An 87,614-nucleotide genomic window follows, 5' to 3' on the forward strand; every position below is an offset into this window, starting at 1 on the left:
GGCGAACGGCTCTCCGGTGTGTACGCCTATGTCAACCGGCGCGGAGTCCCGCACGACGGGTCGGGAACTCCGCGCCGGCATCCGGGAGAACGCCGACTGCTCACCGAACTCCTCGGCGGATCACCGGGGTTGCGAGACCTGTTCGGCAGCACGCCCGAGGAGTTCTGCGCCCGGGCCCGCTTCGACCGGGACCGGTGCGATCGGGGCACCCGTCTGTTCGCGGAGGAGGGGCTGGTCATCGCGTCCGGTCTGGAGCCGTATGTGCGGGCTCAGCAGACCGGGAGTCCGGGCACCGGGGCGTCGTTGTCGCCGCCCTTGAGGTAGACGGCGCTGACATGGACACCGGCGTTGCCGCTGTCGTCGTCGGTCTTCGCCCACCAGACGTTCGTCCACTCGCCGTAGGTCTCGCGCCGTCCCAGGTTCTGCTGGCAGTAGAAGTAGTTGGTACCCGAGTAGAGGACACCGACCTCGGTGCCGGAGGCGTTGTACGACTTGGCGGTGCGCCAGACCGAGCAGTTGTACTTACCGTCGCCTATGGACTCGCACGCGGAGTCGGGGGCCGGGGTCGTGCCACCGCTCGTGGTGCTCCCGCCGGTGGTGCCGGTCCCTCCGGTCGTCCCGGCTCCTCCGGTCGTGTCCGAACCTCCGGTCGTGCCGGTTCCGCTGTCGCCCGAGGTACCGCCAGAGGTGCCGAGGTCCGTCGTGCCGCTGCCCGACGTCCGCGACGGGGCCGGGGTCGCCTTGCCCTCCGGTTCGGCGCCGCTCGTCGTGGCGGGTGCTGTCGGGGACGGGGACCTGTCGGTGTCCTTTCCGGTGGGTGTGGGATCGGAGAGGTCCAGGTCGGCCCGGCCGCTGCCCGTGGAGGGCGCGGCAGGGTTGTCCTCCGCCACCGGCCGGGTGCTCGTCCCCTTGTCGTCCCCGCCGAGCAGCGCCACGGTGACTCCGGCGGCGGCCAGGACCACGGTGACGGCCGTGGCGGCGAGCACCGCGCGTCCCCTGCGGCGGGGTCGGGCGGAAGCGGGAGCGGAGACCGTGGTCGGGGCCGCGAGGTGACCGAAGGCCGGTGCGCCTGGGGTGGCGGCCAGGGGCTCGGCGGGGCCGAAACCGGGCGATCCGGATGTCATCGGCTCGGGCGGCCCGAAGCCGGGCGGTGTCTGCTGAGCGGCTTCGCGGGCGGGCGACGCCTGTTCGGTGGGACCGAACCCCCGGGGCACCGGCGGCGCACCGGACACCGCCGCCTCCTCCTCCGCCTCTTCGTTGGCACCTACCTCGGACGCCGCCTCAGGCATTCCGGCCGCAGCCGCCCCGTACGGGCGCAGGCCCGTGGTGGGCGTGTCCGGCGCGTTCCTCGCGTCCGGCGCACCGCTCGTAGCCGACGCATCACTCGTGGCCGATGCGACCGCTTGCAGCAGGCCCCGCGCCGTCTCCGCGTCGGGGCGTTCCTCCGGCCCCTTGGCCATCAGCTGCCGCAGGACCGGGCCCAGGGCGCCGGCCTGCCGGGGCTCCGGGAGGGGTTCGGCCACGATCGCGGTGAGCGTGGACCAGGTCGACGTACGGCGGAAGGGCGAGGCGCCCTCGACCGCCGCGTACAGCGTGGCGCCCAGGGCCCAGATGTCCGAGGCGGGGCCGGGGTCGTTGCCCTGAGCCCGTTCGGGTGCCAAGTAGTCCAGGGAGCCCACGAGTTCGCCGCTGCGGGTGAGGTGGGTGGCCGAGCCGTCTCCCGGATCCTCCATCGTGGCGATGCCGAAGTCCGTCAGGACGACCCGGCCCGAGGTCTCCAGCAGGATGTTGCCGGGCTTCACGTCCCGGTGCAGGACGCCGACGCGGTGGGCGGCGGCCAGCGCGTCCATCACCTGGGCGCCGATTCCGGCGGCCTCGTGCGGCTCCAGGGTGCCGCGCTCGCTCAGGACGTCGTCCAGCGAGCGGCCGTTCACCAGCTCCATGACGATCAGGGGGCGGCCGTCGACCTCCGTGACATCGTGCACGGCGACCACGCCGGGGTGGCGTATGCGGGCCGCCGCGCGGGCCTCGCGCTGCATCCGCAGCCGCAGGGCGGCCAGTTCGGGCGCGGCGATGTCCGTGAACGTGCGCAGTTCCTTGACCGCGACCTCGCGGCCGAGCACCTCGTCGACCGCACGCCAGACGATGCCCATGCCGCCGCGCCCGAGCCGGCTCACGACCCGGTAGCGGCCTGCCAGCAGACGACCGGTCCCGGCCGTCCCGTCCACCGCCCGCTCCTCCGGCTGTCCGGCCGCCTGCCCGTGTTCCCCCGAAGACACCACTGCCCCGTTCGTGTGACCCGTTCGTATGTCCGTACAGATTACGGGGCGGGTGTGACACCGGGAGACCGTGCCCGCTGTTGTGACGGGGCGCTACCTGGGCGACGCCGTGAGATCGGCTCTGCGCGGCCTCGCGAAGCCGTCCAGGTCGGTCCGGGTCAGGCCGTCCGTCGCCCGGGCCACCTCCGCGACGTCGAGGGCGCCGCAGTCCAGGCCGCGCAGCAGATACCCGCTGAGGGCCTTGGCGGTGGCGGGCTCGTCCATGACGTCGCCGCCGGTGCGGTTGGCGTAGCGGGAGAGGCGGGCGGCGGCCTGTTCGTAGCCCTCGCGGTAGAAGGCGAAGACGGCCGCGTACCGGGTCGGGATGTGCCGGGGGTGCATGTCCCAGCCCTGGTAGTAGGCGCGGGCCAGGGCGCGGCGGGTGAGTCCGTAGTGCAGGCGCCAGGCCGAGTGGACCTGCTCGGTCGGGCCGACCGGCAGGACGTTGGTGGAGCCGTCCGAGACGCGCACGCCGGTGCCCGCCGCCGCGACCTGCATGATCGCCTTGGCGTGGTCGGCGGCCGGGTGGTCGCTGGCCTGGTGGGCGGCGGAGACGCCGAGGCAGGCGCTGTAGTCGAAGGTGCCGTAGTGCAGCCCGGTGGCGCGGCCCTCGGCGGCCTGGATCATCCGGGCGACGGTGGCGGTGCCGTCGGTGGCGAGGATGGACTGGCTGGTCTCGATCTGGATCTCGAAGCCGATCCGGCCGGGCGTGAGACCGCGCGCCTTCTCGAACTCCTCCAGGAGCCGGACCATCGCGGTGACCTGCTCGGCGTACGTCACTTTGGGGAGAGTGAGGACCAGCCCCTCCGGCAGTCCGCCGGCCTCCATCAGGCCCGTCAGGAAGATGTCGAGCGTGCGGATGCCCCGGTCGCGCACCGGCGCCTCCATGCACTTCATCCGGATGCCCATGTACGGGGCGGCCGTGCCCTTCTCGTACGCCTCGGCGATCAGACGGGCCGCGCGGGCCGCCGTCTCGTCCTCCTCGGCGTCCGGGCGCGGGCCGTAGCCGTCCTCGAAGTCGACGCGCAGGTCTTCGACCGGCTCGCGCTCCAGTTTGGCGCGGACACGGTCATGGACGGGTTCGGCGAGGGCGTCGGGGAGGCGGAGGACGGCGGCGAGTGAGGCTGCGTCCGGGGCGTGTTCGTCGAGGGCGGCGAGGGCCTGGTCGCCCCAGGAGCGGATGGTGTCCGCGGCGAACGCGTCCCCGGGGACGTACACGGTGTGGACGGGCTGGCGGGTGCCGGGATCGCCGGGGTAGCGGCGCTCCAGCTCCGCGTCGACCGGGGCGAGGGAGGCACTGATCCCCTCGCTGACGGTACCCGCGAGGCTCGTCACGACCTTCTCCTGCTGGCCCTGCCCCATCCCGAACCCTCCATTTTCCGCACTACGGAATCTACAATCCGTATGACGAAGCTAGCCCTCGATCTTCACCCCGGTCAACACCGTCTCGAAGCGGGATTCCCGATCCTCTCCCCCGGTCACTGCTGATCCCGGCCTCTTCTTCCGTATTCAGTGGGCAAGGTTCATTCTGACTGCGAAGGGGAGGAGATCGCGTGCCGAGAGAGGTCGGAGTGACGCGTCGCCAGGGACTCAAGTCCATGGCGACCGCCACCATCGCCGTGCCGCTGCTGACCACGGCGGGCTCATCGAAACCGGCGGTCGCCGGCGAGCACGCGGGCGCCCTGAACGTCATGACGTTCAACGTGCGCTTCGCGACCGTCGTCGACAAGACACCGCGCTGGTCCGTGCGCCGCCCGGTGATGCGGGAGCTGCTGCGGCGCGAGCGCCCCCACATCGTCGGCACCCAGGAGGGGCTCTACCAGCAGGTGCGCGCGATCGAAAAGGATCTCGGCGGGCACTACGACTGGATCGGCACCGGCCGTGGCGGTGGCAGCAAGGACGAGTTCATGGCGATCTTCTACGACACCCGAAGACTCGAACCGATCGAGTTCGATCACTTCTGGCTGTCCGACACCCCGTACACGATCGCTTCCAACACCTGGAAAGCGGACTGGCTGCGCATGGTCACCTGGGTGAAATTCGCCGATCTCGCCGACGGGGGGCGGGAGTTCTACGTCCTCAACACCCATCTGGACAGCGTGAGCCAGTACGCCCGGGAGCGCTCCGCGAAGCTCATCGGCGAGACGATCGCCGGCTGGGACCCGTCTGCGCCGGTCGTCGTCACCGGCGACTTCAACGCGACCGCGCACGACAACCGGGTGTACGACCTGATGCTGGGGAACGGGCTCGTGGACACCTGGGACACGGCGGCCTCCCGCAGTCCGGTGTACGGGACGCACCACGCCTACCGGCCGCCCAGACCCGGCGGTCGGCGCATCGACTGGATCCTGACCTCACCAGGGGTGACCACTCACTGGGCGGCGATCAACACCTTCTCCGTCGACGGCATGTACCCGAGCGACCATCTGCCCGTGCAGGCGTCGCTGAGCCTCGCCTGAGGCGCGCGCCGACAGGCCGAGGCCCCGGTGACCGTGTCGGTCGCCGGGGCCTCGTACATCCGCCGCCCTCGTCGCGCGGGCGGGATCAGCCCTTGCGGCTGTTGATCTCCTCGGTGAGCTGCGGGACGACGTCGAAGAGGTCGCCGACGACGCCGTAGTCGACGAGGTCGAAGATCGGAGCCTCCGCGTCCTTGTTGACCGCGACGATGGTCTTCGAGGTCTGCATGCCGGCGCGGTGCTGGATGGCGCCGGAGATGCCGTTGGCGATGTAGAGCTGCGGCGAGACGGACTTGCCGGTCTGGCCGACCTGGTTGGTGTGCGGGTACCAGCCCGCGTCCACCGCGGCGCGCGAGGCGCCGACAGCCGCGCCGAGGGAGTCGGCGAGGGACTCGATGAGTCCGAAGTTCTCCGAGCCGTTGACGCCACGGCCGCCGGAGACGACGATCGCGGCCTCGGTCAGCTCGGGGCGGCCGGTCGACTCGCGCGGGGTGCGCGCGGTGACCTTGGTGCCCGTGGCCTGGGCGGAGAAGGTGACGTCGAGCGCCTCGACGGAACCGGCGGCCGGGGCGGCCTCCACCGGGGCGGAGTTGGGCTTGACCGTGATGACCGGGGTGCCCTTGGCGACACGGGTCTTGGTGGTGAACGACGCGGCGAACGCGGACTGCGTGGCCACCGGGCCCTCGTCGCCGGCCTCCAGGTCGACGGCGTCGGTGATGACGCCGGAGCCGATGCGCAGCGCCAGGCGGGCGGCGATCTCCTTGCCCTCGGCGGAGGAGGGGACCAGCACGGCGGCCGGGGAGACCGCGTCGTACGCGGCCTGGAGGGCGTCGACCTTCGGGACGACCAGGTAGTCGGCGTACTCGGCGGCCTCGTGGGTGAGGACCTTGACGGCGCCGTGCTCGGCCAGCGCGCCGGCGGTGGCGGCGGCGCCGGCACCCAGGGCGACGGCGACGGGCTCGCCGATGCGGCGGGCCAGGGTCAGCAGCTCCAGGGTGGGCTTGCGGACGGCACCGTCCACGTGATCGACGTAGACGAGAACTTCAGCCATGGGACTTCTACTCTCCTGCTTGCGGAAGATGAGGGGCAGTCAGCGAGTCGGGGCTCGACGCGAGCCTCGAACAGGGCCTAGATGAACTTCTGGCCCGCGAGGAACTCGGCGAGCTGCTTGCCGCCCTCGCCCTCGTCCTTGACGATCGTGCCGGCCGTGCGCGCCGGACGCTGGGTCGCGGAGTCGACCACGGTGTACGCGCCTTCCAGACCGACCTCCCCGGCCTCCAGGTCGAGGTCGGACAGGTCCCAGGACTCCACCGGCTTCTTCTTGGCGGCCATGATGCCCTTGAAGGACGGGTAACGCGCCTCACCGGACTGGTCGGTGACCGACACGACGGCCGGGAGGGAGGCCTCCAGCTGCTCGGAGGCGGAGTCGCCGTCGCGGCGGCCCTTGACGACACCGTCCTCGACGGAGACCTCGGAGAGCAGGGTCACCTGCGGGACGCCCAGACGCTCGGCGAGCAGCGCCGGTACGACACCCATGGTGCCGTCGGTGGAGGCCATGCCGGAGATGACCAGGTCGTAGCCGGCCTTCTCGATCGCCTTGGCCAGCACCAGGGAGGTGCCGATGGCGTCGGTGCCGTGCAGGTCGTCGTCCTCGACGTGGATCGCCTTGTCGGCGCCCATCGACAGGGCCTTGCGCAGCGCGTCCTTGGCGTCCTCGGGGCCGACGGTCAGGACCGTGATCTCCGCGTCGTCGGCCTCGTCGGCGATCTGCAGCGCCTGCTCGACCGCGTACTCGTCGAGCTCCGAGAGCAGACCGTCCACGTCGTCACGGTCGACGGTCAGGTCATCGGCGAAGTGCCGGTCGCCAGTGGCGTCGGGCACGTACTTCACAGTGACAACGATCCTCAAGCTCACGCCGGCTCTCCTACTGCATCGTCTGTTCCGGGCTGCCTTCCTGCAGGCAGCATAGGCGCCTCAAAGCGGCAGATCCCGATGGGGGCGACCCACGCTCCGAACGAAATATTACTCGCCAGTACACCCACTGCGCGCCCGCTGAGCAAGCGCTTTGACGTGTGACCTTCGCAACGCAGCGTAACCGGAACCCGGCAGCCCCGCAGGATGGTCAAAATCATATTTTCCTGAGCGGTCGATCACGGTCGGTCAGTCTCGGAGCCCGTTGAAGCGGCCCTGGTGATAGAGAAGCGGCCGTCCCGAACCCGCGGGATCACCCAGCACGACCTCGGCCAGCACGATCCGGTGATCCCCGGCCGGTACCCGCGCGACGGTCCGGCACACCAGCCAGGCCAGGACACCGTCGAGGACGGGCACCCCCTCGGGACCCTCGTGCCAGGCGGTGGGCGCGCTGAACCGGTCCGCGCCGCTGCGGGCGAAGGTGGCGGCCAGCTCGTGCTGGTGCTCGCCGAGTATGTGCACGCCGACATGGTCGGCCCCGGATATCGCGGGCCAGCTGGAGGCTCCGGTGCTGACGCCGAAGGAGACGAGCGGTGGTTCGGCGGAGACGGAGGCGAGGGAGGTCGCGGTGAAGCCGACGGGGCCGGCGCTCCCCCGGGCGGTGATCACCGCGACCCCTGCCGCGTGCTGCCGGAAGACGGAGCGCAGGAGGTCAGCAGAGGCGGGAACGATGGACTGAGGGGTACCGAGGGCGGGCGTGGCCGTCATGGAGTTGTCCTTCTGCGGCGGGAGTCGACGAGCGGGTCGGCGGCTGCTCAACGGCCCGGACAGCGCGCGCTCGCGGTGCGCACGAGATTCACATGGACACGCGCGTGGAGAAGGAGTTCCGGAGGCATAGGGTCAGGTTGACGATAGATGGCGGACGCAGTCAAGTGGCCCCCGGCATCTGGGAGATGCGTCACCGAACGCGCCATCAGCGGCGACATCGGGTACCCGGAAGGCCTCAAACTGCCTCCCCAAGCGCCGCGATGACCTCTTCCTTGCGCGGCTGCCCGGTCGCCCGTCGCACGATCCGCCCGTCGGCGTCGAGCACCAGCACGGTGGGCGTCTTGAGGATGTCGAGCCTGCGTACGAGGTCCAGGTGCGCCTCTGCGTCGATCTCGACGTGCGCGACGCCGGGGACGAGGCCGGCTACCTCACCGAGGACACGACGGGTGGCTCGGCAGGGCGCGCAGAAGGCACTGGAGAACTGGACGAGCGTCGCCCGCTCGCCGAGGCTCTCGCCCAACTCCGCGGCGCCCAGCCGTTTTCCGTCGTCGCGCACGCGCACGCGTACTCTCCCGCTCCGCCGCCGATGCAGCACTCCGAAGGCGCTCGCCGCCGCGAGCACTGCCACGCACATCACGATTCCGGTCATCCCCGATTCCAGCGTTCATCAGACTGCAAAGATTCCCGCCCGCTCGAAACGTTTCCGCTGCGGAATGATCACTTCATGGACATCGATGTGAGAGGGCCCCGCTTCGGGGCGGCCGTGACGGCCGTCGTCCTGGCGGTCGTACTGGTCACCGGGAGCGCGTGGCTGCTGGCATGGCAGACGCTGGCGTTCGCCCTGGGCGCGGCGGGCGGGGTCGGGCGCTCCCCCTACGGCTGGCTGTTCCGCAGGGCCGTCCGCCCGCGGCTCGGCCCGCCGACGGAGTTCGAGGCACCCGAGCCACCGCGGTTCGCGCAGGCGGTCGGGCTCGTCTTCGCGGGTGTGGGGCTCGCCGGGTACGGGCTGGGTGTGGAGTGGCTGGGGCTCGCCGCGACCGGGGCGGCGCTGGCGGCGGCGTTTTTGAACGCCGCGTTCGGGTACTGCCTGGGATGCGAGATGTACCTCGTCGTACGGCGGGTGACGGTACGCGCAGAGTAAAGGCGGCTTAAAAGGCCGAGGTGGATCAAGGGGGTGACGTGACGAGAATCTCGCCCTGCACAGGCACGAGGGCTGGTCACTCGTCCGTTCTTGGGGCACGATCTGCGCAACGCTGTAAAACCTACGGCTGCGTAACTTCCCGCCGGGAACCGCCTTCCCAGGCAGAGCAGAGAGAAGGGGCATCCCCGTCCATGGCTGAGCTTGTCTACCGTCCCGCCATCGGTCTCGCCCAGACACTGTTCAAGACGTGGGACCTGAAGATCGACTGCCAGGGGTCGGAGAACATCCCGCGCTCGGGTGGGGCGGTGCTGGTGAGCAACCACATCGGCTACCTGGACTTCATCTTCGACGGTCTCGCGGCTCTCCCGCAGAAGCGTCTGGTGCGCTTCATGGCGAAGGAGTCGGTGTTCCGGCACAAGGTGTCCGGCCCGCTGATGCGCAACATGAAGCACATCCCGGTGGACCGCAAGAACGGCGAGGCGGCATACGCGCACGCCCTGTCCGCGCTGCGCTCCGGTGAGATCGTCGGCGTCTTCCCCGAGGCCACGATCTCGCAGTCGTTCACGCTCAAGAGCTTCAAGTCCGGCGCCGCGCGGATGGCCCAGGAGGCGGGCGTCCCGCTGATCCCGATGGCCGTGTGGGGCACGCAGCGTCTGTGGACCAAGGGACACCCGCGCAACTTCAAGCGCAGCCACATCCCGATCACGATCCGGGTCGGCGAGGCCATCGAGGCGTCCCGCGACAAGTACGCGGGCGCGCTCACGCGGCAGGTGCGTGAGCGCGTGAACGAGCTTCTGGAGGCGGCTCAGCGGGCGTACCCGGTTCGCCCCAAGGGGCCGGACGACACCTGGTGGATGCCGGCGCACCTCGGTGGGACGGCTCCTACGCCGGAAGAGGTTCGGGAGACCGAGGCGCAGCCCCCCGGGGGAAGTGCGGGCAGGTAGTTCGTTTGCTGCGGGCCGGTGGGGGCTTGTCGCGCCCACGCGGCGGAGCCGCAGATCGAATACAGCCCCGCGCCCCTATGGGGCGCTCACCTGATCGTGATCTCCGCGCCCGGGCTGAACTTCTCCAGCAGTTCGGCGAGTTCGGCGCCGGCCGTCTCCGACTCCGCGGCCGTCATCGGGGCCAGGCACTCCAGGAGGAAGATCGCGGACGTGGTCTGCTCGGTGAGCCGGGTACGCGGGCCCTGGCGCCAGTTCCAGCGGCGGCAGGTCACACCCGCGTCGTCGCACCACACGACCTCACCGGCGTCGGGGTGCTCGACGGTCTCCTCACCCCCGGCGACGGTCACGAAGTCCTCGGTGCCGGTGGCGCGTACGAGCCGCATCCCGCCCTGGATGCGGTCGAGGTCCTCACCGCCGACCGGGACCAGATGCGCCACGCTGATCGCGTTGTAGAGGTCGACCAGGACGTTGATCCGGGGCAGACCGGCCTCCGTCAGGGCCCGCTTGGCGAGCGCCTCGGCCGAGTTGCGGGTGCGCGACGGCTTGGAGCCGAACGCTGTGTACGTGTCCCGCCAGGCGACCATGTGCGGGTCCTCGTGCGGGGCGCGGCCGTCCAGGCGTACGGCGAGCCGGCGGGCCGCGTCGTCCAGGAGTGCCGAACTGGCGTCGGTGCTGGGCCCGTTGACGAGTCCGTGCGCCTCGATCGCGAGATGGGTGAAGCCGGGCGCGAGCGTGCGCACCTCGTCGGACACGGTCAGGGTGAGAGTCATCGCCTTGCCTCAGAGTGCGGTGGGGAGCGTCTTCCAGAGATACGGCCTGTCGGGCGCGGCCTTCAATGCGCCCAGCACGACCGGATGAGGTTCAGCGTACAGTACTGGATAGTCCACCTCATTGGACTTTGCGTTCGGGATCCACGCCAGCCGCTCACCACCGAGGGAGAACCGCGCGTCCACGCCCGCCTTGTTGCCCCGCGGGTCCTGGCGATGCCAGGCGCCGTGGAAACGCACGGCGACCAGTCCATGCACGACATGACCGCCCCCGTCGTCGTGCGCCAGCCGCTGGTAGCACAGCGCCGTGGGAATGTCCTCGGCGCGCAGCAGCGCGGCCAGCGCGTGGGCCTTGGCATGACAGATGCCGGTGCGCTGCTCCAGAACGGCGGAGGCCCGCCAGGTGACCCGCACGTCACCGCTGTCGGCGGAGTGCGGGATGGTGTCGCGCACGAACTCGTACGCCGCCCGCGCATAGGCATACGAGTCCGTCGCACCCTTGGCTAGCTGCGCGGCGGCCTCCCGCACCACCGGATGATGGTGATCTATGACCTCGTCAGCGGCCAGATATGCGGACAGGTCAGGGGTTTCCTGGATCAGCTCCACGACCCCAGAGCATAGAAAAGCGATCACCCGACAGTCAATGACTTTTCAGGTGACCGCATATCTATGCATCAGAGAGGGTGCTAGCGCGCCATCTCCTCCTTCAGTGCCGCCACGAAGGTGTCCACGTCGTCCTCTGTGGTGTCGAAGGCGCACATCCAGCGGACGTCGCCCGCCGCCTCGTCCCAGAAGTAGAAGCGGAAGCGCTTCTGCAGGCGTTCGCTCACGTCGTGCGGAAGGCGCGCGAAGACCGCGTTCGCCTGGACCGGGTGGAGGATCTCGACCCCGTGCACGGCCCGCACGCCCTCCGCCAGCCGCTGCGCCATCGCGTTGGAGTGGCGGGCGTTGCGCAGCCACAGGTCCTTGGCGAGCAACGCCTCCAACTGCACGGAGACGAAGCGCATCTTGGAGGCGAGCTGCATGGACAGCTTGCGCAGGTGCTTCATGTGGCTGACGGCGTCCTGGTCGATGACGACGACCGCCTCGCCGAACAGCGCGCCGTTCTTCGTCCCGCCGAGGGAGAGGATGTCGACGCCGACCGCGTTGGTGAACGTCCGCATCGGGACGTCGAGCGAGGCCGCCGCGTTGGCTATGCGGGAGCCGTCCAGGTGGACCTTCATGCCGTGGGCGTGGGCGTGGTCGCAGATCGCGCGGATCTCGTCGGGGGTGTAGAGGGTGCCCAGTTCCGTGCTCTGGGTGATCGAGACGACCTGCGGCATCGCGCGGTGCTCGTCGTCCCAGCCGTACGCCTGCCGGTCGATGAGGTCGGGGGTCAGCTTGCCGTCCGGGGTGGGCACCGTGAGGAGCTTGAGGCCGCCCATGCGTTCGGGGGCACCGCCCTCGTCGACGTTGATGTGCGCGCTCTCGGCGCAGATCACGGCGCCCCAGCGGTCGGTGACCGCCTGGAGTGCGACGACGTTGGCCCCGGTGCCGTTGAAGACGGGGAAGGCCTCCGCCGTGGCCCCGAAGTGGCTGCGGACGATCCGCTGGAGGTTCTCCGTGTAGTCGTCCTCGCCGTACGCGACCTGGTGCCCGCCGTTGGCCAGGGCCAGGGCGGCCAGCACCTCGGGGTGGGCTCCCGCGTAGTTGTCGCTGGCGAAGCCTCGGGCCTCCGGGTCGTGATGACGGCGTGCGTCGGTCTTCGGAGGGTTCACGGCTTCTCGGTCAGCCACAGACGTTTCCCGTTCACTTCGGCGGCGGGCCGCTCCCAGACGCCGACGACGGCGTCGGCCAGCTCCTTGACGTCGGTGAAGCCCGCGAACTTCGCATTGGGTCGCTCGGCGCGCATCGCGTCGTGCACCAACGCCTTCACTACCAGGATCGCAGCCGCCGATGACGGCCCCTCGGCGCCCTCCGACGCTCCGGCCTTGCGGAAGTAGTCGGCCAAGGCGAGCGTCCACGCCTCGGCGGCGGCCTTGGCGGCGGCGTACGCGGCGTTGCCCGCGGTGGGGTTGCTCGCGCCGGCGGCGCTGGTCAGGACGTACCGGCCGCGGTCGCTGCGCTGGAGCGCCTCGTGGAAGGCGAGGGAGGTGTGCTGCACCGTGCGGATGAGCAGCAGTTCCAGCAGGTCCCAGTCGTCGAGGACCGTCTTGGTGAAGGTCTCGCTGCCGCGCCAGCCGCCCACGAGGTGAACCAGGCCGTCGACGCGCCCGAAGTCCTTCTCGATGCGGGTGGCCCAGTCCCGGGTCGACTGCAGATCGAGCAGGTCGACGGTGTCGCCGACGACGGTGGCACCGCCGTACGCGTAGCTCGCCGCGTCCACGGCCTCGGCCAGCCGCTCCGGGTCGTTGTCCGAGCCGACGACGGTCGCGCCCGCCTCGGCGAGCCGCAGCAGCGTCGCCCGGCCCGCCGGTCCGCCGGCGCCCGCGACCGCGATCACCGCACCGCTGAGAGCACCGTTCCCCATGTTCATCGCCTCCTGAGCAGTGTTTTCGGTGGCACGGTCGCTCACGCGGCGATCCGCTCGGCGCTCTCCGCGCTCTCTCTGGTGATGCCCCGGGTCGAGGCGATCACGTTCTTCAGCTTCTTGGAGAGGGCCTCATAGAACATGCTCAGCGGAAACTCGTCCGGAAGCACGTCGTCCACGAGCCTGCGCGGCGGCTGGCTCAGGTCGAGGGCGTCGGGACCCTTGGCCCAGCGGGATCCCGGGTGCGGGGCGAGATAGGCGGAGACCAGCTCGTACGCCTTGAACCAGTGGACGAGCTTGGGCCGGTCGATGCCCTCGCGGTACAGGGTCTCGATCTCGGCGCAGAGCTGGTTGGTGACCTGCGGGGCGCGCTGCCAGTCGATGTGCAGCTTGTTGTCGGTCCAGCGGATCACGTCGTGCTGGTGCAGGTACGCGAAGAGGAGCTGGCCGCCGAGGCCGTCGTAGTTGCGGACGCGCTCACCGGTGACCGGGAAACGGAACATCCGGTCGAACAGCACAGCGAACTGCACGTCACGGGCCTGCGGGACGCCTTCCGACTCCAGCTTCACGGCCTCCTTGAAGGCGGTGAGGTCGCAGCGCAGCTCCTCCAGGCCGTACATCCAGAACGGCTGGCGCTGCTTGATCATGAAGGGGTCGAAGGGCAGGTCGCCGTGGCTGTGGGTGCGGTCGTGGACCATGTCCCACAGCACGAACGCCTCCTCGCAGCGCTTCTGGTCGTGGACCATCGCGGCGACGTCCGCGGGCAGTTCGAGGCCGAGGATGTCGACGGCGGCGTCGGTGACACGGCGGAAGCGGGCGGCCTCGCGGTCGCAGAAGATACCGCCCCAGGTGAACCGTTCCGGCGCCTCGCGCACGGCGATCGTCTCCGGGAAGAGGACGGCCGAGTTGGTGTCGTACCCGGCCGTGAAGTCCTCGAAGGTGATGCCGCAGAACAGCGGGTTGTCGTAACGGGTGCGCTCCAGCTCGGCCAGCCAGTCGGGCCAGACCATGCGCAGCACGACCGCTTCGAGGTTGCGGTCGGGGTTGCCGTTCTGCGTGTACATCGGGAAGACGACCAGGTGCTGGAGGCCGTCCGTACGGCTCGCGGCGGGCTGGAAGGCCAGCAGCGAGTCGAGGAAGTCCGGCACCCGGAAACCGCTGTCGGACCAGCGGCGCAGATCCTTGGCGAGGGCCTGGTGGTAGGCGGTGTCGTGCGGGAGCAGCGGGGAGAGTTCCGCGACGGCGTCCACGACCCGGCGTACGGCGAGCTCGACGTCCGCGGGGTCCGGGGCGTCCTCCCGGTCGAAGTCGATCGACCCGTCCTTGGCCTGCCATGGCCGGATCTGTTCCACGGCATCCTTGAGCACGGGCCATGCCGGGTGCTCCACCACCCTGCCGAGCGCGGTAAACCGCTCGTCCGGAACCGCCTGCACAAGAATTTCCGTCATATCCCATCCTCCCCGGGAGAACCTCGCGTATGGACACCGTATGGGTACGAGGTTCCCGAACACAAGGCGAGACGGGAGAGATTATCCTGCGCACACCCATGGTCACCGCGTTTTTTCCTGCCGGAAACCGTGAGGACGGTGACTTCCTACCCGACAGCGGGCGGCTCACACCCGTCCCCCCTGTCGACCACTTCCGGCCATCCGTTGCGGCGCGTCCGTGCGGGTTCAATGCCGGGCCGGGCGGTTAGGCTGCGGCAGCCGAGCCGCCAGTCGACGGAAGCGAGTTGACCTTGAACTTCCTGACCATCGGGCACCGCGGAATCATGGGCGTGGAACCGGAGAACACCCTGCGTTCGTTCGTCGCCGCCGAACAGGCGGGCCTCGACATGATCGAACTCGATCTGCGTCTCAGCAGCGACGGCGCCCTCGTCGTCATGCACGACGCCGACCTGGACCGCACGACGGACGGCACCGGACCCCTCGCCGGGAGGACCCTCGCCGAACTGCGCGCCCTGGACGCGGGCCGCGACGAGCGTGTCCCGCTCTTCCAGGAGGTCCTGGACGCCGTCGGCGTACCGCTCCAGGCCGAGATCAAGGACACGGCGGCGGCGCGGGCGCTGGCCGAAGTGATGGAGCGCCGGGAGCTGACCTCACGGGTCGAGGTGTCCTCGTTCCACGAGGAGGCGATCGCCGAGATCACCCTCCTGGTGCCCGGCGTTCGCACGGCGCTCATCGCCGGCCGCTACGGCACCGACGTCGTGGACCGCGCCACCCGCGCCGGTGCCTCGACCGTGTGCCTCGACATCCGCCGTCTCACCCTGGAGATCGTCGAGCTGGCGAGGAAGTCGGACCTGCGGATCATCGGCTGGGTGGTGAACACCCAGGACCAGCTGCGCCTCGCCCGCGCCCTGCAACTGGACGGCGTGACCACCGACTACCCGCAGATCAAACGCACGGGCCGCTTCACCGCGTAGCGAACACGTCCGAGATCACACCAGTTCCTTGACCAGCAGCTCGAACTGCAGGTCGTCACGCTGCGGCACGCCGAACCGTTCGTCGCCGTACGGGAAGGGGCTCATCTCTCCCGTACGGCGGTAGCCGCGCCGCTCGTACCAGGCGATCAGGTCGTTCCGTACGGAGATCACGGTCATGTGCATCGCCCGAGCGCCCCAGGTCTCGCGCGCCGCGCGCTCCGCCTCGGCGATGATCACCTTGCCGAGGCCCGCGCCCTGGAGGGCCGGGCTGACCGCGAACATGCCGAAGTAGGCGTGATCGCCGCGGTGTTCGAGCTGGCAGCAGGCGATCACCCGGCCGTCCTGTTCGACGGTCAGCAGTCGGCTGTCGGGCGACTTGATGACGTCGAGTACGCCCTGCGCGTCGCTCCGCTGCCCTTCGAGGATGTCCGCCTCGGTGGTCCAGCCGGCCCGGCTGGCGTCTCCCCGGTACGCCGACTCGATCAGCGCGACGAGGGTGTCGACGTCGGCCTCGGTGGCGTCACGGAAGGTGGGTCCGGTGGCGGCGGTGTCCATGGCGGCGGTTCTCCGGGGGCTCGGGTTGCTCCTGCGGCGCGGGCACCGACGATCGTAACGCCCGTCGCCGGCGAGCCCGCTAGGCTCCGCTCGCATGGTGCATGTACTGAGCAGCCGGGTTCTCCTTCACCCCCTCGACCCGGAGCGTTCCCGGGTCTTCTACGGCGAGCATCTGGGGCTCGCCGTCCACCGCGAGTTCGGTACGGGGCCGGAGCGGGGCACGGTCTACTTCCTCGGCGGCGGATTCCTGGAGCTCTCGGGGCGGGCCGAGGAGCCCCCGTCGCCCTCCGTACGGCTGTGGTTGCAGGTGGCGGACGTGACGGCCGCGCACGACGAGCTGGCGTCGCGGGGCGTCGAGATCCTCCGGCCGCCGGTGAAGGAGCCGTGGGGGCTCGTCGAGATGTGGATCGCGGACCCGGACGGCACGCGGATCGTGCTGGTGGAGGTACCGGCGGACCATCCGTTGCGGTACCGGCCCGGTATCTGACGCCTCCGCCGTCAGAATCGCAGCGCGCCCAACCGCCCCTCCAGCCGGCCGAGCAACTCGCCCAGCTGTCCCGCGAGTTCCCGCTGACTTTCGCTGTCGATGCCGGACAACACGGCGCTCTCGTAGGCGAGTTGCTCGGGCAGCACGCCGTCGACGAGGTCGCGTCCGGCGTCGGTGAGGCGCACGTGGGCCACCCGCCGGTCCCGGGTGTCGCCGCGCCGCTCCACGAGGCTCCGTTCGGTCAGCTGCTTGAGCCGCTTGGTGACGGCGGCCCCGGAGGAGAAGGTCTCGCGGGCCAGCTCGCCCGGGGTCAGCTCGCGGCCGGTGCGCCGGAGCGCGCCGAGCAGATCGAACTCGGGGCGGGTGAGTCCCACCCGGCGCAGCGGGGCGTCCTCGGCCTGCTGGAGGAGGGCGGCGCAGCGGTTGATCCGGCCGATGATCTCCATGGGCCCGGTGTCGAGGCCGGGATGAACGGCCTGCCACTGCCGCACCACTCCGGCCACGGTGTCGTCCGCCTCGCGGCGGGGGACTCGCGACCCGGTGGCCTGGCCTGGGTCCTCGGCCGCCGCTGCTCCCCCGCGCGCCGTGCCCCCGTTCACTGCCGTCATGGCCGTACGTCCTCCGTCGCGCTGTCGTCCGTGGCGTCTACCGGCGTCCGCCCCTGGTCCTGTCGTCGCAGTCCCGTCGTCCGCCCGGGAGGGTCGGCATGGCGTCGCGAGGCGGGCGGGGATTCGATGACAGGCCTCAGGGGCGCAGCCCCGGGCCTCGTGCCGTCGCCGCGAGCGTACGGTGTCCGGACCGTTCCGCGAGCACGACCCGCTCCTGGGGGCGGGTGCGCTGCCACCACTCGCCGGCCGCCGTGTCGGCAGTGGTGCGCAGGTCTGCGAGGGCGGCGGCGAGGCCGCGGCGGGCGGATTCCAGGGATCCGGGTACGGGGTGTACGCCCGTCAGAGCGCGTTCGGCGCGGGTGCGGGCGTGTTCGACCGCCGAGAGCGCGTGCTCGACACGGTCGCCCGCTCGGCGGTTGGTGACCGCGACGGCCGCACCGAAGCCGAGCAGCACGCCGACGAACGTGTCGACGATCCGCTCGGTCATCAGGCGGCCGGGTTCCTGGAACCCCGTGAACTCGGTGACGAGCAGCGCCATCGGGGTCACGCAGACGCTGCCGAGCCAGTAGTTGCGGCTGATCAGCGCCTCGGCACCGAAGTTGAGGGCGAGGCAGCACAGGACGAGGGCGACCGGACCGAGGTGCGCCAGCGGTACGAGCGCGGCGAAGAGCAGCACACCGGCGAGGTTGCCGACGGTCCGCTGCACGGCCCGGTTCCAGGTGAGCGTGACGTTGGCCTGGAAGAGGGAGGCCGCTGTGACGAGGGCCCAGTAGGGGCGGCCGACGCCGAGAGCGAGGGAGGCGCAACCGGCGAGGGTGCAGCCGAGGGCGGTACGTGCGGCGAGTGGTGCGAAGGGGCCGAGCCTGGTCCACAACAGCTGGGACGGGGCGGCGAGTTCGGAGTTGGGCGGCATTTCGACGAGGGGAGTGCCGAGCGTCGGGACCTGTCGCCCGTCAAGCAACTCCCGTGCGCAGGAGCGGAGTTCGCGAGGCCGGCTCTCGGCGGGCATGCCAAGCGCGAACTCGGCGTGCACGACCAGTCGTTCGAGGGCGCGCCGGGTCCTGGCGCGAGAGGTGCCCGGGCGCCCGCCGGCCGACGCCAGCGTCTGCCGAGCCCCCTGGACCGCCGCCTCGGCGGCGACCCGCGACCGGACGTACGCATGGCCGCCGTCGCCGGTCCCGCTGCCGTACACCTCGGTGTGAGCGGCGACGGCGGTCAGAGCCTGGGCCGTCACGCGGCGCTCCGGGCCGTGCGGGCGGAGGAGACCGGGCGCCATGCCGACGAGCCAGGCCCAGACGCCCGCCCCGGCGGCCAGCGCCAGATGGCCGGGCACCTGGCCGAGCGTCTGCGGGGCGAACAGCGCGGCGGACGACACGAAGGTGAGCACGACGTTCGCCGGTGGCCCGATGCGCGTGGCGTCGCACAGCGTCTTCTGCGCGGCGGCCAGCAGCGCGCCCACGGCGACCAGGACGACGGCGTTGCCGGTGAGCGAGGCGGCGACGAGGGCTACGGCCAGACCGGCGAGCATGCCGAGGACCACTCCCGCCAGGACGCGGGCCCGGGCGGCGTACGGGCGGTCGTGGGCGTAGAGCGCGCACAGGGCGCCGGCCATCGCGTACATCGCGAGGTCGAGGCGGTCCAGTGCCGCGAGGGTCAGGCAGGGCGGAGCGACGGCGCCGATCACGCTCAGGGCCGGTTTGAACCAGATGTCGGACGGCCGGCCGACGCGCAGCACGCCGGTCAGCGGGAGGCGCCGTACGGGCCGGGAAGCGACGGACTCGGGGCTCACATCAGGACTCACGTTAGAAGATTAGCAGGTGTTTTACTCGTGAAATATATCCCCTCACCTGCGATGCTCCGGCATACGCTCCCCCGCGTACACCCTTGCGCTCGTATGCGCACCGCCCTGCGCGGGCATCCCTTCAGCGGAGGTCTCGGGGGTCGAGGGGGAGGTTCGTGTGCACGGTCCGGCTTCGCCCGGGTGGCTGCTGGTCGCGCTGTGCGCGGCGACAGGGGCGTACTGCCTGCTGCGGATGCGCAGCACCGTCGAGGAACAGCGCCGGGCCGCCGGCGGCGAGGCACTGATGGGCTTCGGCATGGCCGCGATGGCCGTGCCCGCCGCCGTACTCGCCCCGCCGCGCTGGGCCTGGCTGGTGTATGCCGCCGTGTTCGGCGCGGCGGCGCTGCGCGCCCTGTGGGCGGCACGTAACGGGCCGCACCATCTGCACCATCTGATGGGCGCGTTCGCCATGGCCTACATGGCGGCCGTGATGGCCACCGCTCCCGGTCACCACCACGGCTCCGGCGGCTCGGGAGCCCCCCTGCTGACGGCGACCCTGCTCGCCTACTTCACCGGATACGTGCTGCTGTCCGGTGTCCGTCTGATGTCCGCCCCCCTCCTGACCGTCGGTGTTGGGAGCCGGACAGCCTCGCTCGGCTGGGGCGACCGGCCCGAACTGGCGCGCGCCTGCCGACTGTCCATGGGCATCGCGACGGTCGCCATGCTGATCACGCTCTGACTGTACGAAACCGTGGTCTGCGTCACTTTGGCGCGACGGACCGTAGGTCTGAGCACCGCCCCGCTCATAGGCTGCACCCATGATGGTCCCCGCGGCACTGCTGCTGCTCGGCGCGCTGACCGCCGTCGTCGCCCCGCGGCTGCTCGCCCGCGCGGACTGGCCGGACCGTGAACCGGTGGTAGCCCTGTGGGTGTGGCAGTGCGTGGTCGCCGCCGTACTGATGTGCTGCGCGCTGTCGATGACGCTCAGCGCGGCGGCGGCCTGGCAGGCCGTGCGCGGCCATGTGTTCGCCCCGGCGCCGCACGAGGTCGTGGAGGCCTACGTCCTCGGCGCCTCCCGCCCCTGGGCCGCGACGACGGCCGTTGCGCTCGCCTGCGGCGGGCTGTGGACCGCGGCGATGCTTGTCCGTGAGGTCGTACGGGCGCGCAGGCGGCGCAGGCTGCGGCGTACCGAACTCCTGGACCGCGCCCCGCTGTTGCCCGGTGAGGAGCCGGGCCCCGACCGTCTCGTGGTCCTGGAGGGCCGGCGCGCCGACGCCTGGTGGCTGCCCGGCACCACCCCCGGGCTCGTCGTCACCACGGCGGCGCTGCGCCGCCTCAAGGGACGTCAGCTGGACGCCGTACTCGCGCACGAGCAGGGGCACGCGCGGGCCCGCCACGACTGGCTGCTGCACTGCTCGGGCGCGCTGGCCAACGGGTTTCCCCAGGTGCCGGTCTTCGCCTCGTTCCGGGACGAGATGCACCGGCTGGTGGAACTCGCCGCCGACGACATGGCCTCCCGCCGCTTCGGCCGTCTCACGACCGCCCTCGCCCTGGTCGAACTCAACGAGGACCGGGGGGTGTTCGGCCCGGCTCCGACCCCGCAGGCCCACGTCCCGCTGCGCGTCCACCGGTTGCTGACCGCACCGGACCGGCTGACGGCGGGCCGAAGGCTTCGGCTGACGGCGGCTGCGGCCCTCGTGCCGGTGGTTCCGGTGCTGGTGGCGTTCGTACCGGGGCTGCGGGCACTCGGGTAGCGCGCCGCCGTACACCTCGGTTGGCCTCCCGCCCGGCACGTCGGCGAGGATCGCATCATGAGCACCCCCCACCTCGGCCCCCGACTCCGGCGCCCGGTCCCCCACCCGGCCGTCCGCCTCATCGTCCCCCTGGCCCTCGTCTCCGTGCTGCTGCTGGCCCTGGTCGCCATGGACTGGCACCCGCTGATCACCCTTGACGGCGACATCGCGCGCGCCACCCATCGCTGGGCGGTCGACGAACCCGGGCTCACGCACGCGTTCCGGATCCTGACGGACTGGGTGTGGGACCCGCTGACGATGCGCCTGCTGGTCGCGGCCGTGGCGGTGTGGCTGGTGTGGCGGCACTCGGCGTGGTGGCTCGCGCTGTGGCTGGTGGTCGCCTGTGCGCTGGGCACAGTGCTCCAGCAGTGCCTGAAGGCGGCGGTCGGCCGCGCCCGTCCCGTCTGGCCCGACCCCGTGGACTCCGCGCACTACGCGGCCTTCCCCTCGGGCCACGCCATGACCGCCACGGTGGTGAGCGGCCTGCTGCTGTGGCTGCTGCGCCGCTACGGCGCCGGAGCCGTCGCATGGCGTACGGCGGTCACTGTGGCGGTGATCTCGGTCGTGGGCGTCGGCCTGACCCGGATCTGGCTCGGCGTCCACTGGCCGTCGGACGTCCTCGGCGGATGGCTTCTCGGGACCCTCGTGGTGGCGCTGGCAGTTGTGTCGTACGAGCGGTTCGGGTCGTCGGCGCCCGAACGGCGCTGACCTCGCTGTTCACGCCTCCCCTTGCGGACGGTCCCCTTCAGCCCCGATCACCCCTGGCCCATGCGTACGATCCACGACGGCCGCGGGAATCGGCTGCGGCGGGCGCGGCCCTGGCGACGGCGACGAACTGACGTTCATCGCGGCGGCCCCGCGCTGGACGGATCCTTCGGTAGGGTCCGGCGCATGGCTGCCGTGCTGTTCGACTTCTCCGGGACCCTCTTCCGTATCGAGTCCACCGAGTCCTGGCTGCGCGCCGTGCTCACCGAGCGCGGTCTCGCCCTGCCCGAGCCGGAGTTGACGGTGGCGGCGCGGGCGCTGGAGACGGCTGGGGCGCTGCCGGGCGGGGCCTCTCCGGAGCGGTTGCCGCAGGAGTTGGCCGCAGTGTGGGGCGTCCGTGACCAGAGCGCGCAGCTGCACAGGTCCGCGTACACCGGGGTCGCCCGGCAAGTCGCGCTTCCCGACCCGGCGTTGTACGACGCGCTGTACGAGCGGCACATGACGCCGGCCGCGTGGACCCCGTACGCCGACGCCGCCGAGGTGCTGGAAGCGCTGCGGGAGCGCGGGATCTCCGTCGGGGTGGTGAGCAACATCGGCTGGGACCTGCGCCCCGTCTTCCGGGAGCACGGGCTCGACCCGTACGTCGACGCCTATGTCCTGTCGTACGAGCACGGCATCCAGAAGCCTGACCCGCGCCTGTTCAAGGTGGCCTGCGACGCGCTCGGCGTCGTCCCGCACGACGTCCTCATGGTCGGCGACGACCGGCGCGCGGACGGGGGCGCCGCGGCACTGGGGTGCGCGGTGCACTTCGTGGACCATCTGCCGGTGTCGCAGCGGCCGGACGGACTGCGGCCGATGCTGAACCTGATCGGCTGAAACCGCGCTCCGAGACGGGCACGCCGGTCTGAGGTGATCCCCCGCGTCACCCCAGACAGGCGGCCGTCCGAAACCGCCCGCACAGGGCGGCTCCGGCTGCGTCGACCCTCGCCAACTGACAAAATGTCAACGCAGAAGTAACAGCATGTCCCCACGCGGCGCCTCGGTCAATGAGGAATCACGGCGGCGTTCCCGGGACATGGGCGTCCCGCCGGGCACCGGGGTGCCCGACGGGACGCGCGAGAGGGATCCGTCGGCGACCGTCAGTCGAAGTAGTCCGGCTGCGTCTGGACGTTCAGCTCGCGCACGCGGACCTTCTTGGCCGGATCCGTCCGCCGGTCGTCGAGCTTCAGGACGTCGAAGCCCTTGGCGATGTCGTTCGAGTAGATGTAGCCGTTGTAGTAGTACGCCGACCAGGAGCCGGAGGTCGTGACGCGGTCGGTGGTCACCGGGCCGCGCTCGAAGTAGGCGATCTCCTTGGGCTTCGTGGAGTTGGTGAAGTCCCAGACGGAGACACCGCCCTGGTACCAGGCCTGGACCATGATGTCCTTGCCCTTGACCGGGATCAGCGAGCTGTTGTGGGCCACGCAGACCTCGGTGTCCGCCTGGTAGCGGGAAATCTTGAAGTAGCTCTTGAAGACGAGCTTGCGCTTGTCGCCTTTGCCGACGATGTCGTAGATACCGTTGGCCCCGCGGTTCGGCCCGATCTCCGCGTTGCAGGTGGCCGCGCCGCCGCCGCCCAACTCGTCGGTGAAGACGACCTTGTTGGTCTTCTGGTTGAAGGTCGCCGAGTGCCAGAACGCGAAGTTGACGTTGTCCTGGACCCGATCGATGACCTTCGGGCGCTCCGGGTCCTTGATGGAGAACAGGATTCCGTCGCCCATGCAGGCGCCCGCCGCGAGGTCCTTGGAGGGCAGCACGGTGATGTCGTGGCAGCCGGTGGTCTTGGAGACGCCCGGGTTGGTGGGCGAGCCGGGGTTGCCGCCACCGTCGGGGCCCTCACCGGGGAACAGCACGGGGAAGCCGACAACCGCCGCCTTCGCCGGAGCTTTTCGCGGCACCTTGATGATCGAGATGCCGTCGTGCGGCGGCCGGCAGTCGGGGAACGCGGCGCTCGGCGAGTACGAGGAGACGTAGACGTAGACGTTCTTGCGTTCGGGCACCAGCGTGTGGGTGTGCGAGCCGCAGGCAGTCTCCACGGCGGCGACGTACTTCGGGTTCGCCTTGTCCGTGATGTCGAAGATCTTCATGCCCTCCCACGACGACTTCTCGGTCGCGGGCTGCGAGACGCTGTTGCAACTGCTGTCGCTGCGCGAGGAGTCGGTGGACAGGAAGAGCAGGTTCCCGGAGACGGAGATGTCGTTCTGGCCGCCGGGGCACAGCACCTGGGAGACGGTCCTGGGGGCCTTCGGGTTACTGATGTCGAAGACGCTGAAGCCGTCGTAGTTGCCGGAGAAGGCGTACTTCCCCTGGAAGACGAGGTCCGTGTTGGTGCCGGACAGCGCGCCCTTGGGGACGTTGCTGAGGTGCGTGATGTTGTCCGAGTGGACGATCTCGTCGACCCCGGGTATCTCGCCCTGGGCCAGGGCTTCCTTGACCTGGGTCTGCACGCTCTTGGAGATCTTCTCCGGCACCGCCGGGCCGTCCCCCGGGTCGGGGGTCGCGACTGCGGGGCCTGCGGTCAGCAGCGCGGCCAGGAGTCCGGCCGCTACGGCCACAACTCCGAGGCGTCTGTGCCGCGTTCGGGGATCATTTGACAGGGTCACTGCATCCTCCCTGATAGCCGTTCGGGTCAGAACGGTTCACGGTCCTCCGAAGTATCGTCGTCATCATGTACCGATCAACAGTAGGCAAGGCAGTCGTAACGAAAGTTTCCGATCACCGACGTATGGAAGCGTGCTAGGACGGACAGCACTCACGAGGTGCGCCCGTACCCGCGAGGTGTCCGTCAACCCATCTGACACTGGAGGTCGTTGTGCCCGTCCGCCGCGCGTCCCGCACCCTCCGCCCGGTCCTGGCCGTGCTCGCGCTCACCCTCGCGCTCGGCGCCTGCGACTCAAAGCCGTCCGCCGATGCGGACGCCAAGTCCGGGAAGCCGACCGGGCCTTCGGTGATCGCGCCCGGCCTGCCCGGCGAGGCGGCCCAGACGCTCTCCCCCGAGGAGGCGAAGGCGCAACTGCCGGACGACTCGCCCAACTCGGCGGACATCTCGTACGCCCGCAGGATGATCGAGCACCACGCGCAGGCGCTCGAGATCACCGAACTCGTCCCGAAGCGCGCCGAGTCGACAGCCGTGAAGCTGCTGGCCGAGCGCATCGCCGCCGCGCAGGGTCCCGAAATCGCCGCGATGCAGGGCTGGTTGAAGGACAACGGCAGTGATGACAGGGCCAGTGGGCACGCCCACGAGGCGATGCCCGGCATGGCGACCGAGGCTCAGCTCGCCACGTTGCGCGCGGCGAAGGGGAAGGCCTTCGACGAACTGTTCCTGACGCTGATGATCACGCATCACGAGGGGGCCGTCACCATGGCCACCGAGGTGAAGGGGCAGGGCAACAACGTCCGGGTCGAGGAGATGGCCGACGACGTGATCGCACAGCAGACCACCGAGATCAACCGAATGCGCGGAATGTAGTCGGCGCACGCCGACTGGGGCAGCACATCTCCCGGAAACCCCTGCTCAGCGCCGGGCATGACGAGGCGTCAGGAACCCCGCGTCACGGGCCTGCGAGATCAGCCTGAGGGATCGGCGTCGGCTGTGGCCGGTCGCGCACATCACGGCGAGAACGGGGTCGGCGCCCTCTTCCTGGGCCGCCCGGTACTCCTCCGCGACCAGCCACCGCCCCTCGATGCCGCGCGGCCAGGCGGGCCGGGCGCGACGAGGCCGCAGGCCTCCTTCGGACTGCCCGGTCGCCGTGGGCCCGTCGCCGCACGCCTCGAAGAGCGGCCCCTCGATCCAGTCCGCGAGCGCCGCCAGATCGTCCAGCGACAGCGCGGGCTGCGCCCGTACGTCCTCGATGGAGACGTCCGCGTCACGGACCACGGCGAGTACGTCGACGTGGGCGCCGTCGGCGAAGGCGAGCCGGACGTCGAACCATGCGGTCGTCGCCGAGCCCTCGTGCTCCTGCACTTCCCAGGCGGGCCGTACCGACACCACGCCCTCCGTCGGGCAGCGACCGGAAAGATGAAGAAAGGATGTTTCCATCACATACGGAACGTAACCGCATCATCACATTCCATACGAACGGACACGCGCGCCCTTCCTGTCCCGCACCCTGTCAGCGCAGCTCCGGGAGTGCGATCCTGAAGGTGTCAGCAACAGGGAGTTCCGCAGCGTCCCGCAGTGAGGGGTTCCGCCGTGTTGCGTGTCGCCGTCGTGGGTTCGGGTCCGAGCGGGGTCTACACCGCGCAGAGCCTGGTCCAGCAGGATCCGGAGGTACTGGTCGACGTCCTCGACCGGCTGCCGGCGCCGTACGGACTGGTGAGGTACGGCGTCGCGCCGGACCACGAGAAGATCAAGTCGCTGCAGAACAACCTGCGCACGGTCCTGGAGCACGACCGGGTGCGTTTCCTGGGCGGTGTCCGGATCGGCTGCGGCCCCGGCGAGCTGCCGGGGGCCCGACTGCGGGAGCTGTACCACGCGGTCGTGTACTGCGTGGGCGCCGCCACCGACCGCCACCTGGGGATTCCCGGTGAGGAACTGCCGGGCAGCTGGTCGGCGACACAGTTCGTGTCCTGGTACAGCGCCCACCCGGACGCCGGCGACGACGGATTCGTCCGCGAAGTGCGCTCGGCGGTGGTCATCGGCGTCGGGAACGTGGCGGTGGACGTGGCCCGGATGCTGGCACGCGGCCCTGCCGAGCTGAGCCCCACCGACATACCGCAGGCCGCGCTCACCTCCCTGGCCGCGAGCCGGGTGACCGACATCCACATGGTGGGCCGGCGCGGCCCCTCGCAGGCCCGCTTCACCACCAAGGAGCTGCGCGAGCTGGGCTCTTTGCCGGACACCCACGTCGTCGTGGACGAGGCCGAGTTGGCGCTCGATCCGGCGTACGCCGACCCGTCGGCCCTGCCCGCCGTGCAGCGCCGCAACGTGGAGGCACTGCGCGGCTGGGCGGCCGTGCCACCCGCGGGCGCGGCCCGCCGTATCCGGCTGCGCTTCTTCCGCCGTCCGGTGGAGCTGCTCGCCGTCGGGGGCCGGGTGGGTGCGGTGCGTTTCGAGCGGACGGTGCCGGACGGGAGGGGCGGTGTGGCGGGGACAGGGCAGTACGAGGACATCGAGGCGCAGCTCGTGCTCCGCTCGGTCGGCTATCGCGGGGTCCCGCTCGACGGGCTGCCGTTCGACGCGTCACACGGCACCGTGCCGCATCTCGCGGGCCGCGTCCTGCGCGACGGCAACCCCTCCCCCGGCGAGTACGTGGCCGGCTGGATCAAGCGCGGCCCGACCGGCGTCATCGGCACCAACCGGCCCTGCGCCAAGGAGACGGCGACCTCCCTGCTCGCGGACGCCGCCGTGCTCGTACGCCAGGACAGGTCACAGGACCCGCTGACCACCCTGCGCGCGGAGGGATTCCGGCCGGTGGGGTGGGCGGGCTGGCAGGCCATCGAACGGGCCGAGGCGGAACTGGGCGCCACGCTGGGGCGGAGCGTCGTCAAGCTGCCCGACTGGGACTCACTCATGGCAGCGGCGCAGGCGGAGGACGCCCTTTAGGGTCGCGGGGCCTCATCGCATCGCGGCTCCCCCGCAGGGCACGACCAGTCCCAACGGGACCGCACGGCCTGCACCGGCCTGCACCGGCCCGCAGAGAGCACACCGCCCTGTCCGGCGGGGTCAAGGGCACGTCGGTGGGCATGACACACATCGGCAACAGGCCAGACATCAACAAACTGTTCAATCCCCTTACGGCCTCCCCTGTCCGGCCGCTCCCCCACCGCCTCGGAACACCCGCTCACCCCGCCGCCCCTGGAGTACGCATGGCCCCCACCGCACCCCCGCCCGTGCATCCCGTCGACGAGGTCCCACCCGTACGCCAGCTGGCCGCCTTCGGTCTGCAGCACGTGCTCGCGATGTACGCGGGGGCTGTGGCCGTGCCCCTGATCGTCGGTGGCGCGATGAAGCTGTCGCCCGCCGATCTGGCGTATCTCGTCACGGCGGACCTGCTGGTGTGCGGGATCGCGACGCTCATCCAGTGCGTGGGTTTCTGGCGCTTCGGCGTCCGACTGCCGATCATGCAGGGGTGCACCTTCGCGGCCGTGTCGCCGATGGTTCTCATCGGCACGACGGGCGGCGGGCTCCCCGCGATCTACGGCTCGGTGATCGTCGCCGGACTCGCGATCGTGCTGCTCGCGCCGGTCTTCGGGCGGTTGCTGCGGTTCTTCCCGCCGCTGGTGACCGGCACGGTGATCCTGGTCATCGGCCTCTCGCTACTGCCGGTGGCGGGCAACTGGGCGGCCGGCGGAGTGGGTTCGGCGGAGTTCGGTGAGCCGAAGAACCTGGCGCTGGCCGCCTTCGTCCTGGCCGTGGTCCTCGGTGTGCAGCGGTTCGCGCCCGTGTTCCTGAGCCGGATCGCGGTGTTGATCGGCATCGTGGTGGGGCTGGCCGTGGCGATTCCCTTCGGCTTCACGGACTTCGACGGGGTCGGGGACGCCGCCTGGGCCGGCATCAGCACGCCGTTCCACTTCGGGGCGCCCGCCTTCGAGGTCTCGGCGATCATCTCCATGCTGGTGGTGGCGCTGGTGACGATGACCGAGACGACCGGTGACCTGATCGCGGTCGGCGAGATGACCGGCCGGAAGGTCGAGCCGCGCTCCCTCGCCGACGGGCTGCGCGCCGACGGCTTCTCCACCGTCCTCGGCGGCGTCTTCAACACCTTCCCGTACACGGCCTACGCCCAGAACGTCGGCCTCGTCGGGATGACCCGGGTGCGCAGCCGCTGGGTCGTGGCGACCGCCGGCGGCATCCTCGTACTGCTCGGTCTGCTGCCCAAGCTGGGCGCGGTGGTCGCGGCCGTACCGGCGCCGGTGCTGGGCGGCGCGGGCCTGGTGATGTTCGGAACGGTCGCCGCGAGCGGGCTGCGCACGCTGGCCCGGGTCGAGTTCGGGGACAACCACAACCTGACGGTCGTGGCGGTCTCGGTGGCCGTGGGCATGCTGCCGGTCGGCGTGCCCACGGTGTACGCGAAGTTCCCGGACTGGTTCCAGACGGTGATGAACAGCGGCATCAGCGCGGGCTGCCTGACGGCGATCGTCCTGAACCTCCTCTTCAACCACCTTGCGGGGAAGGGCGGTTCAGCCGACGACGACTCGGCCATGGCGGTCGGCCAGGGGGTCGGCGGCGGACAGGAGTCCGTCGGGAAGTCCCGGGAAGAGGTCGTCTAGTCGTCCCGGCGCAGGCCGTTCAGACAGGGGAGCTCGTCGCGGGTGGCGGAGAGCTCCCGCACGACCTGGAGCCGCATCGGGTCGTCACGGCTGCCGGTACCGGGAGCTGCGGTGCTCACGGCGGCTCAGCTTCGCCTTGGAAGGTCGTCGGGCGGGACGATGACGACGTATGCCTGCCGCACTCCCGGCATCACCGGACACAGGCGCAGCGCCGACTCCGGGCGCCGCCCGTCCCGGTGCCGTACTACGGTCGCGACTGCTGTGCCGGACCTGCGTAGCGCCCGCCAGGCCGGTTGCGAGCCGTCGGCCCATCGGATCCGCCGCCGGGGGGTGGGTGGCCTCGACGGCGGCGTACCCGGTGGGCCGGCGGGAGCCCTCGTTCCAGCCCGTGAGAATGCCGCGCGCATCGATCACCGCCACCAGGGCGTCATCAGCCGGGACCACCTGCTCTCCCGCACGCGGCCCGTTCACCCGTACGCCCAGGAACGAGAGCGCTGGTGGCTGCCATCGCCCCGGGATCAGCCCTTCCTGAACCAGGACGCGGGAACGGCGGCGGCCAGCGTCCGGTATCCCTCGGGGTTCAGATGCAGCCAGTCCCCGTCGTGGAGGTCCGGGCGCAGCCGGCCCGGGTCGGCCGGATCGCGGACCGCCCGGTCGAAGTCGACGACGGCGTCGAAGGCGCCCGAGGTGCGGATCCAGGCGTTCACGGCCTGTCGGGTCGTCTCGCGCAGGCCCGCGGGATCGTCGTACGGCGTGTTGCCGCGGAAGGGCGTCAGAGTGGCGCCGTAGACGCGGATGCCCTGGGCATGCGCGCGGACGACGATCTGCCGGTAGGCGGCGATGAGGTCGTCGGTGACGCGCTGCTGGGCGGCCGGGGTGGTCTCGGCGGTGCCGATGTCGTTGACGCCCTCGAAGACGATCAGCCAGGAGACCCCGCTGTGCGCCAGGACGTCCCGGTCGAGCCGGGCGAGGGCGTTGGGGCCGAGGCCGTCGTTGAGGACCCGGTTGCCGCCCGCGGCCTGGTTGAGCACGGCGATGCGGTTGCCGCCCGGAAGGCCTCTGAGCCGGTCCAGGAGCTGGTCGGGCCAGCGGTTGTTGCCGTTGGTCGTGGAGCCCCTGCCGTCGGACAGCGAGTCGCCCAGCACGGCGACGGCACGCGTGTCCCGCCCGGAGAGCACCTCCACGTCGCTGAACAGGTACCAGTGGTTGACCGGGGTGGCCCCGGCCAGGTCCTGCTCGCCCGTGCCGTCTCCGGTGCGCAGATACGAGGTGGTGCGCGAGCCCGGGTGCGAGGTGAGCGCGAGCGAGGCCTGGCCGTCGGCGAGGTACGTCGTCACGGTCAGGTTCGTCGCGGGGCGCAGCCCGAAGTCCAGCGGGTCGGAGACGACCTGGGCGCCTGCGGGGACGGTGGTGGCCCGGCGTCCGGCGAACGTCACCTCGCGCAGGGTGCCGGGTTCGACGGCGCTCACCCCGGCCCGGCCGTCCTGGGGAAGGGCGACCGTCACGGCGGTCAAGGGCAGCGGAGTGGTACCGAAGGCGTTGGAGAAGCGCAGCCTGATGCGCTCGCCGCCGGTGGAGACACGGACGGTCTGACGCAGGGTGGTGTCGACGAGGACGGCACGCTCCCCCGTGAAGGGTGCGGGCGGCATGTTGCCGGGTTCGGTGAGCTGAGGCATCGACGTCCAGGTGTTGACCCAGTGCGGCGCGGACCGGCCCGGGTCGGCGACCGTCGGCTGCGGGCTCCTGACCAGGGCCACCACGGCGGAGGACGCCACAGCGAGGGCCAGTACGAACACGCAGGTGGCGACCAGGTGGGCGAGCGCTGTTCTGGCGGACGGCCGCTGGGGCCGGGACGACTGCGTACGGCGGAGCGACTTCACGGGCCGGGTGCCTCCCTCTGTCCGGATCCGGGCGTCTTCTCCGGATCCGCCGGGCGTCTGCTTCAGATCCGTTCGGCGTCTGCTTCGATCATGTGGAGCGGCAGGTGACCGGGTGCGCGCTCGTGGCACGCACCCGGCACAGCGGAGCTCAACCGGCCGTGCAGGCCGCTCCGTTGAGCGTGAAGCCGGACGGCGCCGCACTGTTGCCGGTGTGGCTCGCCTGGTAGCCGAAGCCGACGCTCGCGCCTGGCGCGATGGTCGCGTTGTAGGTGACGTTGGTGGCGCTCACCGCGCCGGAGGCCGGTGCGAAGGTGGCGCTCCAGCCGGAGGTGATGGTCTGGCCGGAGGGCAGGGTGAAGCCCAGTTTCCAACCGTTCACGGCCGTCGTACTGGTGTTGGTGATGGTCACGGACGCCGTCAGCCCGGTGTTCCAGGCGCTGGTCGTGACCGCCACCTCGCAGGGACCGGCCGGCGGTTGGGGCACGGTGCCGCCGCTGTCCAGGCCGAAGAAGGTGATCACACGGGCGGCCATGCCGGTGGTGATCAGGTTGTGGCCGACTCCCTGAAGGCTGATGGCCTCGACCGGCGCCTTGTCACCGGTGGCGCCGTAGCGGGTACGGGTCCAGCCTGACTGGGGCGAGTCGGTCGTGGCCGGTGTCTGGGTGAGCCCCTGCACGTTGGTCCACTGCTTGATCATCTCCCCGAAGTTGGGGTAGCGCAGGGTGTCGTCCTCGGTGCCGTGCCAGAGCTGCATGCGCGGCCGGGGCCCGGTGTAGCCGGGGTAGGCATTGCGCACCAGGTTGCCCCACTCCAGCGGGGTGTGGATCACTGTCCCGTTGGCGCAGTCGCTGTTCCACTCCGAGCCGTTGGTGGTGGCGAAGCAGCCGAACGGCACGCCCGAGAAGGCGGAACCGCCCGCGAACACGTCCGGGTAGTCGCCGAGCAGGACGTTGGTCATCATCGCGCCGGAGGAGACGCCGGTGGCGAAGACCCTGCCGGTGTCGGCGTTGTAGGTGCGGGTGACCCAGTCGACCATGGACTTGATGCCCACCGGGTCACTGCCGCCGCCCCGGGTGAGCGCCTGCGGCGAGGAGACGTCGAAGCACTTGCTGCTGCGGGTGACGGAGGGGTAGATCACGATGAAGCCGTAGCGGTCGGCAAGCGAGGCGTACTCGGTGTTGGAGTAGAACACCGGGCCGGAGCCGGTGCACCAGTGGGCGGCCACCAGAACCGCAGGGCGGGTGGTGACGCTGTCCGGCACGTACACGTACATCTGCAGGTTGCTGGGGTTGGTCCCGAAGTTCGTCACCTCGGTGAGCGCCGCGGCGGCCACCGCGGGGGCCGGCGCGGGCGGTTCCGTACGGGCAGACGCCGCGGGCGCGGCCAGAAATGTTGCCGCGAGTAACGGCAGCAGGCCTCCGAGAAGCGCGACGAGCACCGAACGCAGCGGTCTTCTCGCGATGTTGCCGACAGTGGTGGACACGTCCTTGTCCCTTCCTGATCACGGCTCGTGGGGTACGCGTGGCGGAAGTCGAAGTCCCGCTCGGCGGGGCTGCCCGCCCGCATCGTGGCATGAGCATGGCCGCCATGGAAGCGCTCCCACACGTCGAAAACATTCGCCGACCAGCGGTTGCGGAACCGGTCGGCACACATTGCGCGCAAACCGTTGACCAGAAAGCGCTTACCCCCTACCTTCCGTTCAGCGACGTGACCCATCGATGTCGATCCGCATTCGACGAGACGGCCCCGAAGCATGCTCCCCAGGGACAGTGCACTCCCTGGAGCGCTACCTTCCCCCCACCTCGGGCCCGCCGTCACCGCTCCACCAGCTCGCGCACAGCACACAACGTGGCGCACAACATGGTGAATGACGTTCATATGGCTGATCTTCCCCTCGATCAGTCGGCCTCCCGAAGGGACGCACCCGCATGCGTACAGACCCTCCCAGTACACAGACGCAAAGACCCTTGGTGGCGACAGTCGTGGCCACCGCTCTCGCGGCCGTGGCCGTTCTGGCCGTCCCCCAGCCGGCCGGGGCGGCCGAGAACGCACCCATCGGATTCGGCGCCGGGACGACCGGCGGTGGCAGCGCCGCCCCGGTCACCGTGACGACGCTCGCCGCCTTCAGGGCGGCCGTCACGGGCAACGCGGCCAAGGTCGTGCGGGTGAACGGTCTGATCACGCTGAGCGGTCAGGTCGACCTCGGCTCCAACACCACGGTCCTGGGCGTCGGTTCGTCCTCCGGGTTCACCGGCGGCGGCCTGCGGATCAAGGAGGAGACGAACGTCGTCGTCCGCAACCTCAACATCAGCAAGCCGCTCGCACCGTCCGACGGCGTGACCGTCCAGGAGTCCACGAAGGTGTGGATCGACCACAACTCCTTCTCCGCGGACCGCACCCACGACAAGGACCACTACGACGGCCTGCTGGACATCAATCACGGCTCCGACAACGTGACCGTGTCCTGGAACACCTTCAAGGACCACTTCAAAGGCTCGCTCGTCGGCCACAGCGACAACAACGCGTCCGAGGACACCGGCCACCTGAAGGTGACGTACCACCACAACCACTTCAGCAACGTCCACTCGCGCATCCCCAGCCTGCGGTTCGGCACCGGCCACTTCTACGACAACTACGTCCAGGGCGCCGAGACCGCCGTGCACTCCCGCATGGGCGCGCAGATGCTCGTCGAGAACAACGTCTTCCGTTCGACGGCGGTCGCGGTCACCACGAACCGCAGCAGCGACATCGACGGATACGCAAACCTGCGCGGCAACGACCTCGGCGGAGCCGCCACGGAGGTCTCGCGGGTCGGCACGTTCACCACCGCTCCGTACAGCTACACCGCAGAGCCGGCCTCGACCGTCGTCGCCTCGGTGACGTCGGGTGCGGGCACCGGAAAGCTCTGAACGATCCCCAACTCCCCACACGGCACGACCGACCGGAAGAAGGCATCGGGACATGACTTCCGCAGCACGTCCACGCGCGCGCGGGCGCGCACTCACCGGCACCCTGGCCACCCTCGGCCTCTCGCTTGGCATGATCATGACTAGCGGTGCGCTCACCCCGGCGAGCGCCGCGACCTGGCCGACCGCCAACGGCAGCCAGGGCGTCTCCGCGACCATCCCCGTCTCCGGCACCAAGGACTACGGGATGAAGCGTCTCTACGGCACCGGGGATCTCGGTTCCGGTGGCCAGGACGAGGACCAGGGGCCGATCCTGGAGCTGGCGGCGGGCGCCGTCCTCAAGAACGTCATCATCGGCGCCCCGGCGGCCGACGGCATCCACTGCAAGGGCAGCTGCACGTTGCAGAACGTGTGGTGGGAGGACGTCGGCGAGGACGCCGCCACCTTCCGGGGCAGCTCCTCGTCGAACGTCTACACCATCTCCGGCGGCGGCGCCAAGGAAGCCAGCGACAAGGTGTTCCAGTTCAACGGTGCCGGGACGCTCAACATCTCCAACTTCGCGGCGAAGAACTTCGGCACCTTCGTCCGGTCCTGCGGCAACTGCTCCACGCAGTACAAGCGGACCATCAACCTCACCAACATCGAGGCGACCTGGTCGGGCGGCAAGCTCGCCGGCATCAACACCAACTACGGCGACAGCGCGACCCTGCGGGGCATCACGATCGTCGGGGACTCCAGCAGGAAGATCGTCCCCTGCCAGAAGTACATCGGCAACAACACCGGCAAGGAGCCGACCACGAACGGCTCCAACCCCGACGGCACGTACTGCAAGTACGCGACGAGCGACATCACGTACCGCTGATCCATCCCCCCTCCGGCGGCTGTACGAGGCGGCTCGCACCCGCCTCGTACAGCCGCCGTCCTCCGGGCTCCTGGACGTCAAGAGGCCTTGACCGTCGCGTCGACGGAGCGTACGCACTCGCTCACTCACTCGCTCTCCCTCTCGCCTGCGTTCCGTCCCTGCTCGCGGTCGTCGCCCGGGAGGAGGTGCGGGACCGGCGCGGCATCGTGGAGTTGCTGCCGAAGGTCGTCGAGGCGGCCGACGCGCTGTCGCCGGTGGAGGGGAACGTGTCCGCCGTACTGCCCGTGCTGTCGCGGGAGTTGACTGGCCGAGCAGTGGCGTCGGCGCAGTGCCGCAGCCCGGCACTCGCGTGGCCAGGAGGGCGCCGCCCACGCCCATGCCGTGGCCGATGACCGACCGGCTCGCCGAGCGCGACGTCACGGTCGGCGCCCCGGCCGCCGGGTTCGACACAGCCGGACACCAGGCCGCTCACCCACTCGACAGCCGGCGGGGACTGGTGGAGCGGGTGAGAGGCCGCAAGTCCCTCCCCCTGCTCCCCCGCCTCCCTCGACACGGGTCAGCGCGTGTTGCGCCCCCACATCGGGTCGAACCGCTCCCACGCCTCGTCCCACTCCTCCATCCGCCGTCGCTCCAGACGGCCGCGGAGGAGGCGCCAGCCGACGTACGGCACGGTCGCCGCGCTCGCGCCCGCGAGGGCGCCGACCAGGGCTGCTCTGAGACGGGCCTCGGACTCGGTGGCGGGCTCCGTCACCAGGCGGCCCTGCGGGTCCGTCCAGACCGTCGCGGAGGTGCCCGCGGTGCTGCCCGAGTCGACCCGAGCCTGACCCGTGTGCCGGGTGCCGTCGGCGGCGCTCCAGCGGACCTTCGCCCACACCTTCTCGCTGCCTGCCGTGCCGGGCGCGTCCTCGACGACCAGTGCCGTCACGGGGCGCCACTCGGCGCGCTCCCTCGCCAGCCCCTGTTCGACGGAGTGGGTCGACGCGAGGCCGACGAGGACGCCGGTGAGGACGATGAGTGCCCAGGTGGCCAGTACGGCCCATCCCTCCACGGCATCCACCCGGCGCCTCAGCGGATTGCGCCGCCAACGCCACAGCCACACCCTGGGACCACGGAATGCCGCCATCGAAGGCATCCTCCTCACGCGCACACGGACATGCCCTGCCGTCCTCCCATACGCGCGATGCCCCAGCGCTGCTCACGGCCGACCCGAGGTCTCCGTCACATCCCGCCGACAAACCGCTCCGACCTGCGATGACGCCGTTTCCAGAGGTGACTGTCAGTGGTGGGGTGCAGACTGGCCGATGACTGGACAAAGACGTCTCGGAGGCGATCGGCATGACCGAGGTACTGCTCACGGTCGGCACGCGCAAAGGCCTGTTCATCGGGCACCGGCGCGGTGGCACATGGGAGTTCGACGACAGCCCTTCTTTCAACGCGCAGGCCGTGTACTCGGTGGCGATCGACACCCGGCGTGACACCCCGAGGCTGCTGGTAGGCGGCGACAGCGCGCACTGGGGACCGTCGGTCTTCCACTCCGACGACCTGGGCCGGACGTGGACCGAACCGGCGCAGCCCGCGGTCAAGTTCCCCAAGGACACGGGCGCTTCACTGGAACGCGTCTGGCAGCTCCACCCGTCGACGGCGGAAGCGGACGTGGTGTACGCGGGCACGGAACCGGCGGCGCTCTACCGCTCGGAGGACCGCGGTGAGTCGTTCGAACTGGTCCGCCCGCTGTGGGAACACCCCACCCGCTCCCGGTGGGTGCCGGGCGGCGGCGGTGAGGGGCTGCACACGATCGTCACCGACCAGCGCGACCCGCGCGCGTTGACGGTCGCCGTCTCGACGGCCGGAGTGTTCCGCACGTCCGACGGCGGCGAGAACTGGGCCCCGTCCAACTCCGGTGTCTCCGCGGTGTTCCTGCCGGATCCGAACCCTGAGTTCGGCCAGTGCGTGCACAAGATCGCGAAGGACTCGGCCAACCCGGACCGGCTCTACCTCCAGAACCACTGGGGCGTGTACCGGAGCGACGACGCGGGCACGCAGTGGACGGACATCGGTGCCGGCCTCCCTTCGACGTTCGGCTTCGCGGTGGCAGCCCATCCGCGCCGCGGCGACACGGCATACGTCTTCCCGATCAACGCCGACGCGGACCGCGTCCCCGCCGACCACCGGTGCCGCGTCTTCCGTACGGCGGACGCGGGCAAGAGCTGGGAGCCCCTGTCCGCGGGCCTGCCCCAGGAGGACCACTACGGCACCGTGCTGCGCGACGCCCTGTGCACGGACGACGCGGACCCGGCGGGTGTCTACTTCGGCAACCGCAACGGCGAGGTGTACGCGTCGGCGGACGACGGCGACAGCTGGCAGCAGTTGGCGTCGCATCTGCCGGACGTACTGTGCGTGCGGGCCGCGGTGATCGACTGAGGTTCGGTCAGGAAGAAGCTCAGGCCCAACTGGCAGAACCGTCAGAGCTGCCAGAACCGGCAGACCTGGCAGACCTGTCAGACCTGTCAGACCTGTCAGACCTGTCAGACCTGTCAGACCTGTCAGACCTGTCAGACCTGTCAGCAGCGGTACGCCCTGCCGGGGTCGGACCAGTCAACGGTTCGGTCATCCGCGGTCGTTCTTCGACCACCGGTCGACAAGGCTCTCGAAACCGTCGCCGAACGGCTCGCCGGGTTGGGCGGCTTCCTGCGCCCGGAGATCGCCGCGCGACGCACCTGTCTCGCGGCCGGACCGAACTTTCTACGGGCCTTCCAGCAGCTCTTCGACGTCGTACGGGTCCTGATCGTCGGACAGGACCCGTATCCGACCCCTAGGGGTACGCGCAATGTCGCCGACGTCGCCCAGATCCTCACCGTCGTCGACGGCGTCCCGCCCGTCGCCGGGCGTACGGGACGCCGGTCGACTCCCGCGAGGGCGTCCCAACATCACGGGCCCGGCAAACCGGTACCGTAGCGGCCTTGACGACGAAGATCTGCGACCGGACGTGCTCGCGGGTGGTCGATGGGTGGCCAGCTGGCCTTCGAGTCGCGGCCGGCTACGACGAGGCGGCAAGGAGCGTGGTACTGATCGACCCGCCGCCACCGATCGGGCCGGCTCTCCGTTTCGAGCCGATGTGGCAGCGCCTCGCGGGCTCCGCCACGACGGTCTGCCTGGCGCTCGGTGTGGACGCCTCGTCGGTGGTCGTTCCCGCCGACGCGGGCCCTCTTTCGGAAGAGCGGGTGCGGAACGTTCTCCTGGCGCTGTCCGCACGGCTGCGTACCGCCGGGCATGATGTGTCGACCAAAATGCTGGCCACCGTTGGCGGACATACGAACGGCACTGCGACGCGGTCGCCACGTACGTGTCCGACCAGGTACTCGCCGTGCACACCGTCGCGCTCGCCGCGGATCGGCCGGACCAAGGAATCGCCGTCCGGGCGGATCGGGTTCAAGCGCGGTCCTGGTCACCGAGCGCCTGGACACCGACCACTGCTCGGCACTGCGCGCACCAGACGTCGGCGTGGTCGCGGCGACGATCAAGCAAGTCGCCGACGCCGACCGAGACGCCGTCCGCTTGTCGCGATCGTGGACTCGCAGTCGGTACGGCCGGCGAACATCCCTCGCAGGACGTCTCCGTGGGACGGCGGCAGGCAGCCGCACACGGCACCCCCACCACGAGGGCCATGCCATGCCCTACGGCAGTCGCCAGTCCACCGGCTGGGCACCCTGCTTGACGAGCAGGTCGTTGGCCCGGCTGAACGGCCGTGAGCCGAAGAACCCCCGGTCCGCCGACATCGGGGACGGGTGGGCCGACTCGATCGCCGGCAGATCCCCCAGCAATGGCCGCAGATTTCGCGCATCACGCCCCCACAGCACCGACACCAGCGGCTTACCACGCGCCACCAGCGCTCGGATCGCCTGCTCGGTGACCTCCTCCCACCCCTTGCCCCGGTGCGCAGCGGGACTGCGCGGAGCCGTTGTCAACGCCCTATTCAGCAACAGCACCCCCTGCTCAGTCCACGGCGTCAGATCACCGTTCGACGGCCGGGGCAACCCCAGGTCGGAGTGCATCTCCCGGAAAATGTTCTCCAGACTGCCCGGCAGCGACCGCACCTCGGGCGACACGGCGAAACTCAGCCCGATCGCCATCCCCGGCGTCGGGTAGGGATCCTGACCGACGATCAGGACGCGGACGTCGTCGAAGGGTTGCTGGAAGGCCCGCAGGACATTCGCGCCGGAGGGAAGGTAGGTCCGACCGGCCGCTATCTCGGCCCGGAGGAAGTCGCCCATCGCGGCGATGCGTTCGGCCGCAGGTTCAAGAGCCTTCGCCCAGCCTGCTTCGACAAGTTCATGCAAGGGTCGTGGTGCCACAGCGCGTCACCCTACTGGCACACACCGGAGCCCGCACAAACAGGGGAGCCCGCTGCATCCAACGGCCGAGCCGCTCGGCCACCGCCTCCCCGGTGGGGCTGTGGTTCTCCGTCGCGCCCGATATGCGAATCCGAATGACCGGCATAGGAGTTTTATGCACTATTGCTGAGCAAATAATGACTCGTTCTATGGGTGAGCAAGTCCGCCCATCACGCCAGGACATGCCGACCACACGCCGTTGACCAGCGCCGGAACGTCGCGACGACCGAGCCCACCCCTCCCGTCCCGCGCGAGGATGTCACGAACTGATCACTTCTGATCCGTACGTAACTCATCAGACAAAAGCGGACGGATACCGCTCACCTGCCCCCTCCCCGAACAGGGGAGCCCAATAAGCCAGTAACATGCGGCGCCATGAGCTCCCCCACTGGGCCCGCCGGCCTGCCAGTACGAATGCCGCGCCCCCGCCAGCCGGGCCGGCACCGCCGCCCCGAACCGCTGGCGGCTCCCGAGGGTGCGCCCGCGCTCGTCCTCGCGGTGCCGGGTGGGCCCAGCCCCGCCACGCGGAGCCTCGCCGAGGAGGTCGTGAGCATCGCCCGCTCCGAACTCCCCGGCCTCGACGCCCGCATCGGGTACCTCGACGGTGACGACGCGGAGTTCCCCACGCTCCAGTTCGTGCTCACGCACACCGCGCAGGAGCGCACCGCCCGCTACGAGCAGGCCCGCGCCGCCGGGGTAAACGCCAAGGAGCCCGAAGGACCCGTGGCGGTGGTCGTGCCGCTGCTCGCCGGTCCGGACAACGCGCTGCTGCGCCAGATCCGCCAGGCCGTCATGGAGAGCCGTATCGCGGCCGACCTCACCGATGTCCTCGGCCCGCACCCGCTGCTCGCCGAGGGGCTGCACGTACGACTGTCCGAGGCGGGCCTCGCGCGCGCCGACCGGGCCCGCCTGTTCACCGTGGCGACCGCCGCGGACGGCATCATCCTGGCCTCGGTGGGCGGCGAGGAGGCCGTACAGGCGGCCGGGATCACGGGCATGCTGCTCGCCGCGCGCCTCGCCGTGCCGGTGATGGCGGCGGCCCTCGACCAGGACGGCTCGATCGCGGCCATCGCCGAACAACTGCGCGCCTCGGGCTCGCAGAACCTCGCGCTCGCCCCGTATCTGATCGGCCCGGAGATCGACGCCGGTCTGCTGGAGGCCGCGGCCCAGGAGGCGGGCTGTGCCTCCTCCGACGCGCTCGGCCCCTACCCGGCCATCGGCAAGCTGGCCCTGGCCAAGTACACGACGGCACTGGGCATCACCCCGCAGCAGCCGCAGGGCACCCCGGTCCGCTGACCCGGACAGCACTCCGTACGACACGGTCCGACGACCGGAACACCTGGTACGCCGAAGGGCCCGCTCCTCTCCGGGAGCGGGCCCTCGGCGTGTCCGGCCCCAGGGCGTGCGCTCAGCCGAAGATCACACAGGACACCGCCGGGACCGCGATCGATCCGGCGCGACGGGGGACGCCGGTGTCGGGGTCGAGGGCGAACCAGGTCACGTCCCCGGAGCGCTCGTTCGCGGCGTAGAGGAATCCGTTCGAGGCGGAGAGCTCGCGGGGCCAGTGACCGCCGCACGGCACCGTGCCGACCGGTCGCAGGGCGGCTCCGGCATCCTCGACGGCGAGCACGGACACGACGTCCTGTCCGCGCGTCGCCGTCCACAGGAAGCGGCCGTCGGGCGAGACGACGATGCCCGACGGGTAGGCGTCGCCGTCCGGGGCGCCCCGCAGCACCGGTGTCTCGCGCAGGGGCGTCAGGAGGCCTTCGGCGGCGTCCCAGCGGCAGACGGTGACCGTCGGAGCGAGTTCGTTCAACACGTACGCGTATGTGCCTTCCGGATGGAAGGCCAGGTGGCGCGGTCCGGAACCGGGACGCAGGGCGGTCTCGCGATGCGGTACGAGGCGGCCGGCACGCAGGGCGCACACGTGCACGGAGTCCGTGCCGAGGTCGACCGCCACGGCCCATCGGCCGCTCGGGTCGGGCTGCACCTGGTGGGCGTGCGGCCCCCGCTGTCGTGCCGGATGCGGGCCGGAGCCGGTGTGTTGGCGCACGTCGGACACGGTGCCGTCGAGGGCGCCGTCGGCGCGGACGGGCACCGCGGTGACGCTGCCGGAGCCGTAGTTGGCGGTCAGCACGTGCCCGGCGAAGAGGCCGAGGTGCGTGGGCCCGCTGCCACCGACCGGCACGGGCGGCCCGGCGAGTTCGGGCGTGTCGCCGCTCACCCGGTAGGCGGCCACGGCACCCTCGGCCGTCTCGCTGACCGCGTAGAGCGTGTGTCCGTCGGCGGCGAGGGCGAGATAGGACGGGTCGGGTACGTCGCTCGCCACGCCGAGTACGGTCAGGGCACCTGTGTCGTCGTCCACGGCGGCGACCAGCACACCTGGGCCTCCCGCCGCCGTGAACGAGCCGATGAACGCTCGCCGTCGCCCCATTGCCGTCCCCTCTCGGTCTCCTGCATCGGTCCGGGCGACCGTACCGCATCGGTCTAGACCAGAAGGCCGGGTATGGGCGGGAAAACCTCAGACCTCGGCCAGCGCCGAGCCGGCGGGGCGGTGCAGCGGAACGGCCAGCTCGGCCAGGGCCCGTTCCAGTCCGTGCAGGTGGGCGAGGGCGGGCTCGGTGGCGTGGGACCGGTCGGCGGGGGCGGTGACGGCGTCCGCGCGGCCTGCCGTGAGGGCCTCCACCGCGGTCTCCACACGCCGGCAGGCTGCGGCGAGCCGGGCGTCGTGAGAGGCCTCCAGGTCGGCGGCCACGGCGGCCAGACCGCGGATCTCGCGGGCACAGTCGTCGAGGAGCGCCAGTACCCGGCGGGCGCGGCGCTTACGGGTGCGCACGGGGTTGAGCGGATGCACGAGCGGCGCGACCGAGAGCCGGACACGCCCCAGCAGCAGCTCCAGTTCGGCCACCCGGGGTGCCGGGTCGGCGCCCGGCACCCCGGCCAGCCGGGCGGTGGCCTCGGCCGTGCAGGTGTGGACGCAGCGCAGGGCGCGCTGGATCCAGGCGTCGGTGGTGGCGTGCGTGGTGATCGGCAGCACGAGGACGACCGCCAGCAGGGCACCCAGGGCGCCGACCCCGGTCTCCGCGAGCCGTACGCCGAGCAGCGCCGGATCGAGGACGCCCAGAAGCCCGTACAGGAGCTCGGCGAGCAGGGTGACCGAGAGCATCATCCAGGTGTACGACACGGCGGCCGAGTAGAAGATGCCGAACACGCATACGGCGACGAGCACGGCGGTGGGGACCGCGGCCCCCGCCACCGGGACCGCGACGGCCAGACCGAGTCCGATGCCGAGCACCGTGCCGAGGATGCGGCGGAAGCCCCGGACCAGGGTCTCTCCGCGCGAGGTGGTGTTCACGAAGATCCACCAGGTGGCGCCGACGGCCCAGTACCAGCGATCCCCGGACACCAGGTGGCCCACGACCAGCGCGAACCCGGCGGCGGCCGTCGCCTGGACGGCCTGGCGGGTGGTGGCGCGGGCCAGGCCTCGTTCGCCGGCCGGGGCGACGGGGGCCGGCGGTGGGGGCGTACGACGCTCGTAGCACCACAGCCCGAAGCGCACCGTCGAGGCGGTGAGCAGGGACAGGACGACGGCGGCGGACAGCTCGGGCAGGTGCTCCGGTCCCGTGTGCAGGAACTGGGCGACGAAGAAGGTCATGAACGCGAAGACGCCAAGGCTGTGGCCGCGCGGTCCCCAGCGGCGCGCGTACACACCGGCGCCGACGACAGCGAGGAGGACGAGCCCGCGGGCGACCGGGCGGTCGTGCAGCTCGGCCGCGGCGGCGAGGACCGGGAGCCCGACGGCGGGCAGCAACGCGGTGGTGACCGCCTGCCCGCGCACCGTGGCGTCGGTGACCGTGAACAGGGCGAGCAGCGCGGCGAGTCCGCCGGTCACGGCCCCGGCGAGCGAGTGCACGGCGAGGCCGCAGACGATGACCGCCAGGCCGATGCCGAGCACGGCCCGCGCGGCGAACCGCAGCCGGGCGCGGCCCGGGTCCGGCGCCATGAACACCCTCTTCAGCACTGCTGTCCCGCCCCACTGGAATCGGCATGGAAAAGGCGCCGCGGAGTCCGCAGCGCCATCGACGGGATCATTGCAGCACTGCCGCCACCACTGGCTCAAGTGGGGTCGCATACGCTGGGCCATTGGCACAGACATTTCGGTCCGTGAGCATCCACCGACGTGCCAACGGACCATGGACGAGGAGGCCGATGCCATGGCCGTGGACCAGCTGGACACCCGGATCCTGCGGCTGCTGCTGGAGCAGCCACGCACCAGCGTCCGCGAGTACGCCCGTGTCCTCGGCGTCGCGCGCGGCACCCTCCAGGCCCGCCTCGACCGCCTCGAACGGGACGGCGTGATCACCGGCACAGGCCCGTCCCTGTCCCCCGCCGCACTCGGCCACCCCGTGCTCGCGTTCGTGCACATCGAGGTCACCCAGGGCCATCTCGACGAAGTCGGGGACGCGCTGGCGACCGTGCCGGAGATCGTCGAGGCGTTCTCGATCGCCGGGGGCGGTGATCTCCTCGCGCGGGTCGTGGCCCGCGACAACGCTCACCTGGAGGACGTGATCCAGGCACTGATCAGCGTGCCGGGCGTGGTCCGCACCCGCACGGAGGTGGCCCTGCGCGAGCGGGTCCCGCACCGGCTGCTGCCCCTGGTGGAGTCGATCGGGCGTACACCCACCGGCTGACTCTGCGCCCCGCGCCCGTCCCCGGCCCTTGGCATCCTGGGAACCATGAGCACCCTCGGCACCACCGCGGTCATCTTCGATCTCGACGGAACCCTCGTGGACAGCGAGCCGAACTACTTCGAGGCGAGCCGGGAGACCCTCGCCGCGTACGGCGTCACCGGATTCACCTGGGCCGACCAGGAGGAGTCCGTGGGCATCAGCACGCGGGAGACGGTCACACTCTGGCGGGAACGGTACGGGCTGAGCGCGCCGGTCGAGGAGCTGCTCGCGGAGAAGAACCGGCGCTATCTGGAGTTGGCCAGGGCCTCCACCCCCGTCTATCCGGAGATGCGGAAGTTCGTGGAGCTGCTGGCCGGTGAGGGCGTTCCCATGGCGGTGGCCTCGGGTTCCGCGCTGCGGGCCATCGGCGCGATTCTGGCGGGCACCGGCCTGGACGCGCATCTGCGGACCGTCGTGTCCTCCGACGAGGTCGCCCACGGCAAGCCCGCGCCGGACGTGTTCCTGGAGGCCGCGCGGCGTCTCGGAGCTGCCCCCGCGGACTGCGTCGTCCTGGAGGACGCGGCTCCGGGCAGCGTCGCCGCGCACAGAGCCGGTATGCGCTGCCTCGCGATCCCGTACCTCGCCGCTCAGGCCGACGATCCCGGGTTCGCGACGGCGGACCTGCTCCTGCGCGGCGGCCAGCGGGAGTTCACGGCCAGGGCGGCGTACGACTGGCTCGCCGGTAGGGCAGGGTAGCGCGGGGCGCCTCGGGAAAGTCCCCGGCGCGGCTCCCGGGAGTCGCTCGGCCCCGCCCCCGCCTCCGCCCTCAACTTCCGGAATTCCGCGGCCAGTCGCCGCATCCGGTTCGCCTCCGCCTCCGCCGTACTGGGCCCTGAGCGCGGTGAGGGTTTCCCGGACCCGGTGCGGGAGTTCGTGGTCCATGCGCCCCGGACCGGGCCGGCGCCGTGCCCGCCGTACGACGTCACGGCCTGCGGCTCGGGGGTGTCCGCGCCCCGCGGGTACGCCTGGCGGTGAGTAGGCGTCCGTCTCCGCCAGGTCTGCCCGGTCCGGCGCGAGGTCGCGTCCGCGCGGTACGAGGTGCGGAGGGTGCCGCCGTCCCGGCTGTACGAGTTCGAGATCGCTGCGGACTCGGGTTCACGCGTCCCGGCTCGTGGGCAGGACCGCTTCGCGGTATCGCCGGGGCCCGGCGCCTGGGGCTCCGTTCGGTACGCGGTTCTTTCGCCGCGGGCCGGTGGGGGCTGGTCACGCGGTTCCCCGCGCCCCCTTGCGAAGCCGGGGCCGCTCAGGGCCGCAGCGGGGTGCTTGCTACGACTTGCGGCGGGGCTTGCCCTGGCGGGTACCGCCGGACTTGCCGGAACCGCCGCTGCGGGTGCCCCGGCCCGCCGCTCCACCCTTCCCGGCGCCCGCACCCCGGCCCGCGGACCTTCCCGCGGCGGGCTTGCGGGCCGTGCCCTCCGTGCCCGAGCGCTTCTTGGGCTTCGGCTGGTCCGCCCTGGGCTCCTCCCGGCGTCCGCGGGAGCTGTTGACGGTGCGGCCCCGGACGATGCCGATGAAATCCTCGACCAGGTCGGTCGTGCGCTCCTCCGGCCAGGACAGTGCGACCTGGGACTCGGGCACGTCGGTGACCGGGCGGTACGTGAGGTCCTTGCGGTGGTGGAGGCGGGCCAGGGACTGAGGAACGACGAGGACACCGATCCCGGCCGCGACCAGTTCGACGGCGTCCTCGGTGGTCGCGGGGCGTTCGAGCGCGGGGCGGCCGGGGAGGGTCTCCCAGCCGAGAGTGTCGTCGAGGGGATGCAGCACGATGTCGTCGGCGAGGTCCTCGGCGGTCACCTCGTCGACGGCGGCCACGAGATGATCCTTGGGGACCACGACCACCGAGGTCTCCGTGTAGAGGGGGATCGCGCTGAGCACCGTACGGTCGACCGGCAGACGTACCAGGCCCGCGTCGGCGTCGCCGGCCAGCATCAGGGCGTGCGCCTCGGCGGCGGACACCTGGAGCAGGGTCAGGGGGACGTCGGTTCGCCGCTCGTTCCAGATCCGCACCCACTTGGCGGGGATCACTCCCGGGACGTACGCGAGCCGGAACGCGGGGGAATCTTCCGAGCCAGTCACCGCGCCAGGCTACCTTCCGTACTCCTCCCGTCGCGCTCCCGCCCTGCTCACCGTTACCGCCCCCGTCCGCCGTGGTCGGCGCTGGTTCATACGCTCGATACCCTTGAACCATGACGACGCAGCAGACCTCCCAGACCATGAAGCCCGCGACCGCGGCGAAGAAGCTGGGTGTGTACCTCCAGGCCACCCCCGCAGAGTTCCAGGAGGGTGTCGTCACGCGCGCCGAGCTGACCGCGTTGCAGGCCGACCCGCCGGCCTGGCTGCGTGACCTGCGCCGCGACGGCCCGCACCCCCGTCCGGTGGTCGCGTCGAAGCTGGGCGTCTCCATCGCCGGGCTCGCCCGCGGCGGGGTCACCGAGGCGCTCACCACCGAGCAGATCGACGCCCTGAAGCAGGACGACCCCGAGTGGCTCCGGCACGAGCGCTCGGTGCAGGTCGATGTCCGCAAGGAAGCCGCCCGCATCAAGGAACTGCACCAGGAACAGCAGGAGAAGCGGGAGAACCAGGGCAGGTAGGCGCAGCGGGCCGGGTCGGCCCGGGGCACGCTCGTGACCGGCTCCTCCGTGCTCTCCACGGACAGGCAGGCGTCCGCGGAGCGCCTGCTCCCGACATGCGCACGGCCCCCATGCCACCGGTCACTGTCTCTGCCGTGCGGCGAGCGCTGAGCCGACGACAACTGAGTGGCGCGGAGGTCATGGACGCTTTCCGGCCGCTGCTCGTCGAGGACGTCGAGGTGCTGCTCCTAAGCGAACTCCGGCCAACTCCCGCCCGACGGTCCCGGACGGCGTCCTCCTGCTCTGCACGACGGGCTGATGGAGCGGCGCGGCGAGGACATCGACGTGTCGCTGCGCCGCCTCCCCCGGGCTCCGGCTCCCGCCGCGCGCCTCCCTGGACGTCATCCTCGACAACGTCCTGGCCCAGCTCACGGACGCTCCCGCCGGGGACGGCATCGCCGGACTGGCGGCCCGTTCACGGTAGGCCGAGCAGGGGCCCACATCTTTCGGCGGAGAGGGCAGGATTCGAACCTGCGTGAGCCTTTCGACTCGACCTCGAACACTCTCTCGGTCCCCGATCAGCCACTCCGGGCACCTCTCCATGTTCCCGGCTTCCGGTTTCCCGTGCCGTTCACAAGAACAACAGTGCCAGGGGGCGCTGACACACCGCTGATGTCTTCCTGACGGGCTCCGCGACGGGGATGAATCCGTCGCGGAGCCGGAACCAGGCCCTCGCTTCCCGCGCTCAGCACACCGCCGGGGACAGAGTGCCGTCCGGGGCGACCATGAGCGGGTGACCGACGGACCGGAGCATCGGACGGTCGGACGGGTGGTCCCCGTACGCGTAGCAGTCCGCGGGGTCGATGTGCGGGTACTGGGCGAGGAGTTCTCGCACCATGGTGCGTTTGCCCTCGCCGATCGCCGGCGGGCCTTCGAGCCGTCCGGTCAGGACCCGGCCGCAGCGCTCGAGCCGGCCACAGAGCACGAACCGCGCACCGACCGCCTCGGCGACCGGACCGAGCAGAGGTGGGAACGACCCGGACACCAGGGCGACGGCCGCGCCCTCTGCCTGGTGGCGGCGCAGTTCGGCGGTGGTACTGGCGATGTAGAAGTCCGCCGCCGCGCTGCGTTCCGCGTACCACTTGCGCGCCCAGACCTCCAGCTCCGCGAGCTGGTGGCCGCGCCAGATCCGGTGGTAGGCCCGGTTGGCCTCCTCTCGCGGCAGGCCCCGGCCGATCTGCCCGTACAGGTCCGCCAGGAACTCGTCGGCCCGCAGCGCTCCGTCGCGACCGTGGCGGGCCGCCAGGTAGTAGCGGAGGAACTCGGTCGCGCTGGTGCACCTGATGAGGGTGTCGTCCACATCGCAGAACACCAGCCGCTCGAAGGTCGGTTCAGTACTCACCTGCGGTCACCTCCCGGAGCGTGGCCGTCCCGGCGCGGACGGGCTGTTCCCCGGCGAGGGCGGAGAAGACGGACGTCGCGTACGCCATCCCCGCCGACTCGCGGCGCAGGAGCTGGTGGGCGGCGGCCATGTGGACGTCGCGCCAGCTTCGGTCAAGCACGCCCGCGCCGGCATGGACTCCGGCCGTACGGAACAGCCGTTCGACCCCGTCCACCAGCAGGTCCGCGCCGACGGCCGTCACCCGCCGGTTCCTCAGTACGTCCCGCTCGGCACGGGTGCCCGAGTCGGCGCGCCGAGCCGCGTCCTCCAGGAGCAGCTGGGCGGTGTCGATGTCGTCGGCCGAGCGTGCCAGGGCTTGGTGCAGTCGGCTGCCGTCCTGGTCGGGACGGCCCGAGGCCTGGGTGCGGGCAGCCCAGGACGACCATTCGCCCAGCGCTCGGCGGGCCGCGCCGAGCGCTGGGGCGCAGAACAGGAGACCGCCCGCGAGGTGTGCCGGGACGGTGTGGCATCTGCCCCGCCCGGGGCCCGGCCGGCCGGACACGAGGTCGGCCATGAGAAAGGTGCGGTGGTCGGGTACGAACGCGGGCTCCATGACCGCGGTGTGACTGCCGGTGCCGCGCAGCCCGGTGCTGTGCCAGGAGTCCCGGACGCGGACGTCGTCCCGTGGTACGGCGAAGAGCCGGCACCGTGCGCCGTCCCCGCCGGGCTCCAGCGCCGCGAGGAGGAGCCAGTGGGCGAACTCCACTCCGCTGACGAACTCCCACTCCCCGCTCAGCAGCCAGCCCGACGGGAGGCGCCTGGCCTCGCCGGACGGTTTGACCGAGGCGGAGATCCGTACGTCGGGGCCGGACGCCCACAGGTCGCGCTGGCCGTCCTCCGGTAAATAGGCCGCGTACCGGGCGTGGGCCGACCACAGGGCCGCGCACCACGCCGATGAGGCGCAGCCCTCACCGACGGCGGCCACGGCCGCCAGCAGGTCCGTGAACGTTCCCTCCGTTCCGCCCCAGGCCAGGGGGACGAAGTGGCGGGCGAAGCCGGCGCCGGTCAGCCGGGCGACGGTCTCGTGGTTCAACCGGCGTTCGGCGTCGGCGGCCAAGGCGTGGGTCGCCGCCGATTCAGCTGCCCTCAGGACCGCGACCGACCGCGGTCCCAGGGCTTCTCGCGTTCCGTTCACAGGGCTTTGACATTGCGTCATCTCTGGTACCCACCTCACCTGGTGATTAGAATTCGTTCGTGAACGTATTTTTCTCGACCGTCCCCCGTCGCGGCTCTCAGCAGAGGAGGTGAGCTTCATGGCCAAACAGGCGCGGGCCTTGCGCACATACGACCGTGTACTCGATGCAGCGGCCGAGGAGTTCGCCCGTTACGGATACGCGAACACGAATCTGCAACGGATCGCCGACCGCATCGGCCTGACCAAGGGAGCGCTCTACGGGCACTTCACCAACAAGGAGGAGCTGGCCACCGCTCTCACCGACCAGCTGGCCGACACGACGGGCACCCTCCTCGACGATGCCCGCAAGCCGTCCGCCCCCGCACGAGACCGGCTGCGGGCCCTGGTGCTCGCCCTGGGCCGGCTCTTCCAGACCGACACCCGGGCCCTGGCGGCCCTCCGGCTGGAGGCCGAGGCCGCCTGGGCGGGCGCCGTGCCGATACCTCTGCTGGTGCACACACACGAGGTCGTGCTCCAACTGGTGGACGACACGCAGCGGGAGGAGAACCTGAACTCCGCGCTGCAGCCCAGGCCCCTCGCGGACCTGATCGTTGCGACGGTTTTCGGAATCGTCTGGACGAGGTACGGCGCCAGGCGCGGCGAACCGGTCGACCTCGTCGACGCGATGTGGAACGCGCTGGCGCGCACCCTGGACGAGAACACCCCGCCGCGCTGAGCACCGGCCCGCGAGGAAGCGGGTGGCGCCTAGCGGGAGGCGGCGGCGGACAGCGGCGGGGCCTCAGTAAGACATTCGAGGGGCCCGGGATCACACCGGCCCACGTTCCACCACAGCGTTTCCGCGACAGCCAGCCGTTTGCCGCCCTGCTCGGCCTCGAAGCGAAGCCGACGACCTCCGTCCCGCAGGGGGTCGGGCGCGTCCTCCACCACCGTCAGATGGACCGGTGCGCTCAACTCACCGAAGGCCGCACAGTCGAGAACCAGTCCGGACAGCACGAACTCCTCGCCGGCCGCCGCCCCCTGGGCACTTTCGTGGACAGTGAGGTGCCCGAGCTGCCGGAAGCCCTCCAGCATGACCATCAGGGGGACGTGATCGGTGGGGTGGTCGAAGAGGATCGCGTGATCCTGGTCGCTCCGCAGCCGCCACTGACGGTCCGGAGCACCCGTCGCCACTCGCTCCAGCACACAGTCCTTCCGGCGCTGCCGACCAACCCGGTGCGGCGGCACGAGCCCGGTGTCGGCGACCGTCGCGGGACCGTGGCCGACCGGGGCCTCCCCCACCCCGGCGGCCTCGGCGGCCCGCCTGCGCAGCAGACCGTACCTGCGCTCGTCCACGATCAGGCCGCGCGCGTGACCGCGACCGCACACCCGGCCGTCCACCACGAGCGAGACGTCCATACGGGCACCGGCCCGGCGCGCGGGCGTGCCCCCCTGCCACTCCCACGTCCCGTCGAGCAGTACCGCAAGGGGCGCGGCACCGACGCGCAGCGCTGTGGGGTCCGTGATCTCGAAGCTGAGGTCCTGCCCGACGAAGCGGTGCCCGAGCGGCACACCGAAGAACGTGTGGGCCGCGTAGAAGTGAGCCTGGCGGAGCGTCTCGGCAAACAGGAGCGGGTCATACAGACCGTTCTCGTCCGGGTGGTAGAGGGCGTGGTCGCGGGGCCACTGGGCCGCGACCACGAACTCGGCTCCACCCGTGTACAGGCCGTCGGTGACGAACACCTCGGACACGGAACTGCGGTGCACCAGTTCACGCGTCACGGGCTGAAGGAAACGGAGCGTCTCCTTCAGCGACACCATTGCCCGGTCCTGCGTACACCTGGAATCATTGAACCTGGAGCCACCGAGTGTGGCCTCGTCGCGCACAACGGACATCTGCACCTTCGCCTCCCCGTACTGGAGTCAACCCATGCAAGCGAACAGACGTGCTGCGCCTTCCGGCGAGTCATTAATATACCTACGCGAAGGTATATTACAAGGATTGCCGTCATAGCCTTTCATGGTCAACTCTCTTTGCTAGCAAAGTGCTTGGGTCCGAGGGTAGGAACTCAGCCACAGCAGATCAGCCTGGCAAGATTTGGATCTCATGAGTAACGAGCACAGCACACAGGCGGCCCAGCTCCCCGCGGGAGCGCCCTTCGACGACACCTCACACCTCAAACAGCAGCGCGCCATCAGAACCCGCTCGACGATCCTTCACGCCGCCGCCGAGGCCTTCGCCCAGGACGGATTTCCGCAGGTCACCATCAAGGACATCGCGGACCGCGCCGAGATGACCAAGGGCGCGGTCTACTTTCACTTCGCCAACAAGGAACTGCTCGCGGTCGCCGTGACGGACGAGTTCTACCGGCGAATGCAGAAAGTGATCGACGGAGCACTGGAGACAGGAGACCCTTCCTTGCCCTCGACGGTCGTGGACATGATGAGGCGGCTTGCCCACGCCTTCCACGACGACACCTTCGTCCACGCGGGAGCCCGGCTGCAGATCGAACAGCCCTACATCAAGGCCAAGCTGCCCATCCCCTACGTCGGAACACTGGCCGTCCTCACCGAACTGCTGGAGCGGTGCAGTGAGGCTGGACGCCTTCCCACGGGCAGCAACCCCGCGGCCCTGGCCCGCGCCCTGGGCGCCGCGGTGTTCGGCGCCCAGCACATGTCCTGGGTCCTCAACGACCGCGAGGACGTCCTGGAGCGGGTGGAGGAGGTCGTCGAAGCCTTCATTCCCCTGCACGGGCAACACTCCGTGACGCACTGACGAGCCGCCCGGCCCCACCAGGGCCGGGCGGCTCGGCGCACGAGCACCGTCATCCCTTGGCGAACGCCAGCAGATCCTGGTTGAGGCGTTCGGCATGGGTGGCGAACAGTCCGTGTGCGGCGTCCTCGTACCGTACGAACGTACTGCCGGGGATGAGCTGGGCCGTCCGGCTGCCGCACAGGGCGTACGGCGCCGCGAGGTCGGCGGCCCCGTGGATCACCAGCGTGGGCACCTTGACCGCGGCCGTCTCGGCACGCTGGTCGGTACAGAACAGGGTGCGGTAGATCTCCAGGCCGGCCTTCGGCGAGGCGTCCATGCAGGTGCCGACCAGCCATCGCGCGAGTTCCGGCGAGACCGGTGGGTTGTCCGGGTCGGCATCCGCACCGCCGAAGAACGGCATGGTGAACCCGCTGAGCCACCCCGCCCGGTCCCGCCGGATGGCCTCAGCCATCTCCTCGAAGAACGCCAGATCCAGCCCGTCGGGGTTGTCCGGCGTCCTCCGCATGAACGGTGTCGTCGAGGAGAGCAGGACCAGTTTCGCCACCCGCCCGGCGCCGTGGCGGGACAGATACCGTACGGCTTCCCCACCGCCGACCGCGTAGCCGACCAGGACCGCGTCCCTCAGGTCGAGCCGGTCGAGAAGGTCCGCGAGGTCGGCCGCGAGGGTGTCGTAGTCGTAGCCCTCCCACGGCCTGTCCGAGCCTCCGCAGCCGCGCCGGTCGTAGGTGACACAGCGCAGGCCGTTCTCGGCCAGGAAGGGTGCCTGGAACTCCCACATGCGCGAGTCCATCATGGCCGCGCCCAGCAGCACGACGGGCCGTCCATCGCCCCAGTCGGTGTAGTGGAGTCGCGTCCCGTCCCTCGTCGTGACGTACGGCATGGTCATTCCCTCCTTGTCGGTCGCCGGTCAGTGCCGGGCGGCCCTGCCGGGTGCCAGCAGCACCGTGGCGGAGGCGGCGACGCAGAAGGCGATGAGCGGGATCAGGGTGACGGCGAACGCGTGCGGGTAGGAGTCGGCGGAGCCCGCGTCGGCGAGCGCCGGGAAGAAGACGGTGCCGGCGATCGCCACACCGACGGCGGCCCCGCCCTCCTGCGCGGTGTTGAGCAGCCCGGACGCCGAAGCGGCGTGCTCCGGTACGGCGGCGCCCAGCACGAGGTTGGTCAGCGGTCCGGTCGTCAGGCCCATGCCGAGGCCGGCCAGCAGCAGGGGAGGCAGCAGCCACAGGACGGACCCGGTCGTGCCGAGTCCGGTGGCCGTCCAGGCGGTCACGGCATAGCCGACGGCGAGAGTCAGCGGGCCGGCGGCCACCGTTCGGGCGGTGACCTTGGCCGCGAACCGGGCCGAGACGATCGAGGACCCGAAGTAGCCCACGCCGACCGCCAGGAAGACCAGGCCGGATTCCAGCGGCGACAGGGACCGCCCGGTCTGCAGGTACAGGGCCAGGACGAAGAAGAAGGAACCCATGGCGAGGAAGTAGAGGACGGTGGCGACGAGCCCCACCGAGAAGGTCCGCACCCGGAACAGCGACGGCTCGATCAGCGGTCCACGGCCTGCCGCGGCCCGCCTGCGCAGGTGCAGGACGGTCAGCGCCAGCAGTACGGCTGCCAAGGCGAGGCACGCCCAGACCCACACCGGCCAGTCGTGCGACTGGCCCTCCACGAGCGCGTACACGATGAGCCCGAGAGCCGCCGTGATCAGGAGGGCTCCGGTCAGGTCGAGACGCGTGCCCCCGTCGGCGCCGCGCGACTCGGGGACCGAGCGGCGGGCGACGGCGAGGCAGACCAGACAGAGCGGCACATTGATCAGGAAGATCGTCCGCCAGCTCAGCCCGGCCACGTCGGCCGTGATCAGGGCACCTCCGATGAACTGCCCGAAGACACCGGCGAGACCGATGACCAGGCCGTAGACGGTGAAGGCACGGTCGCGGGCGGCCCCGGTGTACATGGTCCCGATGATGCCGAGCACCTGGGGAACCATCAGCGCCGCGGAGGCTCCCTGCGCGATGCGGGCGACGATGAGGACGTCGACGTTCTGCGCCATGGCACACCATGCGGAGGCGAGCATGAACAGGGTCATGCCCAGGACGTACATCCGCCGGCGGCCGTAGAGGTCACCCAGTCGGCCGCCGGTGATCAGACCCGCCGTGAAGGCGACTCCGTACCCGGCCACGACGAGCTGGACCTGCGCCGAACCAGCGTGCAGATCCGCCTGGATCGCCGGGACGGAGACATTGGCGATGAAGAAGTCGAGGACGGAGATGAAGGTTCCCACCAGGACCACTGCGAGGGCTCCGCGCGCGGGCGCCCCGTGCGGCGCCGGGGGCCCCGTCTCACTCTCCTCGACGGCGGGGCGCGTGCTTGCTTCAGACGTCATCCGACTGCTCTCCTGTGTTGTTCTTCATGTTCTTGGGTGTCACCAGGTCACCGGCAGGTGTGACACGCCGTGGAAGACGGTCCCTCTGCGGAAGACCGTGGTCGGGTCGGCCGCCAGCCGAAGGTCCGGGAAGCGCCGCAGCAGGGTGCGCAGCGACAGTTCCATTTCCAGGCGCGCGAGCGGGGCGCCCTGGCAGTAGTGCGGCCCGTATCCCCACTGGAGGTGCCCACTGGTGTCCCGGTGCGGGTCGATCGTCCGGGGACAGGCGAACACCGACTCGTCGTGATTGCCCGCGGGCACCGAGATGACCACCGCGTCGCCCTTGGCCACGGCCACCCCGCCGAGGTCCATGTCCTCGAGTGCCAGCCGGACCATCGCGTCCTGGGATATCGACCAGTAGCGCATCGACTCCTCGATGTACTGGGGTATGAGTGCTCCGTCGTCGGCGGCCACCTCGGCGCGCAGTCCGTCGTCCCGCAACAGGCCCAGCACGTTGAGGGCGATCTGGTTGGTGGTCGTCTCGTGCCCGGCGACGAGCACCAGCCGGGCCATGCCGACCAGTTCGTCCAGGGAGATCGTGCCGGTGGCCCAGTGGTTGACGGCGAGCCGGCTGATCAGATCGTCTCCGGGGGACGCGCGCTTTCGGCCCGCCAGTTCGGCGAGGTAGTCCGACATCTCCACGAAGGCGGCATAGGACTCCGCCGGGTCCTCCTGGGAGATGGTCACGCGGGTCTTCTCGACGAAGAACGGGGAGTCGTCGTCGGGCACGCCCAGCAGGCGGGCGATCACCAGGGTCGGAAGGGTGCGCGAGAAGGCCGCGTGCAGGTCGGCAGGCTGGGGCAGGACGGCCATGTCGTCCAGCAGTCGGTCGATCAGCCGCTGGATCGGCGCCCGCAGCCGCCGTACCCGGCGCGCGGTGAACTCGGGCTGGATGAGTCCGCGCAGCCTGGCGTGCTCGGGGTCGTCGAGGCGCAGGAACGAACTCGGGTTCTGGCCGGGCGGCAACTGAATGCGTACGGGTGCGCCGGGCAGTGTCTCGTCCGCGCTGAGCCGGGAGTCCGCGAGTGCCTGGCGCACATCCGCGTAACGGGTCACCAGCCAGGCCGGACGCGACTCGGCCGCGCCCTCCGGGATACGGACCACACAGGGGGGTGACTCTCGTAACTCGCCCAGTACGAGGGCGGGTTCGCCGTCCTTCGTGCGGGGAAACGGCCAGTCCAGGATGTCGGTCCGGTCACCGAGCGACATGTGAACTCTCCATGATTTAGAGGAAACTTGCCTGTCCACCAATTTCCCAGGCCGCCCTGATATGGCACTGACCTCGGGCTGACCGGCCTTCGGGGCTCAGTCCAGGAAGGCTGCCTCTATCCACCGCCGTACGCCCCGCGGCTTCATGCGGTGCAGTCCGCCGACGGTGTCCGCGACCTGCCGGGCGCCGCCGACGGACAGGAACTTCTCGCGCACCAGGTCGGAGTGGCGGGCCCGGGTGTCCGGCCCCGCGGCGCCCACGGGGATGAGCCGGGTGCGGGAGACCGTACGCCCGTCGGCCAGATGGACGGTGACCCGGGCACCGGTGGCCTTGGTGGCGCCGGAGAAGTCGCGGCCTCCCGGCTCGATCGTGCCGAGCAGATCCACCAGTTCCTCGCCGCCGAAGCCGCGCAGCCAGGGAAGGGCCAGCGGGCCCGCCTCACGCACCGCCTCACCGAACGGTGCTTCGGACAGGAAGAGTTCTCGGGTCATCCGGGTGTCGTGCACCAGGCGCACCCGGCTCGCGAGCGACCAGCGCCCTGGGTCGTCCAGGTGTGGTGAGGAGAAGTCGTCCACCGAGAAGTCCCCGGTCAGCAGGGTGGTGGCGACCGGGTAGGGCACGTCGAGCACCAGTGCGCCGAGCGGCGAGCCGGGGCCGTTGACGTACTGGGCGGCTCGCTCCCCCGCGAACAGCGTGTACAGGGAGGCCTCCACGACGATCTCGGTGACGTCCTGAGGACGGATCGGGCCCAGCTCCCGGTGGATCTCGGCGGCGCAGTCCACCGCCGCGTCGATACCGGGGCCACCGGGATGCATCTTGAAGGAGAGGGTGTCGGTGTGCCAGCGGGTGCCGAGCCCCTTCGCCACCGCCTGCGGCAGCGGCACCGTCGCGAACCGGCTCAGGAAGCCGTCGGGGTGCTCAAGGATGTCGGGCGCGCCCCGCAGTCCCGCGGCGGCGGCGTCACAGGCGTCCATCGCGGTGCGTACCGGCGTGAAGGTGTTGAACAAGCGGGCGTCACTGGCCAGGAAGGCGCGCATCAGCGGCCAGTTGGGCATGGCGAAGGCCAGGCCGAGGGCGTTCTCCCACTGGTCGGCGGGCGCGCGGTCGCTGTGCAGCCGGCCGGCCACCGCGCCGGCGAGATGGGTGTGCACCGCGCTCTGTCCGCGCAGCGGGCCAAGGGTGGCCGAGGCGGTGATGCGCGCGGCGCACTCGTTGGCCGCCACGACGGCGGTCAGGAAGGAGAGTCCGTCGAGTTTGCGGGCGTACGCGAAGGCGAGGGGCACCGCGACCGTGGAGTTGGACAGGTGTCCGGCGTAAGCGGTGTCGTCGAGGTTGAGCCAGGAGCCGAGGGCTGCGAAGACACCGGCCGCGGCCCTCGGGTCACGCTGCATGGGGTGCCCGAACGCGGCCACCAGCCTGCGGCCCAGCGGGTGTGCGAGGCCGGCGCGGATGGAGGCGATCTGGGACAGGACCTGACTGGCCGCGAGTTTCAGCACCCGGCACGGAACGTCCTCGGGGCGCAGGTTCGCGGCCCACTGGGACAGTTCGCGCAAGGGTGTGTCGGAGGGTGCGTGGGAGCGCGCCGGCCCTACCCGTTCCCATCCCTCGCACAGGGCTCGGGCCACGCTCTCGGCGAGTACAGCCGTCATGGTGCGTCGCACCTTGCCTTTCCCTACCGGTGTCGCGTACCGGTGTGTGTGCCTTGTCGGTGCGTTTCCGTACCGGCGGACGCGGACGGCGGGGGCATCGGCCGCCCTCGGTGGTGCCCCCGCCGTCCGCGCGGGATCAGGCGGCGGGAACCTTGTCGAGGAAGCCGTAGACGCCCGTGATGCGGCCGTCGTCGCCGGTGACCAGGACGTCGAAGCCGATCGCGATGGGCTCGGCGCCCGGCTCGGTGACCAGGCCCCACTGGAAACGGGCCAGGTTGTGGTGGGTGTCGACCGCGCCGTGCAGTTCGAACAGAAGTCCCTTGAACTGCTCGCGGGCGCCCGTGAGGACGGCTCCGATGCCCTCGTGGCCCTCGACCGCGGCGAGCGGATCGATGTACGGGGCGGTCGCGGTGAAGAGCTCGGCGATGGCCGCCGCGCGCTTGTCCGCGTCCGCCTCGTTCCAGATGGCGAGGTACTGGGTGACGGTGTTGGTGAGGTCGCTCACGGTGTTCTCCTTGGTTGTCCGTTGCGGGTGGGCCGGCATGCCGTCAGGTCGGTTCGGCGCGCCGGGGATCAGGGGGTCAGGCGGGGGCCCAGACGGTGAGCGCCGCGGGCTGGACCTCGAAGGTCGCCGAGGAGCCGATGCCGTGCTGGTACTCGCCGTCGTGCTCCAGGGGCAGGCGTCGGCCGTCGGTGCGCTCGACGGTGATGGTGCTGCCTCGCGCGTACACGGTCGCGGGATGCCCTATGTGGCCGGCGGTCAGCGTCAGTTCCGGCACCTCGGCGGCAGGCAGGCCGCCGCCGATGACACAGACGTCGAGCAGCCCGTCGTCGAGCAGCGACTCGGGCAGGACGAGGAACCGGCCACCGCGGTAGCGCCCGCCGCCGACATTGGCGAGGACGGTCGGGCCCTCGTGCACCACACGGCCGTCGACCGTGACGCGGCCCGGGTAGGGCACGTATCCGGCCGCTGTGTCGGCGAAGGCGCGGGCATACCGTTCCCGGCCGGTCAGCGGCAGGTCCTGGGCCGTGATGAGCGCGTCCGCGATCACGCCCGAGCAGGCGCCGAGGTACACGTACTGCCGGGTCTGCGCGAGGCGGGCCAGGTCCAGCCGGCGCGGCCGGGCGGTGCCGCTCACACCGGAGTCGGTGAGCACCGCCTTGAGCGACTCGGTCCAGGGGCGCTCACCCCAGAGCATCTTGTAGCCGGAGTTCCCGGTGCCGCCCGGCACCACGGCGAGGGCCGCGCGCTCCGGGGCGCCGGCCAGGCCCTGGATCGCCTCACGGACGGTGCCGTCGCCTCCGATGACCACGATCAGGTCGGGGGTGCGGCCGGGCCGTTCGAGGGCGCGGCGCACGGCGACGGTGGCGTCGCCCGGTGCCGTGGTCAGGTGGACCTCGGCGTCCTCAAGGTGGCCGACACACAACTCACGTACATCATCGACCAGTTGGGGGCTGTGACTGCCGGAGGCGGGGTTGGCCAGGACGAGGGCGCGGGTGGGGCCGGGTAATGCGGCGCTGTCTGCCATGGCAGGCGAACTCCTCGTTTCGGGGCGGCGCCGGGCGGTTGCGGAACGGGCTCGGACACGAACGGGACAACGCCCGGACGCGGCCGGACCGACACGGTGACGGCACGGCACTCACGACTTTGGCAGGACGTACTGACGTGCCGCTGACGTGCGGCTGACGCTGTTCCCGGGCGGCTTCGGGGGCGGCACGGTGCCGCTCCCGCAGCTCGTCGACGGCGGGGCGGATGGAAGGGAGGTGAGCAGGGGATGGTGGGGGCGGCCCACAGACCACTGTCGTGAGGCGGTGGGCGCAGGATCGGCGACGCCGCGTGGGCAAGGTGCCGGGCTGCCCACCCGGAGGCCGAGAACGAGGGCGACCAGCACGGGCGGGACGCGAACAGCCCGGAGCCCGGACACCTTGCACCACCACAGCCACGACCCCCGGCGAAGGCCCCACGGAGCCGGCACGGGCCACCGACACGCGCCGACCCGCAAACCGCCCGAGGGCGAACAGCGAAGGCGACCAGCACGGGCGGGACAGGAGACCCCGGAGCCCGGCCCCCGTCCGGCAGGTCGCACGGGTCGTGCACGGGCCCAGAGGCGTCCACCGGCCCGGTGGGGATCGCGTCGCTCCGGTGGTCAGTGTGCGGAGGGCGTCTGGACCAGGCGTTGGAGGCGTTGGGCGAAGTGGGTGGTCACGGACGGGGCGTGGCTGTCGATGTAGAAGTGGCCGCCGGGGTACTCGCTGTGGCCCAGGTACCCGGCGCTGCGTCCGGCCCAGTGCGTCATGGCGTCCGGGTACTCCTGGAGCGGGTCGGACCTGCCGCCGTAGGAGGCGAGCGGGCAGCGGACCCCGGCCCCGTCGTCGACGTACTGCGCCGCGACCCTCAGGTCCGCGCGCAGCGCCGGCACGACCAGTGCGAGCATCTCCGGATTGTCGTAGATCTCGGCGGGGAACGAGCCCAACTTCTTGATCCAGTCGACCATTTCGGGCTCGGGCATCCGGCTCTGCTCCTCGGTCGGCTGGAAGAAGCCCTCGGGCGACCAGCCGGACATGCCGACCATGACCGGGGAAGGACCGCCCTCCTCCTCCAGCCGGATGGTCAGCCGGAAGGCCAGCTGGGCCCCGAGGCAGTGCCCGAAGAACGCGAACGGGCGGTCGTCGATGTCCGCGAGCACGGCGTCGTGGAGGGCGTCGAGCAGCGGGCCCCACTCCTCGTACATCTCCTCGTCGCGGCGGTTGTGGCGGCCCGGCAGGGTGACGGCCTGGGCGGCGATGTCCGCCGGGAGCAATTTCTCCCAGTCGCGGTAGATGATGGCGCCGCTTCCCGCGTGCGGCAGCATGAACAGCCGTACGGATGCGTCCGGAGAGGGCTCCGCGGGGTGGAACCACTGCCCGGCGCGGGACATCTCCGGGCCGATGGCACTGACACTGGGACTGGTCACGACTGGACTCCTCCGACGGTGGCGGCAAGGGTGGTGGGCTCGCCGAGTGCGCGCAGCGCGGGGAGCAGCACCTCGGCGATTTCCTTCAACTGCGGTTGCGGGTCGAGCGATCCGACCCGGATGACGAGATGCCGGGCGCCGGCGCGGACGTAGCCGCCGAGCCATTCGGCACAGCTCTCGGCACTGCCCCAGCCGTAGGCCTGGATGGCCGACATCTGTTCCAGGGAGCGCCCGTAGTAGTGGGTGATGTAGTGCTCCAGCTCGGCCCTGGCCGCGGCGCGATCGCTGTTGACGGTGAGCGTCGCGTACAGCGCGGGGGTCACCGCGTCCGCGCCCCGGCCCGCTTCCTCGGCGAGTTCGGCGATCCGGCGCCGGGCCCTGCCGTACGCCTCGGCGTCGGGCAGGAACGGCAGCCAGCCGTCGTACCGGGTGGCCACGCGTTCGAGCACCTTCGGAGTGTCACTGCCGGCCAGCCACAGCGGCGGACCGCCCGCCGTGGCGGGTGCGGGCAGCCGGTCGAGTCGCTCGGCCTGCCAGAACCTCCCCTGGAACTCCGTGGGTTGACCCTCTTTCCCCGCCCGCCACGCCGTGCGCCACAGGGCGGCGATCTCGTCGAGGCGGCCGACGCGTCCGGCGAAGGAGGCGCCGACCGAGGCGAACTCCTCCTCCGTTTCGGGCATCGGGAAGCCGGAGCCGAGGCCCAGGATCAGCCGGTCCGCGGCGACATGGCCGAGGCTCGCGACCATGTTGGCGCCGATCAGCGGATGGCGCAGGGCAGGGGTGAGTGCGGCGGTGCCGACGGTGATCCGCTCGGTGGCGGCGGCAGCGGCGGCGAGGACGACCAGCGGGTCGAGGCGGGGACGGGCGGTCAGCGAATCGCCCGCCCAGAGGGAGTCGAACCCCAGTGCCTCGGCCTCCCGCGCGAACTCCAGGAGGGGGGCAGCCGCGTAGGTCCCGGTGATGGCCTGCTCCCTGGTGGGGAGCAGGACGCCGATACGGAGGTGAGGGGTCGGCTGCGGATTACTGGTGGCTGGTCGGGCGGTTGGTCCCGTCGGCCGGCGTGACATGGAGTGCTCCTCAGACAGGGCGGGTCAACTGTTCGCGTACCGCGCGGCGCAGGATCTTTCCGGTGGGGTTGCGGGGCAGCGTGTCCACGAAGTGGTACGCGCCCGGGATCTTGTAGTCGGCGAGGTGGCCGCGCAGCGACATGAGGAGTTCGCGCGGGGTGACGCGGGCGCCGGGCCGCAGGACGACGCAGGCGTGCACGGCCTCGCCCCAGTTCTGGTCCGGGACGCCCACGACGGCGGCGTCCGCGACGTCCGGGTGGGCGGCGAGAGCCTTCTCTACCTCGGCCGGGTAGATGTTCTGCCCGGCCACGATGATCGTGTCGTTCATGCGGTCGCACAGGTGGAGATAGCCGTCCTCGTCGAGGTATCCGGCGTCGCCCATGTGCAGCCACTCCCCCACCAGGGTCTGTTCGGTGGCCTCGGGCAGGTTCCAGTACCCGAGCATCAGGGAGGGCGCGCGTACGCAGATCTGGCCTATGGTGCCGGGCGGCAGGCGGTCGCCTTCCGGGCCGATCACCTTGACCTCGTTGCCGGGACAGGGCAGCCCGACCGACTCCAGGACCGGGCTGCCCGGGTGGTGCGCCTCGGGCGGCAGGCACACGGCGACGCTTCCGGTCTCCGTGCTCGCGTAGATCTGCGCGAACTCGCAGTTGAACGTTTCCAGGCACTGCTTCAGCAGCGTCTCGGACATCGGTGCCGCCCCGTACGCGATCTTGCGCAGGGAGGCGAACGCGACCGGGCCGGCGTCACGTTCGGCCGCCATCGTCTGGAGCATGGCGGGTGCGGCGAAGGTGGTTGTGACACCGTAGGTACGGATCAGGCGCACCGCCTCCTGCGGGTCGAACTGCGGCATGACGACACTGGTCCCGCCCGCGTTGAAGGTGTGCATGAACCAGCCGATGCCCGCGATTCCGAAGCCCGGCAGCGAGATGAGGCTGATGTCGTCGGGCAGCCAGTCGATCCACGCGACACCGTGCTCACGCATGGCCGCCGGCAGGGTGAAGAAGCTGCGGTGGGCGAGTACCGCGCCCTTGGGCAGCCCGGTCGTACCGCTGGTGTAGATCTGCACGACCGCGTCGTCGGGCCTGGAGACCAGTTCCAGGTCGGTGGCCTGCCGGTCCGCGCACCAGCCGCGCAGACCGGTGCCGCGAGCCGGCTCGCCGTCGATGTCCATGCCGTCGATCCGGACCACCGTGTGCAGGGCGGGCAGTTGTGGGCGGACCTTTTCGAGGGTGTCCCAGAACTCGTCGTCGACGAAGACCAGTGACGCGCCCGAGTCGCGCAGGATGTGGTCCACCTCGTCCGGGGTGAGCCGCCAGTTGACCGGGACCAGGACCGCGCCCACCTTCGCGCAGGCGAGGATCACGAGGTAGTAGTTCTCCGACTCGCGGCCCAGGTAGGCGACCCGGTCACCACGTCGCACGTTCTGGGCGCGCAGGGCGTGCGCGGCCCGGTTGCTCGCCCGGTGCAGTTTCGCGTAGGTGAGGACTCGGTCCTCGCAGATGATCGCCGGGTGGTCGGGGCGGGCCCCGGCGTGTGCCCGGGAGGTGTGGGTGAGCGTCCAGTTCGCGTTCGGTGGGTGGGTCATGTCGTCCTCCCCTTCGTGTCCGTCGCTTCCGTCGTGTCCGTCGTGTCCGTCGTGCTTGTCGTACTTGTCGTGGGGTTCGGCTGCGGCCGTCATGGCGTGGGCGTGGGGCAGAGCCGGCCGTCCAGGAAATCGGTGAGCCTGCGTACGGTCGGGTGATCGAAGGTCAGCGAGGCCGGCAGGGGCAGCCGGAAGATCCGCTCCAGACCGGACTTGACGTTCATCGCCATGAGCGAGTCCAGGCCCAGCGAGACGAACTCGGCCGTCGGGTCCAGCTCGTCGTCGGCCGCCAGGTGCAGCGCGGCGGCGACCGTGTCCCGGACCAGGCCGGTGATCAGGGCCGTACGCTCCGGTTTCGGCAGGCCGGTCAGCGCGGCGAGGTCGGGGCCGTCGTCCGTCTGCTCACGCCGGGCAAGGCGGTCGTAGAAGTGGTCGCCGGTCGCGTTGCCGGCGACATAGCGGTCCCAGTCGAACTCCCCCACCACCCGCTGACTGCGGGGCCTCCCCCACAGCCTGGCCAGGGTGTCCAGGGCCCGGGTGGGTGAGAAGAAGTGGACGCCGCTGCGTTCGATCTCCCGGCTGAGGTACTCCTCCAGCCGGGCTGACATGCCGACCCTGGCCCAGGCGCCCCAGTTGACCGAGAGCCCGGGAAGGCCCTGGCGGGTACGCCATTCGGCGAGGCTGTCGAGCGCGGCGCTGGCCGCGGCGTAGTGCCCCTGGGTCGCGCCGCCCAGGACGGAGGCGATCGACGAGTACGTGACGAAGAACTCCAGCTCCGGGAAGGAGTCCTGGGACGCCTCGTGCAGCAGCCAGCCGCCGTAGGCCTTCGCGCCGAGCTGGGCGTCGATGGACTCCCAGGTGAGCTCGGATATCAGCTTCTTGTCGTACGACCCGGCCGCATGCACGATCCCGCCCAGCGGATAAGGTCCCGCCGCCACGGCCCGCATCAGCCGGGCCACGTCCCCGGCATCGCTCACATCGGCGCGCAGGAGGGCCAGTTCGGCGTCCTGGGCCAGGTCGGCGAGGACCGGTCCGGCCTCCGCGGTGGGCCGTCCACTACGGCTGACCAGCGTCAGGTGCCGGGCGCCGAGTGCCACCAGTTTGCGCGCGGTGACCAGTCCGAGTCCGCCGAGACCACCGGTGATCAGGTAGGTGCGGTCGGCCCGGACACCGGCGCCGACGTCGTCGGCGGCCGGCCCGGACACGTGCTCGCCGGACAGGTCGACCCAGACCTCCGGTGCCGTCCCGGCGGCGGCCGTGCGCAGGGCCTCGCCCGTCTCGTCGAGGCGGAAGTGCCGGGCGCCGTCGACCGGTTGTCGCAGCGAGGCGGGAGCCACCGAGGCTGCCGGGACGGTGAGGGTGGAGCACAGAGCACCCTCGTGGCGTACGAGGACCTCGTCCCCGGCGGTGAAGCCGGACCGCGCACCGGCCTCGGCGACCGTCCCGGTGGCCAGCGCGCCGAGTACCGGTGGGGGCTCCTCCTCCTCGCGCCCGGCACGGCCGGTGTCCAGGGCGGTGGCGGCGTCGGCCGCCGTCAGGGCGACGGCGTGTACCCGCACCTGGACCTCGTCGCCGCGTGGCGACACGTGCCGGGCGGGGACGAGGGCGAGGTCGGAGAGATCGCCGGAGTCGGGGGCCCGCAGCTCGAAGCCGCCGGGCCAGGTGAGAGTGGCGTCGCCGGCCAGCAGCCTGCGTACACGGCGCCCGTCCGGCCGGAAGGCGACCTGGTACTCACCGGGGACCTCGGCGTACCACTCGTCGGGCAGGGCCGCGAGCCCGGTGCCCGGGGCGACGTCCACGAGCGTCGCCCGGTACTGGGGGTACTCGGTGAGCAGGACACGCCCGAAGCCCCACAGAGTGGCGGCGGCGAGGTGCGCCCCGTCGCCGGGCGGGTCGCCCGGCAGCCACTGGGCGCCCTCCGTGACCAGCCACAGCCGGGGTGGCCTGGCGGGATCGGCGGCGTCCAGCGCGGCCACCAGTGCGAGCAGTTCACGGTAGTTGTCCTCGCACTCGGCGCGCAGCCGGGAGGCGGACGCAGGGCCTTCGTGCCGGTGCCAGACACGGCAGATGTCGGTGACCGTCGGGTCGTCCAGGGCGGCCTTCAGATCGGCGGCTTCCGCGATCCGGGTCACCTTGAAGCTGTGCGAGGGGCCGAGCGTGTCGGTGCCGACGTGGTCCGGGGCGAGCAGGAGGACGTGCTGGGGTCCGGTGTCCGGCGCCGTCTCGGCGGGGGCCGGCAGGGCTCGGCGTACCCAGCCCGGGCGGTGCAGGAACTGGCGTCGGCCCAGGCGGCCTTCGGGACGGGCGAGTTCGACGCCGAGGAGTTCGGTGACGGGGCTGCCGTCCTCCAGGAGGATCAGGTCGGCGACGCGCCGGTCCTGGTCGCTGTGGACGCGGGCGAGGACCCGAAGTCGCTCACCGCGCGGCTTCCTGAAGTGCCGTACGGAGGCGATCGACCTGACCTCGAAAACCGGGCCCTCGGGGTCGAGCACGATGGCGGCCTGTACGGCGGCCTCCAGGAGCTCCGGCGGCACATGCTCGACCGACGTGGCGTCGCGGCCGGTCAACTCGCCGGTGACCAGGCCGCCCTCATGGCGGGCGGCACGCTGCAGCAGCCGCATGCGCGGACCGTGCGGGCGGCCGACCGAGGCCAGGTCGGTGTAGATGTCCTCGTCGTCGATCTCCTGCCCCGCGGGCGCCAGAGCGGCGTCCAGTTCCGCCAGTTCGGAGACGGGCACGACCGGTTCACGTTCGGCGGCGAACCGGGCGGTGACATGGATGTCCTCCTCACCGCCGACCAGGGTGAAGACCTCCACGTCGGCTCCGCCCCCGGCGCGGGGCCGCAACCGGGTGGTCAGGGCCACGGCCGGTTCGGCGGGCACCCGCAGCGGCGACGGCAGGCGTACGTCGTGGATCGCGGACCGGGTGTGTCCCCACGCCGCGTCCTGGAGAGCGAGCAGCAGGTCGACGTACGCACCGGCGGGCAGTGTCGTCGTTCCTTCGCCGTCTCCGAGGTCGACGAGCGCCCCCAGCTCCTCGGCGGTGAACTCTGCGGTGAACTCCCGTACCCCGCTGGCGAACCTTTCCTCGGTGCCGAGCATCGGATGGCGTGCGGTGCCGCCCGTCGAGCCGGTCCGCCGGGGGCTGACGGAGGGCAGCCAGTACCGCTTGCGCTGGAAGGCGTAGGTGGGCACAACCGTGGTGGCCGGGGTGATCCGGCCCTCGTGGTAGGCCGTCCAGGACACCGACAGTCCGGCGGCGTAGTACGCGGCGAGCGCGGACAGCGTGGTGTCACCGGCGCGGTCGCGACGGCGCAGACTCGCCAGCCACAGGTGGTCCTCGGTGTTCAGGCACCGCTGGGCGAGTGCTGTCAGCGCGGTGGAGGGGCCGATCTCGATCAGGGCGTGCCGGCCACGCTGGGCCACCGCCCGGATGCCGGCCATGAACTGCACCGGCTCGCCGATGTGGCGTACCCAGTAGTCGGGGTTGCCGATCTCCGCGAACCGGGCGAGCTTTCCGGTGACGTTGGAGATCAGGCTGATGGCCGGCTCGGTGAAGGTGATGCCGTCGAGGGCGGCGCGGAAGTCGTCGTACACCTCGGCCATGAGCGGGGAGTGGAAGGCGTGCGAGACGGCCAGCGGGTCGACCCTGACACCCCGCTCGCGGAGCTCGGCGGTGACCTGGTCCAGGGCGGCCGTGGCACCCGAGATCACCACCTGGTCGGGGGCGTTGATCCCCGCCAGGGTGAGGTCGGGGTGGGCGGCCAGCAGTGGTTCGATCTCCTCGGCGGGGGCGGCGACGGCGGCCATCCCGCCCTCCGCCCGCACCGCCTGCATCAGCCGGGCCCGGGCCGCGACCAGAGTCACGGCGTCCGAGAGGCCGAACAGACCGGCCACGGCGGCGGCCACGACCTCGCCGATGCTGTGCCCGATGAGCACGTTCGGGCGGATGCCCCAGGACATCCACAGCCGGGCGAGCGCGTACTCCAGGGTGAACAGGGCGGGCTGGGTGTACTCGGTGCGGTGGATGGCGTCCGGGTCGGCGGCGGTGCCGAGCACCAGGTCGCGGACCGAGCGGCCGAGACGGGGGGCGAACAGCCGGTCGCACTCGTCGACCTGATCCCTGAAGAGAGGGAACGCCTCGTAGAGCGCGGCGCCCATGCCGGCGTACTGGGAGCCCTGGCCGCTGAACATGAAGGCGGTCTTGCGGATGCCGGAGGGGCCCTCGTGGCCGCCTTCCTCCGCCTGTGCCAGGAGCCGCTCCAGGGCGGCACGGTCGGGCACCGGTCCGGCGATCCGGTAAGAGTGGTGGGCGCGGGCGACGTTGCCGGTGTAGGCGAGCCGGTCCACCGCCGCGTCGGGCCGCTCGGCCAGGAACTCCCGGTAGCGCCTGGCCTGTTCGCTCAGCGCGGCAGCGCTCTTCGCGGAGAGCGTGAGCATCGGGACGGCGGGCGCCTCGGCGGTGGCGGGGGGTTCGGGGAGGTCCCGCACCGGGGCCTGTTCCAGGACGACCGCGCCGATGGTGCCCGCGAAGCCGAAGCTGTTGACCACCGCGCGCCTGGTACCGGCCGGCCACGGCTCGCAGGCGGTGGGCACGCGGACCGGATACAGGTCCCAGGGGATGCGCCCCGAGGGCGTGTTGAGGTTGAGGTGCGGGTAGACGGTCGCGGACCTGAGCTGAAGCACCGTCTTGATGACTCCGACGATGCCGGCCGCCGGCTCCATGTGGCCCAGATTGGTCTTCACCGAGCCGACGAGGAGCGGGGCGTCCTTGGTGTGGGAGGTGGCGAAGGCGTCACCGATGGCGCCGAACTCGATGGGGTCACCGAGCGGGGTGCCGGTTCCGTGCGCCTCCACGTACTGGATGTCCTCGGGCGCGAGGCGGGCCACGGCGAGCGCGCTGCGGATCACCTTCTCCTGGGCCGGTCCGTTGGGCACGGTCAGGCCCGCGCTGTCGCCGTCCTGACCGACGGCGGTACCCCGGACGAGCGCGAGGACGGTGTCGCCGTCCCGGTTGGCGTCGCTCAGCCGCTTGAGTACGAGGACTCCGCAGCCCTCGGCGCGCGCGTAGCCGTCGGCGGACTCGTCGAAGGTCTTGCACTGTCCGTCGGGGGCCAGCATCTGCGCGTTGGAGAACATGACGGGGATGCGGGGATGGTGCAGGGCGTTGACGCCGCCGCACAGGGCTATGTCGCTCTCGCCGGCGCGCAGTCCCTGTACGGCGAGGTGCAGGGCGACCAGCGAGGACGAGCACGCTGTGTCGACGCTCATGCTGGGACCGCGCCAGCCCAGGAAGTAGGAGAGCCGGCCCGACAGCGGGAACATGGTGATGCCGGAAGCGAGATGACCGTCGAGTTCCTCGTACGGCAGTGAGTCCAGTTCCAGCGCGTAGTCGATGGAACTGGCCCCGACGTACACACCGCCGTTGCCGCGGCGCAGCGGGGTCGGGTCGATGTTCGCGTGCTCCAGCGCCTGCCACGCGGTCTCCAGCAGCATCCGCTGCTGGGGGTCCATGTACTGGGCCTCTTTCGGGGAGATGTTGAAGAAAGAGGCGTCGAACAGGTCTATTCGGTCGAGGAACCCGCCGCCCGATGCGTGAATCTTCCCTTTGTCGTCGGGGCTCTGCGGGGTGAATGCGGCGACATCCCACCGGTCTTCGGGTATCAGGCCGATTCCGCTGCGTCCGTCGCGCAGGAATGCGTCGAACTCGTCGGCCGAGTCGCTGCCGCCCGGGAATCGCAGACCGATTCCGACGATCGCGATCGGCTCGGGGGCCGGGTCCGTCCCGGATTCCGTACGCGGCATGGAGCAACTCCTTCTGTCCTGGTCCTGGTTGATCGGTGTTCAGCGGGAGGAGGGGGTGGCCAGCGCGTCGGCCAGGTGATCCACGAGGTGCGCGATCGTCGGCTCGTTGAAGAGCACGTTCGCGTTGATGGAGAGATCGAGGAGCTGTTCCAGGCTCTGCCTTATCTCGGTCAGCCGCAGTGAGGTGAGGCCGAGATCGAAATAGCTGATGTCGAGGGGGAGGTCCTCCGACTCGTCGATGAGGAGAACGGTCTTGAACCTCCTCAGGACGAGTGTCTCGATTTCCTCGGCGAGTTCGGCCCGCGGCAGCTCGCGCAGCCGGTGCGGCGTTGTGTCGGTGGATGACATGGCTGCCATGCAAACAGCAGCTGCTGACGCTCCGCTGACGGCCGGCAGCCGGAGTGCGGCCCTCCTCTAGATCAGTCCGGTGTCAGCCGCGAGTCAGATTTGAGTCAGATTCAGCTGCCACGATCAGATTGCTTCGAAAAGCAGTTGACCGAAAATTCCCCACGGAAGCTCGGAAGGGCTGATGATGCTTCACGGAGCTGGGCAGGAAGAAAGTGTTCCGGCACATTCCGGATTCAAGAGCTACGACCTCTACATCGCGGGCAAGGATGTCGCCGGGGACGGATGGGTCTACACCGTCAGCGGACGATCCCTGCTGGAAGACGTGTTCACCAGTGTCAGCCTCAAGCGGCAGCTGGAGCAGGACCCCGAGTCCGACGCCGCCCAGCACCCCTATGTCGTGGGCCGCTGTGCGATAGCCGACGACAACTCCATCGACCTGGCCACGCAGGCGGCTGCGGCTGCCGCCTCGGACTGGGCGGCCGTGCCGCTGGAGCGGCGGATGCGGCTGGGTACGCGGTTCAGGGAGGAACTCCTCAAGCACCAGGACGAGTTCCTCGACATGCTGGTCGCCGAGTCGCACCCGGTGAAGCTGGCCCGCTGGGAACTCAGCTGCCTGCTGCAGATCTACGCGCCGGGCAGTCTGCGCTGGTACACGAAGCAGATGCGGGTCGAGAAGGAGTACGCGGGCCGCAAGCTGATCCTGCAGCGCCAGCCCGACGGGGTGGTGGCGTTCAACCCGCCGCAGAACGCTCCGCTGCCCAGCGCCGCGCTCGCCGTCCTGGCGCTGATGGCCGGCAACGCCGTCATCGTCAGGGCGCCGCGCAGCATCGCGCTGAGCACCATGTGGCTGCTGCGTGACATCGTGGCTCCACTGCTGGAGGAGCTGGACGCGCCGCCCGGTGTGCTCAACGCGGTGTGCAGCAATCCGAAGCAGACCATGGACCGCTGGATCGCGGACCCGCTGATCGACGACATCTTCTACATCGGCGGCAGCCAGGAGGGCCTGCGCTTCGAGCAGCAGTGCGTCGCGCACGGCAAGAAGCCCATCCTGGAGCTGGCCGGCAACGACGGCATCGTGGTGTGGAAGGACGCCGACATCACCTGGGCCGCCGAGGCCGTCACCGAGTCGTTCTTCGGCTCCGGCCAGATCTGCATGGTGCCCAACTACGTGCTGGTCCACCCCGAGATCGCCGACGCCCTCATCGCCGAGGTGAAGGAGCAGGTCAAGGCGATCCGGCCCGGGCTGCCCGAGGAGGAGGACGTCCTGCTGTCACCGGTGCGGCGCAGTGAGCGGTTCTTCCGGCTGCTGCGCCAGGCACTCGACAACGGCGCGACGCTCGTCACCGGCGGGAACCGCACCGAGGTCGACGGTACGCCCTCGGAAACCGGTGTCTTCCTCCAGCCCACCGTTCTCCGGGTGGACGGCCTGGACCGGGCCCGCACCTATGACGTCGTGCGCGAGGAGACCTTCTTCCCGCTCATCCCCGTCATCGTGCCGGAGGCGGACAACGACGACGCGCTGCTGGAGGCGTTCCTCCGGTTCGTCAACTCCAACGAGTACGGGCTGCGCAACTCCCTCTGGTCGCGCTCCGACCACGTCATCGAGACCTTCGTGCGACGGGTCGTCAACGGCGGTCTGCTGAAGGTCAACGACTCGCACATCGGCTTCCTGCCGTATCTGCCGAGCCACGGCGGCACCGGCCGCACCGGCGGGGCCTTCGGCGAGGCCAACTACCCGATGCTCAAGACCTCGCACGTCCAGGGAGTCAGCATCGCCCGCGACATCAGTCCCTACGACGCGGTCTTCGGCGCCTGAGCGGAACCGCGCCCCTGAAGGGGCGCGGGGAACCGCGCGACCAGCCCCCACCGGCCCGCAGCCAACGAACCGCGTATCCAGCGGCGCGCTCAGCGCCCACCGCATAGTCCCCACCGGAGGTTTCCGTGCGTTCCCTCGATGCTGCTCGGGCCGTCTGCGAGCGCTTCCATCCCGGCCTGATCAAGGAACTGAAGGAGATCCCGTACGCCGAGCGGGAGCGGCCGGGCAGTCCGGTGATCGACCTGTTCCGCATCCACGGCGGCGTCGGTCTGCTCATTCCCGGAGAGTACGGCGGCCACGGTGCCAGCCCGCTCGAAGCACTGCGGGTACAGCTGGCGCTGGGGGCCGAGTCCCCGTCGCTGGTGGCGGCCGTCTCCATGCACCACTTCACCGCCGCGATGCTCTACTCCCTCGCCGGCAACGCCGGACGGCTCACCGGCGCCCAGACCGATCTGCTGCACCGGATCGTCCCCGAGCAGCAGGTGATGGCCTCCGGCTGGGCCGAGGGCCGTACCGCGCAGAACATCCTCACGCCCGGGGTGACGGCCCGTCCCGTTCAGGACGGTTACCTGCTGTCCGGCGCGAAGAAACCGTGCAGTCTGTCGCACTCGATGAGCCTGCTCACGGCGAGCATCGCCATCCACGACGGGGATGTCCCCGAGCTGGCGCTCGCCCTGGTTCCGGCCGGCGCGCCCGGGCTGTCGGTCCACCCCTTCTGGGGCAACGACCTGCTGGCGGGCGCGGAGAGCGACGAGGTGCGCCTCGACAACGTCTTCGTACCGGCGGACATGGTCGTCAGGGCCGGGGCGGACGACCCGCAGCGCCTGGACGACCTTCAGACGGCCGGGTTCGTCTGGTTCGAGATGCTCATCGCGGCCGGCTACGCGGGCGGCGCCGCGGCCCTGGTCGAGCAGGTCCTGGACCGCGAGCGCGGGAGCGTCCGGGAGCGGGCCTCGCTCGCCGTCGACGTGGAGGCCTCGCTGGCCCTCCTGGAGGGGGTCGCGCGGGGGATCGGGACCGAGCCGGGTGACGAGGAGTCGGTGGCCCGGGTCCTGGTCGCGCGCTACGCCGTGCAGAACGCGCTGCCGTCCATCGCCGCCCGGGCGCTGGAGCTGCTCGGCGGCCTGGACTTCATCCGCGACTCCGCGAACGCCCGGACGGCGGCCGCCGTGCGCGCGCTCGCCTTCCATCCCCCGGGTCAGGGCGCCGCCGCCGAGCCGCTGCTCGGCTACTTCGGCGGCGGCCCGCTGGTCCTGGCCTGAAGACCCGCCCCGCCGTCCTGCCCCGGGAGACCGCTGTGCCGCCCGGCGGCACCAGACCCGTCCATTGGAGTGAGAGATCCATGACCGTGATCCAGGAGGCCGCCGCAGACACCGAGGCGCGGATCCTCGGCCTGTACCGGGCTCATCTGAGCAAGGGCCGGGCCACCCTCGCCGAACTCTTCGGCAGCCACATGGAGGTGGCGTCCGAAGGCGCCTGGCTCACCGCGAGCGACGGTGAGCGCTTCCTCAACGCGGGCGGCTACGGCGTGTTCATCATGGGCGCCCGCCATCCGATCGTGATGGAGGAGGTGGAGCGCCAGCTGCGTACCCACCCCACCGCCACCCGCATCCTGCTCGAACCCACCGTGGCCCTCGCCGCCGAGGCCCTCGTCTCCGTGCTGCCCGAGGGCCTGGACCGCGTGCACTTCGCGCTGAGCGGGGCGGAGGCGGTCGAGACCGGCCTCAAGCTGGCCCGCGCGAACGGCTACAAGCGGACCGTCTCGATGAACGGCGGTTACCACGGCAAGACGCTGGGCGCGCTGTCCGCCACCGCGAAGGAGGTCTACCAGCGGCCGTTCCGGCCCCTGATACCCGACTTCCTGCACCTGCCGTTCGGCGACGCGGACGCCCTGGAGGCGGAGCTCTCCGCCCACCCCGGCGAGGTCTGCGTCATCCTCGAACCCGTCCAGGGCGAGGGCGGCGTCATCATTCCGCCCAAGGGCTATCTCAAGCGCGTCGAGGAACTGGTCCGAGCCCACGACGGGTTCCTGATTCTCGACGAGGTCCAGTCCGGTTTCGGCCGGCTCGGTGAGTGGTGGGGTGCGGACATCGAGGGGGTGGTGCCCGACGTGCTGCTCGCGGGCAAGGCGCTCGGCGGCGGTGTGCTGCCGGTCTCCGCGGCCGTGGCGACCCGCAAGGCGTTCCGCCCCTTCGACAAGGACCCGTACGTCCACACGGCGACCTTCTCCGGCCAGCCGGTGCTGATGGCCGCGGTGCGCGGGGCGATCCGGGCCGTCAAGGAGGAACGGCTGATCACCCGGGCCACCGACCTGGGGGCGGCGCTGCTGCCCCGCATCTCGGAGATCGCGTACCGCAACATCCCCGAACTGGTCGTGGAGGTGCGCGGTCAGGGCCTGCTCATCGGGATCGAGCTGGTCGAGGCCGGTCTCGCCGGCGAGCTGCTGATCGAGCTCTTCAACCACGGAGTGGTCGCCAACCACTCCATGAACGGCAGCTCGGTGGTGCGGTTCACGCCGCCCGCCGTGCTGAGCGACACCGATGTGGAGTTCCTCCTCAACTCCTTCGACCTGGCCACCCGCGATCTGGTGCGGGGCGCGGCCACCATGCCGAAAGGCGGTAACTGATCGTGCGGCACGTCGAACTGGATGCACTGATACCCGCGGAGCAGGCCGACACGGTCTACGACTCCGTACGGCGCTGGGAGCGGTACCCGGACCTGGCGCCCCATGTGAACGCGACCACCGTGCACGCCACCTACCCCGACGAGAACGCCAGTTCCAGCTGGGAGCTGCATTTCCGCAGCGGTCTGCTCCGCTGGACCGAGTCCGACGTCTTCGTGCCGGAGCGGGGTGAGATCCGCTTCGAGCAGACCGACGGCGACTTCGACTCCTTCACCGGCACCTGGACCCTGGTCCAGCAGGGCGCCGATGTCTCCGTGCGGTTCGCGGCCGACTTCGACTTCGGTATCCCGAGCCTGGAGGGAATCCTCGACCCGATCGCCGAGCGGGTCATCAAGGAGACCGTCGCCTGGGCGCTGGCCGGGCTGTTCCCCGCCGTGCGGCTGTCGGGCGGCGTGGAGCTCATCACGCCCGCCGCCGTGGGGAGCTGACCGGCCATGGACCAGGCGAACCCCTTCGAGACACCACGGACGTACTCGCTGCACCGAGCCGAGTACCTGGTGGGTCTCGCCGTCACCACGGGGCTGATCATCGCCCACTTCGGGGAGATCCGCTGGCTGCCGGCCATCGCGCTCTTCCTCTACATCGACCTCATCGGCTACATCCCGGGCGCCATCGCCTTCAAGCGCGCCGGTGGCCGGCCGATCCACAAGGCGTACTACGTCCTCTACAACACGATGCACAGTCTCATCACGCAGGGCGCGGTGGCCGCGCTGTGGTGCTGGCTGGTGAAGCCCGAGTGGGCGCTGCTGGTGCTGCCCTTCCATCTCTTCGGTGACCGCGGGCTGTTCGGCAACTTCATGAAATCGTTCGCGCTGCCCTTCGAGCCGGTGCGCCAGCCCGGCTATCTGCGGCTCCTCGACGACCTGGGGATCGCCCACCCCAAGCCGGCCGGGCACGCCATGGACCCGGTTCCGGTCGGTCACGTTCCCGCACCCCGGGTCCGCCAGGAGCGCCAGGAGCACCAGGAGCGCCAGGAGGCCGTGCGATGAGCACCGTCACCCAGGTGCGCAGCGCACGCCGTCCGGTGCGGCAGGACCCGGCGGAGCGCCGCCGGGCGCTGTACCACCTGGCGTCGCCCGTCTCCGTGCTGACCGTGGGCCACGAGGGCACCGCGCACGGTACGACCGCGAGCACGGTCACGCTGGTGTCCCGGGTTCCCCTGCTGGTCGGGGTGGTCCTCGGGGCCGACTCGTCCTTCGCCCGGCTCGCGGCGGCCGAGGGCCGGTTCGCGATCAACGTACTCGGCGGTGAACAGGCCGATGTGGCACGGCACTTCGCGGACCGAGCGCGCCTCGCGGGTGACGGGCAGTTCGCGGGGCTCGCGTGGACGGCCGACTCGTACGCCCACGCCCCGCTGATCGCCGGCGCGCTCGCGCACTACACCTGCCGGTTCCACTCCGCGCACTCGACGGGTGACAGCGAGCTGCTGCTCGGCTACGTCGTCCGCGCGACCGCCGGTGACGGGCCGCCCCTGCTCAGCCATGCCGGCCGTCTGTTCACCGGTTCCCTGCACCCCGCGAAGGAGACATCGGCGTCATGACCGGTTCTGTGGCCCCCGAGGCCGACTGGGAAAAGGCTCCCGGCCTGCTCGACGGCGCGAAGGAGCTCACGCTCGGCCCCGAGGAGTGCAACCTCGCCTACTGGTTCACCTCGGTGGCGCAGGGCACGCTGCGCGACCGGGGCGAGACAGGTCACCACGTGGACGCCACCGTGCCCGAGTTCCTGCGGGAGCCCGGTCCGCTGCGCGACGCGCTGGTCCTGGAGTTCGGTTTCCGCGGCCTGTCCGAGGAGATCGCGACCCGGCTGCTCGGTCACTACGTGGCCATTGCGCCAGGCGTACCCGAACTGGAGTTCTACGCAACTCAGTTGATCGACGAGGCACGGCACGCCCGCGTCTTCCGCAACCATCTGGTCGAGCTGGGCATCCCCGCGGACACCCTGCTCGCGGACATCGACGACATGGCCCGGGACTACCGCAAGCGGGTCCTGGACCCGGTGGTCGACTTCACCCTCGACATCGTCCGTGACCAGGCCGACTTCCCGGGCGGAGTCGCCGTGTTCGCCATCGTCATCGAGGGCGTGCTCGCCCCGGCCGCCGAGCTGAGCGAACGCAAGTGGACTCCCCTGTCCCCCGCCACCGGTGAGATCTCCCGCGGCACCGCCATCGACGAGATCCGCCACCTCACCGTGGCCAGCACGATCCTGCGCGACCACGTGGCCCGTTTCCCCGAGTACCGCCCGCGCCTCCTGGAGATCCTGCGGGCCGGGGTGCGGCTCTGGGACGAGATCCCCGACCGCGAGTTCGTCATCCACCGTGAGGAACTCTTCCAGCAGGGCATGGCCCAGCACGCCGAGCGCATCGGCGACTACGAGATCTGGCCCGGCGTACGGATGCTCGACACCACCCCGGAGCAGCGCTACGACATGGCGGAGCAGTGGACGGACGAGATGGCCGAGTCCCGTATGGCGTACATGGGCCTGCCCCTGGAGGTCCTGAGCAGTCCCGGGGCCGACACGTGAGCGGTGGCGCGGCCGTGCTCGGGCGGGCGGCCGTGGTCGACGGGATCGGGGGGTACGTGCCCCCGGAACTGGTGACCAACGACGATCTGGCACAGCGTCTGGACACCTCCGACGCCTGGATCCGGTCGCGCACCGGCATCGCCGAGCGGTACGTGGTGTCGCCCGGCACCGCCACCTCCGACCTGGCCGTGGAGGCCGGCCTGCGCGCGCTGAAGTCGGCGGGCGACGGCCGGGTGGACGCGGTCGTCCTGGCCACCACCACACCCGACCAGCCCTGTCCCGGTACCGCCCCGCAGGTGGCGGCCCGGCTCGGTCTCGGCCAGGTCGCCGCGTTCGACGTGGCCGCTGTCTGCTCCGGCTTCCTGTACGGCCTGGCCGCCGCTTCCGGACTGATCGCCGCCAACATCGCCGACCGTGTCCTGCTCATCGCGGCCGACGCGTTCACCACGATCGTCAACCCGGCAGACCGCACCACCGCGGTGATCTTCGCGGACGGGGCGGGCGCGGTGGTCCTGCGGGCCGGCGCGGCGTCCGAGGCGGGTGCGCTCGGACCACTGGTCCTCGGCAGCGACGGCGAGCTGAGCCATCTCATCGAGGTGCCGGCCGGCGGTTCGCGGCAGCGCTCGGCCGGTCCCCCGGCCGATCCGGACGACCAGTACTTCCGGATGCTGGGCCGCGACACCTACCGGCACGCCGTGGAACGGATGACGAGCGCGTCGACGCAAGCGGCGGAGCTGGCCGGCTGGCGCCTCGACGACATCGACCGGTTCGCGGCGCATCAGGCGAACGCCCGCATCCTCACCTCGGTCGCGGAGCGTCTCGCCGTCCCGGCCGAGCGGCAGCTCAGCAACATCGAACAGGTCGGCAATACCGGCGCCGCCTCGATCCCGCTGCTGCTCGCGCAGGCGGCCTCCGACGGCAGGCTGAGGGCGGGACACCGGGTGCTGCTCACCGCGTTCGGCGGAGGGCTGTCATGGGGTGCGACCACCCTGGTCTGGCCCGAGGTGCACTCGGTCTGACCTCCCGTCACCGCCCGCCTCACCCCCGCCGGTCGTCCACCTTCCCGACCCTCTCGTCACCCGCATCACCCAACCGAAAGGAACCGTCATGCTGGAGCAGCTCAAGGACATCCTGTCCAACAAGCTCAAGGTGTCGCCGGAGTCCATCACCCCGGAGGCCACCCGCGAGGACATCGAGCTGGATTCGCTGGCCGTGGTGGAACTCTCGTTGCTGCTCAAGTCCGAACTGGACCTGGACATCAGCGACGACGACCTCCTGGAGGCCGAAACCGTGGCCGACATGGTCCGGCTCATGGAGGAGCGGAGCGCGAAGGTCTGATGGCCGGCATCGACATCGCCGTCACCGGACTCGGTCTGGTCACGCCGGGCGGCGTCGGGGTCGAGGCGAGCTGGGCGGCGGTCTGTGACGGCAGGCCCGCCGCCCGGCTCGATCCCACGCTGGCGGACAACCCGGTACGCATCTCCTGCCGGGTACCGGGTTTCGACCCGGAACGCCTGCTGAGCGCCCGCCGGGCCCACCGTCTGGACCGGTTCGTACAGTTCGCGCTGGTAGCCGCGCACGAGGCGGTCGCCGACGCGGGCCTCGATCCGCAGACCTGGGACGGGGCACGCGTCGGAGTGGTCCTCGGCTGCGCCGACGGAGGTCCCGGCACGGTCGAGGAACAGCACCATGTGCTGCGGGAGCAGGGCGCGCACCGGGTGTCCCCGCTGCTGCTGCCCATGCAGCTGCCGAACATGCTGGCCGGTCAGACGGCCATCGAGTTCGGGGCCACCGGGCCCAACCTGGTGGTGGCCACCGCCTGCGCGTCGGGCGCCACCGCGATCGGAACGGCTCGGGACCTGCTCGCCCTGGGGCGCTGCGACATCGTCCTGGCGGGCGGCAGCGAGGCCATGATCACTCCCCTGGTCATGGCGGGCTTCGCCCAGATGGGCGCGCTGTCCCGCAGGGAGGACGACCCGGCCACCGCGTCGCGGCCGTTCGACATCGACCGGGACGGGTTCGTCGCCGGGGAGGGCGCCGGGATCCTCGTCATGGAACGCGTCGAGGACGCCCGGGCCCGGGGTGCGCACATCCACGGCCGGATCGTCGGTTACGGAGCCACCGCGGACGCCCACCACATGACGTCGCCGCATCCGGACGGCGCCGGCGTCGAGGCGGCGGTCCGCGCGGCCCTCGCCGACGCCGGCGCCGACCCGGACGACGTCCAGCACGTGAACGCCCACGGCACCTCCACCCCGCTGAACGATCTCGCCGAGGGCCGCATGATCCGCCGCACCCTCCAGGGAGATCCCCTGGTCACCTCCACGAAGGGAGTCACCGGCCATCTGCTGGGCGCGGCGGGCGCGGTGGAGGCGGCGTTCGCGCTGCTGAGCATCGAGCGCGAAATGGTGCCGCCGGTCGCCAACCTGTCCATCCCCGACCCCCGGATCGAAGTGAAACTGGCCCTCACCGCGACCTCCATGCCCATCGACCTGGCCCTCAGCAACTCGTGCGGTTTCGGTGGCCAGAACACCGTCCTGGCCCTCGCCCCCGCCTGACATCCCGCGTACGGCGCACAGCACCTGAACGGCCACCGGGAGGCGGCCGGTCCGCACAGGCGGGGCGAACGGGCCCGTCCGGCGGACCGGCCGGACCGGCCGGGCGTGTCCTGACGCACCCGCTTCCTCCTGTTCCTTTGCGCGCTCCGTTCTCCGCGCGCCGCTTCCGCTTCCCCGTCCGTCCTGTCCCCACCCGGAGTCACCATGCCCGAGAGCAGTTCTCCTCCGACGGAAGGCCGGCCGGGGCAGCTCGGCACCCGTCGCATCCTCTTCCTGCTCGTCGCGGCGGCCGCTCCGCTGTCCGCGACGGTCGGCACGGTGCCGCTCGCACGGGGCCGCCAACCGGTACGCCCGGGTGCTCGCCGAGGACGGGCTGGTGCCTTCGGCCCCGGGCGCCGAGCACCCCCGGCACCACTCCCCGCACCGGGCGGGCCTGGCCCAGAGCGCGCTGACGGCCATGGTCGTCGGGAGCTTCGCGGTCGCCGGCCTGGACCCGTACGCGGATCTCACCACCAGCATGCTGGGCCTCGGCACGCTGGGCATCGTCGTCCTCCAGGCGGTGGCCGCGGCAGCCGTCCTCGGGCTGCGGCTGCGGCACCGACTGCCGAAGGCGCACCTGTGGCGGGAGATCGTCGCACCGGTGCTCGGCCTCGCCGGACTCGTGGCCTCCGCGTGGCTGGTGACCGGCAATTTCGCCATGCTCACCGGTTCGCCCGATCCCCTGATCGCCTGATCGCCAGGCTGCCGTGGCTGCTGGTGGCGACCGCGGTGTTCGGTCTGGCGTACGCGGCCCGGCTGCGCCGGACCCACCCCGACCGCTACCAACGGCTCGGCACCCGTCACCTCACCACGGCCGGCCCCGTCGCCCCGACCGTTGCCACGGCCGGACCCGATCCGGCGGCCGGAACCCCGACATCCACCGCCCGCCTCCTCGATCACTCCCCGGGAGACCGCCATGCATGATCCACGTGAGCTGCTCGACGACGGGCCGGCCGCCGTGCGGCGGCTGGCCCGTCGTCGTCACGTCCTCGATCTGGAGGCCCTGTCCGAGGCCCTGAGCCGCCGGACCGGGGCCCAGGCCGAGGTGACCCGGCTGCGGACCGAGCTGAACCGGACCTCGCGCGGCGGCGCGCGGTCCGGTCCTCCCTCCGAGGAGGCCAAGGAGCGGGCACGCACGCTGCGCGCCGAGGTCCAGCGGGCCGAGGCGACGGCCAGAACCACGGGCCAGGACCTCACCGACCTGCTGCTCGGCATGCCCAACATCCCTCTGGACACGGTCCCGGACGGTGACTCCGAGAAGGAGGCGGTGGAGATACGCCGGGGCGGCCCGCCCCCGCGCGACTCCGCCGGCGCCCGCCACCACTCCGACCTCGGCGAGTCGCTCGCCGTCCTGGACTCCCCGGCCGCGGCCCGGCTCTCCGGTGCCCGCTTCAGCGTCGCCCGGGGTGCCGGGGCCCGTCTGGAGCGGGCCCTGGCCGACTTCTTCCTCGATCTGCACACGCGGGAGCACGGCTACACGGAGCACTCCGTGCCGTTCCTCGTCAGCCGGGACACCATGACGGGAACCGGCCAACTACCCAAATTCGAGGAGGACTTGTTCCGCACCCAGGTCGGCGATCGTGAACTGTTCCTGATCCCCACCGCCGAGGTCCCGCTCACCAACCTGCTCGCGGGACAGCTTGTCGACGCTCGCGAACTGCCGTATGCCTTCACCGCCCGCACGCCCTGTTTCCGCGCGGAGGCCGGGGCGTACGGCCGGGACACCCGGGGCATTCTGCGCCTGCACCAGTTCGAGAAGGTGGAGCTGGTGCGCGTGTGCGCCCCCGAGGACGCCCAGGCCGAGCTCGAACTGATGGTGGAGCACGCCGAGACGTGTCTGCGGCTCCTGGAACTCTCGTACCGTGTCGTCCTGTTGCCCGCCGGCGATCTGGGTTTCTCGGCACGGATGACGTACGACATCGAGGTGTGGCTGCCCGGCATCGACGCCTACCGCGAGATCTCCTCGGTGTCCGACTGCGGCACCTTCCAGGCGCGTCGGGCCGACATCCGCCACCGCACGCCGGACGGGCGCAAGGGCCCGGTGGCCACCCTCAACGGCTCGGCGCTGCCCGTCGGACGCACCGTCGCGGCACTCCTGGAACAGGGGCAGCAACCGGACGGTTCGGTCCTGCTCCCCCGCGCCCTCGCGCCCTACACCGGCTTCCGCCGCATTCTGCCGGGCGGGAGGACCAGCCCCGACTAGGACGACGGGGTCGACCCCCAGGGGCGGGGACAGCGACAGGGGCGGGAGCTGGGGTGTGGACCCGGCTCCCGCCCCTGTCGCATGTCTCGTGGACCGGGCTCACGCGCCGGTCATGTGCACCCCGCCGTCCACATGGACGATCTCCCCGGTGGTGCGCGGGAAGAAGTCCGACAGGAGCGCGGCCACACCGCGCGCCGCGGGCTCCGGGTCCGTGAGGTCCCAGCCGACGGGGGCCCGGTCGGGCCAGAAGTCCGCGAGCTCCGAGAAACCCGGGATGGACTTGGCCGCCATGGAGCGCAGCGGCCCGGCGGCGACGAGGTTGCAGCGGATGCCGGACGGCCCCAGGTCCCGGGCGAGGTAGCGGCTGGTCGACTCCAGGGCGGCCTTGGCCACGCCCATCCAGTCGTAGTGCGGCCAGGCGACCTTCGCGTCGAAGGTGAGCCCGACCACCGAGCCGCCGCGCCGCTCCATGAGCGGAAGGCAGGCGGTGGTGAGCGACTTGAGGGAGTACGCGGACACGTGTACGGCGGTCGAGACGTCCGCCCAGTCGCCGTCGAGGAAGCTGAAGGCGCCCCGCGGCCCGTACGCGATGGAGTGCACGATCCCGTCGAGGCCGTCGACATGCTCCCGCACCTGGTCGGCCAGCCTGTCCAGGTGCTCCTGGTCGGTGACGTCCAGCTCGATCACCGGGGCCGGTTTGGGCAGCCGGGCGGCGACGCGTTCGATGAGGGAGAGCCTGCCGAAACCGGTCAGCACGACCTCGGCGCCCTCCTCCTGCGCGATCCGCGCCACGTGGAAGGCGATGGACGACTCGGTGACCACGCCGGTCACCAGAACACGCTTGCCCGCGAGCAGTCCGCTCATGACCGGGTCACCGCCTGCGGCAGCGCACGGACCAGCGGTGAGTCGTGGTCGAGGGCGCCGAGTGCCGTGGCGCCGCCCGGCGAGCCGAGCTCGGCGAAGAAGTCGGCGTTGGACGCACGGTGGTCACCCCACTCCGCGGGGATGTCGTCCTCGAAGCAGATGGCCTCGACAGGACACACCGGCTCACAGGCTCCGCAGTCCACGCATTCGTCGGGCTGGATGTAGAGGGCGCGCCGGCCCTCGTAGATGCAGTCCACGGGGCATTCGTCGATGCAGGACCTGTCCTGTACATCGACACACGGCAGGGCTATGACATAGGTCATCCGAAACTCCTTGGTCCTGTCGGGGGTTCAGGAATCCGTTCGTGGCTCTTCACCGCGACCGCGCGCCGTCGACCGAGGTGCCGGTGGTTCGGTCCCCCAGTGCGAGGACCGTGACGGTGAGTACGGCCATCGCGGCGGCGATGACGGCGAACAGGGCGCCGGGACCGTACGCCTGCAGGACGGGCAGCAGGACGAACGGCAGTGCGGCGGCACTGAGTTTGGAGAGCGAGTACGCGGCACCCGACGCGGTCGCGCGGATGGCGGTCGGGTACTGCTCGGAGAGGTAGACGTGCGACACGCTGGAGAAGATGTTGCTGCACAGGGTGTAGACGCAGCCGAACACCACGACGAGGGTGGCGGAGCCGGCGTGGGCGAAGCCCAGGCCGGCTCCTGCCATCGCGGCGGCCGAGACCGCGACCAGCGTCTTGCGTTCGACCCGGTCGATGACGGGGATCGACAGCGCCGAGCCGATGGGGTAGCCGAGAAACGACAGGGCGGTGTAGCCCAGGCCCGCGACGATGCCGTACCCCTTGGCGGCGAGGATCTGCGGCGCGAGTGCGCCGAAGCCGTAGTAGCCGACGACGGAGAGCGCACAGAAGATCCACAGCATCAGCGTCCGGCGCCGCAGCCCGGGTTTGAGCACATCCCGCAACCGGGGTCGGGAGGCGTCCCCGGCTTCTTCGCGGGTGTAGCCGCCCGCCACGGCCGCCGGTGTGGCGGACGGCACCTCGGCCTCCATCCGGGACACCAGCAGCTCGGCCTCCGCCTCGCGGCCGGCCGACGCCAGCCAGCGCGGTGACTCGATCAGCCGCCGACGCAGGATCCACACGACCGCGGACCCCAGCGAGCCGATGACGAACAGCCACCGCCAGCCGTCCACACCCAGCGGTGACAACGGTACGAGCCACAGCGCCGCGAATCCCACGGCGGGCACTCCGCAGAAGGCGAGGGTGTAGGCCCAGGCGATGAACCGGCCTCGCTTGGCGGCGGGCAGCACATCGGCCAGATAGGTGTCGGAGAGGGTCTGTTCGGCGCCGATGCCGACGCCGGCCAGGAAGCGGGTCGCGATCAGCCAGGCCGCGTTGGGCGAGAAGGCGCCGAGCAGCGAGAAGACCGAGTAGATCGCCAGGTTGATCAGGAAGGCCCGGCGGCGACCGTACCGGTCGGCGATCCTGCCGAGCAGCAGCGACCCGAAGAACTGGCCGATGAACGCGGAGGCCAGCACCAGTTTGAGCTCGTTGGCGCCGAAGCCGAAGTCGCTCTGCAGCACCTTGGCGATGGTGCCCGACAGGTTGTTCTCAAAGGTGTCGAAGAGCAGCCCGACCCCGACGACCAGGGTGAGTCTGCGATGGGTCGGGGTGATCGGCATACGGTCGAGGCGGGCCCCGATCGAGGCGGGAGCGGAGACTCCTCCGCTCACCGCCTTGGCGGTCTCCAACATGGGCGAGCTCCTAGGAAGGGGAACCGCCCGGGGCACCGGTGGACCCGGGCGTGCGGCCCGGGGGCCGGGGCTGTCGTACGAGGAGGGATTACGGGTAGGTGCGGGTTCCGGGGTGCGCCGCGAGGTCAGGCGGCGCGGCCGGACTCCTGCCGGATGCGCTCGTCCACGTCACCACGCCGTGCGGGCGCGCTGACCTCGTGCAGGAACGAGGCGACCTCTCGGTACGAGGCCCAGAAGCCGACCTCGTGGTAGGGCACCCCGCGCTCGGCGCAGTAGTCGCGGGTGAGTTCGCGGGCCCGGGGCAGGTTCTTCTGCGGCATGGCCGGGAAGAGGTGGTGCTCGACCTGGTAGTTGAGACCGCCGTAGAGGAAGTCGATGAGCAGGGAGGGGCGGATGTTGCGGGAGGTGAGGACCTGTCGCTCCAGCCAGTCGAGGGTCTCCTCCTCGCCGTCGCGGACCTCCATGCCCTTGTGGTTCGGTGCGAAGATCATCCCGAAGTAGACGCCCAGGGTGGCCTGTTGGACCAGGACGAAGGCGATCGCGAGCGCCGGGGACAGCACGGTGAACACAAGGGTCAGATAGATCGCGGCGCGCAGCACGAGCAGGAACGACTCCAGCACGGGCCGCTTGGTCTCACCCCGGGCGATCGACTGCACCGCCTGCTTGTGCATCTTGTAGGACTCCAGGACCAGCAGCACGAAGAACAGCACGCTCTGGTGACGCACCACGAACTTCTGTACGGCGGTGCGGCTGGGGTACTGCCTGATGGCGAAGATCGCGGTGCGCCGGCCGATGTCCGGGTCCATGTCCAGGTGGTTGGGGTTGCTGTGGTGCCGGTTGTGGTGGTTGACCCACCAGCCGAAGCTGACCCCGTTGACGAAATCGGCATGGAAGTAGCCGACGGCCGAGGCGGCCTTCTTGTTGCGGAACATGGCCTTGTGCCCGGCGTCGTGCCACATGAAGGCGGACTGCCCCCCGCACAGGCCCATCCACAGGGCCGTCAGGAGCTGCCACCACGAGTCGCCAAGGGCGAAGAACGCGGCGAACCCGATCAGCAGCAGCGTGGTGTTGAGTACCAGCCGGCCTGTGTAGTAGCGGGGGTCGAGATCGAGGAGGCCCTCCGCCTTGACTCGTTTGAGCAGCTCGGAGAAGGTCGCCGAGGCGCCGGTGCGCCGCTGGTCGGCGACGGGGGCTTCGGCTTCTTGGACGTGCGGACGCTGCATACGTTGCTCTCCTTGGGAGAAGTGCCCGGAGCGGGCGGCGTCGCTGCCCGGCAGACATGCGGGCACCACGGGTCGACGGGTGCTCCCGCGGGCGGTCCCGGCGCGGGGTGGTGTCCGCCCGGCGGGCCCGGACCACTGGAGCACCGTGCGGTACCTCACCGCCCGGACCCCCTGGGCGAACATGTGTCCAGAGTTCCGTGCCACGCTGATGTGGTACTGATACTGGGCTGATCGGTCACTTGACCGACCGGTCCTGATCCGTGGCGGACCGATCGGTCGTACCGGCCCCGTCCCGGTCAGGCCGGGGCCGGTGATTCCCGCAGCCGGACGTCCAGCGCCCGGACCACGTCGTCGGCGGCCCGGGCGACGTCCTCGTCGTCGGGGGCGCCGATGACGGCCATGAGCTGCTCGACCATCGCGTGCTGGAGGGTGGCGGTCTCGTCGTTGTCACTCACTGCTCTCAACTCCCTTTCAAAAATGTCCTGGTGACGACACGTCAGAAGGCGTTGCAGGCTCGGAAGATGTGTGCGAAGCCGGGCAGCGAGGCCTGCGGACCGTCGAACGCGACGTATTCCGGGATCGACTCGTCGGGGGCCCACTTCTGCTTGTACGAGAGCTGGGTCTGCGCCGGGTAGAGCGCCGCGCCCTCGGCCCACAGGGCGTGCATCAGCCACTGGAACGCCGGGCTGTGGCCTTCGAGTTCGTGTCCCCCGTCCAGCCCCGTGAAGGGGGTGAATCCGAAGTGCAGCCACTCGACGCCCTCGGCCCGGAACACTTCGATGGCGTGCGCGTTGATGGCCTCCATCAGCCCCGGCGAGCCATCCGGTATCCGCCGGCTCAGGTCGTGCATCCAACCGGCCCGGCCGCCGTAGACGGGCGAGTACGAGATGTAGGCGACCGGCGCCCCCTCGATGGTCCCGGCGAACAGCCGGCGCTCGGCCTGCACCTGCCCGCCGATCTGCCCCACCAGGAACTCCAGGGCCTGCGCACCTCCCTTGGCACCGAGCCAGGCCTCGTCGATCGCCGCGATCGCGTCCTGCCAGTTCCCGGCCGCCACCTCCTGGATCCGCAGGCCGTTGCGGTGCGCCCGCGAGATCTTGTTGCGCAGTTGCATGAAGCGGCTGCCGCGCAGCGAGAAGTCGGGCAGCCGGACGGCCCACGAGGCACCGATCTGGTTGACGGTGAACCCGCAGCGCGCGTACCGCTCGGCGTCGGCGCGCTGAAGTTGCACGCCGACGAGGTTCAGCCCCTCGTCCCGCACATACCGGCGGAAGCCGTCGAGGAGCCCGTCGTAGTCCTCCTCGGCGGCGAAGGGGCCGCCGAGCTGCACGGCGTATCGGCCGGTACGGCGGTAGACGACGACACCGTCCCTGCCGGGCAGGGTGAAAGCGCTGTTTCCACTGTTGAGCGCCAGAAACGCACTGGGGTTCTCGCTCTGTGTGTGACTTCGGACCGCCCTGAGAATCGGGTTGTCCGTAACGGTTGCGGGCATGCCCGTACCCCTTTCGGAAGCTCTTTCGGTCGTTGCGAGTACAGCACCCACGTACCGTCAAGGGGAAGACCGGAAGGGAATTACTCTCCACCGTCAGAGACATGTCAGCGCTTTATCAGCACCCCCTGGCAATGTTGTTCTCGTGAACGGCACGGGAAACCGGAGACCGGGAACAGGGAGAGGTGCCCGGAGTGGTTTATCGGGGACCGAGAGAATCATTCGAGGTCGAGTCGGAAGGCTCACGCAGGTTCGAATCCTGCCCTCTCCGCGAAAGCCTTTCCGATGACAGCTGTGCATCGGATCCGCCGGGGCACCCCCCCCACCCCGGCGGAGCGAGCACCCCGGCGGCCGCCAAGGGACGAGGCCCGCCGGGGTGCAACGCGTGCCCCCTCTCCCCCACACAGGTCACGGCGCATCCCGCTTACACCTCCCGCTTGCATCACGCGCCACTTCGAGAAAAAATACCTTCTCAAACGAATTATTTTGTGAGAGGATCCAGCACGGGAGGAAGCTCCGAGACCGCGCCGCACGACGCGCCCCGGAGATCGCCAACTGCCGCCCCCGCCCACGGCCACACCGCGGGGCGACGGCCCGACGACCCCCCGACTGTGATCCGCCGTTCACACCGCACCGGACACCAAGGGGGAAACGGCATGTTGAGCTTCTCTATTCTCGGCGCACTGCAGATCCGTACCGTCTCGGGCCCCGCGGAGATCTCCGGCGATCTCCAACGAACACTGGTCCAGACCCTGCTGGTCAACGAGGGGCAGTCCATCTCCGGCGAGAGCCTCGTCGAGGAGATGTGGGGCGACTCCGCACCCGACAACCAGGCCAACGCGTTACAGGCCCATGTCAGCCGGCTTCGTCGCAGGCTGAAGAGCCTGGAACCCGACCGGACCGTGCCCAGGGTGACCATTCACCCCTCCGGCTACCGTCTCACCCTCCACGAGGGTGAACTCGACGGCGCCGAGTTCGTCAAGGCGGTCCGCCAGGCCGAGGTCAGATCCGAGACGGATCCGGGGGCCACAGCGAAACTTCTCGGCACCGCCCTGTCCATGTGGCGCGGCCCGGTCTTCGGCGACTTCACCGGCGGCACGCTCTGCCAGCTGGCCTGCGCCCGCTACGAGGAGTACCGCATGCGTGCCATGGAGCTTCGCTTCGACGCCGAGCTCCGTCTGGGCCACCACTCCGCCATCCTCGCCGAACTCCACGAGGCGCACGGCAACCATCCTCTGCGGGAACGCTTCTGCGAACAGCTGATGATCGCCCTCTACCGTTCCGGCCGCCAGGCGGACGCCCTGCATGTCTATCGCCTCATGTGGCAGCACCTCGCGGACGAACTCGGAATCGAGCCGTCGCCCGCACTGCGCCGAGTGGAAAACGCGATTCTTTCCCACGACCCGTTACTGGGATCCGGAGAAACCTCTTCGTACGCCCTCCAAATGGCTTGATCGGCCCACCTTCCGTTCCACAATGCGGCCCATGACACGCAACCCCGCCAACAGGCCCTTGCGGGCTTTTGCGACCCCTCTGCTTCTCCGATCATCATCCGTATAAGTCCGCCGTCAGCGTCAGGTCAGCCCGGATTGCGACGATCGCAAGGAAAACAGTCGATGACTTCCCACATTCACCGGGAGATTCCATGACCACGAGCCAGACCTCGGCACCCTCCACCGCCGCGGCCGGCCGCACGGCCGCGGCCCGCCCCCTGCGTGTCTTCCTCGCGCTCGACGCCGCCGTCACGGCCGTGAACGGCCTGATCTACCTGGTCGCCGCCGGCCCGGTCGGCGATCTGCTCGACCTCTCCCCCGGCCTCCTGCGCGGCATCGGCGTGTTCCTCACCGTGTACGGCGGTCTCGTAGCCCTCCTCGCGTCCCGCCCGGTCCCGTCGGCCACCGCCACCAAGGTGGTCATCGAAGCCAACCTGCTGTGGGCGGTCGCGAGCGTCGTCGCCGTCCTGTTCGGCTGGTTCGACCCGAACACGGTCGGCACGGTGTGGATTCCCCTCCAGGCGGCCGTCGTCGCCGGCTTCGCGTTCCTGCAGATCAACAGCTTGCGCGCACTCGGCCGCTGACACCGCGTCGTCCGAGCCGTTCCGCCCCTCACACGGCGGACCGGCGACGCCAACCGACAGGGAGAGAGATGAAGTCCCACGTCGCGGAGCTGGCCGAGTTACGGCAGCGGGTCCTCGCCGGGCCCAGCGAGAAGGCCACCGCCGCACAGAAGGCCAAGGGCAAGCTGACCGCCCGCGAACGGGTCGGCCTGCTCCTCGACGAGGGCTCCTTCAACGAGGTCGAGCAGTTGCGCCGGCATCGCGCGACCGGCTTCGGCCTGGAGGCC

The 87,614-nt window shown here is 70.8% G+C and carries 82 protein-coding genes and 3 pseudogenes (1 of these 85 cut by a window edge); 40 read left to right on the plus strand and 45 right to left on the minus strand.

Annotated features, from left to right (window positions below; genetic code table 11):
• Positions 1–324 carry the final stretch of a hypothetical protein gene (locus IEY89_RS18670; RefSeq protein WP_189148555.1) on the plus strand. It extends 486 nt beyond the left edge of the window, so only the last 324 of its 810 coding nucleotides appear in the window; its start codon lies off the left edge, out of view; it ends in the stop codon at positions 322–324.
• On the opposite strand, the gene IEY89_RS18675 is transcribed toward IEY89_RS18670, so the two are convergent.
• Both IEY89_RS18675 and IEY89_RS18680 read right to left on the minus strand, forming a co-directional pair.
• The gene (locus IEY89_RS18675) at positions 270–2,279 is read right to left on the minus strand and encodes a serine/threonine-protein kinase (protein ID WP_189148556.1); all 2,010 of its coding nucleotides are present in this window, start codon (positions 2,277–2,279) and stop codon (positions 270–272) included. The two genes, IEY89_RS18670 and IEY89_RS18675, sit on opposite strands and share 55 nt — an antisense overlap.
• Positions 2,280–2,372: 93 nt before the next feature.
• Positions 2,373–3,680 carry a DUF6986 family protein gene (locus IEY89_RS18680; protein ID WP_189148557.1) on the minus strand — a complete coding sequence of 436 codons (1,308 nt, stop codon included), beginning with the start codon at positions 3,678–3,680 and terminating at the stop codon, positions 2,373–2,375.
• 191 nt (positions 3,681–3,871) lie between these two features.
• Between IEY89_RS18680 and IEY89_RS18685 the strand changes: the two genes are divergently transcribed.
• Positions 3,872–4,777: an endonuclease/exonuclease/phosphatase family protein gene (locus IEY89_RS18685; RefSeq protein WP_189148558.1), complete on the plus strand. Its 906-nt coding sequence runs from the start codon at positions 3,872–3,874 to the stop codon at positions 4,775–4,777.
• An 85-nt stretch (positions 4,778–4,862) separates the two neighbouring features.
• On the opposite strand, the gene IEY89_RS18690 is transcribed toward IEY89_RS18685, so the two are convergent.
• From IEY89_RS18690 to IEY89_RS18705, 4 genes are all read right to left on the minus strand, one after another.
• On the minus strand, positions 4,863–5,825 hold the full coding sequence (locus IEY89_RS18690; RefSeq protein WP_189148559.1) for an electron transfer flavoprotein subunit alpha/FixB family protein: 963 nt from the start codon (positions 5,823–5,825) through the stop codon (positions 4,863–4,865).
• Between the two features lie 77 nt (positions 5,826–5,902).
• A complete protein-coding gene (locus tag IEY89_RS18695; protein WP_189148560.1) occupies positions 5,903–6,688 on the minus strand; it encodes an electron transfer flavoprotein subunit beta/FixA family protein in 786 nt (261 codons plus the stop codon).
• A gap of 246 nt (positions 6,689–6,934) precedes the next feature.
• Positions 6,935–7,453: a flavin reductase family protein gene (locus IEY89_RS18700; protein ID WP_189148561.1), complete on the minus strand. Its 519-nt coding sequence runs from the start codon at positions 7,451–7,453 to the stop codon at positions 6,935–6,937.
• A 235-nt stretch (positions 7,454–7,688) separates the two neighbouring features.
• Positions 7,689–8,102, minus strand: coding sequence for a thioredoxin family protein (locus IEY89_RS18705; protein WP_189148562.1), 414 nt, complete (start codon positions 8,100–8,102; stop codon positions 7,689–7,691).
• Between the two features lie 75 nt (positions 8,103–8,177).
• Between IEY89_RS18705 and IEY89_RS18710 the strand changes: the two genes are divergently transcribed.
• On the plus strand, positions 8,178–8,594 hold the full coding sequence (locus IEY89_RS18710) for a DUF4395 domain-containing protein (protein WP_189148563.1): 417 nt from the start codon (positions 8,178–8,180) through the stop codon (positions 8,592–8,594).
• Between the two features lie 191 nt (positions 8,595–8,785).
• On the plus strand, positions 8,786–9,538 hold the full coding sequence (locus IEY89_RS18715) for a lysophospholipid acyltransferase family protein (protein WP_189148564.1): 753 nt from the start codon (positions 8,786–8,788) through the stop codon (positions 9,536–9,538).
• An 86-nt stretch (positions 9,539–9,624) separates the two neighbouring features.
• Here the strand turns inward: IEY89_RS18715 and IEY89_RS18720 are convergent, their stop codons facing one another.
• The 5 genes from IEY89_RS18720 to IEY89_RS18740 form a co-directional block, all read right to left on the minus strand.
• Positions 9,625–10,308, minus strand: a complete 684-nt coding sequence (locus tag IEY89_RS18720) for a B3/B4 domain-containing protein (RefSeq protein ID WP_189148565.1) — start codon at positions 10,306–10,308, stop codon at positions 9,625–9,627.
• A 9-nt stretch (positions 10,309–10,317) separates the two neighbouring features.
• A complete protein-coding gene (locus IEY89_RS18725) occupies positions 10,318–10,911 on the minus strand; it encodes a transglutaminase domain-containing protein (RefSeq protein WP_189148566.1) in 594 nt (197 codons plus the stop codon).
• Positions 10,912–10,991: 80 nt separating this feature from the next.
• Entirely contained in the window at positions 10,992–12,062 is a 1,071-nt protein-coding gene (locus tag IEY89_RS18730; protein WP_189148567.1) for a threonine aldolase family protein, read from the minus strand.
• Positions 12,059–12,814, minus strand: coding sequence for an SDR family NAD(P)-dependent oxidoreductase (locus IEY89_RS18735; protein ID WP_189148568.1), 756 nt, complete (start codon positions 12,812–12,814; stop codon positions 12,059–12,061). The genes IEY89_RS18730 and IEY89_RS18735 overlap by 4 nt, the downstream gene beginning before the upstream one ends.
• 41 nt (positions 12,815–12,855) lie before the next feature.
• A complete protein-coding gene (locus tag IEY89_RS18740) occupies positions 12,856–14,262 on the minus strand; it encodes a DUF6421 family protein (RefSeq protein WP_189148569.1) in 1,407 nt (468 codons plus the stop codon).
• Between the two features lie 290 nt (positions 14,263–14,552).
• Here IEY89_RS18740 and IEY89_RS18745 point away from each other — a divergent pair, with 290 nt between their 5' ends.
• A complete protein-coding gene (locus IEY89_RS18745) occupies positions 14,553–15,236 on the plus strand; it encodes a glycerophosphodiester phosphodiesterase (RefSeq protein ID WP_189148643.1) in 684 nt (227 codons plus the stop codon).
• A 15-nt stretch (positions 15,237–15,251) separates the two neighbouring features.
• Here IEY89_RS18745 and IEY89_RS18750 read toward each other — a convergent pair whose 3' ends face one another.
• Positions 15,252–15,791, minus strand: coding sequence for a GNAT family N-acetyltransferase (locus IEY89_RS18750; RefSeq protein ID WP_189148570.1), 540 nt, complete (start codon positions 15,789–15,791; stop codon positions 15,252–15,254).
• A 94-nt stretch (positions 15,792–15,885) separates the two neighbouring features.
• On the opposite strand from IEY89_RS18750, the gene IEY89_RS18755 reads away from it, so the two are divergent.
• A complete protein-coding gene (locus IEY89_RS18755; protein WP_189148571.1) occupies positions 15,886–16,278 on the plus strand; it encodes a VOC family protein in 393 nt (130 codons plus the stop codon).
• An 11-nt stretch (positions 16,279–16,289) separates the two neighbouring features.
• Here IEY89_RS18755 and IEY89_RS18760 read toward each other — a convergent pair whose 3' ends face one another.
• Complete coding sequence (locus tag IEY89_RS18760; protein ID WP_189148572.1) at positions 16,290–16,886, minus strand: MarR family winged helix-turn-helix transcriptional regulator; 597 nt, start codon at positions 16,884–16,886, stop codon at positions 16,290–16,292.
• A 136-nt stretch (positions 16,887–17,022) separates the two neighbouring features.
• Entirely contained in the window at positions 17,023–18,687 is a 1,665-nt protein-coding gene (locus tag IEY89_RS18765) for an FUSC family protein (RefSeq protein ID WP_229695306.1), read from the minus strand.
• Between the two features lie 157 nt (positions 18,688–18,844).
• Between IEY89_RS18765 and IEY89_RS18770 the strand changes: the two genes are divergently transcribed.
• The 4 genes from IEY89_RS18770 to IEY89_RS18785 all read left to right on the plus strand — a co-directional run bounded on the left by IEY89_RS18770 (position 18,845) and on the right by IEY89_RS18785 (position 22,040).
• Entirely contained in the window at positions 18,845–19,405 is a 561-nt protein-coding gene (locus IEY89_RS18770) for a DUF5134 domain-containing protein (RefSeq protein WP_189148573.1), read from the plus strand.
• A 79-nt stretch (positions 19,406–19,484) separates the two neighbouring features.
• Positions 19,485–20,420, plus strand: a complete 936-nt coding sequence (locus tag IEY89_RS18775; RefSeq protein ID WP_189148574.1) for a M56 family metallopeptidase — start codon at positions 19,485–19,487, stop codon at positions 20,418–20,420.
• A gap of 57 nt (positions 20,421–20,477) precedes the next feature.
• Positions 20,478–21,167: a phosphatase PAP2 family protein gene (locus IEY89_RS18780; RefSeq protein WP_189148575.1), complete on the plus strand. Its 690-nt coding sequence runs from the start codon at positions 20,478–20,480 to the stop codon at positions 21,165–21,167.
• Positions 21,168–21,350: 183 nt separating this feature from the next.
• Positions 21,351–22,040 carry an HAD family hydrolase gene (locus IEY89_RS18785; protein ID WP_189148576.1) on the plus strand — a complete coding sequence of 230 codons (690 nt, stop codon included), beginning with the start codon at positions 21,351–21,353 and terminating at the stop codon, positions 22,038–22,040.
• Between the two features lie 263 nt (positions 22,041–22,303).
• Here IEY89_RS18785 and IEY89_RS18790 read toward each other — a convergent pair whose 3' ends face one another.
• Entirely contained in the window at positions 22,304–23,806 is a 1,503-nt protein-coding gene (locus tag IEY89_RS18790) for an LVIVD repeat-containing protein (RefSeq protein ID WP_189148577.1), read from the minus strand.
• Positions 23,807–24,015: 209 nt separating this feature from the next.
• On the opposite strand from IEY89_RS18790, the gene IEY89_RS18795 reads away from it, so the two are divergent.
• Positions 24,016–24,672 carry a DUF305 domain-containing protein gene (locus IEY89_RS18795; RefSeq protein WP_189148578.1) on the plus strand — a complete coding sequence of 219 codons (657 nt, stop codon included), beginning with the start codon at positions 24,016–24,018 and terminating at the stop codon, positions 24,670–24,672.
• 45 nt (positions 24,673–24,717) lie between these two features.
• On the opposite strand, the gene IEY89_RS18800 is transcribed toward IEY89_RS18795, so the two are convergent.
• Complete coding sequence (locus IEY89_RS18800) at positions 24,718–25,191, minus strand: DUF6214 family protein (protein WP_189148579.1); 474 nt, start codon at positions 25,189–25,191, stop codon at positions 24,718–24,720.
• Positions 25,192–25,395: 204 nt separating this feature from the next.
• Between IEY89_RS18800 and IEY89_RS18805 the strand changes: the two genes are divergently transcribed.
• On the plus strand, positions 25,396–26,748 hold the full coding sequence (locus tag IEY89_RS18805) for an FAD-dependent oxidoreductase (protein ID WP_189148580.1): 1,353 nt from the start codon (positions 25,396–25,398) through the stop codon (positions 26,746–26,748).
• Positions 26,749–27,011: 263 nt separating this feature from the next.
• The gene (locus tag IEY89_RS18810; protein ID WP_189148581.1) at positions 27,012–28,415 is read left to right on the plus strand and encodes a nucleobase:cation symporter-2 family protein; all 1,404 of its coding nucleotides are present in this window, start codon (positions 27,012–27,014) and stop codon (positions 28,413–28,415) included.
• Here the strand turns inward: IEY89_RS18810 and IEY89_RS41505 are convergent.
• The 3 genes from IEY89_RS41505 to IEY89_RS18820 form a co-directional block, all read right to left on the minus strand.
• Positions 28,412–28,534 carry a hypothetical protein gene (locus tag IEY89_RS41505; protein ID WP_268240741.1) on the minus strand — a complete coding sequence of 41 codons (123 nt, stop codon included), beginning with the start codon at positions 28,532–28,534 and terminating at the stop codon, positions 28,412–28,414. The two genes, IEY89_RS18810 and IEY89_RS41505, sit on opposite strands and share 4 nt — an antisense overlap.
• Positions 28,535–28,933: 399 nt before the next feature.
• The gene (locus IEY89_RS18815) at positions 28,934–30,295 is read right to left on the minus strand and encodes an SGNH/GDSL hydrolase family protein (RefSeq protein WP_373287259.1); all 1,362 of its coding nucleotides are present in this window, start codon (positions 30,293–30,295) and stop codon (positions 28,934–28,936) included.
• Positions 30,296–30,443: 148 nt separating this feature from the next.
• Positions 30,444–31,778 (minus strand): extracellular catalytic domain type 1 short-chain-length polyhydroxyalkanoate depolymerase, encoded by a 1,335-nt coding sequence (locus IEY89_RS18820; RefSeq protein ID WP_189148582.1) that lies wholly within the window; start codon positions 31,776–31,778, stop codon positions 30,444–30,446.
• Between the two features lie 445 nt (positions 31,779–32,223).
• Here IEY89_RS18820 and IEY89_RS18825 point away from each other — a divergent pair, with 445 nt between their 5' ends.
• Both IEY89_RS18825 and IEY89_RS18830 read left to right on the plus strand, forming a co-directional pair.
• Complete coding sequence (locus tag IEY89_RS18825; RefSeq protein WP_189148583.1) at positions 32,224–33,204, plus strand: pectate lyase family protein; 981 nt, start codon at positions 32,224–32,226, stop codon at positions 33,202–33,204.
• 52 nt (positions 33,205–33,256) lie between these two features.
• The gene (locus IEY89_RS18830; protein WP_189148584.1) at positions 33,257–34,063 is read left to right on the plus strand and encodes a pectate lyase; all 807 of its coding nucleotides are present in this window, start codon (positions 33,257–33,259) and stop codon (positions 34,061–34,063) included.
• 556 nt (positions 34,064–34,619) lie between these two features.
• On the opposite strand, the gene IEY89_RS18835 is transcribed toward IEY89_RS18830, so the two are convergent.
• On the minus strand, positions 34,620–35,186 hold the full coding sequence (locus tag IEY89_RS18835) for an Rv1733c family protein (RefSeq protein ID WP_189148585.1): 567 nt from the start codon (positions 35,184–35,186) through the stop codon (positions 34,620–34,622).
• 212 nt (positions 35,187–35,398) lie between these two features.
• Here IEY89_RS18835 and IEY89_RS18840 point away from each other — a divergent pair, with 212 nt between their 5' ends.
• Both IEY89_RS18840 and IEY89_RS18845 read left to right on the plus strand, forming a co-directional pair.
• Positions 35,399–36,484 carry a WD40/YVTN/BNR-like repeat-containing protein gene (locus tag IEY89_RS18840; protein ID WP_189148586.1) on the plus strand — a complete coding sequence of 362 codons (1,086 nt, stop codon included), beginning with the start codon at positions 35,399–35,401 and terminating at the stop codon, positions 36,482–36,484.
• A 255-nt stretch (positions 36,485–36,739) separates the two neighbouring features.
• Positions 36,740–36,877: pseudogene (locus tag IEY89_RS18845) on the plus strand (uracil-DNA glycosylase); the annotation flags it as partial.
• 860 nt (positions 36,878–37,737) lie between these two features.
• Here the strand turns inward: IEY89_RS18845 and IEY89_RS18850 are convergent.
• The gene (locus IEY89_RS18850; RefSeq protein WP_189148587.1) at positions 37,738–38,415 is read right to left on the minus strand and encodes a uracil-DNA glycosylase; all 678 of its coding nucleotides are present in this window, start codon (positions 38,413–38,415) and stop codon (positions 37,738–37,740) included.
• Positions 38,416–38,829: 414 nt separating this feature from the next.
• Between IEY89_RS18850 and IEY89_RS18855 the strand changes: the two genes are divergently transcribed.
• Positions 38,830–39,750 (plus strand): sirohydrochlorin chelatase, encoded by a 921-nt coding sequence (locus IEY89_RS18855; RefSeq protein ID WP_189148588.1) that lies wholly within the window; start codon positions 38,830–38,832, stop codon positions 39,748–39,750.
• 112 nt (positions 39,751–39,862) lie between these two features.
• Here IEY89_RS18855 and IEY89_RS18860 read toward each other — a convergent pair whose 3' ends face one another.
• Positions 39,863–40,888 carry a lactonase family protein gene (locus tag IEY89_RS18860; RefSeq protein ID WP_189148589.1) on the minus strand — a complete coding sequence of 342 codons (1,026 nt, stop codon included), beginning with the start codon at positions 40,886–40,888 and terminating at the stop codon, positions 39,863–39,865.
• 87 nt (positions 40,889–40,975) lie between these two features.
• A complete protein-coding gene (locus tag IEY89_RS18865) occupies positions 40,976–42,475 on the minus strand; it encodes an FUSC family protein (protein ID WP_189148590.1) in 1,500 nt (499 codons plus the stop codon).
• Positions 42,476–42,668: 193 nt separating this feature from the next.
• Here IEY89_RS18865 and IEY89_RS18870 point away from each other — a divergent pair, with 193 nt between their 5' ends.
• Complete coding sequence (locus IEY89_RS18870) at positions 42,669–43,145, plus strand: Lrp/AsnC family transcriptional regulator (protein WP_189148591.1); 477 nt, start codon at positions 42,669–42,671, stop codon at positions 43,143–43,145.
• 45 nt (positions 43,146–43,190) lie between these two features.
• A complete protein-coding gene (locus IEY89_RS18875; protein ID WP_189148592.1) occupies positions 43,191–43,880 on the plus strand; it encodes an HAD family hydrolase in 690 nt (229 codons plus the stop codon).
• 570 nt (positions 43,881–44,450) lie between these two features.
• On the opposite strand, the gene IEY89_RS18880 is transcribed toward IEY89_RS18875, so the two are convergent.
• Positions 44,451–45,260, minus strand: coding sequence for a LysR family substrate-binding domain-containing protein (locus IEY89_RS18880; RefSeq protein WP_189148593.1), 810 nt, complete (start codon positions 45,258–45,260; stop codon positions 44,451–44,453).
• Positions 45,261–45,370: 110 nt separating this feature from the next.
• Between IEY89_RS18880 and IEY89_RS18885 the strand changes: the two genes are divergently transcribed.
• Positions 45,371–45,775: a DUF5997 family protein gene (locus IEY89_RS18885; RefSeq protein ID WP_189148594.1), complete on the plus strand. Its 405-nt coding sequence runs from the start codon at positions 45,371–45,373 to the stop codon at positions 45,773–45,775.
• Positions 45,776–46,264: 489 nt separating this feature from the next.
• Here IEY89_RS18885 and IEY89_RS18890 read toward each other — a convergent pair.
• The 3 genes and pseudogenes from IEY89_RS18890 to IEY89_RS18900 all read right to left on the minus strand — a co-directional run bounded on the left by IEY89_RS18890 (position 46,265) and on the right by IEY89_RS18900 (position 48,330).
• A pseudogene (locus tag IEY89_RS18890) lies at positions 46,265–46,355 on the minus strand.
• A gap of 144 nt (positions 46,356–46,499) precedes the next feature.
• A complete protein-coding gene (locus tag IEY89_RS18895; RefSeq protein ID WP_229695307.1) occupies positions 46,500–47,156 on the minus strand; it encodes an HAD family hydrolase in 657 nt (218 codons plus the stop codon).
• Complete coding sequence (locus IEY89_RS18900; protein WP_229695308.1) at positions 47,146–48,330, minus strand: acyl-CoA dehydrogenase family protein; 1,185 nt, start codon at positions 48,328–48,330, stop codon at positions 47,146–47,148. Before IEY89_RS18900 ends, IEY89_RS18895 begins: the two co-directional genes overlap by 11 nt.
• 118 nt (positions 48,331–48,448) lie before the next feature.
• On the opposite strand from IEY89_RS18900, the gene IEY89_RS18905 reads away from it, so the two are divergent.
• Positions 48,449–49,045, plus strand: a complete 597-nt coding sequence (locus IEY89_RS18905) for a TetR family transcriptional regulator (protein ID WP_189148596.1) — start codon at positions 48,449–48,451, stop codon at positions 49,043–49,045.
• Positions 49,046–49,074: 29 nt separating this feature from the next.
• Here IEY89_RS18905 and IEY89_RS18910 read toward each other — a convergent pair whose 3' ends face one another.
• Positions 49,075–50,127, minus strand: a complete 1,053-nt coding sequence (locus tag IEY89_RS18910) for a ScbA/BarX family gamma-butyrolactone biosynthesis protein (RefSeq protein WP_189148597.1) — start codon at positions 50,125–50,127, stop codon at positions 49,075–49,077.
• 286 nt (positions 50,128–50,413) lie between these two features.
• On the opposite strand from IEY89_RS18910, the gene IEY89_RS18915 reads away from it, so the two are divergent.
• Positions 50,414–51,082, plus strand: a complete 669-nt coding sequence (locus IEY89_RS18915) for a ScbR family autoregulator-binding transcription factor (protein ID WP_308437446.1) — start codon at positions 50,414–50,416, stop codon at positions 51,080–51,082.
• A gap of 49 nt (positions 51,083–51,131) precedes the next feature.
• Here IEY89_RS18915 and IEY89_RS18920 read toward each other — a convergent pair whose 3' ends face one another.
• The 11 genes from IEY89_RS18920 to IEY89_RS18970 form a co-directional block, all read right to left on the minus strand.
• Positions 51,132–51,962: an alpha/beta fold hydrolase gene (locus tag IEY89_RS18920; RefSeq protein WP_189148599.1), complete on the minus strand. Its 831-nt coding sequence runs from the start codon at positions 51,960–51,962 to the stop codon at positions 51,132–51,134.
• Positions 51,963–51,989: 27 nt separating this feature from the next.
• On the minus strand, positions 51,990–53,456 hold the full coding sequence (locus IEY89_RS18925) for an MFS transporter (RefSeq protein WP_189148600.1): 1,467 nt from the start codon (positions 53,454–53,456) through the stop codon (positions 51,990–51,992).
• A gap of 39 nt (positions 53,457–53,495) precedes the next feature.
• On the minus strand, positions 53,496–54,704 hold the full coding sequence (locus IEY89_RS18930) for a cytochrome P450 (protein ID WP_189148601.1): 1,209 nt from the start codon (positions 54,702–54,704) through the stop codon (positions 53,496–53,498).
• Positions 54,705–54,800: 96 nt separating this feature from the next.
• Positions 54,801–56,354: an MmgE/PrpD family protein gene (locus IEY89_RS18935; protein WP_189148602.1), complete on the minus strand. Its 1,554-nt coding sequence runs from the start codon at positions 56,352–56,354 to the stop codon at positions 54,801–54,803.
• 136 nt (positions 56,355–56,490) lie between these two features.
• Positions 56,491–56,859 (minus strand): nuclear transport factor 2 family protein, encoded by a 369-nt coding sequence (locus IEY89_RS18940; RefSeq protein WP_189148603.1) that lies wholly within the window; start codon positions 56,857–56,859, stop codon positions 56,491–56,493.
• A 76-nt stretch (positions 56,860–56,935) separates the two neighbouring features.
• The gene (locus IEY89_RS18945; RefSeq protein WP_189148604.1) at positions 56,936–57,883 is read right to left on the minus strand and encodes a diacylglycerol/lipid kinase family protein; all 948 of its coding nucleotides are present in this window, start codon (positions 57,881–57,883) and stop codon (positions 56,936–56,938) included.
• A 618-nt stretch (positions 57,884–58,501) separates the two neighbouring features.
• Entirely contained in the window at positions 58,502–59,272 is a 771-nt protein-coding gene (locus IEY89_RS18950; protein WP_189148647.1) for a thioesterase II family protein, read from the minus strand.
• Positions 59,273–59,304: 32 nt separating this feature from the next.
• Positions 59,305–60,375, minus strand: a complete 1,071-nt coding sequence (locus IEY89_RS18955; RefSeq protein ID WP_229695309.1) for an LLM class flavin-dependent oxidoreductase — start codon at positions 60,373–60,375, stop codon at positions 59,305–59,307.
• A gap of 10 nt (positions 60,376–60,385) precedes the next feature.
• Positions 60,386–61,963, minus strand: a complete 1,578-nt coding sequence (locus tag IEY89_RS18960) for a fatty acid--CoA ligase (RefSeq protein ID WP_189148649.1) — start codon at positions 61,961–61,963, stop codon at positions 60,386–60,388.
• Positions 61,964–62,052: 89 nt separating this feature from the next.
• Positions 62,053–67,764 carry a type I polyketide synthase gene (locus IEY89_RS18965; protein WP_189148605.1) on the minus strand — a complete coding sequence of 1,904 codons (5,712 nt, stop codon included), beginning with the start codon at positions 67,762–67,764 and terminating at the stop codon, positions 62,053–62,055.
• A 39-nt stretch (positions 67,765–67,803) separates the two neighbouring features.
• Positions 67,804–68,112 carry an acyl carrier protein gene (locus IEY89_RS18970; RefSeq protein WP_189148606.1) on the minus strand — a complete coding sequence of 103 codons (309 nt, stop codon included), beginning with the start codon at positions 68,110–68,112 and terminating at the stop codon, positions 67,804–67,806.
• Positions 68,113–68,296: 184 nt separating this feature from the next.
• Here IEY89_RS18970 and IEY89_RS18975 point away from each other — a divergent pair, with 184 nt between their 5' ends.
• The 13 genes from IEY89_RS18975 (at position 68,297) to serS (ending at position 79,931) form a co-directional block, all read left to right on the plus strand.
• Positions 68,297–69,928 carry an aldehyde dehydrogenase family protein gene (locus IEY89_RS18975; protein WP_189148650.1) on the plus strand — a complete coding sequence of 544 codons (1,632 nt, stop codon included), beginning with the start codon at positions 68,297–68,299 and terminating at the stop codon, positions 69,926–69,928.
• A 125-nt stretch (positions 69,929–70,053) separates the two neighbouring features.
• The gene (locus IEY89_RS18980; RefSeq protein ID WP_189148607.1) at positions 70,054–71,190 is read left to right on the plus strand and encodes an acyl-CoA dehydrogenase family protein; all 1,137 of its coding nucleotides are present in this window, start codon (positions 70,054–70,056) and stop codon (positions 71,188–71,190) included.
• An 80-nt stretch (positions 71,191–71,270) separates the two neighbouring features.
• Positions 71,271–72,554 (plus strand): aspartate aminotransferase family protein, encoded by a 1,284-nt coding sequence (locus tag IEY89_RS18985; RefSeq protein WP_189148608.1) that lies wholly within the window; start codon positions 71,271–71,273, stop codon positions 72,552–72,554.
• A gap of 2 nt (positions 72,555–72,556) precedes the next feature.
• The gene (locus IEY89_RS18990) at positions 72,557–73,039 is read left to right on the plus strand and encodes a type II toxin-antitoxin system RatA family toxin (RefSeq protein ID WP_189148609.1); all 483 of its coding nucleotides are present in this window, start codon (positions 72,557–72,559) and stop codon (positions 73,037–73,039) included.
• 6 nt (positions 73,040–73,045) lie between these two features.
• Complete coding sequence (locus IEY89_RS18995; RefSeq protein WP_189148610.1) at positions 73,046–73,600, plus strand: hypothetical protein; 555 nt, start codon at positions 73,046–73,048, stop codon at positions 73,598–73,600.
• Positions 73,597–74,151 carry a flavin reductase family protein gene (locus tag IEY89_RS19000; RefSeq protein WP_189148611.1) on the plus strand — a complete coding sequence of 185 codons (555 nt, stop codon included), beginning with the start codon at positions 73,597–73,599 and terminating at the stop codon, positions 74,149–74,151. The genes IEY89_RS18995 and IEY89_RS19000 overlap by 4 nt, the downstream gene beginning before the upstream one ends.
• Positions 74,148–75,131: a ferritin family protein gene (locus IEY89_RS19005; protein ID WP_189148612.1), complete on the plus strand. Its 984-nt coding sequence runs from the start codon at positions 74,148–74,150 to the stop codon at positions 75,129–75,131. Before IEY89_RS19000 ends, IEY89_RS19005 begins: the two co-directional genes overlap by 4 nt.
• Positions 75,128–76,150: a beta-ketoacyl-ACP synthase III gene (locus tag IEY89_RS19010; protein WP_189148613.1), complete on the plus strand. Its 1,023-nt coding sequence runs from the start codon at positions 75,128–75,130 to the stop codon at positions 76,148–76,150. Before IEY89_RS19005 ends, IEY89_RS19010 begins: the two co-directional genes overlap by 4 nt.
• Positions 76,151–76,238: 88 nt before the next feature.
• Complete coding sequence (locus IEY89_RS19015) at positions 76,239–76,469, plus strand: phosphopantetheine-binding protein (RefSeq protein ID WP_189148614.1); 231 nt, start codon at positions 76,239–76,241, stop codon at positions 76,467–76,469.
• Complete coding sequence (locus IEY89_RS19020) at positions 76,469–77,689, plus strand: beta-ketoacyl-[acyl-carrier-protein] synthase family protein (RefSeq protein WP_189148615.1); 1,221 nt, start codon at positions 76,469–76,471, stop codon at positions 77,687–77,689. The genes IEY89_RS19015 and IEY89_RS19020 overlap by 1 nt, the downstream gene beginning before the upstream one ends.
• 376 nt (positions 77,690–78,065) lie before the next feature.
• Positions 78,066–78,422, plus strand: a complete 357-nt coding sequence (locus IEY89_RS19025; RefSeq protein ID WP_189148616.1) for a hypothetical protein — start codon at positions 78,066–78,068, stop codon at positions 78,420–78,422.
• A gap of 23 nt (positions 78,423–78,445) precedes the next feature.
• A complete protein-coding gene (locus IEY89_RS19030) occupies positions 78,446–78,652 on the plus strand; it encodes a hypothetical protein (protein WP_189148617.1) in 207 nt (68 codons plus the stop codon).
• Entirely contained in the window at positions 78,645–79,931 is a 1,287-nt protein-coding gene (serS, locus tag IEY89_RS19035; RefSeq protein WP_189148618.1) for a serine--tRNA ligase, read from the plus strand. The genes IEY89_RS19030 and serS overlap by 8 nt, the downstream gene beginning before the upstream one ends.
• A gap of 99 nt (positions 79,932–80,030) precedes the next feature.
• Here serS and fabI read toward each other — a convergent pair whose 3' ends face one another.
• The 6 genes from fabI to IEY89_RS19065 all read right to left on the minus strand — a co-directional run bounded on the left by fabI (position 80,031) and on the right by IEY89_RS19065 (position 85,274).
• On the minus strand, positions 80,031–80,795 hold the full coding sequence (gene fabI / locus IEY89_RS19040) for an enoyl-ACP reductase FabI (protein WP_189148619.1): 765 nt from the start codon (positions 80,793–80,795) through the stop codon (positions 80,031–80,033).
• Positions 80,792–81,118, minus strand: a complete 327-nt coding sequence (gene fdxA / locus IEY89_RS19045) for a ferredoxin (protein WP_189148620.1) — start codon at positions 81,116–81,118, stop codon at positions 80,792–80,794. The genes fabI and fdxA overlap by 4 nt, the downstream gene beginning before the upstream one ends.
• A 49-nt stretch (positions 81,119–81,167) precedes the next feature.
• Positions 81,168–82,559 carry an MFS transporter gene (locus IEY89_RS19050; protein WP_189148621.1) on the minus strand — a complete coding sequence of 464 codons (1,392 nt, stop codon included), beginning with the start codon at positions 82,557–82,559 and terminating at the stop codon, positions 81,168–81,170.
• Between the two features lie 125 nt (positions 82,560–82,684).
• Entirely contained in the window at positions 82,685–83,782 is a 1,098-nt protein-coding gene (locus IEY89_RS19055) for a fatty acid desaturase family protein (RefSeq protein WP_189148622.1), read from the minus strand.
• Between the two features lie 296 nt (positions 83,783–84,078).
• Positions 84,079–84,237 (minus strand): hypothetical protein, encoded by a 159-nt coding sequence (locus tag IEY89_RS19060; protein WP_189148653.1) that lies wholly within the window; start codon positions 84,235–84,237, stop codon positions 84,079–84,081.
• 41 nt (positions 84,238–84,278) lie between these two features.
• Positions 84,279–85,274: a DUF2156 domain-containing protein gene (locus IEY89_RS19065; protein WP_189148623.1), complete on the minus strand. Its 996-nt coding sequence runs from the start codon at positions 85,272–85,274 to the stop codon at positions 84,279–84,281.
• Positions 85,275–85,450: 176 nt separating this feature from the next.
• Here IEY89_RS19065 and IEY89_RS19070 point away from each other — a divergent pair.
• The 4 genes and pseudogenes from IEY89_RS19070 to IEY89_RS19085 form a co-directional block, all read left to right on the plus strand.
• Positions 85,451–85,542: pseudogene (locus IEY89_RS19070) on the plus strand.
• A gap of 385 nt (positions 85,543–85,927) precedes the next feature.
• Positions 85,928–86,725 carry an AfsR/SARP family transcriptional regulator gene (locus IEY89_RS19075; RefSeq protein ID WP_189148624.1) on the plus strand — a complete coding sequence of 266 codons (798 nt, stop codon included), beginning with the start codon at positions 85,928–85,930 and terminating at the stop codon, positions 86,723–86,725.
• Positions 86,726–86,916: 191 nt separating this feature from the next.
• Entirely contained in the window at positions 86,917–87,348 is a 432-nt protein-coding gene (locus IEY89_RS19080) for a hypothetical protein (protein ID WP_189148625.1), read from the plus strand.
• A gap of 68 nt (positions 87,349–87,416) precedes the next feature.
• A partial coding sequence (locus IEY89_RS19085) for a carboxyl transferase domain-containing protein (RefSeq protein ID WP_308437447.1) occupies positions 87,417–87,614 on the plus strand: 198 nt, incomplete at its 3' end.

The organism is Streptomyces lacrimifluminis (assembly GCF_014646095.1).
Taxonomy (GTDB): domain Bacteria; phylum Actinomycetota; class Actinomycetes; order Streptomycetales; family Streptomycetaceae; genus Streptomyces; species Streptomyces lacrimifluminis.

Excerpts from the sequence above, each read along its gene's own strand:
- IEY89_RS19015 (WP_189148614.1), top strand. The coding sequence starts at position 76,239 with ATGCTGGAGCAGCTCAAGGACATCCTGTCCAACAAGCTCAAGGTGTCG.
- IEY89_RS18935 (WP_189148602.1), bottom strand. The coding sequence starts at position 56,354 with ATGACGGCTGTACTCGCCGAGAGCGTGGCCCGAGCCCTGTGCGAGGGA.
- IEY89_RS18825 (WP_189148583.1), top strand. The coding sequence starts at position 32,224 with ATGCGTACAGACCCTCCCAGTACACAGACGCAAAGACCCTTGGTGGCG.
- IEY89_RS18920 (WP_189148599.1), bottom strand. The coding sequence starts at position 51,962 with ATGCCGTACGTCACGACGAGGGACGGGACGCGACTCCACTACACCGAC.
- IEY89_RS18870 (WP_189148591.1), top strand. The coding sequence starts at position 42,669 with ATGGCCGTGGACCAGCTGGACACCCGGATCCTGCGGCTGCTGCTGGAG.
- IEY89_RS18860 (WP_189148589.1), bottom strand. The coding sequence starts at position 40,888 with ATGGGGCGACGGCGAGCGTTCATCGGCTCGTTCACGGCGGCGGGAGGC.
- IEY89_RS19000 (WP_189148611.1), top strand. The coding sequence starts at position 73,597 with ATGAGCACCGTCACCCAGGTGCGCAGCGCACGCCGTCCGGTGCGGCAG.
- IEY89_RS18835 (WP_189148585.1), bottom strand. The coding sequence starts at position 35,186 with ATGGCGGCATTCCGTGGTCCCAGGGTGTGGCTGTGGCGTTGGCGGCGC.
- IEY89_RS18885 (WP_189148594.1), top strand. The coding sequence starts at position 45,371 with ATGACGACGCAGCAGACCTCCCAGACCATGAAGCCCGCGACCGCGGCG.
- fabI (WP_189148619.1), bottom strand. The coding sequence starts at position 80,795 with ATGAGCGGACTGCTCGCGGGCAAGCGTGTTCTGGTGACCGGCGTGGTC.
- IEY89_RS19005 (WP_189148612.1), top strand. The coding sequence starts at position 74,148 with ATGACCGGTTCTGTGGCCCCCGAGGCCGACTGGGAAAAGGCTCCCGGC.
- IEY89_RS18970 (WP_189148606.1), bottom strand. The coding sequence starts at position 68,112 with ATGTCATCCACCGACACAACGCCGCACCGGCTGCGCGAGCTGCCGCGG.
- IEY89_RS18700 (WP_189148561.1), bottom strand. The coding sequence starts at position 7,453 with ATGACGGCCACGCCCGCCCTCGGTACCCCTCAGTCCATCGTTCCCGCC.
- IEY89_RS18960 (WP_189148649.1), bottom strand. The coding sequence starts at position 61,963 with ATGACCCACCCACCGAACGCGAACTGGACGCTCACCCACACCTCCCGG.
- IEY89_RS18750 (WP_189148570.1), bottom strand. The coding sequence starts at position 15,791 with ATGGACACCGCCGCCACCGGACCCACCTTCCGTGACGCCACCGAGGCC.
- IEY89_RS18740 (WP_189148569.1), bottom strand. The coding sequence starts at position 14,262 with ATGACGGAAATTCTTGTGCAGGCGGTTCCGGACGAGCGGTTTACCGCG.
- IEY89_RS18985 (WP_189148608.1), top strand. The coding sequence starts at position 71,271 with ATGACCGTGATCCAGGAGGCCGCCGCAGACACCGAGGCGCGGATCCTC.
- IEY89_RS18720 (WP_189148565.1), bottom strand. The coding sequence starts at position 10,308 with ATGACTCTCACCCTGACCGTGTCCGACGAGGTGCGCACGCTCGCGCCC.
- IEY89_RS18975 (WP_189148650.1), top strand. The coding sequence starts at position 68,297 with ATGCTTCACGGAGCTGGGCAGGAAGAAAGTGTTCCGGCACATTCCGGA.
- IEY89_RS18955 (WP_229695309.1), bottom strand. The coding sequence starts at position 60,375 with ATGTCACGCCGGCCGACGGGACCAACCGCCCGACCAGCCACCAGTAAT.
- IEY89_RS19050 (WP_189148621.1), bottom strand. The coding sequence starts at position 82,559 with ATGTTGGAGACCGCCAAGGCGGTGAGCGGAGGAGTCTCCGCTCCCGCC.
- IEY89_RS18760 (WP_189148572.1), bottom strand. The coding sequence starts at position 16,886 with ATGACGGCAGTGAACGGGGGCACGGCGCGCGGGGGAGCAGCGGCGGCC.
- IEY89_RS18905 (WP_189148596.1), top strand. The coding sequence starts at position 48,449 with ATGGCCAAACAGGCGCGGGCCTTGCGCACATACGACCGTGTACTCGAT.
- IEY89_RS18775 (WP_189148574.1), top strand. The coding sequence starts at position 19,485 with ATGATGGTCCCCGCGGCACTGCTGCTGCTCGGCGCGCTGACCGCCGTC.
- IEY89_RS18945 (WP_189148604.1), bottom strand. The coding sequence starts at position 57,883 with ATGGCAGACAGCGCCGCATTACCCGGCCCCACCCGCGCCCTCGTCCTG.
- IEY89_RS18715 (WP_189148564.1), top strand. The coding sequence starts at position 8,786 with ATGGCTGAGCTTGTCTACCGTCCCGCCATCGGTCTCGCCCAGACACTG.
- IEY89_RS18690 (WP_189148559.1), bottom strand. The coding sequence starts at position 5,825 with ATGGCTGAAGTTCTCGTCTACGTCGATCACGTGGACGGTGCCGTCCGC.
- IEY89_RS19055 (WP_189148622.1), bottom strand. The coding sequence starts at position 83,782 with ATGCAGCGTCCGCACGTCCAAGAAGCCGAAGCCCCCGTCGCCGACCAG.
- IEY89_RS18735 (WP_189148568.1), bottom strand. The coding sequence starts at position 12,814 with ATGGGGAACGGTGCTCTCAGCGGTGCGGTGATCGCGGTCGCGGGCGCC.
- IEY89_RS18785 (WP_189148576.1), top strand. The coding sequence starts at position 21,351 with ATGGCTGCCGTGCTGTTCGACTTCTCCGGGACCCTCTTCCGTATCGAG.
- IEY89_RS18840 (WP_189148586.1), top strand. The coding sequence starts at position 35,399 with ATGACCGAGGTACTGCTCACGGTCGGCACGCGCAAAGGCCTGTTCATC.
- IEY89_RS18910 (WP_189148597.1), bottom strand. The coding sequence starts at position 50,127 with ATGGTGTCGCTGAAGGAGACGCTCCGTTTCCTTCAGCCCGTGACGCGT.
- IEY89_RS18855 (WP_189148588.1), top strand. The coding sequence starts at position 38,830 with ATGAGCTCCCCCACTGGGCCCGCCGGCCTGCCAGTACGAATGCCGCGC.
- IEY89_RS18810 (WP_189148581.1), top strand. The coding sequence starts at position 27,012 with ATGGCCCCCACCGCACCCCCGCCCGTGCATCCCGTCGACGAGGTCCCA.
- IEY89_RS19075 (WP_189148624.1), top strand. The coding sequence starts at position 85,928 with ATGTTGAGCTTCTCTATTCTCGGCGCACTGCAGATCCGTACCGTCTCG.
- IEY89_RS19020 (WP_189148615.1), top strand. The coding sequence starts at position 76,469 with ATGGCCGGCATCGACATCGCCGTCACCGGACTCGGTCTGGTCACGCCG.
- IEY89_RS18780 (WP_189148575.1), top strand. The coding sequence starts at position 20,478 with ATGAGCACCCCCCACCTCGGCCCCCGACTCCGGCGCCCGGTCCCCCAC.
- IEY89_RS18710 (WP_189148563.1), top strand. The coding sequence starts at position 8,178 with ATGGACATCGATGTGAGAGGGCCCCGCTTCGGGGCGGCCGTGACGGCC.
- IEY89_RS18875 (WP_189148592.1), top strand. The coding sequence starts at position 43,191 with ATGAGCACCCTCGGCACCACCGCGGTCATCTTCGATCTCGACGGAACC.
- IEY89_RS18915 (WP_308437446.1), top strand. The coding sequence starts at position 50,414 with ATGAGTAACGAGCACAGCACACAGGCGGCCCAGCTCCCCGCGGGAGCG.
- IEY89_RS18965 (WP_189148605.1), bottom strand. The coding sequence starts at position 67,764 with ATGCCGCGTACGGAATCCGGGACGGACCCGGCCCCCGAGCCGATCGCG.
- IEY89_RS19065 (WP_189148623.1), bottom strand. The coding sequence starts at position 85,274 with ATGCCCGCAACCGTTACGGACAACCCGATTCTCAGGGCGGTCCGAAGT.
- IEY89_RS18995 (WP_189148610.1), top strand. The coding sequence starts at position 73,046 with ATGGACCAGGCGAACCCCTTCGAGACACCACGGACGTACTCGCTGCAC.
- IEY89_RS19080 (WP_189148625.1), top strand. The coding sequence starts at position 86,917 with ATGACCACGAGCCAGACCTCGGCACCCTCCACCGCCGCGGCCGGCCGC.
- IEY89_RS18925 (WP_189148600.1), bottom strand. The coding sequence starts at position 53,456 with ATGACGTCTGAAGCAAGCACGCGCCCCGCCGTCGAGGAGAGTGAGACG.
- fdxA (WP_189148620.1), bottom strand. The coding sequence starts at position 81,118 with ATGACCTATGTCATAGCCCTGCCGTGTGTCGATGTACAGGACAGGTCC.
- IEY89_RS18705 (WP_189148562.1), bottom strand. The coding sequence starts at position 8,102 with ATGACCGGAATCGTGATGTGCGTGGCAGTGCTCGCGGCGGCGAGCGCC.
- IEY89_RS18950 (WP_189148647.1), bottom strand. The coding sequence starts at position 59,272 with ATGTCCCGCGCCGGGCAGTGGTTCCACCCCGCGGAGCCCTCTCCGGAC.
- IEY89_RS18930 (WP_189148601.1), bottom strand. The coding sequence starts at position 54,704 with ATGTCGCTCGGTGACCGGACCGACATCCTGGACTGGCCGTTTCCCCGC.
- serS (WP_189148618.1), top strand. The coding sequence starts at position 78,645 with ATGCATGATCCACGTGAGCTGCTCGACGACGGGCCGGCCGCCGTGCGG.
- IEY89_RS18830 (WP_189148584.1), top strand. The coding sequence starts at position 33,257 with ATGACTTCCGCAGCACGTCCACGCGCGCGCGGGCGCGCACTCACCGGC.
- IEY89_RS18755 (WP_189148571.1), top strand. The coding sequence starts at position 15,886 with ATGGTGCATGTACTGAGCAGCCGGGTTCTCCTTCACCCCCTCGACCCG.
- IEY89_RS18680 (WP_189148557.1), bottom strand. The coding sequence starts at position 3,680 with ATGGGGCAGGGCCAGCAGGAGAAGGTCGTGACGAGCCTCGCGGGTACC.